Origin of the sequence: Georgenia satyanarayanai (genome assembly GCF_009193135.1) — a bacterium.
Lineage (GTDB): Bacteria > Actinomycetota > Actinomycetes > Actinomycetales > Actinomycetaceae > Oceanitalea > Oceanitalea satyanarayanai.
The window spans coordinates 1-107,530 of sequence record NZ_VUKC01000011.1 but is presented as its reverse complement, the minus strand read 5'-3'; the positions used below and the strand labels follow the sequence as shown (position 1 = coordinate 107,530).

Sequence of the window (107,530 nt, the reverse complement as noted above, 5' to 3'; positions counted from 1 at the left end):
CGCGCCCGTCGCCGTCCCAGTCACCGATGAGGACCTCGTCGGTGTGCCGGCCGTACTGGAAGACGTGCTCGGGCGTGCCGTCCCAGCCGTCGTTGAGGAAGAACCCGTACCGCTGCGGCCCGGGCTGGGGCTCGCCCGGCTCCTCCACGGCCGCGGCCTGGACGTTGAGCTCGGCGGCCGAGGCGAAGTGGTTGCTCCAGTCGCTGTAGGACGTGAGGAAGTCCAGCCGCAGGTAGCGACCCACGGTGGGCTCGAGCCCGATGGTCTGCGGTGCGGTCGACTGGGGCAGCATGCCCTCGGCGACCGGCTCGCCCCAGGTCTGACCGTCGGCCGAGACCCGCACGGCGTAGTCGCGCAGCATCCCGTTGGTGCCGCCCGACTGCCGGGGCAGGTAGCGCAGGGTCTGCACCGTGTAGTCGCCGCCGAGGTCGAGGGTGATGTGGTGCGGGCCCATGACGTCGTCCCACTCGGTGTGCCAGATCGTCGCCGGGTCGCCGTCGATCGCGTTGGCGGCGGGTGTCTGCGCCTCCTCGGTCTCCTCGCTCGAGACGTCGGCGACCGAGAGCTGGTCCTGCGGGAGGAGGTTCTCGGGCGCGCGGACCGGGACCTCGGGAGCCGTGCGCTCGATCGTCCCGATCTCCGGGCCGGCGTAGCTGCCGCGGTGCGCCGTCCACGTCGTCTGCGGGGTGAAGGAGCCGGCGTCCAGGTCCTCCGGGGTGAGGACGCGGTAGGCGGTCGTGCACGTGTAGCTCGCGCCCGGCTGGAGGTTCTGGAACCGGCAGTTCGGGGCCTCCGGCGGGTTGAAGCCCGCGAGGTTGGAGGACCGGGGGACGACCGAGACGACCTCGTCGGTGATGTTGGTGACCCGGTAGGAGAAGGACAGGCGCTCCCCGGGCAGGTACTCACCGCTCCCGCTCGCGTTCGTCACGCTCGGGACGACGGTGATGACCTCGCCCTCGGCGGCGTCGACCGTGACGGTGAGGGAGCCGGAGGACGTCCCCTGGTCCGTCGTCAGCGTGACCTCGACCGGGTAGCTGCCCGCGAACGCGTCCGCGGGGACGTCGACCGGGACCGTGACGGTCGCGGTGCCGCCGGCGGCCACGTCGGGCACGTCGGCGCCGGCCTCACCCCAGCCGTCGGGCAGGCCGAGGGACAGCGTCCCGCCGGTGAGCGCGTCGGAGGTCTGGTTGGTGACGGTCACGGCGACGTCCGCCGTCGTGCCCGCGCCCGCCGTGACGTCGTCGGCGGCGACGGCGGCGCACACACCACCGAGCCAGGCGAGGTTGAGCTTGGCGTAGCGGATGCCGCCGTTCCCGGCGTCGGGCTCGTAGAGGAGGCCGATGCTGCCGTCGGGCTGGGTGGCGAGCGTCGAGTACGCCATCCCGCCGGGCTGGAAGGTTCGGGCGACGGGCCAGGTCCGGCCGTCGTCGCACGACATCCGGATGGTGCCGTTGCTCCGGGTGCTCGAGCTGGCGGAGTTGGAGAAGAGGAGGACCTTGGCCTCGGCGGAGCCCTGCTCGGCGTTCGGGAACGCCCGCACGATCGAGGCGTTGTTCGCCGGGTCCGGCAGCTGCCGCTCGATGGTGACCTCGCCGTAGGAGTGCCCACCGTCCTGCGAGATCGCGACCTTGCGGTAGCCGGAGCGCTGGGAGTCGCGGGAGTTGAGCATGACCCGGCCGTCGGACAGCTCGACGGTCTTGTTCTCGTCCATCCCGGTGCCCACGGGCTCACCGACCTGCCAGGTCTCGCCGTGGTCGTCGGAGTAGACGCTCACGGCCTGGTAGGTGTCGAGCGCGGTGTTGATGATCGTGTACTGCTGGATGAGGCGGCCGGCGTGCGGGCCGTACCTGAGCTGGATGCCCTGGCCGGACGCGGCGAAGCGGCTGCGCCAGGTCTCCACGTCCGCCGTGATGTCGGCGGTGATCGTCCGGTGCGTCCACGTCTCGCCGTCGTCCTCGGACCGGGCGACGTTGGCGTGGATGACGTTGCGGTCGGCCGGGTCCACGCCGGGCTGGCTGTTGCCGAAGCCGCGGTCCAGCGAGTACACGTGGAAGTTGAAGATCGTGCCGGTCTCCCGGTCCACGATGTAGCTCGGGTCGGAGTAGCCGTGGATCGGCGCCTCCTCCTCGCCCTGGGCGACGACGGTCTGCTCGCCCCACGTCTCCCCGTTGTCGGTGCTGCGCCGCTGGAGGATGGAGTTGGGGCCGGGGGAGTCCGCGGCCGTGGGTCGCCCGTCGTAGGAGGCGAGGACGTCGCCGTTGTTGGCGACGGCGAGCGCGGCGATGCGGTAGTTGGCGAAGCCCTCACCGTTCGTCGCGAGCTGCTGCTCCTCGTAGAAGGGCTCCCCTCCCCAGGCGGCGTCGTAGTCGCGTGCATCCTCGGTCGCAGCGTGGACCGGGGCGGTGCCCAGCAGTCCGGTGGTCAGCGCAGCGGCCAGGCCGGCCGCCACGCGTCGTCTCGTCATCAGTGACATGTGGACCTTTCCGGGCGACATCGCCCGAGAGAGGCGCCCGGTGCGTCGTGCGGGTTGGACTCACCGTTGCGCCGTGACCAGTACGAGGTGTGGGTAGACACCTGACATCAGACGTTATACGACCAACATGTGTTGTCAACCCGTGGGGGCGGTGCCGTCAACCTTGACGGCACAGACGTGTCAACGTAGGTTGACGCCATGGCCGGCACCGAGGAGGTCCCGATGAGCGCACTCGCCCAGTCCGTCGACGACGACGGTGACGTCGTCGCCGCTCTCCACGCCCTCTCCGTGCTGCGCAGGCAGGCCGACCGCCGGGAGGCCCTGCTCGTCAGGCGCGCCCGCGCCCGCGGGCTGACCTGGGCCGAGATCGCCGTCCTGCTCGGCGTGTCCAAGCAGGCGGTGCACAAGAGGTACGGCGGCTCCCGGCGCGAGGCACGCCCGCACTGAGCGTGCTCGCGCCGGTCGCTCAGCCGGCCAGGTGCGGACCCTCGCTGAGCGGCGGTGCCGGCAGGAGGGCGACGACGTCGCCGCTGTTCGCCGAGCGGTAGGCGGCGTCGATGACGGCGATCGAGTCCCGGGCCTCGTGCACCGTGTAGTCCGGCGACGTGCCGGCGAGCAGCGAGTCGACGACGTGACGGAGGTAGCGCTCCAGGGCCACCTGCCCGGCGTCGGCGGCGAGGGCGTCCGCGCCGTCGGGCCCGAACACGCCGATGGCCGGCTTGTCGTCGTCGGCGACCGCGTGGCCGTGCGACCCGAGCAGGCGCAGGGAGCTCGTCGTCGGGGTCGTGCCCGGGGCGAAGGGGACGCGTCCCAACGTCACCGTGGCGGTGACCCCGCGGTCGAGCAGCAGGCTGACGACGGCACTGTCCTCGACGTCGTGGGCGGCGTGCAGCTCGGAGAACAGGCTGCCGGTGAAGGCGTGCACCTCGCGGACCGGCAGGCCCGTGAGGTACCCGATGGCGTCGACGCAGTAGCCGAGGAAGTTGAGCACCTCCCCGCCGCCGGACAGGGCCGGGTCGACGACGAGCTCCGGACGCTCCACAGAGGTCGCGAAGTGGGCACCGGAGGCGAAGAACTCCATGTCGACGTGCCGCGGCAGGCCCACGTGGCCGGCGTCCACCCAGGCGCGCGTGCGGCGCAGGGCGGGGGCGTGGGTGCGGTTGACGACGGCGCACAGCCGTCCGGTCCGCTCGGCCGCGGCGACGAGGGCGTCGGCGTCGTCGAGGGTCGTCGCCACCGGCTTGTCGACGAGGACGTCGACGCCGGCGAGCAGCGCGGCGAGCGCGAGCCGGGCGTGCCGGGTCGGCGCCCCGCACACGACGACGAGGTCGACGCGCGCGGGGTCGAGGATCTCCTCGACGTCCTCGGTGTAGCGCACGCCGGCGCGCTCGGCTGTGGCACGGGAGTCGCCGCGCACCCACTCGGGTGCGGAGGGTTCCTCGGCCACGGCGACGAGCTCGACGCGCTCGTCCTGCTTGAGGATGCGCAGGTAGTCCGCGGCGTGCCGCACCGCGGAGAGGACACCGATCCGCAGCACCATCACAGGACCTCCTCGGCGTTGACGTGCGCCCCGACCTCGGGGTCGCCCTCGATCTCGGTGACGTGGACCCGCCGCCCGGTGACGAGCGAGCGCTGGGCGGCGAGCGCGCCCGCCAGCGCCGCGCGGACCTCCTCGGGCCGCACGAGGCACTCGGCCTCACCGGTGACGACGTCGGCCCAGTGCTCGAGCTGGTCGCGCAGCGCACCGTCGAGGGACAGCGGCGCCGGGCGGGCGGCGTCGGACGTGAGGCCGGGCTCGTTCTCGGTCGTGTGGCTCAGCGTGCCCCCGGAGCCGACGAGCACGACGCGGCGCAGCATGTCCCCGCGCTGGCGCAGGGCGTAGCACAGCTCGAGGGTGGCGAGCCCGCCGTCGGCCGTCCGGAGCTGCACCTGGAAGGAGTCCGGGGACTCCATGTCGGGGGAGAAGGTCCGCATCCCGCGGGCGAAGACCTCGGTGGGGGCCGACCCCAGCAGCCAGGTGGCGGCGTCGAGGATGTGCGTGCCGTTGTGCACCGGGTGGCCACCGGACAGGGCGGGGTCCAGCTGCCAGCTGCGCCAGCCGCCGGGCCAGGCGTGGCCGGTGTACCAGCTGATGTGGAGGAGCCGGGGGTCCCCGACGCGTCCGTCGCGGACGGCCTGGGCCAGGCGGCGCACGGCGGGCTGGAAGCGCACCGTCTGCCCCACCATGAGGCTCGTGCCCGCGGTCGCGGCGACCATCGCGTCGAGCTGGCCGAGGGACAGGGCGGCCGGCTTGTCGACGTGCACGTGCTTGCCCGCGCGTCCCGCGGTGATCGTCCAGGGTGCGTGGCCGGGCGTCGCGTTGACGACGTCGACGGCGTGGACCGCCGGGTCGGTGACGGCGGCCTCGATGTCCGTCGTGGCGCGTGCCCCCGCCAGGCTGGCGAGCTCCTCGGCGCGGTCGAGGTCGGTGCCGGCGACCCACGCGACGCGCAGCCGTGGCACCTGCCGCAGCGCGAGAAGGTGCTCGCGGGCGAAGGCGCCCGTCCCGACGACGGTGACGAGTGCCGTCATTCCTGGTCCTCCAGTCCGGCGGTGGCGGAGGTGCGCTGGGGGCGCACTCCCTCCAGTGTCCGCACGATCGGCTCGTAGTGCCGCCCGACGGAGGCGATGAAGGCGTCGGCGTCGCCCTCCTCGGCGGCGCGCAGCATGTCCCCGTGGGCCATGGCCGTCTGGACCATGTCGGTGGACGGGGCCACACCGAGGCTCGGCATGACGGCGGTGTGGACGTCCCAGAAGGCACCGACGAGCTGACCGACGAGCTCGTTGTCGATGCGCGCGAGCAGGGAGGTGTGGAACGCGCGGTCCTGGGCGGGGAACACCCCTCCGCGCTCGGCGAGGGCGACCATCTCGTCGACGAGGTCGTGGAGGTCCTTGTTGTAGGTGCCGCGCATGGTGGTCGCGACCTGCTGTGCCATCGCCGTGTCGAGGGCCTGGCGCACCTCGACGATGTCCCGCAGGGCGCGCAGGTCGTCGCCGGGGATGAGCACGCCGCGGAAGACGAGCGACTCGACGAGCGCGTCCAGGCTCATGTCGCCGACGAAGGTCCCGTGGCCGTGCCGCACGGAGACGATGTTGAGCGTCGTCAGGGTGCGGACGGCCTCCCGCACGTTGGAGCGGGAGACGCCGAGGAGGTCGCACAGCTCGGACTCGGTGGGCAGGCTGTCGCCCGGTTTGAGCCCGTTCGCGAGGATGTACTCCTTGATCTGGTCGGCCGTCGTGGGCCGTCGTCCAGCGGATGCGTGGCCGCCGCCGGTCGCCTGTGACCGTGCCGTGATCGCCATGCCTTGACCTTTCGCTGATGGGGAGACTAGGGTCAGCCTACTACGTCAGACATCAGACGTCATCTGTCTCATAGGAGAGCTCATGCGGACATTGTCCTTCACCCGCCCCCGCCGGGCCGCCGGCCTCACGGCCGCCGTCCTCGTCGGAGCGCTCGCGCTCAGCGCCTGCGGTGGCGGTGACGCCGAGGAGCCGGCGGGCGACGCCACCGGCTCGTCCACCCCGGCGGGCGAGATCGACCCCGACGCCGTCATCGAGGCGGGCATCTCGTACCCGCTCAGCGGCGGCTTCGACCCGATGACCACGTCCGGTGCGGTCACCGTGGCGGCCAACTGGCACACCCTCGAGGGACTCACCGAGCTCGACCCGGTAACCCGTGAGGTCTACGCCGCCCTCGGCGCCGAGCTCCCCGAGCAGATCGACGACACGACGTGGCAGGTGACGCTGCGCGAGGGCGCGGTGTTCCACAACGGCGACCCCGTCACCGCCGACGACGTCGTCTACAGCTTCGAGCGCGTGATGGACCCGGCGAACACCTCGCTGTACGTCTCCTTCATCGACTTCGTCGAGTCGGTCGAGGCCGTGGACGAGACCACGGTGCAGATCAACCTCGAGCACCCCTTCAGCCTCACCCCCGAGCGCCTCTCGGTCGTCAAGATCGTCCCGCAGGCCGTCGTCGAGGCCGACTACGAGGCGTTCAACGCCCTGCCCACCGGCACCGGCCCCTACGTCCTCACCTCCGCCACCCCGGACGACTCGATCACCTTCGAGCGCTTCGACGACTACACCGGCCCGCGCCCGGCCCAGGCCGCCGGCATGAACTGGAACCTCCTCGCCGACGCCGCAGCCCGCGTCACCGCGATGAGCTCGGGCACCGTCCACGCCATCGAGGACGTCCCCTACATCGACGTGCCGGCCCTCGAGGGGCAGGTCGACATCGAGTCGGTCCAGTCCTTCGGCCTGCTCTTCATGATGTTCAACACCGACCTCGAGCCCTTCGACGACGTCCGCGTGCGCCAGGCCTTCCACCACGCCCTCGACGTCGAGTCGATCATCGAGACCGGCATGCTCGGCAACGCCACCGCCGCGACGAGCTTCCTGCCCGAGGACCACCCGAACTACACCGAGGCCTCGACCGTCTACTCCTACGACCCGGAGCGCGCCCAGGAGCTGCTCGCCGAGGCGGGCGTCGACTCCCTCGACATCACGCTGCTCACGACCGACACCGGCTGGGTGGCCGACGTCGCCCCGCTCATCAAGGAGGACCTCGACGCCGTCGGGATCAACACCACCCTCGACATCGGCCAGTCCGGTGGTCAGTACACCAAGGTGGACAACGGCGAGCTCGAGGTGATGGTCGCCCCCGGGGACCCCTCGGTCTTCGGCAACGACCCCGACCTCCTCATGCGCTGGTGGTTCGGTGACAACGTGTGGCCCAAGGACCGCTACCGCTGGGACGACACGCCCGAGTACGCCGAGCTCACCTCGATCCTCGACGAGGCCGTGCGCACCGAGGGTGAGGAGCAGCAGGAGCTGTGGAACCAGGCCTTCGACCTCATCGCGGAGCAGGCCGTGCTCTACCCGCTGTTCCACCGCCAACTGCCCACCGCGTGGAGCGGCGACGAGCTCGTCGGCTTCGCCCCCGTGCCGCTGACCGGGCTCTCCTTCCTCGACGTCGGCGTCGTCGCCGAGTGATCAGCCGGTGCGGCGGCCGGCACCCCGGCCGCCGCACCGCCCCACCCCTACCTAAGGAGCCCAGAGCGTGACCGCACTGCTGCGCCTGACGGGTCGGCGCCTCCTCCAGCTGCCCGTCATGATCCTGGGGATCACCCTCCTCGTCTTCGTCGTGATGTCCTTCTCCCCGGTGGACCCCGCCATCAACGCCCTCGGCGAGGGCGCCTCCGTCGAGGCGCGCGAGGCGTACCGGGAGGCGAACGGACTCAACGAGCCGCTCTGGACCCGCTACCTGCTGTTCCTCGGGGGGCTGCTCCAGGGGGACTTCGGCACCTACAGCGCCCGTCAGGTCCCCGTCGTCGACGAGATCGTCCGCGCCTTCCCGATCACCCTCCAGCTGACCTTCCTCGGCCTGTCGATCGGCATCGTCGCCGCCTTCGTCCTCGGTGTCGTCGCCGCGCTCTACCGCGACCGCTGGCCCGACCAGGCGATCCGGCTCATCTCGATCGTCTCGCTGGCCACCCCCTCGTTCTGGCTGGCCGTCCTCCTCATCCAGGGCTTCACCCTCGGCCTCGGGTGGCTGCCCGGCTCCGGGCCGCTGCCCGCCTTCACCGAGGACCCCGGCGGCTACCTCGCCCGGATGGCGCTGCCGGCGTTCGCCGTCGGCCTGCCGCTGTCCGGCTCGCTCACCCGCGTGGTGCGGACCGCGGTCGTCGAGGAGCTCGACAAGGACTACGTGCGCACGGCGATCGGCGGCGGCGTCAGCCGCGTCGAGGTCGTCGGCCGCAACGTCCTGCGCAACGCCCTCATCACGCCCATCACCGTCCTCGGCCTGCGCATCGGCTACGCCATGGGCGGTGCCGTCGTCATCGAGGTCATCTTCGCGCTGCCCGGCATGGGCACGCTCATCCTCTCCGGTGTCACGGCCAACGAGCCCAACATCGTCCAGGGCGTGACCCTGACCGTGGCGCTCGCCTTCGTCATCATCAACATCGTGGTCGACATGCTCTACCTGCTCGTCAACCCGCGGATCAGGACGGTGTGACCGTGCGACGCAAGCTCACCGAACGTCTCTCCACGCCCGGGCTGCGGCTCGGCTCGCTGCCCCTGGGCGCCAAGATCTCCCTCGGCGTCGTCCTCCTCGTCGCGCTCGCGGCCGTGTTCGCGCCGCTCGTGGCCACCCACGGCCCGCTCGCCAGCGGCGCCCCGGTGCAGCCGCCCAGCGGCGAGAACTGGTTCGGCACCGACCGCCAGGGGCGCGACATCTTCTCCCGCGTCGTCTACGGCGCCCGCTACTCCCTCGTCATCGGCCTCGGTGCCACGCTCGTCGCCCTCGCCGCCGCGGCGATCTTCGGCTCGATCGCCGCGACCGCCGGCAAGAGGGTCTCCGAGGTCATCATGCGGGTCATGGACATCGTCATGTCCTTCCCCGGCATCGCCCTCGCCGCCGTCTTCGTCAGCGTCCTCGGCCGCTCGCTGCCGGTGCTCGTCCTGACGATCGCCTTCCTCTACACCCCGCAGCTCACCCGCGTGGTCCGCGCCAACGTGCTGGCCGCCTACGGGGAGGACTACGTCGCCGCGACGAAGGTCATGGGCGCCTCGACGCCGTGGATCGTCGTCAAGCACGTCGCCCGGAACACCATCGCGCCGGTCATGGTCTTCGCGACCGTCCTCGTCGCCGACGCGATCATCTTCGAGGCCTCGCTGTCCTTCATCCAGGCCGGCGTGCCCGACCCGGACCCCTCGTGGGGCAACATCATCGCCGCCGGCCGCGACCTCGTCATGAGCGGCTACTGGTGGGCGACCTTCTTCCCCGGCCTGGCGATCATGATCACCGTCCTGTGCCTCAACATCTTCTCCGAGGGACTCACCGACGCGATGGTCGCGCCCAAGCCGGCCGGCAAGGGCCTCACCGCCCGCGACGAGGTCGCCGCCCCGGCCCGCGCCGCCGCCGCGATCCACGCCCCCGCGCCCGGCACCTCGCTGGAGGAGCAGCTCGCCCAGCTCCGCGACGTCGAGCTCGCCCGCGGTGACCGCCTCGTCTACGACCGCGACGAGCCGCCGCTGCTCGAGGTCCGCAACCTGTGCATCCGCTTCCCCGAGCGCCACGGCGACGTCAACATCGTCGACAACGTCTCCTTCACGGTCCGCCCGGGCGAGACGATGGCCCTGGTCGGGGAGTCCGGCTGCGGGAAGTCGATCACCGGCCTGACGATCATGGGTCTCGTCGACCGCGCCGCCGAGGTGAGCGGCGAGATCCTCTACAAGGGCCGCGACCTGCTCACGATGTCGGCCAAGGAGCGGGGCGCGCTGCGCGGCCACCACGTCGCGATGGTCTACCAGGACGCCCTCAGCTCGCTCAACCCCTCGATGCTCATCCGCACCCAGATGAGGCAGCTGACCAGGCGCGGCGGGACCCGCACGGCGGAGGAGCTCCTCGAGCTCGTCGGCCTGGACCCCGAGCGGACCCTGGGCAGCTACCCGCACGAGCTCTCCGGCGGCCAGCGCCAGCGCGTGCTCATCGCCATGGCGCTGACCCGCGACCCGAGCCTCATCATCGCCGACGAGCCGACCACCGCCCTGGACGTCACCGTCCAGGCCCAGGTCATCGACCTGCTCAACGAGCTGCGCGAGAAGCTCGGTTTCGCGATGGTCTTCATCAGCCACGACCTCGCGCTCGTCGCCGAGCTCGCCCACCGCATCACCGTCATGTACGCCGGCCAGGTCGTCGAGCAGGCCCCCACCCGGGACCTGCTCACCGAGCCCGTCCACGAGTACACCCGCGGTCTGCTCGGGTCGGTGCTGTCCATCGAGTCCGGTGCCGACCGCCTCCACCAGGTGCCCGGCACGGTGCCCTCCCCGCGGGACTTCCCCGCGGGAGACCGGTTCGCACCGCGCTCCTCGCGGCCGGACGTCGGCCTGGAGGAGACGCCCGTGCTCCGCCGCATCGAGGGCACCGAGCACTACTACGCCGCGCACGTCGACGACGCGCCGGTCCTCCCGACAGGAGCCCTGCGATGAGCCAGACCACCGGTGCCACGCCGGTCATCGAGCTGCGCGACGTCCGCGTCGTGTACTCCGCCCGCACCGGCACCCTCTTCACGCCGGTCAAGGTCAACGCCGTCGACGGCGTGAGCCTGAGCGTCATGCCCGGCCGCACCCTCGGCATCGTGGGTGAGTCGGGCAGCGGGAAGACGACGACGGCGCGCATCCTCCTCGGCCTCGAGCAGCCCACCTCCGGGGAGGTGTGGTTCAAGGGCCACCTCACCGGCAGGCGCAAAGCCCGCCAGCGCAAGGAGATCGGCCGGGTCGTGTCCGCGGTCTTCCAGGACCCCGCGACGGCGCTCAACCCCCGGATGGTCATCCGCGACGCGCTGCGCGACCCGCTCGACGTCCACGGCATCGGCAGCGGCACGGAGCGTGTGGCGAAGGTCCGCGAGCTCATCCAGCTCGTCGGGCTGCCGACGTCGGCGCTCGACATGCTGCCCACCCAGCTGTCCGGCGGGCAGCGGCAGCGCGTCGCGATCGCCCGCGCCCTCGTCCTGGACCCGGACGTCATCGTCGCGGACGAACCGACGTCGGCGCTCGACGTCTCCGTCCGCGCCCAGATCCTCAACCTGCTCGCCGACATCAAGTCCGAGCTGGGCCTGGCGATGGTCTTCATCTCCCACGACATCCAGACGGTGCGGTACGTCTCGGACGACATCGCCGTCATGAACCGTGGCGGGCTCGTCGAGCTCGGCCCCGCGGAGGAGGTCTTCACCCACCCGGAGGACGCGTACACGCGGACGCTGCTGGGCGCCGCACCGTCCCTCCTTGCGGGGTGAGCGGCACCTCCCAGCCACACCCGACGACAGCACCGAACCACCCGCGGCCGCGCGCCGCCCCCGAATGGAGCCTCTTCGTGACCACCACCAGCTTCCGCGGCATCATCCCCCCTGTCATCACCCCGCTGACGACCGGCGGTGACGTCGACACCGCGACCCTCACCTCGGTCGTCGAGCACCTCGTCACCGAGGGGGTCGACGGCGTCTTCGCCCTCGGCTCCACCGGTGAGGTGGCCTACCTCGACGACGCCCAGCGCGACGTCGTCGTCCGCACCGTCGTCGCCGCCGTCGCGGGCCGCGTCCCCGTGCTCGTCGGCGCGATCGACACGACGAGCGGGCGCGTCGCCCAGGCCGCCCGCCGGGCCGCCGCGGCCGGCGCCGACGCGATCGTCGCCACCGCGCCGCTCTACGCCATCAACGACATGGCCGAGGTCGAGGGCCACTTCCGCGCCGTCGCCGCGGCCACCGAGCTGCCGCTGTTCGCCTACGACATCCCGGTGCGCGTGCGCACCAAGCTGCCCGCCGCGCTCCTCGTGCGTCTTGGCACCGACGGCGTCCTCGCCGGCGTCAAGGACTCCTCGGGCGACGACGTCGGCTTCCGCCGCCTCGTGGCTGCCAACGCGGCCGCGGGCCGCCCGCTCGCCGTCCTCACCGGCCACGAGGTCGTCGTCGACGGCATGCTCCTGCTCGGCGCCGACGGTGTGGTCCCCGGCCTCGGGAACGTCGACCCGGGCGGCTACGCCCGCCTGTGGCAGGCCGCCCAGGCCGGCGACTGGGCCCGCGCCCGCGAGGAGCAGGACCGCATCGCCGCCCTCTTCGAGATCGTCTTCCAGGCGCAGGGCCGCTCGGGCGACGCCGCAGGCGTCGGCGCCTTCAAGGCGGCCATGCACCACCTCGGTCTCATCCCGAGTGCGCGGATGGCCTTCCCGGTCGAGCCGCTGGACGAGGCGACGGTCGCCCGCATCGCCGCGATCGTCGACGCCACCATGCCGGCCCGCGTCTGATGATCCCGGACCCCCGGGTACCCTGTCCGCCGACAGCCGAGCTGTCCACGCCACGATTGTGAGGAGCGCACGTGAGTGACGTCGTCGTCGGGGTCGACCTCGGGGGGACGAAGACGGCCGCCGCCCTGGTGAGCGCGGGCGGCGCCGTCGGCCCCGTCCGGTCCGTCGCCACCCCCGCCACCGCCGGACCGGGGGCGGTGCTCGACGCCGTCGCGGCCCTCGTCCGGGAGGTCGTCGCCCACGGCGGCACCCTCACGGCACCCGACGGCACGACGACGGAGCTCACCGGGCCCGCCGCGGTGACCGGCCTCGGGGTCGGGACCGCCGGCGTCGTCGACACGACCACCGGCACCATCGTCTCGGCCACCGACGCCATCCGCGGGTGGGCCGGCACCGACGTGCGCGGCGGGCTGCGGGCCCGCCTCGACGACGTCGTGGGCGGCGCACCCGTCACCGTGGAGAACGACGTCGACGCCCACGCGGGCGGGGAGGTCTGGCTCGGCGCGGCGGCCGGGGCGGACAGCGTCCTCATGGTCGCCGTCGGCACCGGGGTGGGGGCGAGCGTGGTCCTCGACGGCCGGCCGCTGCGTGGCGCCCACCACGTGGCGGGGGAGATGGGCCACCAGCCCAGCCCCGACGCCGCCGGGCTGCGCTGCGGCTGCGGGCGTCCCGGCCACCTCGAGGCGCTGGGCTCCGGGCCCGCGCTCCACCGCCACTACCTTCGCCTCGGCGGCGACACGGCCGTCGCGGACACCCGTGAGGTGTGCGCCCGGGCCGCCGCGGGGGACGACGTCGCCGGGCGCGCCGTGCGCGAGTCCGCCCGCGCCGTGGGCCGCTCGATCGCCGGTGTCGTCACGGTGCTCGACCCGGCCGCCGTCGTCGTCGGCGGCGGGATGAGCCAGGCCGGGCCGCTGTGGTGGCAGCCCATGGACGCCGCCCTGCGCGAGGAGCTCATCGAGCCGCTCGCCGACATCCCCGTCCGCCCCTCCGCGCTGGGACCGGTGGCCGCCGTCCTCGGCGCCGCCCGCACCGCCCTCACCGCGCGCCGCTGACCCCAAGGAGTCCCCGTGTCCCCGATCCTCGAGCGCCTCCGCGGGCGGCTCATCGTCTCCTGCCAGGCCTACCCGGGAGAGCCCCTGCGCGTGCCGGAGATCATGGAGCGCATGGCCCAGGCGGTCGTCGCCGGGGGAGCGGCCGGCCTGCGTGCCCAGGGCCTGGAGGACATCCGGCTCATCGCCGCGTCCACCGACGTCCCCCTCACCGGGCTGTGGAAGGACGGGGAGGACGACGTCTTCATCACCCCCACCCTCGAGCACGCCCTCGCGGTGGCCGAGGCCGGCGCGGACATCGTCGCCCTCGACGGAACCCGCCGCGCCCGCCCCGACGGCCGGACCCTCGCCCAGACGGTCGACGGGCTGCGCGAGCGGCACCCCGGCGTCCTCGTCATGGCCGACTGCGGCAGCCTGGACGACGCGCTCGCCGCGGAGGACGCCGGTGCCGACGTCGTCGGCACCACGCTCGCCGGCTACTCCGGCGAGCGGGAGAAGACCGCCGGGCCCGACGTCGAGCTCATCGACCAGATGGTCGCCCGCTGCACCCGGCCGGTCGTCGTCGAGGGCCGGGTCCACACCCCCGCCCAGGCGAGGGACGCGATCGACCGCGGTGCCTTCGCCGTCGTCGTCGGCACGGCGATCACCCACCCGACGACGATCACCAGCTGGTTCCACGAGGCGGTGACGGCGGGGTAGCAGGCGCCCCTGCCCGCCGAGGTCAGACCCGCGCGTAGCGCGCGCGGCCGAAGGAGTACACGCCGTACGCCGCGATGCCCAGACCGACGGCGGTGAGCAGCGCCGTGCCCAGGGGCAGCTCGAGGAGGCTGCGCAGGGCGCCGTCGAGGCCCTTCGCCTCCTCGGGGTCGTTCTGCACGGCCGCGACGACGAAGAGGGCGCCGACGATGCCGAGGGCCACACCCTTGGCGACGTACCCGACCCTCCCCGCGACGGTGACCCCGCGCCCCGGGTTCTCCCGCAGGTCGGCAAGGAACTTCCGCCGCCAGCCCTTGACCACGTGGTAGCCGCCCACGACGACGACGCCCACGCCGACGAGCCCGACGGCCACCTGCCCGAGGGGGTGCTCCATGACCCGCGCGGTGAGACTCGCGGTCTGCTCGTCCCCGCCCCCGCCCCCGCCCGAGCCCTGGCCGGTGGCGGCCTGCGCGGCCAGCCCGGTGAGGACGAGGTACGTCACCGCCTTGCCGACGGACTTGAGCCGGTCCTTCGTCTCGCCCGTGGCCACCGCGGTGGCCACCTGCCACAGCGTGAGGAGCGCGAAACCGACGACGATCACCCACAGGAGGACCGCGCCCACCGGGGTCGAGCCGAGCTGCTCGAGGGCGCCGGACTGGTCGGCGGCCTCGCCCGAGGAGCCGGTTCCCCACGCGAGGCTCACCGCGAGCCAGCCGAGGACCAGGTGGAGGACCCCGCTGGCCGCATAGCCCAGCCGGGCGCCGGTGGTGAGGACGGGGTGGTCGTCGAGGTCTGCCGCGGTGCCGCGCACGGTGTTCATGCGCCACACCCTGCAGGAACCGGCCCCGCGGCGCGACCCCTGGCCAGGGCCGGAGGTCCCGGTCGTGGGCGCCGCCGGCCGGATACCGTGGCCGCTGTCCCAGGTCTAGGAGCACCGATGATCCGCCTCGCCGTCCTCAACGCCGCGACGAGCCCGAACCGGCTCGGCAACCACATCACCGACTGGGTCATCGACCGCCTCGGCACCAACCGCGCCTTCGTCATCGACCGCATCGACCTGCGCGACGTCGGCCTGCCGCTCTTCGACGAGCCGGACCTGCCCCGCTACGGCCGTCACCGCCACGAGCACACCCGTCGGTGGGCACGGCGCATCGACGCGGCCGACGCCTTCGTCGTCGTCAGCCCCGAGTACAACCGTGGCTACTCCGCGCTGCTCAAGAACGCGCTCGACTACCTCGTCCAGGAGTGGGCTTTCAAGCCGGTCGGGATCGTCAGTTACGGCTCGGGGATGTCCGGCGGGCTGCGCGGGGCCGAGGCGCTGCGCCCGGTGCTCGGTGCCCTGCAGATGTACCCGGTGCGCGAGATGGTCGTCGTGCCCTTCGTCACCGAGGCCGCCGTCCGCGAGGGCACCCTCGAAGCCTCCACGGGGATGGTCGAGGGGATGGAGCTCATCATGGACGCCCTCGTGCGGATGGACGCCGCGATGCACCTGCTCCGGGCGCCCGACGAGGAGCTCGGGGAGCAGCAGGGGGAGCAGACGGGCCGGGACGGCGACGAGACCCGCTGGCAGCCGCGTGATTCCGGGACGGACGCCGACTGGACCGCGACGAGCGCGCTGGAGCGCCCTCCGGGCTTCGTCTGAGGCCGCCGCCGCCCGTCACATCCATCCCACGGGCCCCACCGCCGGGCCAGATCCGCGGGGACACGCCGAAATCTCGGCGAGTGAGGGCGACAACGGGCGCTCCGACGCCGTAATGTCTGCCCCGTCGCACCCACAAGGGTGCGCACGCCGACTGAGAGAGGGATTTCATGTCCGTCAACCGCACCGAGCTCGTCGCCGCCGTGGCCGAGCGCTCCTCGCTCACCAAGTCCCAGGCCGACGCCGCTCTGTCGGCGCTGCAGGACGTGCTCGTCGAGTCCGTCAGCAAGGGCGAGGCCGTCAAGATCACCGGCCTCCTCGCCGTCGAGCGTGTCGAGCGCGCCGCGCGCACCGGCCGTAACCCGCAGACCGGCGCCGAGATCCAGATCCCCGCCGGCTACGGCGTCAAGATCTCCGCAGGCAGCGCCCTCAAGAAGGCCGTCTCCAACAAGTGACGTCCTAGCGACATCACCGCAAGGCGGGCGGGACGAGTTATCGTCCCGCCCGCCTTGCTGCGTCCGGCCGGCCACGCCGTGCGTCGACCTCCCCGCGTCCACGGGCCGGGTGTCCCTGCCGCGGGCAGTGGCGTCACCTAGGCTGGAGCGTGGTGCGCCCGCACCACGTCGCACGGAGAGAAAGAGGTGCCCGGTGGAGGTCGTCATCACGTCCGGTGCGGAGGAGAGCGCCCGGCTCGCGGCGGACGCCGTCGAGCAGCTGCTCGGCCGCAAGCCCGACGCCGTCCTCGGCCTCGCCACCGGCTCGACCCCGCTGCCCACGTACGACGAGCTCGTCCGCCGCCAGGAGGCGGGACGGATCAGCTTCGCGCGCGCCCGCGGCTTCACCCTCGACGAGTACATCGGCCTGCCCGCCGACCATCCCCAGCGCTACCGCAACGTCATCGAGCACGAGCTCGTCGGCCGGGTCGACTTCGCTCCCGACGCCGTCTCCGGGCCCGACGGGCTGGCCGAGGACCTGCAGGAGGCCGCCGCGGCCTACGAGCGGGCGATCGTCGAGGCCGGCGGGGTGGACCTCCAGATCCTCGGCATCGGGACGAACGGGCACATCGCCTTCAACGAGCCCGGCTCCTCCCTCGCCTCCCGCACGCGGGTCCAGCCGCTCGCGCCGCAGACCCGCAAGGACAACGCCCGCTTCTTCGACGGCGACGTCGAGGCCGTGCCGCGTCTGTGCTTCACCCAGGGCCTGGGCACCATCATGGAGGCCCGCCACCTCGTGCTCATCGCCACCGGGGAGGGCAAGGCGCCCGCGGTGCGCCAGCTCGTCGAGGGCGCCGTCAGCGCGTCGTGGCCGGCCACGGTCATGCAGCACCACCCGCACGCCACCGTCCTCCTCGACGAGGCCGCCGCCTCCGAGCTCGAGCGGGCCGACTTCTACCGTGAGGCCTACGCCGCCAAGCCGGAGTGGCAGGGCCTCTGAGTCACCGCCGGCCGCGCCGCCACAGCAGCGAGCTCGCGACGACCCCGGCGGCGAGCAGGCCCAGGAGCCAGGCCAGCGCGGGACCGGCGTGCGGGCCGGCCGGGCGCTCGAAGAGGAGCGCCCGGACCGCCTCGATGAGCGGGGTGAACGGCGTGTGCGCGGCGAACCCGCGGAGCCACGTGGGCAGCGTGTCGATCGGGACGAAGGCGCTCGACAGGTAGGGCAGGAAGAGCAGCGCGAAGCTCACGGCGGACGCGCCCTCGACGGTGCGTGCCAGGAGGCCGGCCGCCGCCGAGAGCCATGACACGGCAAGCACGTAGAGGGTGAGGAGCCCGAGCGCCGCCGCCCACCCGGCGAGCCCGGCGGTCGGCCGGAAGCCGACGGCGAACGCCGTGGCCAGCGCCAGCGCGATCGACACGAGGTTGCGCAGCACGCTGCCCACGACGTGCCCGGTGAGGACGGCGGACGGCACCATCGGCATCGTCCGGTAGCGCGCGACGATGCCCAGGCTCATGTCGGAGGTGACGCTCACGGCCGTCTGCGCGGCACCGTACCCGGACACGAGGAGGAGGACGCCCGGGACGACGTAGTCGATGTACGGGCCACCGCCGGTGTCGAGGGCACCGCCGAAGACGACGGTCATGAGGAGCATGATCCCCACGGGCAGCGCGGCTCCGAGCATGATGATCTCGGGCTGGCGGACGGCATGACGCAGGCTGCGCCCGACCATGACGAGGGAGTCGGACACCGCGGTGGCGAGGCGGGTCGGGGGCGGGGTCGTGGCACTCATGGGTGGACCTCGGCAGGGGTGTCGGTGAGGCGGAGGAAGACGTCGTCGAGGCTCGGCTCGCGCATCGCGAGGCGCTCGACGGCGTGCCCCTCGCCCGCGACGCCGTCGAGGATGCGCCGCACGTCGGCCAGGGAGCCGGTGGTCGGGACCGACGCGAGACGGCCGTCGGCGTAGTGGATCTCGACGACGTCCTCGCCGACGAGTCGCTTGAGCTCGGCCGGCGAGCCGGCGCCGACGACGCGCCCGCCGTGCAGGACGGCGACGCGGTCGGCGAGCGCGTCGGCCTCCTCGAGGTACTGGGTGGTGAGGACGACGGTGACGCCCTCGGCGCTGAGCTCGCCGACGAGCCGCCACACCGCCTGCCGGCTGCGCGGGTCCAGACCCGTCGTCGGTTCGTCGAGGACGAGCACGGCCGGACGGGGCAGCAGGCTGATCGCGATGTCCAGCCGCCGGCGCATGCCCCCGGAGTACGTGCTCACGCGGCGGTCCGCGGCGTCGGTGAGCCCGAACCGGGCGAGCAGCCCGTTGACGCGAGGGCTGAGGTCCGCGCGGTCCAGGTGCCCGAGCCGGCCCATCATCCGCAGGTTCTCCCTCCCGGTGAGCAGCTCGTCGACCGCGGCGAACTGACCGGTGAGCGAGATCGTCCGGTGCACCGCCCGCGGATGGCGGACGACGTCATGGCCGCCGACGACGACCCGGCCCGCGTCCGGCCGCACGAGGGTCGAGAGGACGTTGACGGTCGTCGTCTTCCCGGCGCCGTTCGGGCCGAGAAGGGCGAAGACCTCTCCCCGCGCCACGGAGAAGGAGATGCCGTCGAGGACTCGGGTGGGGCCGAAGGACTTGCGCAGGCCGGTCACCTCGATGGCGGGCAGGTCGTCGCTCATCCGGCTCTCCTCTGTGTATGGCGTACACCAGTAGTGTGCAGAGTACACCGCGTGTAGGACGTACACAACGACTATGCTCGGACCGATGAGCGCCAGGGACGAGCGAGCAGCGGCGGGCGGGGATGCCCGTCTCGACCCCGCCGTCCGCGCGGCGCACGGCATGGGTGGGCGGGCGCCGTCGGGCAGGCCAGGGCTCAGCCTCGACCGCATCGTCGCGGCGGCGGTCGCCATCGCGGACGAGGAGGGCCTCGCGGCCGTCTCGATGGCGCGGGTCGCCGCCCGGCTCGAGTTCACGACGATGTCGCTGTACCGCCACGTCGGGAGCAAGGACGAGCTCCTCGCCCACATGCAGGACGCGGCGATCCCCGCTCCCAGCGGCCCGCTCGCGGGCCCCGGGGAGTGGCGTGCCGGGCTCCAGCGCTGGACGGAGGAGCAGATCGACGCGGCGGTCCGCCGGCCGTGGCACCTCGAGATCCCCATCACCGGCCCACCCCTCATGCCGAACTCGCTGGCCTGGATGGAGGCGGCGATGGAGGCGATGGACGGCCTGCCGCTCACCGGGGCGGAGAAGCTCGCGGTCCTCCAGCTCCTCTCCGGGCACGCCCGCAGCGAGGCCACGCTCGCCGTCAACCTCGCCCGCGCGTACGCCGCGCAGGGGATCGGGCCCGCGGACGAGGGGCCGGTGTACGAGGGGGCGATGGTTGCCCTCACCGAGGGGCGGTTCCCGCGCCTGCACGAGATGGCGAGCACCGGAGAGCTCCTCGAGGTGCCCTCGCACGTGCTGCCGGAGGGGACCGACGCCTACCTCCGGACCTTCGCCCTCGACCGCATCCTCGACGGCGTGGCTGCTCTCGTGGAACGTCGCGTGCGTCACCGGGAGACGGTCCGCGGCTCGTCCTAGACTGGGCACCATGAGTTCCACCGAGCCCCCCAGCAGCCCGAGCGAGCCGTCGACGTCGTCGGGAACGAGCGTCCTCGAGCGCGAGGAGCTGCGCGAGCACGAGGCCGGTGACAACGACCGCTACGCCCACTACGTGAAGAAGGACAAGATCATGTCCTCCGCGCTGTCGGGCCAGCCGGTCGTCGCGCTGTGCGGCAAGGTGTGGACCCCGGGTCGCGACCCCAAGAAGTACCCGGTGTGCCCCACCTGCAAGGAGATCTACGAGGGCATCCAGGGCGGCGGCTCGGGCTCGGGCGGCGGCGGACGCTTCGGCGGCTTCGGCCGCGGCGGCCGCGGCGGAAGCGGAGAGTGAGCGCCGCCCCTTCGCGCAGGCCGGTCACGACGACGACGCAGGGTACGCCTGCGGCCGTCTCGACCGCTGCCGCCGAGCACCTGCCCCCCGCCTACCCGGCGCGGGCGGCGTGGGGCACGGCGTCACGCCTGCGCGCCTGGCAGGCCGAGGCGTTGGAGAGGTACCTCGCCGACGACCCGCGTGACTTCCTCGCCGTCGCCACCCCCGGCGCCGGCAAGACGACCTTCGCGCTGCGGGTGGCCACCGAGCTGCTCTCCCGCGGGGAGGTGACGGCGGTGACCGTCGTCGCCCCGACCGAGCACCTCAAGGGACAGTGGGCCGAGGCCGCGGCCCGCGTGGGCATCCAGCTCGACCCGGCGTTCCGCAACGCCCAGGAGCGGCACGGCGCGAGCTTCGACGGCGTCGCGCTCACCTACGCCCAGGTCGCGGCGAACCCCGACCTGCACCGGCGGCGGACGACCACCGAGCGCACCCTCGTCATCCTCGACGAGGTGCACCACGGCGGGGACGCGCTGAGCTGGGGCGACGGCATCCGGCTCGCCTTCGAGCCGGCCCGCCGGCGCCTGGCCCTCACCGGGACGCCGTTCCGCTCGGACACCGCCGCGATCCCCTTCGTCACCTACGAGCGCGACGCCGACGGCGTGCGCCGCTCCCGGGCGGACTACTCCTACGGCTACGCCGACGCGCTGCGCGACGGCGTGGTGCGGCCGGTCATCTTCCTGTCCTACTCCGGGCAGATGCGCTGGCGCACCCGCGCCGGTGACGAGGTGAGCGCCGCCCTGGGGGAGCCGCTGACCAAGGACCTCGTCGCGCAGGCCTGGCGCACCGCGCTGGACCCGACGGGCGACTGGGTCCCGGCTGTCCTCGCCGCCGCCGACCGCCGCCTCACCGAGGTCCGCCGGGGCGTCCCCGACGCCGGTGGCCTCGTCATCGCCACCGACCAGACCAAGGCCCGCGCCTACGCGCGCGTCCTCACCGAGATCACCGGGGAGAAGCCGACGGTCGTCCTGTCCGACGACGACGGCGCCTCCGCCGGCATCGACGAGTTCGCGGCCGGCGAGCAGCGGTGGATGATCGCCGTGCGGATGGTGTCCGAGGGCGTGGACGTGCCGCGCCTCGCCGTCGGCGTCTACGCGACCTCCGCGGCGACCCCGCTCTTCTTCGCCCAGGCGATCGGCCGCTTCGTGCGCGCCCGCCGGCGCGGGGAGACCGCCTCGGTGTTCCTCCCCAGCGTGCCCGTGCTCCTCGAGCTCGCGGCCCAGCTGGAGGTGGAGCGCGACCACGCGCTGGACCGGGTCCTCACCTCCGAGGAGAAGGGGGACTTCTTCACCCCGGAGGACGCCCTCGTCGCGGCGGCCAACCGGGAGGAGAAGGCGAGCGACGAGCTCATGCTCCCGGGCTTCGAGGCCCTGGACGCGCAGGCGTCCTTCGACCGGGTGCTGTTCGACGGCGGTGAGTTCGGCGCCGGCGCGGAGGTCGGGTCGATCGAGGAGGAGGAGTACCTCGGGCTCCCCGGGCTCCTCGAGCCGGAGCAGGTCCACTCGTTGCTGCGCCAGCGGCAGGCCGAGCAGGTCAAGCAGCAGAAGCGGCAGGCGGCCGCCCGTGCGCAGCGGGACGAGAACTCCGGCGTCTCCGACCACAAGCGGCGCGCCGCGCTGCGCAAGGAGCTCTCCAGCCTCGTGTCCGCCTGGTCGCGGCGCAGCACCATGACGCACGCCCTCGTCCACACCGAGCTGCGCAAGTCCTGCGGCGGCCCCGAGGTGCCTCTGGCGAGCATCGAGGAGCTCGAGGCGCGTATCGCCCTCCTGCGCAAGTGGTTCGTCGGCCGCAAGTAACCCGCCCCCACCACCCCCCACAACTTCGCAATTGGTCGAGTGACCGACGGCTCCGGGCGCCAAGGCGTCGCCGGATCGACCAGTTGCGACGTTGGGGCGGCGACGACGGACCCCCCGGGGGCCGGCCGGCCCGGCCTTCGCCGCGGCTCTCGGGCATGCGGGTGCTCCACGGGACGGCACGGCCAGCAGCCCACGGGTGACGTCGCTAGGTTGGACGCCATGCCCCGCGCGACGACCGCCTTCCTCACCGACCGCTACGAGCTGACGATGCTCGAGGCCTCCCTCCAGTCCGGTGCCGCGCACCGGCGCAGCGTGTTCGAGGTCTTCTCCCGGCGCCTGTCCGGCGGACGGCGCTACGGCGTCGTCGCGGGCACCGGCCGCGTCCTGGACGCCATCGCCGACTTCACCTTCTCGGGTGCGGAGGTCGACTGGCTGCGCGAGCAGGGGGTCGTCAGCGGTGAGACGCTCGACTATCTCGCCGGGTACCGCTTCGGTGGGGACGTCCTCGGCTACGGGGAGGGGGAGTGCTTCTTCCCCGGTTCGCCGATCCTTACCATCCGCGGCACCTTCGCCGAGGCGCTGCTCCTGGAGACGGTCGTCCTCTCCGTCCTCAACCACGACTCCGCCGTCGCCGCGGCCGCCTCCCGCATGACGACCGCCGCCCACGGGCGCCCGTGCCTGGAGATGGGGGCCCGGCGCACCCACGAGGAGGCCGCCGTCGCCGCCGCCCGGGCCGCCGTCGTCGGTGGCTTCGCCGCGACGAGCGTGCTCGAGGCCGGGCGCTCCTACGGGATCCCGACGATCGGGACCGCCGCCCACTCCTTCACCCTCGTCCACGACGACGAGGAGGCCGCCTTCGACGCGCAGCTGCGCACGATGGGCCCGGGCACCACGCTCCTCGTCGACACCTACGACGTCGAGCGCGGGGTCGAGCTCGCCGTCGCGGCCGCCCGCCGCCACGGCGGGGAGCTCGGCGCGGTGCGCCTGGACTCCGGCGACCTCGTCGCGCAGGCCTTCACGGTGCGCCGCCAGCTCGACGCGCTCGGCGCGACGACGACGAAGATCACGGTCACCTCCGACCTCGACGAGTACGCCATCGCCGCCCTCGGCGCCGCCCCGGTCGACTCCTACGGGGTGGGCACCAAGCTCGTCACCGGCTCCGGGCTCCCGACGGCGGAGCTCGTCTACAAGCTCGTCGAGCGCGAGGGCCCGGACGGGCGGATGGTCGACGTCGCCAAGGCCTCCGCGGCGAAGGCGACGGTCGGCGGCTTCAAGGTGGCCGGCCGCGTCTTCGAGAACGGGGTGGCCCAGGAGGAACTCGTCGTCGGCTGCGACGACGAGGAGGCCGGCGCGCGGCTGCTGGCCGAGCACGGTGCCCGCCCGCTCCAGGTGCCTCTTGTCACCCAGGGCGTCATCGCCGACGAGCACCGCGGCCCGGATGCCGTGCGGGCGGCGGCCGAGCGGCACGTCGCCTCGCGTGCCGCCCTGCCCTACGAGGGCTGGCGGCTGAGCGAGGGCGAGCCGGCGATCGCCACCCGGCACGTCCTCGGCTGAGCGAACTTTCCGTTTCAAGATGCCGAGGTGAACAGGTTCCGCAACGATTGGGGTCACTGCGGTGCCGGACAGGTACCGGAACGAAGGGAGCTCGGTATGTCCTTGTGGCTGATCCTCATCATTGTCGGCGTGATCATGCTCATCATCGGTGTGGCTGTGGAGGCCGCGCAGATCCTCATCTGGATCGGTGTCGCCATCCTCGTGATCTCGCTCATCCTCTCGCTGGTGGGACGCGGCAAGAACAGGGTGTAGCGCCCGGTCGGCGGTCCTTCGACCGCCGTCACACGTTGTCCGAGGCCCGGCAGGAACGCTCCTGCCGGGCCTCGCCGCGTCCAGGAACCTGGACGCGCACGTCCCCGCTCGTGCCTAGGCTGGGAGCATGACGGTCACGACACCCCGCCCGGTCACCGTGCCGGAGGAGACGCAGCAGGAGGAACGACGTCCTGCGCGTCCGTGGCGCACCATCGTGTGGAACGACCCGGTCAACCTCATGAGCTACGTGACCTACGTGTTCCGCACCTACTTCGGGTACTCGCGGGAGCGGGCCCACGAGCTCATGCTCCAGGTCCACCACGACGGCCACGCCGTCGTCGCCGAGGGGGCCCGCGAGACGATGGAGGTCCACGTGACGGCCATGCACTCCTACGGCCTGTGGGCCACCCTCGCCCCCGAGGGAGAGGGCTGAATGCGCGCCTTCACCGCCGTCCCCGGCGGCTGGGCCTGCGAGCTCGAGCGGGCGGAGCTGCGGATCATCGCGCGGGTGACCGCCGACACCTGCGAGCTCCTCGGCCTGCCCCTCGGCACGGACACGCACGACGACGACGGCGGCTCGCCCGCGTCGTCGACCGACGAGCAGGTCCTCGCCGCCCTCGACTGGGACCCCGCCGCCGGGCAGCCCCCGCGGGACCCGGCGCTGGCCCGGCTGCTGCCCCCCGCGAGCACCGACGACGACGAGCTCGCCGCCGAGATGCGCCGCCTCACCGAGGGCTCGCTGCGCGCGACCAAGGCCGAGCAGCTGCGGGTGGTGCACGACGCCCTCGACGCGAGCTCCGGCATCGTCGTCGTGCGGGCGGGGGAGGAGCGGGCCTGGCTGTCGGCGCTGACCGACCTGCGCCTCGTGCTCGCGGCCCGCCTGGGCATCGAGACCGACGAGGACGCCGAGCGGGTTCACGAGCGTGCCGGCGCGCGGGAGCCGCAGACCGCCGCCGACGAGCTCGACGCCGCGCTCACCAGCCTCTACGCCGCCCTCACGTGGTGGCAGGAGTCACTCCTGGAGGCCATGTCGGGCGGGGCGTCGTGACACTACGCTCGGGCAGCGTGAACGACGCACCGATCGGTGTCTTCGACTCCGGTGTCGGAGGCCTCACGGTCGCGCGCGCCATCCTTGACCAGCTGCCCCACGAGTCGATGCTCTACATCGGGGACACCGCGCACACGCCCTACGGGCCCAAGCCGATCGCCGATGTCCGGGCGCTCGCGCTCGACGTCATGGACCGGCTCGTCGCCTCCGGGGTCAAGGCCCTCGTCATCGCGTGCAACTCCGCCTCCTCCGCCGTCCTGCGCGACGCGCGGGAGCGCTACTCGGTGGGAGGTGGCGTGCCCGTCGTCGAGGTCATCCAGCCCGCGGTGCGCCGCGCCGTCGCCGCGACCCGCAGCGGGAAGGTCGGGGTCATCGGGACCCGCGCGACCATCGAGTCGGGCGCCTACCGCGACGCCTTCGCCGCAGCGCCACACCTGGAGCTGACGATGAACGCCGCCCCGCGCTTCGTCGAGTTCGTCGAGCGGGGCGTCACCTCGGGCCCGGAGGTCCTCCAGGCCGCGCGCGAGTACCTCGAGCCGGTCCGGGCGGCCGGCGTGGACACCCTGGTCCTCGGCTGCACCCACTACCCGCTGCTCACCGGCGTCATCTCCTACGTCATGGGCGAGGAGGTCACGCTCGTCTCGAGCGCCGAGGAGACGGCTAAGGACACCTACCGGATGCTCGTGGCCCACGACCTCGAGCGGGACCCCGCCGCCCCACCACCGGAACACCGCTTCCTCGCGACGGGCGACGGCGCGAGCTTCTCCCGGCTCGCCCGCCGGTTCCTCGGGCCCGAGGTCGACCGCGTCGACAGCGACGCCGAGCTGGAGGTCACCGCATGAGGCTGACGGTCGTGGGCTGCTCCGGGTCGATGTCCGGCCCGGAGTCCGCCGCCTCGTGCTACCTCGTCCAGGCCGACGCGCCCGACGAGGACGGCACCACGCGGACCTGGAGCATCGTCCTCGACCTCGGTTCGGGCGCCTTCGGAGCGCTGCTGCGCCACCTCGACCCGGCTCGCCTCGACGCCGTCGTCCTCAGCCACCTCCACGCCGACCACGTCGTCGACATGACCGGCCTGGAGGTCTACCGGCGTTACCACCCGGCCGGCGCCCTCGGGCCGGTGCGGGTCCTGGGACCGGCCGACACCCCGGAGCGGATCGGCGCGCTGACGATGGAGGAGGACCTCAGCGCGCTGGACACCTCCTTCACGTTCGCCGCGCACACCCCCGGCGACGCGGTGACCGTGGGGCCGCTGCGCCTCGAGTCCGTCGCCGTCGACCACCCCGTGCCGGCCTTCGGGATCCGGGTGACCGGGCCGTCGGAGGACGGCCGCGGCGAGGTGGTGCTCGCCTACTCCGGGGACACCGACACGTGCGACGGGCTGGTCGAGCTCGCCCGGGACGCCGACCTGTTCCTCTGCGAGGCGGCGTTCCAGGAGGGACGGGACTCCGTGCGCGGCATCCACCTCACCGGCCGGCGGGCGGGACAGGCCGCGACGCTCGCCGCCGCCCGGCACCTCGTCCTCACCCACCTGCCGCCGTGGACCGATGCTGAGGTCGTCCGCGCCGAGGCCGCCGAGGTCTACGGCGGCCCTATCGAGCTCGCCGCCCCGGGCGCCACCTGGCACCTGTAGCAGCCCCCCTCCGCCCACAGCCGAGTTCCCGCCGACAGTTGACTTGTCGCCGAGGGCTGACTTGTCGCCGAGGGCTGACTTGTCGCCGAGGGCTGACTTGTCGCCGAGGGCTGACTTGTCGCCGAGAGCTGAATTCCACCGGCCCCCTTCCACGGCGCCGCCTCGCGCGGTTGGCTACAGGGATGCGACGCATCCTCGTCCTCGGCGGCACGGCCTGGCTCGGCCGCGAGGTGGCCAGGGCCGCCGTGGTGGACGGCGCCGAGGTGGTCTGCCTCGCGCGTGGCACGTCGGGCGACGTGCCCGACGGCGCGCGGCTGGTCCGCGCGGACCGCGCCCACCCCGGCGCGTACGACCATCTCGACGGCGAGTGGGACGCCGTCGTCGAGCTCGCCTACCAGCCCGAGCTGGTCGGTCCGGCCCTCGACGCGCTCGCCGACCGGGCCGCCCACTGGACCCTCGTGTCGAGCATCTCGGTGTACGCGGGCCACGACGAGCCGGGCGCGGACGAGTCGGCCGCCGTCGTCGAGCCGACCGACCTCACCGACTACGCCCACGCCAAGGTTGCCGCGGAGCGCGCGACAACTGACCGCCTCGACGGGCGGCTGCACATCGTGCGGCCGGGGCTCATCGCCGGGCCGGGTGACCCGAGCGACCGCTTCGGCTACTGGCCCGCCCGCCTCCGGCGCGGCGGCCGTGTCCTCACTCCGGAGCCCGCGGGCCAGTTCGTCCAGATGATCGACGTCGGTGACCTCGCCGCCTGGATCGTCCGGGCGGCGCGGACGGGACGGGGCGGGACCGTCGACGCCGTCGGGCACAGCCACCCGCTCGGTGACGTGCTCGCCGTGGTCGGTGAGGCGGCCGGTTTCGCCGGTGAGCTCGTGCCGGCCGAGGAGGCCTGGCTGCTCGCGCACGACGTCCACTACTGGGCGGGCCCACGCTCGCTGCCGCTGTGGCTCCCCGCGAGCCACGTCGGCCACTCTCGGCGGAGCAACGCGGCCTACCTCACCGCCGGTGGCGCCGTCCGCCCGCTGGGCGAGACCGTCGAGCGGGTCCTGGGCGACGAAATGGTGCGCGGCGTGGGGCGGGAGCGCCGGTCGGGGCTGACGCCGGCGGAGGAGAGGGAGCTTCTCGAGCTTCTCAGCGGTCGGTAACTCGGCTGTCGGCGGTAACTCGGCTGGCGGTGGTAAGTCGGCTGTCGGCGGGAGGGTGGGGAAGGGGTAGCACGGCGACGGTGACCGCGCACGCCTGCACTGGGTGGACGCGAGGCACGGCCCTCCGCCGGGTGTCGTTAACCTGAGCCCATGATGCAGACCTCCTCACCGGACGAAGCACGGAGCAACGCCCGCCTCGACATGCCCGACGACCTGCGCGCCGACGTCCGCACCCTCGGTGCGCTCCTCGGGCGGGTCCTGCGCGAGGACGGCGGGGAGGAGCTCTTCTCCGACGTCGAGCGCCTCCGCGAGCTGGCGATCGGCGCCGTCGAGGACACCGACGGCGACGGCCGCCTCGCGGAGGCCCAGGCGCTCATCGACTCCTTCAGCGTCGAGCGCGCCGACCAGGTCGCCCGTGCCTTCACCTGCTACTTCCACCTCGTCAACCTCGCCGAGGAGTACCACCGGGTCCGCGCCCTGCGCGCCCGGGAGGACGCCACCCCGCGCCCCGACGCCCTCGCCGGCGCCTACGAGCAGCTGGCCGCCGAGACGTCTGCGGAGGAGGCCGCCCGGCGCCTGCGCGAGATCGAGTTCCACCCCGTCCTCACTGCCCACCCGACCGAGGCCCGTCGGCGCGCCGTCTCCGGCTCGATCCGCCGGATCTCCGAGCTCGTCGCCGAGGCGGACGACCCCCGGCTGGGCGCCAACGGCCGGCTGCGCATCGAGCGCCGCCTGCTCGCGGAGATCGACACGATGTGGCGCACCGCTCACCTGCGTGAGTCGAAGCCCTCGCCGGTCGACGAGGTCTTCACGGCGATGTCCGTCTTCGAGGCGACCCTCTTCGAGGTGCTGCCGCAGGTCTACCGCCAGACCGACGACTGGCTGCTCGGCGAGGAGCGCGGCCTCGCCGCACCCCGCGCGACGCCCTTCGTGCGGCTGGGCAGCTGGATCGGCGCGGACCGTGACGGCAACCCGAACGTCACCGCCAAGGTCACCCGGCAGGCCGCCGCGATCGCCGCCGAGCACATCCTCACCGCCCTCGAGCGGGAGACCGCCCGCGTGGGCCTGGCGATGACCCTCGACGAGAAGACCACCCCGCCGTCCGCCGAGCTCACCGCCCTGTGGGCCACCCAGCGCCAGCTCTCTGAGGACGTCACCGCGCAGGTGGCCGCCCGGTCCCCGCGCGAGCCGCACCGCCGGGTCATGCTCGTGGCCGCGGCCCGCCTCGCCGCCACGCGTGAGCGCGACGCCGACCTCGCCTACTCGGGTGCCGACGAGCTGCTCGAGGACCTGCGGGTGGTCCAGGACTCCCTGCGTCAGGCCGGCGCGCTGCGCAAGGCCCACGGCGACCTGCAGAACCTCATCTGGCAGGTGGAGTCCTTCGGCTTCCACCTCACCGAGCTCGAGGTGCGCCAGCACTCCAAGGTGCACGCCCAGACCTTGGCGTGGATCGCCGACCCCGACTCGATGTCCGAGCCGAGCGTCGACCCGGAGGAGGTCCTCGAGACCTTCCGCTCGATCGCCGCTATCCAGCGCCGTCACGGCGTCGACGCCTGCCGCCGCTACACGGTCTCCTTCACCCGCAGCAGCGAGGACCTCATCGCCGTCTACCGCCTCGCCGAGCACGCGCTCGGCTCGGCGGAGGCCGCGCCGGTGCTCGACGTCGTGCCGCTGTTCGAGACCTTCGACGACCTCCAGAACGCCCCGCGGATCCTCGAGGAGATGCTCGAGGTCCCGCAGGTGCAGGCCCGCCTCGAGCAGACCGGCCGCCGCCTGGAGGTCATGCTCGGCTACTCCGACTCGGCCAAGGACGTCGGGCCGGTCTCCGCGACCCTGGCGATCTACACCGCGCAGGAGGAGATCGCCGCCTGGGCGCAGCGCCGCGACATCCGCCTCACGCTCTTCCACGGCAAGGGCGGGGCCCTGGGCCGCGGTGGCGGCCCGGCGAACCGCGCGATCCTCGCCCAGCCGCCGCACTCGGTGGACGGCCGCTTCAAGCTCACCGAGCAGGGCGAGGTCATCACCGCCCGCTACGGGGACCGCGCGATCGCCGCCCGGCACATCGACCAGGTGGCTGCCGCCACGCTCCTCGCGTCCGCGCCGTCGACCGAGAAGCGCAACGCCGAGGCCGCCGCGCGTTTCGCGGACCTCGCCCGCACGCTGGACGAGCGCTCGCGCGAGCGCTTCTTCGGCCTCATCCACGCCGAGGGTTTCGCGCCGTGGTTCGCGCAGGTCACCCCGCAGGAGGAGGTCGGCCTGCTGCCGCTCGGCTCCCGTCCGGCCCGCCGCGGCCTGTCGGTGGAGTCCCTCGAGGACCTGCGCGCCATCCCGTGGGTGTTCGCCTGGACCCAGGCGCGCATCAACCTCACCGGCTGGTTCGGTCTGGGCACCGCGCTCGCCGCGGTCGGTGATCTCGAGCAGCTGCGCACCGCCTACCGCGAGTGGCCGCTGTTCAACACGCTCATCGACAACGTCGAGATGTCGCTGGCCAAGACGGACCGGCGCATCGCCCGCCAGTACCTCGCCCTCGGGGACCGCGAGGACCTCGCCGGTCTCGTGCTCGAGGAGCTCGACCTCACCACCGAGTGGGTCCTGAAGATCACCGGCCACGAGTACCCGCTCGAGGGACGCCGGGTGCTGGGCCGCGCGGTCCAGCTGCGCAACCCGTACGTCGACGCGCTCTCGCTCATCCAGCTGCGTGCCCTGCGCGCGCTGCGCACGGAGAACGGCGAGGCCCGCACCGAGGAGGAGCTGGCGGAGATCAAGCGTCTCCTCCTGCTGTCGGTCAACGGCATCGCCGCAGGCCTCCAGAACACCGGCTGACCCGACCCCCGGTTATCGGCCAATTGGTGAGTTGACCGACGCCCAGGATCGCCAGGGCGTCGGTCAACTCACCAATTGCGTAGTTGGGGTGGGGCGCGGGGTTAGGGCAGGGGGGTGGCTGCCGACAGGAGGGCGCGCGTCAGGGTGGCCTGGGGATGCTGCCAGACCTGCTCGACCGGGCCTTCCTCCACCACGCGGCCGCCCTGCATGACGACGACGCGTTCGCACACCTGCCGCACGACGGCGAGGTCGTGCGACACCAGCACGAGGGCGGTCCCGGTGCGCTCCTGCAGGTCGACGAGCAGCTCGAGGATCGCCGCCTGGACGGTGACGTCGAGCGCGGAGACGGGCTCGTCGAGGACGAGCACCTCGGGGTCGGCCGCCAGGGCGCGGGCGATGGCGAGCCGCTGCCGCTGGCCGCCGGACAGCGCCCTCGGGCGGCGGCGCAGGGTCGCGGCGGGCAGCCGGACGAGCTCGAGCAGCTCCTCCGGCGTGCGGCTGCTGCCCGACGCCCGGACCGCCGCGCGCAGCACCTGGCCCGCGCTCCAGCGCGGGTCGAAGGAGCCCAGCGGGTCCTGAGGGACCAGCCGTACGAGGTGGCGCCGCGGCCGGCGCCGACGCTCGGGGAGCTCGCTCCACGGCTCTCCGGCCAGCTCCACCCGTCCGGCGTCGGGCTGCTCGGCGGCGACGAGCACCCGCGCGAGCGTCGACTTCCCGCTCCCGGACTCCCCGACCACCCCCACGGCCTCGCCGCGACGCACGACGAGCGAGACGTCGTCGAGCGCGTCGACCGTGCCTCCGCCGGGCAGCCGGTAGCGGCGGTGCAGGCCTGCTGCACGCAGCACCTCCGGCCCCGGCCCGGCGGCCGCGGGCCGCCGCGAGCCGCGGGGGACGGCGCCGAGGAGCGCGCGGGTCACCTCGTGGGACGGGCCGGTGAGGACGACGTCGGCCGGTCCGCACTCGACCACGCGGCCGCCGTCGAGCACGACGACGTCGTCGGCCAGCCGCGCGACGGCACCGAGGTCGTGACTGACGAGGAGGATCGCGGTCCCGGCGTCGCGCAGCCGGCCGAGGAGCTCGAGCACGCCCTGCGCGACGGTCGCGTCGAGGGCGGTGGTCGGCTCGTCGGCCACCAGGAGTGCCGGCTCGGACACGATGGCCGAGGCGATGAGCGCCCGTTGGCGCATCCCGCCGGACAGCTCGCCGGAGCGCTGCGCCGCGCGCACCGCCGGCTCGTCGAGCCCGGCGGCGGCGAGGGCGGCGAGCACCCGCTCGTGCCGCTCGACGCGCCCCACCCCGCGCACCGCGAGGGACTCGCCCACCTCCGCACCGACGGTGCGGAGCGGGTCGAGGGACTGCAGCGCGTCCTGGAGGACGAGCCCGACCCGCTCTCCGCGCAGCTCCCGCCACTGCCGCGCGCTGGCGCCGAGCACGTCCCGCCCCGCCACGGCGAGTCGCTTCGCGCTCACCCGCGCGGGGGCACCGCCCTCCCCGGCCAGCCCGACGAGGCTGCGCGCCAGCACCGACTTCCCGGCGCCGGACTCCCCGACGACGGCGAGGCACCGTCCCGCCTCCAGGCGCAGGTCCACACCGCGCAGCACCTCCCCGACCCCGGGGAAGGTGACGGTGAGGCCGGCGACGTCGAGGACCGGGCTCACGACGGCGCCACCGCGCCCAGCCGCCGCCCGAGCATCGTCAGGGCAGCCGCCGTCACCGTGATCGCCAGCCCGGGCGCCACGGTGAGCCACCACGAGCTCGTGATGTGGAGGCGGCCGGCGTTGAGCATCGCGCCCCACTCGGGGGAGGGCGGCAGGGCGCCGAGGCCGAGGTAGCTCAGCGCGGAGACCCACACGATCGCCTGGCCGATGCCGAGCGTGGCCACCGCCACGAGCGGCCACACCGTGTTGGGCAGGACGTGGCGGACGAACGCGGCAGGCGCCGAGACGCCCTCGAGCCGCGCCGCGCCGACGTAGGCGCTCTGCGCCACCGCCTGGGCCCGCGCCCGCAGGATCCGGGCGTAGCCGGGCGCCGTCGCCAGGCCCACCGAGATGACCGAGGGCCCCACGCCGGCGCCGAGCACCGCGACGAGCAGCAGCGCGAGCACGAGGCTGGGCAGCGAGAAGAGCACCTCGATGACCCGGCCGAGCAGGCCATCGAGCCACCGCGGCCCCAGCGCGGCGCCGAAGCCGAGCACGACCCCGAGGGTGAGCCCGATCGCCGTCGCCAGGGCGCCCACGCCGAGGGACTGCCCGGCGCCGTGGACCACGCGCGTGTAGACGTCCCGCCCCGAGGCGTCCGTCCCGAGCAGCGCCCCGGCCCCCGGCGGCCGGTAGGCCTCCGCCGGGGCGACGGCGGTCGGGTCACCGGGGGCGAGCAGCTGCGGCCACAGCGCGGCCACCAGCACGAGGACGACGACGGCGGCACTCACCACCCCGCCCGGGCCCAGCACCTGCCACGCCCGTGCCCTCCACGCGCGCGACGCGCGCCCCAGGTCGAGGGTCACGAGACCACCTGCCCCTGCGGGGCGCTGCGCACGGCCTCGACCCGCCCCCGCAGCCGCGGGTCGACGACCCGCTCGAGGACGTCGGCCACCGACATGACGACGACGTAGCCGAGCGCGATGACGAGGACGACGCCGATGACGACGGGGACGTCGCGGGAGTGCGTCGCGTCGATGAGGAGCCGGCCCAGCCCCGGCCGCCCGAAGAGCGTCTCGACGACGACGGCTCCGGAGAGCAGCGAGCCGAAGGCCCAGCCGGACAGCGCGATCGCAGGCAGGGCCGCGTGCCGCAGGGAGTGCCGCCACAGCACCCGGCCCTCCGCGGCGCCCCGGGCGCGGGAGGTGGTCGCGAACGGCGCCGCGTGCGCCTCCTCGAGCCCGTCGCGCATCACCTGCCCGAGGAAGCCCGCCACCGGCACCGCGAGGGTGACGGCGGGCAGCAGGAGGGAGCGCAGCGAGCTGTCGCTGCTCGTGGCCGGCAACCAGCCCAGGGCGCCGGCGAAGACGGCGATGAGGACGGCCCCCAGCCAGAAGTGCGGTGTCACCGAGGCGACGACCTCCGCCCCGCGCAGCAGCCCCACCGCCCGGCGCGCGAGCCGGCCGCGGGCGAGGACCGCCGCCGTCGCCACCGCCAGCGCGATGACCCAGGCGAGCAGCAGGCCCAGCGCTGCGAGCACCAGGGTGCCGGTGAGCTGGTCGCCGATGAGCTCGGAGACCGGCCGCCGTCGGGCGTAGGAGTCCCCGAGCTGGAAGGTGACGGTGCGCGCGAGCTGGAGGAGGTACTGGACCAGGAGCGGCTCGTCCAGGGAGTACTCCTCGCGGACCCGGGCCACCGCCTCCGGGCCGGCCTGGGAGCCGGGCCCGCCGAGGATCGCCTCGGAGGGGTCCCCGCCCGCCGAGCGCAGTGCGAAGAAGACGACGGTGGCCACGACCCAGGCCACGAGCGCCGCCGCGGCGAGGCGCCCGAGCAGCCAGCGCAGCACGGTCATCGAGCGGGCCTCAGGAGGTGAGGCGGGCGTTGACGAAGGTCGGGGTGGACACCGTGCCGAGCGTCGTCACGCCCTCCACCCCGCGGGTGAGGAAGTGGTTCTGCTGGTCGTACAGCGGCAGGATGTAGTAGCCCTCGAGCACGCGGCGCTGGGCCCGCTCGTAGAGGTCGGCGCGCTGGTCCGGGTCGGTGATCCGGGCGGCCTCCTCGAGGAGGGCGTCGATCTCCGGGTCGGTCACCTGGGAGAGGTTGGCGAAGTAGCCGCTGGGCGCGGGGACGGTGCCGTCGGAGTGGTAGAGGGTGCGCAGCACGTCCGGCCCGACCTTCGTGTACGGGGCGCTGACCGCCTCGTAGGTGTTCTCCCCGCCGTCCTCCGGGGCGGCGAGCGCGCCGTACCAGGCGGACAGGTCGAGCGGGGTGAGGACGACCGCGAAACCCACCCTCCCGGTGTTGGCCTGGACCTGCTCGAAGAGCGCCTGCTCGGCGGCGACGGACTGGTTCGTGCTCACCGGGAACCGGACGGTGAGCCGCTCGCCGTCCCGGACGCGGTAGCCCTCGTCGTCGACCTCGGTCCAGCCGGCCTCGTCGAGCAGCCGCTCAGCCTCCTCGAGGTCGGTGACGAACAGCGAGGGGTCGCTGTAGCCCATCGGCTCGACGCTGGAGAGTGGGGAGTGGGAGCGGGTGGCCACGCCCCGGTAGAGCGTCTCGATGCCGGGGTCGACGTCGGCGGAGTAGACGAAGGCCTGCCGCACGCGCTCGTCGTCGAAGGGCGGCTGGGAGGAGTTGAGCTCGATGCGGTTGACCGAGCCGGGGCGCGGCGCGTCGATGTGGGTGATGTCCTCACCGGCCTCGGCGGAGACGATGGCCTCCGGCTCGGGGTTGTCGATGACGTGGACCTCCCCGGACTGCAGGGCCGCCCAGCGGGTGGCGGGGTCGGGGAGGAAGCGCCACTCGAGGCGCTCGAGGTGGGCGGGGCCGTCGTGGTCGGCCTCCGGGCCGGGGGTCGCGTAGTCCTCGTTGCGCTCGAGGACGACGTGCTGCTGGGGCACCCACTCGGTGACGACGAAGGGCCCGGTGCCGATCGGGGCGGCGCAGTTCTCGTCCTGGCCGCGGGCGATGCCGGCGGGGGACTGCATGGCCGTCCACTGCATCGACAGCGACTCGAGCAGCGCGGAGTCCGGCTCGGAGAGGTGGAAGCGCACGTGGGTGGCGTCCACGGGCTCGACCTCCTCGATCTTCCGCACCCCGAGGTAGCCGGTGGACGAGGCGGTGTCCGGGTCCTGCAGGTGCTCGATGTTCACCTTGACCGCCTCGGCGTCCAGGGGCGTGCCGTCGGTGAAGGTGATGCCGTCGGCGAGGGTGAGGTCCCAGGTCAGCCCGTCCCCGCTGACCTCCCACCCGGTGGCGAGCCACGGCTGGATCTGCCCCTCGGCGTCGCGGCCGACGAGCGGCTCGAGGTACTGGGTGCTGATGAGCGCCTGGGGGTAGTTGCCGCCCACGTGGGGGTCCAGGCAGGTGGGCTCGGCGTCGCCGGTGGCGTAGACGAGCGTGCCACCCTCGACCGGCTCGCCCGTCGCCGTGCCGCCGTCGTCCCCACCTCCGCACGCGGTGAGGAGCAGGGCCGCCGCGAGGGCCGCGGCGGTGAGGCGGGAGGCCTGAGCCATGGGGGCGCACCGTTTCACTCGACAGGTTCTTGGTCCGCGTCCAACAATATCCCCGCCCGGACGGCCGGGGGCCGTAGGATCGGGGCGTGAACGAAGGGCGCCGGGTGGGCCGGCCACGGTCGGCGAGCCGCGAGATGCTGGAGGAAGCGGCCTGCGAGCTGTTCCTTGAGCAGGGCTACGCCGCCACCTCCGTGGCGGACATCACCCGCCGCGCCGGCGTGAGCCGGGCCACCTTCTTCAACTACATCCCCGCCAAGAGCGACCTGCTGTGGGCATCCGTCGACGACGCCCTCGAGGCGCTCGCCGCGCAGCTGGCGGACGACGACGCCACGGTCGACCCCGTCGCCGAGACCCGCGCCGCGCTGCTCCGGGTGGCGTCCGCCCTCGAGCCGGGGACCGTGGTCCTCGCGTTCGCGAACGCCGAGCCGATGGGTGTGGCCGAGGAGCTCGAGGAGTCGGCGGCCCGGCGCCAGGTCCGCGCGGGACGCGTCCTCGCCGCGCACCTGCGGCGCCGGGGGGTGGAGGAGCTCGCCGCCGAGGTCGTCGGCACGGCGCAGGCGGGAGCGCTCCTCGCGGCGCTGCGGGCGTGGTCCCGGGCACCGGTCCCGCGCGCCTCCCTGGAGGACGTGCTCTCCCGTGCCCTGGACGTGCTGACGGCGCCACCCGCGAGGTGACAGAGTGGGCACCACGACACTGAGGGAGGGGGAGCGCCATCTCCGAGCAGCCTGAGGCGGGCGACGGGCTCGCCGCCGGCGAGCGTGAGCGGCTCGTCGCCGCGCTCGAGGGGCGCTTCGCCCCGCACCGTGAGGCCGCCGCGGCGGCCGTGCGTGACGCCGAGCGGCGCCTGACCCAGGCGCGGGAGCGGCTCGCCCAGGCGGAGGACGCAGCGGCGGCGCAGCCCTACCGCTCCGACCCGCGCGTCTTCATGCGCGAGACGGTGACGGAGGACGTCGAGGCGCTGGAGCGCAAGACGACCGGGAAGAAGGGCCGCGCCGCCTACCGCTTCCTCCTCGACCGGGCCGTCGAGCTGGCCGCCAGCGAGGTCCAGGGCCTCCACGACGACCGCGCGGCCGCTGAGCACGAGCGCGAGCACGGCGTCGAGGCCTGCCGGGCAGCCGTGGACCGCGCCGTCGCCGACCTGGAGGAGGCCCGTGCCACGGAGGAGCGGGTCCGCCTCGCCGAGCAGTCGGCTCGCCAGGGCCTGTCGGTGCTCGTGGACAAGCTGACGGCGCCCGGGGCCTAGGGGCGTTCCGGCCCGAGCCGCCGCGGCGCGGTCAGCGCCCCGACCTCCCGCCGCACCCACCACACCCGCTCGCGGCGCAGCTCCGCCCAGGTGGAGTAGCGGTAGCGGAAGACCCGCGCCCGTACCCAGGTCGGGCGCTCGCCGTCGAACGGGTCGCGGGCGAGGAGCCGCAGCGTGGCGCGGTCCGCCTCGAGCAGCCGGTCGAGGAAGGGGACGAACCAGGCCAGCTGCGCGGAGGAGCCGAGCCCGAGGAACCACATGCCCCAGTCGAGGCGCAGGTGGTAGGGCGCGTACTGGCGCGGCAGCCGCCCCGGCGGTCCCGGCTTCCCGCGGAAGACGTACTCCTCCCAGTCGTCCTCACCCGGGTCTGCGGCCCGCGTGCCCTCGACGACGATCTCGTCGCGGCGCCGCGTGATCGACCCGAACGCCCCGTACGCGCCCATGAGGTGGAAGACGTTGAAGGAGGCGTTCATCCGCTGCCGGCGCGACAGGAGGTTGCGGGCCGGCCACCAGCTGAGGACGAGGAGGACCGCCCCCACCCCGACGACGACGACGGCGAACCACAGCGGCGTCGGACCGTACGCCCGGCCCGGGGCGAGGGCCGGGACCAGACCCGCCACGACGTCGTCGTGCACCGCCGAGAACGCGATGACGATGGTGACCCAGTTGAGCCAGGCGAAGTTCCCCGACGCGACGAGCCACAGCTGGGTGACGACGACGACGGCGGCCGCCCACGTCGCGACCGGCTGCGGCGCGAACAGGAAGAAGGGGACGAGGAGCTGGGTGACGTGGTTCGCGGCCACCTCGACCCTGTGCAGCGGGCCGGGCAGGTGGTGGAAGAACCAGCTGAGCGGGCCGGGCATCGGCTGGGTCTCGTGGTGGTAGTGCAGGGCCGTGAGATCGCGCCAGGCCCGGTCGCCCCGCAGCTTGATGAGGCCGGCGCCGAACTCCACGCGGAAGAGCAGCCAGCGGAAGGCGACGAGCGTGACCCACGGGGTGCCGACCTCGTCCGAGCCGAGGAACGCGGCGAGAAAGCCGGCCTCGAGGAGAAGGGACTCCCAGCCGAAGCCGTAGAAGACCTGCCCGACGTTGACCACCGAGAGGTACAGCCCGTACAGGACGAGGAAGACGAGCATCGGCACCCACGGCGGCCCCTGCTGGGGCAGCCCGACGACGACGGCGAGGGCCAGCAGGATCCCGGTCCACGCGACGACGCGCAGCAGCCGGTCGGAGTACCGCCGGTGGAAGAGGCTCGGCGTCGCGCGCGCCGGGACCCGGGCGGTGAAGCGGGGGACGGGCAGCAGGCCGCGCTCCCCGAGCAGGGCCGGGAACTGCCGCAGCACGGCGACGAAGGCGACGACGTACAGCGCGGCGACACCGCGCTGCAGCACGACCCGTGCGAGCCCGTAGTCCTCCGCGACGAACCAGTCCACCGCTGCCCTCCCGCGCCCCATGGAACACCCCGCTGGGGGACGCTGCACGCCTGGGCGGTGCTCCCGCCCCGTGGAAGCGGTGTGCATACTGTCCACCACGACCACCTGCCGGAGGGAGGACCTCATGGTCACGCCGCTGAGAGACACGGCCCCGACCCTCGACACGGTCGCCCGGCGCGCCGGGGTCTCCCGGGCCACCGCCAGCCGGGTGCTGAGCGGGGACCCCCGGGTCAGCGACCGTGCCCGCGAGGCGGTCCGCACCGCCGCCGCCGAGCTCTCCTACGTCCCGCGCCAGGCCGCCCGGTCCCTGGCCACGAGCCGCAGCGACGCGCTCGCCTTCGTCGTCGCCGAGTCGGGGGAGAAGTTCTTCGCCGACCCGTTCTTCGCCGGTGTGCTGCGCGGGGCGCAGGTCGCGGCGGCCGAGCGTCGGCGCCAGCTCCTCTTCGTCGTCGTGAGCAGCGACGACGACCGTGCCCGGCTCGAGGAGTACGCCGCCGGCGGCCACGTCGACGGCGCGATGTTCCTCTCCGTCCACGGCGACGACCCGCTCCCCGGGCGGGTGCACCGTCTCGGGGTGCCGGTCGTGCTCGCGGGCCGCCCGCCGAGTCGGCGCGCCTCCTTCCCCTTCGTCAGCCCGGACAACTTCTCCGGGGGACGGCTCGCCGGGCAGGCGCTCCTCGCCCGCGGCTGCCGCCGGCTCGCGACGATCACCGGCCCGCGCGACATGACCGCCACGAGCGACCGGCTCGGCGGCTTCCGCGCCGAGCTGGCCGACCAGGGCGTAGACCTGCCGGAGTCGCGCGTCGTCGAGGGGGACTTCACGATCGGCGGCGGCTACCGGGTGATGCGGGACCTGCTCGCCACGGGGGAGGAGGTCGACGGCCTCTTCGCCGCCAACGACCTCACCGCCGTCGGCGCCCTGCGTGCGCTGCGCGAGCGGGGCCTGCGCGTGCCCGACGACGTCGCCGTCGTCGGCTTCGACGACGTCCCGATCGCCGTCGACTCCGACCCGCCGCTCACCACGGTCCGCCAGCCCCTCGAGGCGATGGGGCGCCAGATGGCGCGCATGCTCATCGACCTCGCCGACGGCGGCCAGGCGACCTCGGTGACCCTCGACGTCGCCCTCGTCCCGCGCGACTCCGCCTGACGCACCCCGCGCTCGCGTCGCGCCGCCGGCTGGGTCCCGCCCGGTGGCGGGCCGGCCGCCCGCCCCTCCCGCCGGGGCTGTGTCCCTGAGAGCACCTCGCCCGCTGGGGGCTGTCCCGGGACTGCGCACACGTCCGCGACACGCGCTCGACACGCCGCGCCTGGTGCCGCGGGACCCCGCCTCGCCGGACCTGTGCGCAGGTCAGCGACGGAGGAAGCCACCGGGGAGGCGGTCCCGAGGCCGTGACCGTGCTGTGACATGAGTGGCGCTTGACACGGCAGGCGTCGCCCGGCACAGTACGTGGAACGTCATGGAACCGCTTCCACGGCGCCCATCCGTTCCCGAGTCGCCCAGGAAGAGCTGGGGGCCCGGACGGGGCGATCAGGACGGCCTGATCGCCCGCCGACACCAGCCGGCCGCTTCGGCCGCGAGGAGGAGCAATGCACACCAGGAAGTCTGTGGCCGTGATCGCGGCCATCACGGCGGGCGCACTGACGCTGTCCGCCTGCGGGGACAGCGCCAGCACCGACTCGGCGGCGGCCGACTCGAGCAGCGGCGGCAAGACCACCCTCACCGTCTCCCTCTTCGGCACCTTCGGCTTCGAGGAGTCGGGTCTCTTCGAGCAGTACATGGAGGAGAACCCCGACATCGTCATCGAGTACGACTCCACCCAGGGTGAGGACAAGTACTGGCCCGCACTGCAGACAAAGCTCAACTCCGGCAGCGGCACCGCGGACATCCAGGGCATCGAGGTCGCCCGGATCTCCGAGGTCACCGCCAACCAGGCGGACCTGTGGACCGACCTGAGCGAGACCGTGGCCGGCGACCGCGTCGGGGACTACGTCCAGTGGAAGGCAGACGCCGCCACGACCGCGGACGGCCGCGTCCTGGGGCTGGGCACCGACATCGGGCCGATGGCGCTGTGCTACCGCTCCGACCTCTTCGAGGCGGCCGGCGTGCCGTCGGATCCTGACGAGCTCGCCGCGCAGCTCGGCTCCTGGGAGGACTTCCTCGCCCTCGGGGAGGAGTTCACGGCGGGAGCGCCTGACGGCACGGCCTTCCACGACTCGGCCGGTGGCCTGTACAACGCGATCATCTCGACCGAGTCGGAGATCTACCACGACGAGGCCGGCGAGCTCGTCGTCGACAGCAACCCGGCCGTCCGTGCGGCCTTCGACATGGCGGCGCAGGCCGGCCAGGACGGGCTGACCGCCAAGCTCGAGCAGTTCGTCGACCCGAGCTGGGACGCGGGCTTCGGGAGCGGCACCTTCGCCTCGATCGCGTGCCCCTCGTGGATGATCGGCTACATCAAGGGCAAGGCCGGGGACGCCGGGAGCGGCCAGTGGAACATCACCACGCTCCCCGGCGGGCAGGGCGGCAACTGGGGCGGTGCCTACCTCGGCATCCCGGCCGCCAGCGAGAACAAGGAGGAGGCAGCCGAGCTCCTCGCGTGGCTGACCGACGCCGAGCAGCAGGCCGCCGTCTTCGAGAACGTCGGCAACTTCCCGTCCAACACCGGCGCCATCGCGCTCGTGGGCGACACGACCGACGAGTACTTCAACGGTGCCCCCACCGGTGAGGTGTTCACGACGTCCGCCGAGAACGCGCCGACGCAGATCCTCGGCCCGCACGACGGCGTGGCCAAGAACGCCCTCGTCCAGGCGCTGCTGTCCGTCGAGGTCAACGGCGTCGACCCGGCCGAGGCGTGGGAGAACGGCGTCTCCCAGATCCTCAACCAGGTCGGCTGACGGTCCGCGGTGGGGCGGGCGCGCGCCGCCCGCCCCACCGGTCCGCCGCGATCCCGTCCCGTCCCGCCGAGAGGCCCCCATGACTTCCACCGTCCCCGCGCGGCCGGCAGCGAGCGCGCCGGTCCCCGAGCCCCCGACGCGTCCCGCGCCGAGGCCGCCCCGCCGCACCCTGCGGTCCCGGATCTTCCGGTGGGAGGCCGTGACAGCGCCCTACGTCTACGTGGCGCCGTTCTTCCTGCTCTTCGCCGCCTTCGGGCTGTTCCCCCTCATCTACACGGTGTGGGTCAGCCTCTACGACTTCCGCCTCAACTCCGAGATGACGTGGGTGGGGCTGGACAACTTCGTCTGGCTCTTCGAGAACCCGAAGTTCTACAACGCGCTGCTCAAGACCTTCACCATCGGCGTCCTCTCGACGGTGCCGCAGCTGATCCTCGCCCTGGGCCTGGCGCACCTGCTCAACTACAAGATGCGGGCCCGGAACTTCTTCCGGATCTCGATGATCATGCCGTACGCGACCTCCGTCGCCGCGTCGACACTGGTCTTCGCGCAGATCTTCGGGCGCGACGGCGGCTTCGCGAACTGGATCCTGTCCCTCATCGGCATGGACGCCATCGACTGGCGCAACGGCAACCTCAGCGCGCAGATCGCCATCGCCGTCATCGTGACGTGGCGGTGGACGGGGTACAACGCCCTCATCTACCTCGCCGGCATGCAGTCGATCCCCTTCGACCTGTACGAGGCCGCGTCGCTCGACGGCGCGAGCCGGTGGCAGCAGTTCCGCCACATCACGCTCCCGGGCCTGCGCCCCACGATCGTGTTCACCGTCGTCGTCTCGACGATCGGTGCCACCCAGCTCTTCGGTGAACCGCTGCTCTTCGGCGGCGGCACACCCAACGGAGGCGCCGTCAACCAGTACCAGACGCTGGGTCTGTTCATGTACCAGCAGGGCTGGCAGTTCGGCAGCCTCGGCCGGGCGGCCGCCGTCGCGTGGGTGACCTTCCTGCTCATCATCGTCCTCGTCCTGCTCAACACCGCACTCGTGCGCCTGCGTACCCGCCAGCGCCTCACCGACGGGGGAGACTGATGACGACGATCACCCGCCCGCCCGCCATCCCCGGCACGCCGCTGGCCGCGCCGCGCCGTTCGCGCAAGCGCGACAACCACGGCGCCGGCTGGCTGACCTACGTCGTCCTCGGCGTCACGGCCTTCCTCTTCGTTGCGCCCTTCTACTACATGGTCGTCGCGGCGAGCCGGCCGATGTCGGAGATGGTCCAGTCACCGCCCCCGCTCACCCCCGGCCCGAACCTGTGGGCGAACATCCAGACGGCGCTCGACCAGCAGAACATCGCGCTGGCGATCACCAACTCGGTCATCGTCTCGGGCACGGTCACCGTCGCCACGCTGCTCTTCTGCACCCTCGCCGGCTTCGCCTTCGCCAAGCTGCGCTTCAAGGGCAAGAAGGCGCTGTTCGGCATGACGCTGGGGACGATGATGATCCCGCCGACCCTCGGCGTCGTGCCCCTCTACATGGTCATGTCCGAGCTCGACCTCGCGGGACGCCTGTCCTCGGTCATCCTGCCGACGCTCGTCTCGGCCTTCGGCGTCTTCTTCATGCGCCAGTACCTCATGCAGTCCCTGCCGGACGAGCTCATCGAGGCGGCTCGGGTGGACGGGGCGACCTCGCTGCGCACCTTCTGGAGCATCGTGCTCCCGATCGCCCGCCCGGGCATGGCGGTGCTCGGCATGCTCACGTTCATGACGGCCTGGAACGACTTCTTCTGGCCGGTCATCACGCTCAACTCGTCCAACCCGACCGTCCAGGTCGCTCTCAACAACCTGGGCAGCGGCTACGTGCCGGACACCGCCATCATCATGGCCGGCACGCTCATCGGCACGCTGCCCGTCGTCGTCGTCTTCATCCTGCTCGGCCGCCAGATCGTCAGCGGCATCATGGCCGGCGCCGTCAAGGGCTGACGCCACCTCTCACCCACGAAGAAGGGAGCAGGGCGCCAGCGCCCTGATTCACCACCATGAGCATCCAGACCACCACCGCGCCCGACACGCTCCGCCTCGACCTTCCCAAGAGCTTCGTCTGGGGCGCCGCCACCGCCGCCTACCAGATCGAGGGCGCCGCCGACGCGGGCGGCCGCACGCCGTCCATCTGGGACACCTATAGCCACACCCCCGGCAAGGTGCAGAACGGGGACACCGGCGACGTCGCGGACGACCACTACAACCGCTTCCGCGAGGACGTCGCGACCATGAAGGAGCTCGGTCTGCAGACCTACCGCTTCTCCATCGCCTGGCCCCGGATCACCCCGCAGGTCACCGCCGACAGCCTCGGCCCGGTGAACGAGGCGGGGATCGACTTCTACTCGAGCCTCATCGACGAGCTCCTCGCCGCCGGTATCACCCCGGCCGCGACGCTCTACCACTGGGACCTGCCCCAGGCCCTCGAGGATGCCGGCGGCTGGCCGGCCCGGGCGACGGCGGAGCGCTTCGCCGAGTACGCGGGCGTCGTCGCCGCCCGTCTCGGGGACCGCCTGCGCACCTTCATCACCCTCAACGAGCCGTGGTGCTCGTCCTACCTCGGCTACGGCAGCGGCGTCCACGCCCCGGGCCGCACGAACCACGCCGACGTCCTCGCCGCCGTCCACCACCTCAACCTGGCCCACGGCCTGGCGACAGCGGCGATCCGCGCCGAGCGCCCCGACGCGACGGTCGGGCTCACCCTCAACCTCGCCTGGGTGAACCCCGCCACCGACGCACCGGCCGACGTCGCCGCCGCGCGGCGGATCGACGGCCTGCAGAACCGCGTCTTCCTCGACCCGGTGCTCAGCGGTTCCTACCCGCAGGACATCATCGCGGCGACGGCCTCGGTCACCGACTGGTCCTTCGTCCAGGAGGGCGACCTCGAGCTCATCCACCAGCCCCTCGACGTCCTCGGCGTGAACTACTACAGCCCCACGGTCGTGCGCGCGTACGACGGCGTGGGGGAGCGCGAGGAGGCCGACGGTCACGGTGCGAGCACGGCCAGCCCCTGGCCCGCATGCGACGACATCGAGTTCCCGCAGCAGCCCGGCCCGTACACCGAGATGGGCTGGTCCATCGACGCGCGCGGCCTCACCGAGCTCCTCGTGCGGATGCACCGCGAGCACCCGGGCCTGCAGCTCATGGTGACGGAGAACGGCGCCGCCTTCCCCGACCACGTCCGGTCCGACGGCAGCATCCAGGACCTCGACCGCATCGAGTACCTGCGCGACCACGTCCAGGCCGTCAGCGACGCCGTCGCCGCCGGTGCACCCGTGCGCGGGTACTACGTGTGGTCACTGCTGGACAACTTCGAGTGGGGCTACGGCTACTCCAAGCGCTTCGGCATCGTCCACGTGGACTACGAGACCCAGGAGCGCACGAAGAAGGCCAGCGCCCACTGGTACGCCGACCTCATCGCGGCCCAGGAGGCCTGAGGCAGACGTCCGTCCGCGCCCCCAACGTCGCACGTGGTGCACGCACGCCGGGCAGCCCGCGGCGTCGGGTCGTTCAGCTCACCACGTGCGTCGTCGGGTGGTGGTGGTGGTGCGACTCAGGTGAGGCCCGCCTCGCGGGCCCGGATCGCCGCCTGCACGCGCGAGGTGCAGCCCAGCTTGGCGAGGACGCGGGACACGTGCGTCTTGGCGGTCGCCTCGCTGATGCGGAGCGAGGTGGCGAGCCCCGCGTTGGACAGCCCCTGCCCGAGGCCGGTGAGCACCTCGCGCTCGCGCTCGGTAAGCGAGGAGACGTCGGCGGGCGGGGCCGCCGGCTCCGGTGTCCCGGCGAAGGCGTGGAGCAGCCGGCGGGTCACCTCCGGGGCCACGACGCCCTCCCCGGCCGCGACACGGCGCACGGCGTCCAGGAGGGTGGCGGCGTCGACGGTCTTGAGGAGGAACCCGGCCGCCCCCGCCCGCAACGCCCCGAAGACGTACTCGTCGAGGTCGAAGGTGGTGAGGACAAGGACGTCGGCCAGCCCGTCGGCGACGACGGTTCGGGTGGCGGCGATGCCGTCTGTTCCCGGCATGCGGACGTCCATGAGCACGACGTCCGGTCGCAGCGCCCGAGCGTTGGTGACGGCGCTGGTGCCGTCGGCCGCCTCGGCGACGACCGTGACGTCGTCGGCGGACTCGAGGATGAGCCGCAGGCCCGACCGGATGGCGGCGTGGTCGTCGGCGACGATGACGCGGATGGTCATGGGCCCTCCTCGACGGGGATCGTGGCGTGTACGCGCCAGCTGCCGGTGTCGGCCCCGGCCCGGAAGGTGCCGCCGAGGGCTTCGGCGCGCTCGCGCATCGTGAGGAGCCCGACCCCCGACCCGGGCCGCGCGGCACGTCCGCCGTCGGTCCGGGCGAGCTGGTTCACGACGTCGACGCGGAGGGCACCGTCGGCACGGTCGACGGCGATGTCCACCGGGCCGCCACGGCCGTGGCGCAGCGCGTTGGCGAGGGACTCCTGCACGATGCGGTAGGCGGCCTGGTCGACGGCGGCGGGCAGCTCGGCCGGCACGGCACGGCGCACCGACACGGCCATGCCCTGGCCGCGGAACCCCGCAACGAGGGCGTCGAGCTCGTCGAGTCTGGCCGGGCTGGTCCGGGTCTCCTCCCCGGCGCGCAGGAGGTCGATCATCGCCCGCATCTCACGCAGCGCTGCGACGCTGGATGCCCGGATCGCGGACAGGGCCTCGCGGTCGCGGTGGGCCGCGTGCACGTCGTCCGAGCGGCGCGGTGCCGCGAGGGCGGCCTCGGAGTGGATCGCGACGGCCGAGAGGTGACTGGCGAGCGCGTCGTGCAGGTCCCCGGCCATCCGCGTGCGCTCGGCGTGGACGACCTCCTGCTCGCGCAGCTCCCCGATGCGGGCCAGGTCGCGGGCACGGGCGGAGGCGAGCGCGGCGAGCTCGGCCTGCTGGCGGACCGAGCGTCCCCACCACAGCGGCGTGCCGAGCACCGCGAAGGTGAGCAGCGCGACGTTTGCGGTCTCCCGCAGGTCACCGGTGGCGGCGAACGCCGCCACCGTCGCGCCGATGACGCACGCGGCCACGCCCGTCCCGAGCCGTCTCAGCGCCGGTGCGCCCACCCGCAGCGCGGCGGAGTAGATGAGGTCGAGCAGGCCGATCGCCACGCCCATGCTGCCGCCCAGGGCGAGGTCGACGGCGAAGACGAGCGTGCCGCCCGTGAGCGTCACGAGGGGGCGACGTGCCTTGCCGAGAAGGAGCGCGCACATGGCGGCGAGCGTGAGGACGAACCACCACCGGGTGCCTGCGAGGGACGGGCCGCCGCCCCACGTGCCGACGAGGCCCACGCCGAGCAGCGCGAGTCCGGCGGCGAAGGTCGCGACGGCGTCGCGGACGACGCGGGCACTGTCCGTCCCGCTCGTCCTCTCACGCCACAACCCGACCTGCTCGCGCACGCCCCTATCCCAGCACAGGCACCGTTCCCGGTCGGTCCGTCGAAGGATGTACGCGACGCTCGTCCCGTCGGCCGACGACGGGACGGGCGAGCCGGCGCCACCGTCGTGGCATGACCCTGGCAACGGTGGCGACCCTCGCCGTGCTCGCGCTCGTCGACTCGACGAGCTTCGGCACCCTCCTCATCCCGATCTGGCTCCTCCTCACCCCCGGGCGGGTTCGCGTGGGCCGGATCCTCGTCTTCCTCGGCACGGTGACGGGGTTCTACCTGCTGCTCGGGATCGTGCTCGTGGCCGGTGCCGGGGCGCTCCTGGAGAACATGGGCGGGCTGCTCGACAACCCCGTCGTCGCGCGCCTCCAGCTCGCCCTCGGCGTCGCCCTGGTGGTGGCGAGCTTCGTCGTCGGGCGCAGGCGCGAAGGCGAGCGGTCCGGGCGGCTGCTGCGGTGGCGGACCCGCGCGATGGGCTCGGAGGCGGGGTCGGGTGGACTCATGGCACTGGCGCTGGCCGCCGCCGTCCTCGAGGTCGCGACGATGCTGCCCTACCTCGCGGCGACGGGCATCATCGCGGCGTCCGGGCTCACGCTTCCCCTCCGGGTGGGCGTCCTCGCCGCGTACTGCGTCGTCATGGTGCTGCCCGCGCTCCTCCTGCTCGGTGCCCGACTCGTCTCCGGACGTCTGGTGCAGCCACCCCTCGAGCGCCTCGCGGGGTGGATGGAGCGCACCGGAGCGGAGACGACCTCGTGGATCGTCGGGATCGTCGGCGTCCTCGTCGCCCTCGACGCGCTGGAGCGGGTCCAGGGCCCGGTCGCCTGACCGCTCCTCGCGGTGGAATCCGACGTCGAGCACCGCGGGTCACGAGGGCACGCGTGGGTGGCGGGCCGGCCGGTGAGCGGGCTGGCCGCGCGAGGGTGACGAGAGGGGGCAGGGGCGAGGAAGGTCACCTCGGACGCTCGCGCCTCGCCCCGACGACGGGGTAGTCGCTAGCCTGGCCCGATGACCAACACCTCCGCGAGCACCATCGTTCCGCGCGCCGACGGCCGCGCTCCCGACGAGCTCCGCGAGGTCCGGTTCACCCGAGGCTGGCTCGACAGTGCCGAGGGCAGCGTACTCGTCGAGTTCGGCGCCACCCGGGTGCTCTGCGCCGCGTCCTTCACCCAGGGCGTGCCGCGCTGGCGCAAGGGCTCGGGCCAGGGCTGGGTCACCGCGGAGTACGCGATGCTGCCCCGCTCCACCAACACCCGCAGCGACCGGGAGTCCATCAAGGGCCGTGTCGGGGGCCGCACCCACGAGATCTCCCGCCTCATCGGCCGGTCCCTGCGCGCGATCATCGACGTGAGCGCGCTCGGCGAGAACACCATCGTCCTCGACTGCGACGTCCTGCAGGCCGACGGCGGCACCCGCACGGCCGCCATCACCGGCGCCTACGTGGCCCTCGCCGACGCCGTCGCCTGGGGCGTCGCCCAGGGCGCCATCGCGACGCGCTCGACGCCGGTGCTCACCGACTCCGTCGCCGCCGTCTCCGTGGGGATCGTCGACGGGCAGCCCGTCCTCGACCTGCCCTACGTCGAGGACGTCGCCGCCGAGACGGACATGAACGTCGTGGTCACCGGCTCGGGCGGCTTCGTCGAGGTCCAGGGGACGGCCGAGCGCAAGCCCTTCGAACGCCACGAGCTCGACGAGCTCCTCGACCTGGCCGTCACCGGCACCGCCAAGCTCACCGAGCTCCAGCGCACGGCGCTCGCCGCGCCGCTCGCCGGCCGGTGAGCGCCACCGCGGCGCGGCTCGTCCTCGCCACGCACAACGCCCATAAGATCGGCGAGCTGCGCGCCATCCTCGCCCCGCTCCTGCCTGACCTCGACCCCGCGTCCGTGGTCGGTGCCGCCGACGTCGGTGCGCCCGAGCCCGTCGAGGACGGCGTCACCTTTGCCGAGAACGCGCTCATCAAGGCGCGGGCGCTCGCCGCGGCTACCGGGCTGCCCGCCGTCGCGGACGACTCCGGCCTCGCCGTCGACGTCCTCGGCGGCGCGCCCGGGATCTTCTCCGCCCGCTGGGCCGGCCGGCACGGGGACGACCGTGCCAACCTCGAGCTTCTGCTCGCCCAGCTCTCCGACGTCCCCGCCGAGCACCGCAGAGCGCGGTTCGTCTGCGCCGCGGCGCTCGTCACGCCGGGCGGCGAGGAGGTCGTCGAGACCGGCGAGATGCCCGGGCGGCTGCTCACCGCGCCTCGCGGCAGCGGCGGCTTCGGCTACGACCCCATCCTCCAGCCCGACGGCGAGGACCGGTCCGCCGCTGAGCTCAGCGCCGAGGAGAAGAACGCCGTGTCCCACCGGGGCAAGGCGTTCCGCGCCCTCGCCCCGCACGTCGTCCGGGTCTTCGCCGGCTGACGCCCCACCCCGCGAGCACGCACAGCCGGTCACCTGGACGCCTCGCCGGGGCCCCCAGGTGACGGTGGGTGCGTGCTCGGCGCGAGGGGGAGAGGGAGGGGTGGTACCGCTAGTTGCGGCCGACGCGGGTTGCCAGGAGCCAGACGGCGCGCCAGCCGAGGAACAGCGCGCCGAGCACCCCGAGCGCCACGAGGACGAAGGGCAGCGCCGTGCCGTCGCCCAGTGCGGCGCGCAGCGCCAGGCCACCGGCCCACGTGGCGAGCCAGGCGACGACGCCGCCGGGCCACAGCCGCAGCGACCCGTGCTGGACGAGCACGGTGACGAGGAGCCGCGCGAGGAGGAAGGGCAGGGCCACCTCGAGGACATCGGTGGCCGACCGGCCGCCCTCGTGCGCGCCGCGCCCGAGGTAGGCGAAGAGCGTGACGGCTGCCATGTCGAGCAGCATCGCCGCCCCGCGCTGCCGCCACGTCCCGGCGGCCCGGGACGCCCGGCCGACGTCCAGCCCCTGCGGGCCGGTCCCGGGCTGGATGCTCACGGGAGGCGGCCGACGTGCGCCAACGCCTGCTGCAGGAGGGTGCTGTGCCCGTCGACGAGCTCGGCCTGCACCTCGGGCAGCAGGGCCTCACGGGGGGTGAACCAGCCGACCTCGAGGGTGTCCTGCTGGGGGTGGCAGTCGCCATCGACGGGGACGACGTAGGCGAGTGACACCGCGTGCTGGCGCGGGTCGTGGAAACCCTGTCCCGGCGTCGGGAAGTACTCACCGACCGTGAAGGGCTGGGGGGAGAGCGGCACGCGCGGCAGGCACAGCGAGCCGAGATCCTTCTCGAGGTGACGGGTCAGCGCCTCACGCAGCGTCTCGTGGAAGAGCACGCGGCCCGAGACCAGCGCGCGCTGGAGGCGGCCACCGGTCGCGCGCAGCAGCAGACCCACCTGCTGGACCTGGCCGGTGGCGTCCACCCGTACGGGCAGGACGTCGACGTAGAGCATCGGGACCTGACGGCGAACCCTGTCGAGGTCCTCCGGCGGCAGCCAGGGGGTGATGTCGTCAGAGGCCAGTCCGCTCATGGTGCTTCTCTTCCGTGTTGCGTGGGTGCCCGCGCGGGCGAGTACATCGTGCGCGAGGCGGGACTCGAACCCGCACGTCCGAGGACACCAGGACCTAAACCTGGCGCGGCTGCCAGTTACGCCACTCGCGCGCGGGACCAGCCTACGGTGTCAGTCGACGCCCAGGTCCTTGCGCAGCCGGGCGACGTGGCCGGTCGCCTTGACGTTGTACTTCGCCAGCGTCACCGTGCCGGCCGGGTCGACGACGACGGTCGAGCGGATGAGGCCGGTGTACGTGCGCCCGTAGTTCTTCTTCTCGCCCCACGCTCCCCAGGCCTCGATGACCTCGTGGTCGGTGTCGGAGGCGAGCGGGAAGGTGAGGGACTCGGCCTCGGCGAAGCGGGCGAGCTTGTCGGTGCCGTCGGGCGAGACGCCGACGACGGCGTAGCCATGGCCCTGGAGGGCGGCGAGGCTGTCGCGGAAGTCGCAGGCCTGGGTGGTGCAACCGGGCGTGGACGCGGCGGGGTAGAAGTAGACGACGACGCCCTTGTCGGCCGTGGCACGCAGCTCCGCGAGGCTCACCGTGAAGCCGTCGGCGGTCGGCAGGGTGAAGTCCGGGGCGGTCTCGCCGGGGGAGAGCTGGGGCACGAGGTCCTCCGTCGGTCGTGGGCGGTCGGTCCCAGCATCGCACGGCCCGACCCGCGCGCCACTATGTGAGTACGGAACTTCGTAATAGCGTGGAGGCATGTCAGCAGACCGCCTCACCGCGCTCGAGGAGCGCGTCGCCGTGCTCGAGTCACGGCTCGCCGCCGTGCCCGACGACGTGACCACCGACAACCCGCTGTGGGCGCTCGGGGGCCTTCAGGCGCGGGTGGAGGACCCCGGCGCCGTGCTCCTCGTCGGCCACGTCCGGCTACCGGACGGGCGGCGCGCCCAGTGGCAGCTCGGTGCGGTCACCGACGACCTCCTCGGCGCCGACTGGACGGAGGAGGCGGACGTGCTCGTCGCCCTCGGCCACCCGGTCCGCCTGCGCCTGCTCCAGCGGGTTCTCGGCGGCGCCGCCACCGTCGCGGAGCTCGTCGACACCGACGGCGTCGGCACGAGCGGGCAGGTCTACCACCACCTGCGCCAGCTCACAGCGGCGGGCTGGCTGCGTGCTGTCGGCGGGGGCCGGTACGAGGTGCCCGTCGCGCGGGTCGTGCCCCTGCTCGCCGTCGTCCTGGGAGCGCGGCGATGAGGCGGGCCGTCGCCCGCTGGCAGACGTGGTGGACGCGGCTGTTCGTCCTCGCCGTCCTCGCCGCCGTGCTCCTGCCGGTACCACGACCGTGGGGGCTCGTCGTCGCGGTCGTCGCCTTCCTCCTCTCCCTCGTCCGGCCACCGGCGACGACGCTCGACCCGGTCGAGCTCGACCCTCCGCTGCGGGGGCGGTGGGTCGTCGTCAACGGCCCCGGGACGGCCGTGCCGAGCCACGGTGTCAAGGCCTACGGCCAGGCCTACGCCGTCGACGTCCTCCAGCCCGCACACGACGCCCCGACGTCGGTCGGCTGGGGCCTGCGGGCGCGTCGCCCGCAGACCTACCCGTCCTTCGGGGAGCCGGTGCTCGCGATGGCCGCCGGCGTGGTCGTCCGGGCCCACGACTCCCAGCGCGACCACGGCGCCCGTGACACCTGGCCCCTGCTCGTGTGGATGATGACGGCCGAGGGCTTCCTCCGTGACCTCGCCGGTGTGGGACGCATCCTCGGCAACCACGTCGTCGTCCGCCACGACGACGGCGCCTACGCCACGTACGCGCACCTGCGTCGGGGCTCGGTCACGGTCGCCGAGGGGGAGCGGGTTGCGGCAGGGCAGCGGCTCGCGGAGGTGGGCAACACCGGCAACACCTCCGAGCCGCACCTGCACGTCCAGGTCACGGACCGGGCCCGGCCGACCGCGGCGGCGGGTGTGCCCATGCGCTGGCGGGGGCTCGCTGCCGACGGTGAGTGCGACGCGCGGTGGAGTACCGGTAAGCGCCGCCCGACGGCGCTGCCGGACTTCCCGGAGAACGGTCAGGTGCTCGTACTCGGGTAGTCAGGAACGCGGAGGCGCTCGAATCGCCGGTGGTCAGGGAACCTGTGGCGAGGTCTGTTCCCGTTCCTCGCGGATCGCATCGATGAGCCACGACGCCAGAGAGGCGGTGACGACACCAACCGTTGCGATGCCACCAACCATGAGGGCGACCGCGACGAGACGACCGGTTGCGGTGATCGGGAACATGTCGCCGTAGCCGACCGTGGTGACCGTCGTCGCTGACCACCACAGGGCGTCGCCGAAGGTCTGGATCGGTCCTTCGCCCCCGCGCTCAGCGTCGAGTACCGCCAGTGCCGCGACGAAGCACAGCAGCGAGACGGAGCCGACGAGGTAGACACCGACCTTGCCGCGAAGGGAGGACCCGGCATACCGATTGAGGGCGGTCAGCAGTGTCACCAGACGTAGAAGTCGCAGCGGACGCAGGAGCGGCAGTAGAAGAGTCGCGAGGTCGAGAGGGTTGCGACGCAGAAACTGCCACCGGTCAGTGGCCAGCCACAGTCGAACGACGAAGTCCACGCCGAGCAGCGCCCAGGTGGTCCACACAGTGAGCGAGCACGCTTGTCGCCAGGCGGGCCCTAAGTCGGGCTCGAGAATGGGCCAGGCGTAGGCGACGAGGAACAGCACAGTGCTCACGGTCAGCGGAAGATTGAGCCTGCGCTCCCACGCATCCGTCAGGGTCGACACGAAGGCGAGCCTAGTGGTGGGCCGCGCCCGGGAGTGACAACGACGAAGGCCGCCTCCCGGGGGAGACGGCCTTCGGCTGGTGCGCCATCTAGGACTTGAACCTAGAACCCACTGATTAAGAGTCAGTTGCTCTGCCAATTGAGCTAATGGCGCTTGCTGGTGCCCTTGCGGCAGTCCTAAACGTTACCACCGGCGTCGGGCGCTGCCCAGCCCGGAGAGCCCCTCGTGATGAGGATCACCGGCCCTTCCGAGCAAGCCGCGACATACCGGGGTTTCGGATAGGTTGAGCCCGTGTCGAAGCCTCGTGTCACTCTCGCGACCTGCCTGGACCACCCTGAGCTGGACCCGGGTGAGGAGGGGCTGCCCGACGCCTTGGCCGAACGGGGCATCGACCCGCGCGTCGCCGCGTGGGACGACGAGTCCGTGGACTGGTCCGAGGCGGGCATCGTCGTCCTGCGTTCCGTCCACAACTATGCGACACGTCGGCAGGACTTCCTCGCGTGGACCAAGAGCATCCGCAAGCTCCTCAACAGCGCGGACACCGTCGAGTGGAACACCGACAAGCACTACCTCCAGGAGCTCGGCCGGCGTGGCATGCCCACGATCGACACCGTGTGGCTGGAGCCGGAGAGGAACCTGTCCAAGCACCAGGTGCACACCCGCTTCCCGTCGCTGGGTGACTTCGTCGTCAAGCCGGCGGTGTCCTCCGGGTCCAGGGACACCGGCAGGTACACCGCGCGGGACGCGACGTCGCGCATGCACGCGATCCAGCACGCCTACCGGCTCCTGCAGGACGGCCGCGCCGTCATGGTGCAGCGGTACGTCGAGTCGGTGGACGAGCGCGGCGAGACGGCGCTGATCTACCTCAACGGCGTGCTCTCCCACGTCGTGGAGAAGGAGCCCATGCTCCTCGGCGAGCAGGCCGCCGCCGACGAGACGGGCGACGAGGTTGCCGTCTCCCGGTACGCCACCGAGGCCGAGCTCCGGGTGGGGGAGCGGGCCCGCTCCGCGATCCACGGCTACATCAAGTCCCGGATGGGCCGCGACGCCCAGCTCCTGTTCAGCCGCATCGACATGGTCGAGGGTGACAACGGTGAGCCCTGCGTCATGGAGGTCTCCCTCGTCGACGCCTCCCTCTACCTCGGTGCTGTCGACGGTGCCCTCGACGGCTTCGCCGACGCCATCGCCTCCCGCGCCTTCTGGTGACCGGCGCGCTCCAGCGACGCGGGCTCGGCCGCTGGAGCACAGGCTCACCTCGGCCGACGGGACGCTCGGTCGCTCGCGGACTCCCGGCACGTGGTGGGGAGGATGACCGCGCACCGACGGACGAGAGGGAACGTCGCGCCCGCCGACGACGGGCGCTGACTCACCCGGGTGCCAGTGCTGGCGCATCATGCGTTCTTGATCAGGTGTCGTGTGCGCCGGATGGGGCGGCGTCCCACACGACGACGCCGTCGCGCACCCTCGCGCCGTCGGACGGCTCGTGGACCCGCACCTCGCCGCCGTGCATGAGGTGGTGCACCGGGAGGTCGAGGAGGAGGGTGGCGACGTCGGCGACGAGGCGGCGGTGGCACCGCCACCACACCGCCTCCGAGCACATGACGGCGACGCGGGCGTCCCCACGAGCGTCCTCGGCCACCTCGGCGAGCGCGGCGGTGAACTCCTCGGTGCGGGTGTGGCCGGCGTAGGCACGGAAGGCGTCCACCTGCCACCACGTGTCCGGGGAGGCGGCGTCCTCGGCCTTACGCAGGTGACGGCGTCCGCCCAGGCGCGGCTCCCAGCGGTAGGCGACCCCCGCCAAAGGCAGCCACTCGGCCAACGCGTCCCGTGCGACGTCGGGATTGCGGCGGCTGCCCGGGAACCGGCGGATGTCGACGACGGCGGCGACCCGCCGGCCGGTGAGAAGCGAGGCCAGCCCGGCGCGCTCGAGCGAGCCGTGGCCGACGGTGAGCAGAGGCATCACGCCATTGTTCGACACGGCGGGGGCGGGTGCAGGTCAGTCCCGGTCGAGGTCCTCGAGGAGCTCGACGGCGGCACGGGCGTACTCGCCGATCCAGCGGTCGTGGATGCGCTTGATCGGCACAGGGGCGAGGGAGAGGTGGCGCTCGCGCCCGACCTTGCGCCCGGTGACCAGCTCGGCGCGCTCGAGGACCCGCAGGTGCTGGAGGACGGTCGTGCGATCGAGCTCGGGGACCTGGGCAGCCAGCTCGCCGGTCGTCCGGGGGGCCGACCTCAGGAGGTCGAGGATCCGGCGGCGGACGGGGGAGGCGAGGGCCTTGAACACGAGGTCGTCCTGGTCGGAGCCATTGACCTCGCGAGATGACATGTTGTAAAAATATCACATGAACGCATCTGAGCGGCTGGACGAGCTGAGCTTCACCGTGTCGGGCCGCGTCTCGCGGCCGTGCGCCGAGGTGTACGAGGCGGTCGCGGACCCCGAGCGGCTCTCGAGGTACTTCACGACCGGGGGCGCGCAGGGTCGTCTCGAGTCCGGCGCCGAGGTCATCTGGAACTTCCAAGACTTCCCCGGCGCCTTCCCCGTGCGCGTCCTCGAGGCCGACAGGCCGCGGCGGATCGTCATCGAGTGGGACGGGGAGGCGACGACGAGTACGCGGGGCACGACGACGGTCGTCTTCGAGTTCGAGCCGCTCGACGACGACTCCCGCACCCTCGTCACCATCACGGAGTCCTCGTGGCAGGCGACCCCGGACGGCGCGCGTCGGGCCTTCGACAACTGCGAGGGGTGGACGAGCATGCTCGGCGCGATGAAGGCATGGGTCGAGCACGGCATCACCCTGCGCGAGGGCTTCTACCGCTGACACCCCGGGGTCAGGACGGGCTCCCGGTCACCGGGTGCCGCTCGGCCTCGTGGAGGATGTTGCGCGCCATCGTCGGGAAGATCAGCGCGTGGAAAGGCAGCACCGCGAGCCAGTACAGCCGGCCGGGGATGCCGCGGGGGAAGAAGATCGCGCGCTGGCGGTAGCGGGCACCGCCGCCCGGGAGGGCGTCGACGGACAGCTCGAGCCACGCCCGGCCCGAGGCTCGCATCTCGGCGCGCAGCGTGAGGCGCTGCCCGGGCTCCACCGACTCCACCCGCCAGAAGTCCACGTGGTCCCCGACCTGCAGCCGGTGCGGGTGGCGCCGCCCCCGGGCCATGCCGGGACCGCCGACGAGCTTGTCGAGGAACCCGCGCAGCCGCCACAGGAACGCCGGGGAGTACCAGCCGTTCTCGCCGCCGATGCCCTGGACCACCCGCCACACCGACTCCGGGGCCGCCCTGCCGTCGCGTTCACGGACATCGGTGTACACGGTGTGGCCGGCCCACTGGGGGTCCGAGGGCAGCGGGTCGGCGGGACCGGCGGAGGAGGTGACGTCGTCGTCCCAGCTGGCCGTCACCCGTCCGGAGACCTGCCGCTCGATCGCCAACCGGCAGGCGTCGGGGTACGCGGTGAGCCCGCCGGGAGGGTCGGGGATGACGGTGGCGACGTCGTGGTCCCCGGCGACGGCGTCCTCGGCCATCGACGCGGCCAGCGGCATCGCCAGCCCGCGGGGGATCGGCGTCGTCATCCCGATCCAGAAGCCCGACAGCCTGGGCGCGGGGATCGGCAGGGCCCAGATCCGGCGGGGGCGCAGGCCGGCCACCCGGGCGTAGCCGGAGAGCAGCTCCTTGAACGGCTGGGGACGCCCCGAGCCGATGTCGTAGGTGTGGTTGACGGGCTCGTCCAGCGCGCACGCGTGGGCGAGGTAGTACAGGACGTCGCGGATCGCGATCGGCTCGACGAGGTTGTCCAGCCAGCGCGGCCCGGGCATGACGGGCAACCGCTCGGTGAGGTGACGGATCATCTCGAAGGACGCCGAGCCCGAGCCGATGACGACCCCCGCCCGCAGGACCATCGTCGGGACGGTGGACTGGAGCAGGATGCGGCCCACCTGCTCGCGGGAGCGCATGTGGTCGGACAGCTCGTCGAGCTCCTTGTCGGGGTGCAGGCCACCGAGGTAGACGATCTGCTGCACGCCCTGAGCCGCGGCCGCCTCGGCCACCGTCCGCGCGATCCGTGACTCCCGCTCGACGAAGTCCCCGCCGCCACCCATCGAGTGCACGAGGTAGAGCACCGTGTGGACGTCGGTCATCGCCGCGCGCACCTGCTCGGCGTCCTCGAGGTCCGCGGCGACGAGCTCGACGTCGGCGGCCCAGGGGCGGTCCTCGAGCTTGCGCGGGTCCCGTGCCCCGGCGCGCACGGTGAAGCCGGCAGCGACGAGCTCGGGCACCAGACGCCCGCCCACGTACCCGCTGGCACCGGTGACGAGGACCCGTCGGCCGTGGCCCTCGGGCAGGGACAGGTCGAGCGGCGAGGACGGGCGTGAGCTCATCCGCCCACGCTAGAGGGGACAGCACCTCCCCGCAGCGGCAGCCACCCTCCCGGCGGGAGCGTCGCCGCGCCTACGGAATGACGACGAAACATTGCGCCAGTAGATTCACGGGAATGGACACTCAGCTGCAGTCGGACATCATCGCCGCGCTCGAGGTCATCGACCCCGACACCTTCGACGCCGCCGCCGAGGCGGAACGCCGGATCGAGTTCCTCACCCGCTACCTCCAGGACACCGGGGCGAAGGGCCTCGTCCTGGGTATCAGCGGCGGTGTCGACTCGACGGTCGCCGGGCGCCTGTGCCAGCTCGCCTGCGAGCGGGTGCGCGAGGCCGGCGGGGAGGCCCAGTTCGTCGCCGTGCGCCTGCCCTACCGCGTGCAGAAGGACGAGCACGACGCCGTGGCCGCGATCGAGTTCATCGACGCCGACTTGGTCGAGACCATCGACATCGGGCCGGCCGCCGACGCGCTGTGGGACCAGGTCCTCGCCTCGCGCACGCCGGTCACCGACGCCAAGGACGACTACCACAAGGGCAACGTCAAGGCGCGGATGCGGATGGTCAGCCAGTACGCGATCGCCGGCGCGCGGGGGATGCTCGTCGTCGGGACCGACCAGGCGGCCGAGGCGTGCGTCGGCTTCTTCACCAAGCACGGCGACGGCGCCGCGGACCTCACCCCGCTGTTCGGGCTGCCCAAGCGCCGCGTGCGGGACATCGGGCGCCACCTCGGCACGCCGGACGACCTCGTCAACAAGATCCCCACCGCCGACCTCGAGTCCGACAAGCCGCTGCTGGCCGACGAGGAGGCGCTCGGCGTGCGCTACGACGCCGTCGACGACTACCTCGAGGGCCGCGAGGTCTCTGCCGAGGACGAGGCGACCATCGTCGGCTGGTACCGACGCACCGGTCACAAGCGGGCGCTGCCGGTCACGCCGGACGGCTACCTCGGCCGCCCCTGACACCCGTCCGGCGACAGCCCAGCTCCCGGCGACCGGGCCATGGCGCCGAGAGCTGGGCTGGTCCTGGCCTCAGTGGGCCGCGGCGTCCTTCTTCCTGCGAGGGACGACATGCATGACGGCGACGACGACGGCACCCACGACGAGCCCGACGACCGCCGAGGACAGCGTGTTGATGAGCCAGGTGACGAAGCCGCTCAGCGCACCGAGCCCGCCGGCCACGGCCTCCTCGAGGTGGTGGACGAGGTCGTACGGCGCGTGCCAGCCGAGGTCGTCGACACCGACGAGGAGGATGTGGCCACCGACCCACAGCATCGCGACGACCCCGACGACGGAGAGGACCGCGAGCACCTTGGGCATCGCCTTGACGAGGAGCCGGCCCACCTTCTGCGAGGAGGCGGAGTCCCGCTTCGCCAGGCTCAGCCCGATGTCGTCCATCTTGACGATGAGCGCGACGACCCCGTAGACGAGCGCGGTGATGCCCAGGGCCACGACGACGAGGATGATCGCCCGGTTGAGGAGTGGCTCGTCGGCGACCTCGTTGAGCGCGATGACCATGATCTCGGCGGAGAGGATGAAGTCGGTGCGGATCGCGCCGCTCACCATCGTCTTCTCGTGGTCCGCCCCCTTGGCTGCCGCCGGCGTCGCCGTCTTCTTCTCCTTGTGGTGCCCGGTGACGTACTCGTAGAGCTTCTCCGCGCCCTCGTAGCTGAGGTACAGGCCGCCCACCATGAGGATCGGGGTGAGCAACCAGGGGAGGAACTGGCTGAGGAGCAGGATCGCCGGGAGGATGAAGAGGAGCTTGTTGCGCAGCGAGCCGGTCGCGATCTTCCGGATCATCGGCAGCTCGCGGTTCGCGGTGAAGCCGTGGACGTAGCGCGGGGTCACCGCGGTGTCGTCGATGACGACCCCCGCGGCCTTGGCGCTGGCGCGACCCGCTGCGGCCCCGATGTCGTCGACCGAGGCCGCGGCGATCCTGGCGAGGGCGGCGATGTCGTCGAGGAGGGCTGCAAGGCCACCGGCCATGGGATCTCACTTCCGTTCACGTGGGCACGTGCCTCCCGTGCCGCTGGTCAGCGAGAGCATAGGCGCTGCCGGACCGGTCGGCGCTGCGTGCCGTTTCGCGCGGACCGGCGCCCAGTGGGCAGGATGGGCACGTGATGGCAGAGGCGTACTGGACGGTCGGGCCCGGGCGGGGAGAGATCCGGCTGGCCCCCCTCGACCCGCCCACCCCCGGTGACGTCCTCGTCCGGACCCTGTCCTCGGCGATCAGCCGGGGCACCGAGACGCTCGTCCACCACCACGCCGTGCCCGAGTCCGTCCGCCCGCTCATGCGCGCCCCCTTCCAGGAGGGCGACCTGCCCGGCCCGGTCAAGTACGGCTACCTCTCCGTCGGCGTCGTCGAGGTCGGCCCCGACGAGCTCTTCGGCCGGCGGGTGTTCTGCCTCCACCCCCACCAGACCCGCTACGTCGTGCCCACCACCGCCGTCGTCCCCGTTCCCGACGACGTGCCGACCGAGCGTGCCCTGCTCGCGGGGGCCGTGGAGACGGCCGTCAACGCCCTGTGGGACGCCGCCCCACGCCTGGGGGACAGGGTCGCCGTCGTCGGGCTCGGGATGATCGGCGCGTCCGTCGCCGCCCTCCTCACCGGCTTCCCCCTGGGTCGGCTCCAGGTGGTCGACGTCGACCCGCGCCGGGAGGAGCTCGCCGGGCGCCTCGGCCTGCACCTCGTGGGGCCGGAGGACGCCGCCGGGGACTGCGACATCGTCCTGCACTGCTCGGCGACCGAGGCCGGTCTCGCCACCGCCCTGCGGCTGGCCGGTGAGGAGGCGGAGGTCGTCGAGCTGTCCTGGTACGGCACCGACGCGCCGAAGGCCCCGCTGGGGGAGGCGTTCCACGCGCGGCGGCTGACCCTGCGCGCCAGCCAGGTCGGCGCGGTCAGCGCCGCCCGCCGGGCCCGCCGCACCACCACCGACCGGCTGGGCGTGGCCCTGGACGCGCTGCGCGACCCGCGCTTCGACGCCCTCCTCACCGGTGCCAGCGACTTCGCCGACCTGCCCGAGACGATGGCCGACATCGCCTCCGGCCGCCTTCCTGCCCTGTGCCACGTCATCCACTACCCCGAGGAGAGCTGAGTGTTCAGCGTGACGGTCCGCGACCACATGATGGTCGCCCACAGCCTGCCCGACCCGTTCTTCGGCCCCGCCCAGGGGCTGCACGGCGTCACGTACGTCGTCGAGGCCACGTGGTTCCGCCCCGAGCTCGACGAGCACGGGGTGGTCATCGACATCGGCGCGGCGACCGAGCGGCTCGGCGAGGTGACCGGCGAGCTGCGCTACCGCAACCTCGACGACCTCGAGGTCTTCGCCGGGGTCGTCACGACCACCGAGGTGGTCGCCCGGCACGTCGCCCACCGCCTCGCCGAGGGCCTGGACATGACGCCGTACACCGCCCTCGAGGTCACGCTGCGCGAGCATCCCGACGCGTGGGCGACCTACCGTCTCGAGCTCGCCCGGAGCTAGCCGGTGACGGCGCTGCGGCTCGTCGTCCCGGCCCGCGGGGCCGGACCGAGCGGCGGGGACGTCTACGACGCGCGGCTGGCCCGTGCTTGGCAGGCCGAACACGGGCCGGTGGAGGTGCTCGCCCTGCCGGGACCCTGGCCGCGGCCCGGGCCCGGGGAGCGCGCCGGGCTGCGCCGGGCGCTGGGCACGACCGGAACGGTCGTCGTCGACGGCCTCGTGGGCAGCGCCTGTCCCGAGGAGGTGGCCACCGCCGTCGCCGCCGGTGCGCGGGTGGTCCTGCTCGTCCACCTGCCGCTGCCCGCGGAGACCGGCCTGCCGCCGGAGGAGGCGGACCGGCTCGCCGCCCTCGAGTCCCGTGCCGTCCGCGCCGCCTCGGACGTCGTCACGACGAGCCGCTGGGCGGCCGGTGACCTCACCCGCCGCTACGGGCGCGACCGCGTCCTCGTCGCGGAGCCCGGCGCCGAGCGTGGCCCCGTCGCTGCCGGCAGCAGCCCGCCGCACCTGCTCGTCCTCGGCGCGCTCACCCGCGTGAAGAACCACGCCGTCCTCGTCCCGGCGCTGGACGCTGTGCGCGACCTGCCGTGGCAGGTGACCTTCGCCGGACCGCGCACCGCCCAGCCCGCCGTCGCCGAGGAGCTCATCGGCGCGCTCGCCGCGGCGGGCCTGGGGAGCCGGGTGACGCTGCCCGGCGTCGTCACCGGAGTCGCGCTCGAGGCGCTGTGGGGGCGCACCGACCTGCTGCTCGTGCCCTCGCTCGTGGAGACCTACGGGCTCGTCGTCACCGAGGCACTGGCCCGCGGGGTGCCCGGGGTCGTGGCCACGGGCACCGGTGCCGTCGAGGCGCTCACCGGTCGGCCCGGCCCGCTCCCCGGCGACGCGCCCGGGACCGCGGCACCGCCCACCGACCACCGCGCGTGGGCGCAGGCGCTGCGCCGCTGGCTCACGGACACCGAGCAGCGTGCCGCGTGGCGCGCGGGCGCCCTCGCGCGCCGGGCGCAGCTGCGCACGTGGGCCGACACCGCGGCGGACCTACGGCGCGGGCTGGGGCTCGGCTGAGCGCGGTGCCCGCAGGTCCAGCTCGGTGCACACGTCCTCACCGAGGACGAAGCGGCGCGTGCGGGCGCGCACGGCGTCGGCGAGGAGGTCGGAGCCGGTGAAGCGGACCCCGGGGACGCCGTCGCCGATGAGCACCGGCGCCGTCGTGAGGAACAGGCGGTCGAGCACACCGGCGTCGAGGAAGGCGGAGACCGCGCGGCCGCCGCCCTCGACGAGCACCCGTCCCAGGCCGCGCTCGCGGAGCAGCTGGAGCACGCGGGCCGGGTCGGCCGGGCCGTCGTCGTCCAGGCGCACGACGTGGACGTGGCTGCGAAGGTCCCCGGGCACGACGGCACCGGGCCCGACGAGCCACAGGGTGGGCGCCGCACCGTCGGTGAGCACGTGCGAGCCGAGGGGGGTGCGCCCCCGCGGGTCGAGGACGACGCGCACGGGGTGGTGGCCGGGGACGGCGCGCACCGTGAGGCGGCAGTCGTCCGCGGTGACCGTCCCGACCCCGACGACGACGGCGTCGACGAGGGCCCGCAGCCGGTGCAGGTGCTCGCGGTCCTCCGCGCCGGTGACGAACTCCGCGTCACCGGTCCGCGAGGCGATGAAGCCGTCCAGGCTCTGGCCGAGCTGCGCGACGACGGCGTGGGAGCCCAGCGCGACGAGGGGGCCGTAACGGTCCACCAGCTCGTGGGCCGCGTCCTCCGGCCCGACCACCGGGACCGCCCCGCTCAGCAGCGCGTGCCAGGCGTCCTCCGCACGCGGCCGGTCGTGCCGCATGCGCTCGCGCTTGGTCGCGAGGTAGGCCTCGTTCTCCGGGTGGGCCGGGACGATGAGGCTGACACGCTCGACGACGTCGACGCCCAGCGCGGTGAGGGCCTCCTCCTTCGCCGGGTTGGACGACAGGAGCCGGATCCGGCGCACCCCGAGGTCGTGGAGGATGGCGGCGGACTGGTCGTAGCTGCGGGCGTCGGCGCTGTGCCCGAGGGCGAGGTTCGCGTCCACGGTGTCGGCACCGAGGTCCTGCAGGGCGTAGGCGCGCAGCTTCTCGAGCAGGCCGATGCCGCGGCCCTCGTGCCCGCGGACGTAGACGACGGCGCCCTCGCCCTCGGCGGCCACCGCGGCCAGGGCGGCGTCCAGCTGCTCCCCGCAGTCGCAGCGCCAGGAGCCGAAGGCGTCACCGGTGAGGCACTCGGAGTGGACCCGGACGAGGGGTGCGGCGAGTGGGTCGGGGTCGGTCAGGCCCATGACGAGGGCGACGTGCTCGGTGCCGGTGACGTCGCGGAAGCCCAGCATCCGGAAGGCACCGTGCCGGGTCGGCAGGACGGTCTCGACCTCGCGCCCGACGGCGGCGGGCGGCTGCGCGGCCAGGGGGTCGGCGCGCTCCTCGAGCTGGGACATCAGGCGGGTCCTTCCTTCACCGGTCGGGCGACATCGCCACTCTAGACGGGGCCGGGTCCGAGATCGACGAGACTCGGCGCCGCGGCGGCCGCTCCCGCGGCGAGCAGCTCGGCGCGCCGCTCCGGCTCGGGGGACAGACCGATGCAGGCCATCCCGGCCGCCGTCGCCGCGTGGACGTCGCTGGGCGAGTCGCCGACCATGACGGCGTCCGCGGGCGCCACCACCGCGGCCCCCGCCGCGGCCAGCAGGGCGTGCGGGGAGGGCTTGAGCCGGTCCGGCCGCTCGGGGTCGCGACCGTGCACGGGCAGCTCCGCGAGGGCCGCCCCGCCACGGGAGAGGACGGCGGTTGCCGCGGCCGGGGCGTTGTTCGTGACGACGGCGACCGCGGCGCCCCGGCCGAGGCACGCGGCGACGAAGGCCTCGGCGCCGGGGGCGAGCGGAGCGGTGGCCGCCGCCGCGACCTCACGCTCCGTGCACCACTGCTCGACGGTGCGCCCGGCCTGCGGGTTCAGCTCGGCGACGCGGCGCAGGAGCTGGACGTGGTCGGTCTGGGTGGCGAGCTCGTCGTCGGGCTCGAGCCCCAGCGAGAGGGCGAGCTCGAGGGCGCCGGCCGTGACGCGGACGTACTCCTCGCCGGGCAGGAGCCGGGTGAGAGGTCCGTCGAGGTCGAGCACGACGAGCTGTCGGGTGCTCAGGAGGGCGCGTGCCGCGCGGGGCTCGTTGTCCACCCCGCGATCCTACGGGCGAGGCATCCACGGGGTGGGGCTCGGGCGGGATCGGGGTCCCGTGGACCTCGCTGCTGATACCGGACCGCGCGGCCGACATCTCGACCGCGCGGATCCGCTGCTGCAGCGCGGACCGCGAGAGGCGGGGCGGCTCGGGCGATCGGAGGCGGGGAACGAGCGAGGCCCGGACCAGTCGGTCCGGGCCTCGCTGTCGGGGTGAGTGACGGGACTTGAACCCGCGACATCCGCGACCACAACGCGGCGCTCTACCAGCTGAGCTACACCCACCATGCGCGCCCCAGTGAGGCGCAGCAGTCACCCACTGTAGCCGGTGGACCCCCGCGGTGTGGAATCCGTGCGGCTCAGGAGCCGGTGACGCGTGTCTCACCGCCGGCCCTGGCGGCGGCCCTCGCGGCGAGGCGCTCGATCTCGGCCGCGGTCGGACTGGAGGTGACGGATTCGGCGACGGCCTTGACGGTGGGCGTGTCCGGCCCGTCGTCCCCGGGCCACAGCGCGGCGCGGTAGTACCGCAGCTCGTCGATGCTCTCGAGGATGTCGGCCAGCGCCCGGTGCCCGCCGTGCTTCTGCGGGGAGTGGAAGTAGGCACGCGGGTACCAGCGGCGGGCCAGCTCCTTGACCGAGGACACGTCGATGATCCGGTAGTGGAGGTGCTCGACGAGCGCGGGCATGTCCCGCTCGAGGAAGGTCCGGTCGGTCCCGACCGAGTTGCCCGCCAGCGGGGCCTTGCGCGGCTCGGGCACCCAGCGGCGGACGTAGGCGAGGACCTGCTCCTGCGCGTCGGCCATGGTGAGCCCGGCGTCGAGCTCCTCGAGGAGCCCGGAGGTCGTGTGCATCTCGCGCACGACGTCCCCCATCTGCTCCACGGCCCCGGGGGGCGGCGCGATGACGAGGTCGATCCCCGCGTCCACCGGCCGCAGCTCGGAGTCGGTGACGACGACGGCGACCTCGATGAGCGCGTCACGGCTGAGGTCCAGCCCGGTCATCTCGCAGTCGATCCAGACGATCGGGTCCTTGATGGTTGCAGGCACCGTCCCACTCTAGGTGGAGGGCTCCGGAAGCCAGCCCCTCGACCCGCGTTGAACAAGCGTTTATTATGTTGAACATGAGTTCAGCCACTGGCGACGAGCTCACCGCCCGCGCCCGGATCCTCCTGGCAGCCGTCCGCCGCTTCGCCGCGGACGGCATGGCGGCGCCCTTGCGCGCCGTGGCGGCCGACGCCGGCGTCAGCGCGGGACTGATCATCCACCACTTCGGCTCGCGCGACGGACTGCGGGAGGCCTGCGACGCCCACGTCCTGGCAGTGACCCGCGAGAACAAGGCCCCCGTGCTCGGTGGTGGCGGCGCGGGGGCGATGCTCACGCAGCTGGCGCAGGTCGAGGGGTATGCGCCGGTCGTCGGGTACGTGCTGCGGCGGCTGCAGGCGGGCGGCCCCCTGGCCACCCAGCTCGTCGACGGCTTCGTCCGGGACGCCGTCGAGTACCTCCGGCAGGGGGAGGCGGCCGGCGTCGTGCGGCCCAGCAGGTATCCCGAGGCCCGTGCGCGGGTCCTCACCGAGCAGGCGCTCGGCGCTCTGCTCCTCCAGCTGCCCGCCCAGCAGGAGCACCTCGACCTCGACGAGCTGCCCGGCTGGTTGCGCGCCTACTCCGAGCGCATCGTCGGCCCGCTCCTCGAGGTCTACACCGAGCCCCTGCTCACCGACCGGTCCCTGCTCGACTCGTACGTCGAGAGCCGCACCGGCCACACATCCGAACGCTGACAGGAGACACGATGTCGGACACCGCCATCCTCGCGCGGGACCTCGTCAAGACCTTCGGTCCCACCCGTGCCCTCGACGGCTTCTCACTTCACGTCCCGGCGGGTCAGGTCACCGGCTTCCTCGGGCCCAACGGGTCGGGCAAGTCGACGACCATCCGCGTCCTGCTCGGCATGCTCCGAGCCGACTCGGGCAGCGCGCAGGTCCTCGGCCGGGACCCGTGGAGCGACGCCGTCGCCGTCCACCGGCGCCTCGCCTACGTCCCGGGCGACACGAGCCTCTGGCCGGGCCTCACCGGTGGCGAGGCGATCGACGTCCTCACCCGCCACGAGACGGGTACCGCGCACCGCCGTCGGCGCGCCGAGCTGCTCGAGCGCTTCGAGCTCGACCCCACCAAGCGGACCCGGACCTACTCCAAGGGCAACCGCCAGAAGGTCGCCCTCGTCGCGGCACTGTCCCGCGACGCCGAGCTCTACCTGCTCGACGAGCCGACCTCCGGCCTGGACCCCCTCATGGAGGCCGTCTTCACCGAGGAGGTCCGCCGCCTGCGGGACCGGGGGCGCACCGTGCTGCTCTCCAGCCACATCCTCGCCGAGGTTGAGAAGCTCTGCGACACCGTGACGATCATCCGCGCGGGCCGCGACGTCGAGAGCGGCACCCTGGCCGAGCTCCGCCACCTCACCCGCTCCACCGTCACCGGCACGACGACGGCGGACGTCGCCCGCGTCAGGCAGGCACCGGGGGTCCACGACCTCGCCGTCGAGGACGGCCGTCTCCGCTTCGACGTCGACGACACCGCCGTCCCGCAGCTGCTCCCCGTGCTCGCGGAGCTCGGGGTGCACAACCTCACCATCACCCCGCCGTCGCTCGAGGACCTGTTCCTGCGCCACTACGGCGACGAGCCGGCGCCCGAGAGCGCGGGGCGGAGGGCCGCGCGATGACGACGACGAGCACCGCCCGGTCTGCCGCCGCCCGCACGGTGACCGACGGCGGTGAGCCCCTCACCGGCACGGGCCGGCTGCTGCGCCTCTTCCTGCGGGTCTCCCGCCGGCAGATCCTCGTGTGGACGCTCGCCTTCGCCGCCCTCGTCGCCGCCTCGGTGGCCACCCTCGAGGACACCTACCCCGACGCGCAGGCTCTGCAGGCGCGAGCCGCCCTCATGGACAGCCCGGCCGCCGTCATGATGACCGGGCCCGCCTTCGCGCTGGACAACTACACCTTCGGCGCCATGCTCGCCAACGAGCTCTCCCTGTGGGTGTTCCTCCCCGCCGCGATCATGAGCGTGCTCCTCGTCGTGCGTCACACCCGCGGCGAGGAGGAGTCCGGCCGCCTGGAGATGCTGCGCTCGCTCCCCGTGGGCCGTTTCGCCCCGGCGCTCGCCGCCGTGCTCACCGTCACCGTCGCCAACCTCGCCGTCGGGGCCGCCGTCACGGGCGCGCTCGTGGGGACCGGGATGGCCGCGACGGACTCACTGGCCCTCGGCGTGGCGACCGCCCTGACCGGCCTCGTCTTCGGCGCGGTCGCCGCGGTCGCGGCGCAGCTCACCGAGCACGCCCGCGCGGCCTCGGGCATGGCGCTGGGCGCGGTGGCCGTCGCGTTCCTCGTCCGCGGGCTCGGCGACGTCATCGAGGCCGAGGGCTCCTGGCTGTCATGGCTCTCGCCCTTCGCGTGGGCGCAGCAGACCCGCCTGTACGTCGACCTGCGCTGGTGGCCGCTGGCGGTGTCGGCGCTCGTGACCGTCCTGCTCCTCGGGCTGGCGGTCTCCCTCGCCCGGCAGCGGGACCTCGGTGCCGGGCTGCGGCCCGCCCGCCCCGGTCCGCCGGCGGCGTCCCGGTCGCTGCTCGCGCCCACCGGGCTCGTCCGGCGCCTCGTGTCCGGCACCTTCATCGGCTGGGCCGTCGCCCTGTTCCTCTTCGCCCTCGCGTTCGGGACGCTCGCGAACTCCCTCGAGGGCATGGTCGCCGACATCCCGGCGGTGGGGGAGTGGATCGATCTCGACCTCAGCGACCTCACCCGCTCCTTCGCCGCGGTGATGCTCGGCTTCCTCGCGGTCGGACCCGCCGCCCTCGTCGTCTCCGGCGTGCTGCAGCTGCGGGGGGAGGAGCGGGCGGGCCGGCTCGAGGGACTGCTCGTCTCGGGCAGCTCGCGCACCGCCGTGCTCGTCCGGTGGGTCGCCGTCGTGCTCGTCGCGACCATCCTCGTCCAGGTGCTCGTCGGCCTCGGCGTGGGAGCCGGCGTCGCGATGGTCACCGGCGAGGCCGGCTGGGTCGGTGAGCTCACGCTCGCCGCGCTCGTCCACCTGCCCGCGATCCTGCTCGTCGGGGGCCTCGCCGTGGCGCTGTACGGCGTGCGGCCCCAGCTGGCCTCGCTGGCGTGGGCGGTGGTGGTGTGGGCGGCGATCGTCGCCTTCCTCGGGGGGCTCCTCGGCCTGCCGGACTGGGCCAGCGACCTCTCACCGCTCGCCCACACCCCGGCGGTGCCCGACGCGGACCTCGCGGTCGCCCCGCTGGTCGTCATGGCCGGGCTGGGCGTCTTGCTCCTGCTCGTCGGCATGCTCGGGCTGCGCCGCCGCGACGTCGGGACCGCCTGACCCGGCCGGCGCCCGTTCACCGCCCGGACACCCGGCGGACGTACCGTGTGCCGCCAGGGCCGCACCCCGCGCCCCGGCTGGAGGACGACGGCATGAGCAGCGCCGGTGAGGCACACCTCGCCCGACGGTTGGGCACGGGTGATGCCGTCGTCATCGGGCTCTCCTCGATGGTCGGGGCCGGTGTCTTCGCGGCCTTCGCACCCGCGGCCGCCGCGGCCGGTGCCGGCCTCCTCCTCGGCCTCGCGATCGCCGCGCTCGTCGCGTCCTGCAACGCGACGGCGTCGGCCCAGCTCGCCGCGCAGTACCCCACCTCGGGTGGAACCTACGTCTACGGTCGGGAGCGGCTCGGCCCGTGGGCCGGCTTCCTCGCCGGGTGGTCCTTCGTCATCGGCAAGACCGCGAGCTGCGCGGCCATGGCGCTCACCTTCGCCACCTACGCCGCCCCGCCCGGGTGGGAGAGGCCGCTGGCGGCGTTCGCGGTGCTCGCCCTTGCCGCCGTCAACTACGCCGGCGTCACCCGCACTGCTGCGCTCGCCCGCGCGATCGTGGCCGTCGTCGTCGTGGTGCTGCTGCTCGCCGTGGGGATCGGGACCGCCGCGTCGGACGGCGGGGAGCAGCTCGTGCCGCCCGACCTGTCCTGGACCGGCGTCCTGCAGGCCGCCGGCCTGCTCTTCTTCGCCTTCGCCGGCTACGCGCGTGTCGCGACGCTCGGGGAGGAGGTCCGTGACCCGCAGCGGACGATCCCCCGCGCGGTCCTCACGGCGCTGGGCCTGGCGCTCGTGCTCTACGCGCTCGTCGCCGTCATGCTGCTGCTCGCCCTCGGTCCCGAGCGCCTGGCGGTGTCCACCGCCCCGGTGGCAGAGGCCGTCACCGGGACGTGGCTCGCGCCGCTGGTCCGGGTCGCGGCGGCGCTCGCGGCCCTCGGCGCACTCCTCGCCCTGCTCGCCGGCATCGGCCGCACGAGCCTCGCCATGGCGCGCCACGGCGACCTGCCCCGGTGGCTCGCCGCGGTGCACCCGCGCTTCCGGGTCCCGCACCGCGCGGAGGTGGTGCTCGCGATCGCCGTCGCCGTCCTCGTGCTCCTCGTCGACCTGCGGGAGGCGATCGGCTTCTCGTCCTTCGGGGTGCTGCTCTACTACACCGTGGCGAACGCGGCGGCCTTCACCCAGCCGCGGGAGTGGCGCCGGTTCCCGCGGGCGCTCCAGGTCCTCGGCGTGGTGGGCTGCCTCGCGCTCGTCGTGACCCTGCCGTCGACGGCGGTGGCGGGCGGCGCCGTCGTCCTCGCCGCCGGGGTGGGGTACCGCGCCGTCGCGCAGCGGGCGGGCCGGCTCAGGAGGACGGGCGCGGACGGCGGGTGACCCGCCGGTAGGCGCGGTCCCACCAGTGCTCGGTCTGCGGAACGACGACGTGGTCCCCGCGGGCCATCCGGTCGAGGATGTCGGCGCGCACGCCGAGGAGCGTGAGGACGAGTGAGAACGTGGACACGATGGCGATCACACCGATGGAGGCCACCGCCCAGCGGTAGTCGAGCAGGCTGGGGTCCGCGACGCCCGAGCGCAGGTCGAGCACCCGCCCGACGACGATGGCCGCGAGCATCGCCCCGACGAAGCCGCCCGCGTTGACCAGGCCGGTGGCCGTCGAGATCCGCACCGGGGCGTTGTAGTCGCGGGCGATGTGGAAGCCGATCTGCGAGCCGGGGCCACCGACCGCGAGCATGACGAAGGCAACCGTCACGACGGCGTGGGGCGGCTGGCCACCCGGCCACAGGACGAGCAGGGCGACGGCGGCGATCCCGAGGACCGCGACGGCGATCGCCATGGGAGAGCGCCAGGTCGGCCGCCGTCCGGCGAGGGGCCCGACGACGAAGCTCATCGCGAGCGTGCCGAGGACGAAGATCGACAGCTGGGAGGCGGCGGCGGCGTCGGAGTACCCGAGCCCCGCGGTGAGGTACGGGTAGCCCCACACGAGCGAGATGACGACGCCGGGCGCCATCGTGGCCTGGTGGGTCCAGAAGCCCAGCCGGGTCTCGCGCCGTGACCACGCCTCGCGGACCTCCGCGAGCGCCCGCCGGGGCACGGTCGGGACGTTCGTGGCGGGAACGGCACGGTAGGGCGCCGCCACCGCGGGCCGCAGCAGGAGGAGCGCGTAGACGAGCGAGGCGCCGGCGGTGATGGCGAAGGTGCGCGTCCAGCCCAGCCAGCCGAGTGCGGCGACCAGCGGGACGGTGGCGGCGAGGTTGCCGGCCATGCCGATGAGCCCGGTGAGCATCGTGAGGACGGCGTACCGGTGGTGGGGGAACCACATGGCAGCCAGTCGCAGGACGGCGATGAAGACGGCGGCGTCCCCGATGCCGAGCAGCCCCCGGGCGGCGAGCGCGAGGGGGTAGCTCGTGGCGAACGCGAAGCCCAGCTGCGCCGTCCCGAGCACGAGCGTGGCGACGAACAGCACCCGGCGCGGGCCGAACCGGTCGATCGCGACGCCGGCGGGCACCTGCATGGCGGCGTACAGGCCGAGCTGGACCATGACGAAGGAGCCGAGCTGGGTGGCCGTGATGCCGAGGCGGTCAACCGCGTCCGGGCCGGCGACGCCGAGCGAGGCGCGGTGGAGGAGGGCGAGGAAGTAGACCCCGCCCCCGGTCAGCCACACGGCCCACGCCGACCGTCGTGCGCGGTCACCGAAGCGGGAGAGAGGCGTGGTCACGATGGTCCATGATCCCACTCGACCGTGGCGGTCGTAGCATCGGTGAGCACAAACGAACGAGAGGCGGCCACCCTGAGCCCGGCGGACGACAGCACCACCCCGGACCCGCGGCGCTGGCGCATCCTCTCGGTGCTCCTCGTCGCGATCTTCATGTCCCTCGTGGGCGTGAGCATCATCAACGTCGTCCTGCCCTCGATCCAGCGGGGACTGGGGGCCTCGGACTCCGAGCTCCAGTGGGTGCTCACCGGCTACGCCCTCACCTTCGGCGTCGTCCTCGTCGCCGCCGGCCGGGCGGGGGACATCCTCGGGCGCGGGCCGCTGTTCATCGTGGGCGTCGCCCTCTTCACCCTCTCCTCCATCGCCGGTGGGCTGGCGCCGGACCCGCTCAGCCTCAACATCGCCCGCGTCGTGCAGGGGCTGGGCTCGGGCCTGCTCAACCCGCAGGCGGTCGGGATGATCCAGCAGTACTTCCGCGGGCCCGAGCGGGGCCGGGCCTATGGCGCGCTCGGCAGCGCCATCGGGGTGTCGGTCGCCATCGGCCCGGTCATCGGCGGGCTCATCGTCCAGCTCGCCGGTGAGGCGCAGGGCTGGCGGTGGACCTTTCTCGTCAACGTGCCCGTCGGCGTCGCCGCCATCGTCCTCGCGCTGCGCTGGCTGCCTCGCCCGCTGCGCAACCCGCGCCAGCCGGGCTCCCGCTCGGTCGTGCGCGACCTCGACCCGGTGGGCGCCGTCCTCCTCGGCCTCGCGGTCCTCGCGCTGCTCCTGCCCTTCGTCGAGCGCACCCTCGGACCGGGCGGCTGGCTCGTCCTCCCCCTGGGTCTGGCACTCCTCGCCCTGTGGGGGTGGTGGGAGCGGCGCTACCGGGACCGCGGCCACGCGCCGATGGTCGACCTCGCACTGTTCCGGGTCCGCAGCTTCACCACCGGTACTCTCATCGCCGGCCTGTACTTCATGGGTGTGACGAGCGTGTGGGTGCTCGTCGCGCTGTACGTCCAGGACGGCCTGGGCCGCAGCGCCCTCGAGGCGGGGCTCATCGGCATGCCCGCCGCCGTCCTGTCCGCGTTCACCGCGAACTGGTCCGGCAGGCGGGTGACCCGCCACGGCCGTCGGATCGTCGCCGGCGGGATCGTCAGCGCGATCGTCGGGCTGGGGCTGAGCATCGCCGTCGTCCAGCTCGTCGAGGCCGGCCAGGCGAGCGTGTGGTGGATGCTCCTCACGCTCGCCTTCATCGGCGGCGCCCAGGGTCTGGTCATCACCCCGAACCAGACGATCACGCTGGGGGAGGTGCCCCTCGAGTACGCGGGCAGCGCCGGTGGCGTGCTCCAGACCGGCCAGCGCATCGGGACCGCGATGGGGCTGGGGATCATCACCGCGGTCGCCTTTGCCGTCCTCGACACCGGCGGGTGGCCCCTCGCCGTCACCGCCGGGTTCGCGACGACGGCGGGACTGCTCCTCGTCACGCTCGTCATCGCGGTCGTCGACGTACGGCGGGGGGCGTCGCCGGCGTCCTAGGACTCCCCGGCGAGGTGCCCGGCAAGGCGCGCGTGACGCTCGGCGCTGGCGTTGTTGAGCCCGGTGATGGTGACGTTCTTGCCCTTGGCGGCGTACTTCGTCGTGATCGCGTCGAGCGTCGCGACGGTCGAGGCGTCCCAGATGTGGGAGCGGGAGAGGTCGATGACGACGTTCTTCGGGTCGCCGGTGTAGTCGAACTGGTAGACGAGGTCGTTGGACGAGGCCCACAGCAGCTCACCCACGACGGCGTACACGCGGGTGTCCTCGTCCGGGTGGGCCACCTCGACGACCTCGGTGAAGTGCGCGACGCGGTTGACGAACATGACGGCCGCGACGACGACGCCGGTGAGGACGCCGTAGGCGAGGTTGTGGGTCACGACCGTGACGAGGACGGTCGCGAGCATGACGGTCGTCTCGCTCTTGGGCATGCGGCGCAGCGTGGCGGGCTGCACGGAGTGCCAGTCGAAGGTGGCGACCGAGACCATGACCATGACCGCCACGAGGGCCGCCATGGGGATCTGGGCGATGACGTCCCCGAAGCCGACGACGAGGATGAGCAGGAAGAGGCCGGCGAGGAAGGTCGAGATCCGCGTGCGGGCACGGGAGGCCTTGACGTTGATCATCGTCTGGCCGATCATCGCGCAGCCACCCATGCCGCCGAAGAAGCCGGTGATGACGTTCGCGGCGCCCTGGCCCCAGGCCTCGCGGGTCTTGTCGGAGTGGGTGTCGGTGACGTCGTCGACGAGCTTGGCGGTCATGAGCGACTCCAGCAGGCCGACCAGGGCCATCGCCACGGCGAAGGGCCCGATGATCTGCAGCGTCTCGAGGGTGAGCGGGACGTCCGGGAGGAACAGCGAGGGCAGGGAGTCGGGCAGCTCACCCTGGTCACCGACGTTCGGGACGTTGACGGCGAAGGCCACCGTCACCGCGGTGAGCACGACGATCGCCACGAGCGGGGCGGGGACCACGGTGGTGAGCCGGGGCAGGAGGACCATGACGGCGATGCCCACCGCGACCATGACGTACACCGCCCACGGCACGTCGGTGAGGTAGGGCAGCTGGGCGGTGAAGATGAGGATGGCCAGCGCGTTGACGAAGCCGACCATGACGCTGCGCGGGATGAACCGCATGAGCCGCGCGACGCCGAGCACCCCGAAGAGCACCTGGATGACACCGGCGAGGATGACGGTGGCGATGAGGTAGTCCATCCCGTACTCGCGCATGACGGGTGCGATGACGAGCGCGACCGCGCCGGTCGCCGCCGAGATCATGGCCGGACGGCCACCGAGGAAGGCGATCGAGACGGCCATCGTGAAGGACGCGAAGAGGCCTACGCGGGGATCCACGCCGGCGATGATCGAGAACGAGATGGCCTCCGGGATGAGCGCCAGCGCCACGACCAAGCCGGCGAGGACCTCGGTGCGCAGCCGCCGAGGGTCACGCAGGGCACCGAGCACGGAGGTGACGTCCTGGGTGCGGACCATCCGGCGTGCCATCGGGCTGCGGTCGGCTCGGCGCAGGCCGGCGAAGGGTGAGGTCACGAGGTCTCCCGTGGTCGAAGGCGCGCACGCCCGGTGGTCAGGGTCGGGTGGCGCGCCGTCGGGCCAGGTCGGTGAGCGGCGGGTGCCAGGGCGCTAGTCAGTGCCCCCACATGCGATGCTCCGCGGGCAACCCTAACGTAACGTCAGAGTGTGGCCCACATGATCTCGCTCACCACGCGTCCGCCGGCTCGCGCGGCCTCGATAGGGTCGGGGCTCGAACGCAGGAGAGGACGTCCGCGATGGGTCGCATGCAGATCGGTGAGGTCGCCGAGCGGACCGGGCTGTCCCTGCGGACCATCCGCTACTACGGCGAGGTGGGTCTCGTCGCGCCTTCGGGCCGGACCGAGGGCGGCTTCCGCCTCTACACCGACGGCGACGTCGCCACGCTCGAGCTCATCAAGACGATGAAGCCCCTCGGCTACACCCTCGACGAGATGAGTGAGGTCCTCGAGGTCCTCGGTGAGCTCGACCGCGAGGCCGCGCCGGGCCGGCGGGCCGAGCTCGTCGAGCACCTGGCGACCATCCGTGCCTCGGCCGCGACCCGCCGCGACCGGCTGCGAAAGCAGCTGGCCGCCGCTGAGTCCTTCATCCGGCGGCTCGACGAGCGGGCCGGCGAGGGCCGCTAGCCCGGCCGGCGTGCCGTCGCCGCGCAGCGGCGGGTGCGCGACGACGGCACGGCGGGAGGTCAGCTCGTCGGGGCCTCGCTCGAGCCGTCGTCGTCCGACGTGCGGCGACCCACGCCCACGGGCTCGGGCTGCTGCCCACCGCTCGTGCGGCCGCGGACCAGCTCGAGCAGGTCGATCCCGGTCTGCGCCTTGAGCAGGGTGGCGAGCTCCTGGACACCGACGGACACCTGGTCGGTGAGCCGCGAGGCACCGTCCTTGTCGATGACGGTGATGTCGTCGATGCTGCCGAGAGCGTCGGCGTAGGGCTGGGCCATGCGGGGCAGGGCGTCGAGGACCATCTGGAGGCGGGCCGACTCGGGGAAGGCCTCGTAGGCGTCGGCCTCCGCCTTGATCGCGGCACCGCGGGCCTCACCCTTGGCGCGCTCCGCGGCCGCCTCGGCCTCACCCCGGGCCTGGACGCCGTCGGCCTCGGCGCGGGCGAGGGCGAGGGCACCCTCGGCGCGGCGCTGCTGCTCGACGAGGTCGGCCTCGGCGCGGGCACGGGCCGCGGAGGCCTCGGCGTCGGCCTGGGCCATGGTCCGCTGCGCCTCGGCCTCCGCCTTGCGGATCGCGGCGGTCTTGGAGGCCTCCGCCTCCTGCTCGGCGGCGTACTTGCGGGCGTCGGCCTCCTGCGCGGCCTCGTACTTGCGCGCCTCGGCGGGCTTGCGGACCTCGGTCTGCAGCTCCTGCTCGCGCAGCGCGGCGCGGCGTTGGGCGACCTGCTCCTGCTCGATGAGGACGGCCTGCTGGGCCTCGGCCTCGGCTCGTTCCTGCGCGGCCTCCGCCTCGGCCTGGGCCTGGGCGGTCTGCTGGGCGATCTGCGCGTTGCGCAGCGCCAGGGCCTTGTTCGACTCGGCGATCTGGACGGCGGACTCGTTGGACCGCTCGGTGCTCTCCTGGCGGGCCTGCGCCTCGGCGATCTCGGCGTCACGGGCGACGGCGGCGGCCCGGGGACGCCCGAGGTTGCGGATGTAGTCCCCGGAGTCCTCGACGGTCTGGATCTCGAAGTTCTCCAGGACCAGGCCGCGCTCGGCGAGCATCGGCACGGCGATGTCCTTGACCTCCTTCGAGAACTCCTGGCGCTCGTAGAGGATCGACTCGACGGTGAGCGTGCCGGCGATGGTGCGGAGCACACCGACGAGGACCTCGCTGGTCTGCTGCTCGATGACCTGTTCCTGGCTGCGGCCCGCGAAGCGCTGGGCGGCGGCGCGCACCATGCGCTCGGTGCCGCCGACCTTGACGACGGCGATCGAGCGCAGCGTGACACCGACACCGCTCTTGGTCGTCGCGTCCTCGGCGGCGACGGAGAAGCTCTGGGAGGCGAGCGACAGCCGCACGACCTGCTCGAAGACCGGCTTGACGAACGTGCCGCCCCCGATGACGACGCGCTGGCCGGACAGGTCGGTGGTCTCGTCGCCGGTCTCGGGGTTGATGACGGGCTTGCCGCTCTTGCGGCCGGTGATGATGAGCGCCTCGTCCGGGGTGGCGATCTTGAAGCGCACCTTGGCGTAGATGAAGCCGACGATGACGAGGACGATGAGGGCAACGACCGCCACGACGACGATCAGGGCGGTGCCGGCGAGTTCCATGGGGCTCCTCGGGGGTCAGAGAGCGGTGCGGCCGTGGTCGGCCGCCGCCTGCTGGCGAGGCCGTGGTCGCCCAGGCAGGCGGCTGCGCGCGCCGATCGGTGGCGGGCGACTGTCAGCCTACCCAGGCCGTCGCGACAGCTGTTGCTTTTCGTTGGTCCCATCGGCCGCAAGAACGCCCGGTCAGCCGACATGGACACGGTAGGAACGGGGGTCCCGAAGCCCGAGGGAGGGCGAGCCGTGGCAGACCGTCGGAGGACCAGCACCGTCGCGGCGGCGGTGACATCACTCGCGCTCATGCTCGCCGCCTGCGGCGACGCTCCCATGCCCGACGAGCGAGCGGGGGACGGGGTCGGGGCGGCGCTGGCGGGCACGCTGTCGCCGGCGGATGCCGCTGCGGCGGCCGACGGCGTCAACGCCTTCGGCTTCGACCTGCACACCGCCGTGGCGAAGGACCTCGAGCCCGACTACGTCTCGTTCGTCCAGGACACCTACGGCGCGACGCTCGACGAGGTGGATCTGGGCTCGCCGGACACCGCCGTCGCGATCGACGACTGGGTCGAGCAGCGCACCGAGGGGCTGATCGACGCGATCGCCGCCGACCTCGGGCTGCCGAGCCCCGCGGCCGTGCTGGTACTCCTCAACGCCGTGTACTTCCACGGCACGTGGACGACGACCTTCGAGGAGGGCAGCACCCGGGACTCGCCCTTCACCCTCGCAGACGGGGAGGTGGTGGACGTGACCACGATGCACCGCGGCGCCGCGGACGTGGAGCTCGCCACCGGCGAGGGTTTCCAGGTGCTGCGCCTGCCCTACGGGGAGGAGGAGAGGTTCGGCATGGAGGTGCTGCTGCCGGACGAGGGCGTCCGTCTCGACGAGCTGCTCGACGACCTCGACGCCGAGACCTGGGCGGCCGCCGTGGCCGAGCTGCAGCCGGCGGCGGTGTCGGAGATCGCGCTGCCGCGCTTCGAGCTCGAGTCGGACGCCGAGCTCGACGACGCGCTGCAGTCGCTCGGGATGGTGTCCGCCTTCGGCGGCGAGGACTTCGTCCCGATGTCATCCGGCGACCCCGACCTCGACGTCGTCGTCCAGAAGACCTACATCCGTGTCGACGAGGAGGGCACCGCGGCGGCCGCCGTCACGGGCGGGGTCATGATCGAGTCGGCGGGCCCGCCGGCCTTCCGGGTCGACCGACCGTTCGCCTTCACCGTGAGCGACCGGGAGACCGGCGTCGTGCTGTTCCTGGGCAGCGTCCACGACCCCCGCTCATGAGGGCCCACCTACGCACGGACGTCACCGAACGGCTGGCTGGACCGGGCTCCGGTGGCGATCCGTACGGACACCGGAGAGTGTGGTGAGCATGACGCCACCAGAGATGGTCCGCGCCCTGACACACGCGCCGTCCGAGCGTGACGTCCACGTCACCAACTGGTCGGGCAGCTTGTCCTTCACGGCAGGCTGGCGAGTGTGGCCTCGCACGGAGGAGGAGGTGGTCGGCCTCGTGCGGCGCGCCACCGAGCACGGTCTCGGGGTGCGCCCGGTCGGCTCCTGCCACTCCTCGACCCCCGTGATGGCGACGAGAGACGTGCTGCTCTCGCTCGACAACCTCAGCGGCGTCGTCGACCACGACGCCGAGGCCGGCCTGGCCACCGTGCTGCCCGGGACGGGGATCGAGGACCTCGGCGCCCAGCTCGCCGACGCCGGACTGGCCATGGAGAACCTCGGAGACGTCGACTACCAGGCGATCGCCGGCGCCATCGGCACCGGCACCCACGGGACCGGCGAGAGCCTCGGCAACCTGTCGTCGGCACTTGTCGGCGGGCGTCTGGTCACGGCGGCGGGCGAGGTCGTGCCCTTCGGCCACGACGCCGGCGACCCTCCTGACTCCGACCTCACGCGCGCCGCTCAGGTCTCCCTCGGGGCCCTCGGCGTCCTGACCTCCCTGACACTGCGTGTGCGACCCGCTCACCACCTGCACCGGCGCAACGTCATGACCCACATCGACTGGGTCCTGGACCACTTCGACGAGCTGGCCGCGACCTACCGGCACGTGGACTTCTACTGGTACCCGCGCAGCGACCTCGCCCAGGTCCGCGTCCTCGACGAGCCCGGTCGGCTCGACGGGCTGCGGGTGCCTGGCCGCCTCAAGCGTGAGTCGAGCGGTCCGTCCTACGAGGTGATCCCCAACCACCGGGAGATCGAGTTCGACGAGATGGAGTACATGCTGCCCCGCGAGGCGGGCCTGGCGACGTTCCGCGAGGTGCGCGAGCGGGTCAAGGCTCGCCACCGCGCCCGCGTCGCCTGGCGGGTGCTGGTGAGGACCATCGCCCCGGACCGGGCGATGCTGTCCAACGCCCAGGACCGGCCCACCATGACGATCGCGCTGCTGCAGAACGCCACGCTCGACTACAAGGCGTACTTCGAGGACGTCGAGCCGATCTTCCTCGGCCACGACGGGCGCCCGCACTGGGGGAAGAAGCACACCCGGACGGCCGAGCACCTCAGCCGCATGTACCCGGACTGGGACCGCTTCCGGGACATCCGCCGTCGTCTCGATCCCGGCGGTGTGTTCCTCAACGACTACCTGCGCACGCTCCTGGGCGAGGAGGGCCGCGACCGATGAGCAGTGACCTCACCCCGATCGGGCGCACACGGTGGGCCTTCGCCGCGGGATACATGCCCGACGGCTCCACCGGCCCGGAACCGGACTTCACGAGCCGCGACGAGCTGTGCCTGCTCAACACGTCCGACTCCGAGGCGTGCGTCGAGCTCACCGTCTACCACGACGACCAGGAACCGGTGGGGCCCTACCGGGTGGAGGTGCCCGCCCGGCGGGTCCGTCACGTGAGGGTCAACGACCTCATCGCCCCCGAGGCCGTGCCGCTCGGTGTTCCCTACGGCCTCACGGTGGTCAGCGACGTGCCCGTCGTCGTCCAGCTCCGGCACGTCGACACGCGCCAGGCCGAGCTGGGCGTCACGGTCACCACGGGACTGCCCGGGGACGGGTGATGGTCCGGTCCGCCGCCGGCCCGGCGCCGCGTCGCGGAGCCGCACGGCTCCGTCAGGCGGTGGCGGCGGCAGGCCGCCGGGTCCACGCCAACGCCCAGTCCCTGGTCCTGGCTGCCACGGCAGCGGGCACCGCCTACCTCGCCGCGAGCCTGCTCGTGGGCCCGCAGAACGCGGTGTTCGCGCCGATCGCCGCCGTCGTCGCGACAGGACTGTCCGCGGGGCAGCGCGTGCGTCGCGCAGCGGAGATCTCGGCCGGTGTCGTCCTCGGTATCGTGGCGGCCGACCTGCTGTCACGGGCGCTCGGCGTCGGGCCCCTGCAGCTGGCCGTCGCCGTGCTGCTCGCGATGACCGCGGCGGTCGCGATCCGGCCGAGCGGCCTCATGGCGAACCAGGCGGCCGTCGCGGCCGTCGTCGTCGTCGCGCTCGTTCCCTACCTGGACGCCGGGCCGTGGGTGCGGCTGGCCGACGCTCTCGTCGGCGGGACGGTCGCCGTCGTCCTCAACGCCGTCGTCGCGCCCGACCCGTACCGGGCCGCCCGGGCCGCGGCGTCCGAGACGCTGTCGGGGTACGCGGCGGTCGTCCGTCGTCTGCGCGGCGCCGTGGGGACCGGATCCCTCGCGGAGGCCGAGGAGGCCCTCGTGGGCATGGACGCGCTCGACGGCGCGCGGGGCGAGATCGACGAGGCGATGGCGGCGACACGGGAGGTCCTCGCGCGGCGTGGCCGGGCCGAGCGGCGCCGCTCCCTGGAGGTGGTCGAGGCGGTGGCGGCCCGGGTCCTCATCCTCGTGTCCACGGGGCGGGGCCTGTGCCGTGCCAGTGCCAACCTCGTCCGGCACGACGACGCGGCCGACTCCGGGACGCGCGCGGTGCTGGCCGCGGCGCTCGACGACCTCGCCGGGGCGATCGACCAGCTGCGCGAGTGGCTGGACGGCACGAGCGGCACCGAGCCGGTGCGGGAGCTCGCGCTGCGGGCGGCCGCGACGGCGTCCGGCGGCCGGCCCCGGACCCAGGCCTCCGCGGTCCTCGTGGGTCAGATCCGCTCGGCAGCGGTCGACGTCCTGCGCATCACCGGCCTGGACCAGGCGGCTGCCGTCGCCGCGCTCGAGGAGGCCGCTGGCCGCGCCGATCTCAGCGACCCCTGATCCGAGTCGTCGCCCCGAGCCGGCGACGAAGACTCGGCGCGGTGCGCCCGGGTGTCTCGGGGGCTGTACTCCTCGTCCTCGGGGCGATGTCCTCCTTGCCGGCGTTGCGGCCTCATCCCCGGCTCGGTGATGACGGCACGAAGCCCTGAAAGGTCACGCCGCCCGCCGACACAATCGGGACATGGCACCCCACCCTCCTGCAGGCCGACGACGGCCGCTCCGACGGGCCGTCGTCCTCGCCGCCGCCACCGGACTGTGCGCCCTCGCCGCATGCGGGACGCAGTCCGCGCCGGTCGACCCGGGCGCGCCCGCCCCCGGGACGAGCGCCGCCGGCCGGGCGGAGGTGCTCGAGACCGGTCCCGACTGCCTCGCCGACGACGTCGTCGCGGGCATGTCGCTGCTCCCGCACGGCGCCGGCCGCCCCGGCCCCGCGCCGGGCACGGTCCCGCCGGACTTCGTGCCGGCCGCCGTCGTGGAGTGCAGGGTCCCGTTCGCCGAGTTGGTCCAGGAGCCGGCCCCGCCCACGCTCGTCCCGCGGCTCGACGACCTCGATCCGACTGGTCCCGGCGCGGCGGGGGAGCCGGACGTGGTCCAGCGGCTCACCGTCGAGGAGGTCACGCTGACCGGTGACCTGGGCCCGCTCCTCGCCGTGCTGGCCCGCGACTCGGCGCCGCCGAGCACGGGCGCGTGCATGGCGAAGATGGAGATGAAGCCGGTGATCTTCCTCGTCGACGGCGAGGGCCGGGCTGTGTGGCCGCAGTGGCCGGTCGACGGCTGCGGCTTCCTCCTCGACGGAACCGCCGCGGCGTTGGAAGGGCTGACGGAGACCGGCGTCACCGTGCACGAGATCGACCAGTGTGTCGGCCCGTGCACGACGGCGGAGGACGACTGAGCCGCCCGCCCGCCCGCTACGTGACGCGGGGGACGTGTCCGGCGAAAAAGGACATCATCGCACCGGGGTCCTGGTCCATGATGAGCCGTGCAGTGGAGCCCGGAGACGATCGCGGAGGTCGCGCACGCCTACCGCACCAACTACGTGCTGAGCAAGGGCGACAGGCAGGACCGTCTCATCAAGGCGGAGCGGTACTTCTGGGCCGCCGAGGCTGTCATGGACGCCTCGATGGACGGCACCCTGCCGGTCGAGCTCATCGACGCGTTGCTGCACCTGCTGCCGCAGACGAAGGGCTCGAGTCGTACGTCGCTGCCGACGCGATCGAGGACGTCATGAAGGTGCACCCCGACCGGTACGTGGCAGCGATCGCCGACCGCTGCCGGCGGGACCCCGTGTGGGCGCGGGCGGTCGGCGGCGTGTGGCTGGACCGCCCCACCTGGGACCTGCTCCCCGACGAGCTCCGCGCACTCATGCTGGAGCCACCCGTCCCGCAGCAGGCGCTGCGCGTGCGCACCCGCCGCGGGCGGAAGCCGAGCAAGCGGCAGGCACAGCGGGGCCGCCGCCGCTGAGTCGGGTTGTGCTTCACGAAAGCGGCATCCCGGTGGGCGCGCTGTGGCACGGTGTCGAGGTGCGCCGAGCAGTGTCGCGGTCCTGTCCGGCGTCGTCCTGGCCGGCACCGACGTGCCGCCGTGGCCCGAGGGTTACGCGGACTACCTGTCGACCACCGTCCTCGAGCGGCTGCTCGCCACCTGCTAGCTAGCCGGCGGCGCCGCTCACGGGCCCCGCGGCGCGTCCGTGGCCGGGCCGGCGGAGCCGCGCGCCGCGCTCGCCCGGAGGCGGTCGGCGAGGGCGAGGACCTCCTCGCGCAGGGCGTCGGGCGTGAGGACCTCGAAGTCCCAGCCGAGCCCGGCGAGCATGCGGGCCATGCCGTCGAGGTGCTCGGCGCGCGTCTCGAGGAGCACGCCGTCGGTGTGCTCGCTCAGGCGTCCCACGCTCGGGGGCAGCCGCTCGGCCGCCTCCGCGCGGGTCGTCCGCAGGAGGACACGGACCTCGTGCGCCCAACGGACCGCCGCGATGCCCGAGGTGACCTGCGTCCGGGCGTCGAAGTCGGCGGGCACGTCGTAGGAACCCTCGCCCTGTGCGACCGAGGCGATGCGGTCCAGGCGGAAGGTCCGCACGTCATCACGGCCGTGGTCGTGCCCGGTGACGTACCACCGGCCGGAGTGGAAGACGAGGCCGTAGACGTCGAGCTCACGTTGTGACTCCCGCCCGTCCCACGCGGTGTACGCGACCGCCACGGTGCGCCGTGCCTGGGCGGCGGCGGCGAGGGCGAGCAGGGTGTCGGCGCCGGCCGGGGCGACGGCCCGTGACGGGCTGCCGGTGAACTGTGCGCTCGCGAGCAGGCTGTCGAGCCGCTGGCCGAGCGCCTGCGGCAGCACACGTGACACCTTGGCCAGCGCGCTCGCCGTCGCCGCGTGGGCGGTGGTGGCGAGCCCCGTGCGCTCCGCGGCGCTGAGGCCGAGGACGACGGCGACGGCCTCGTCGTCGGTGAGCATGAGCGGCGGCAGCTTGTAGCCCGGCAGCAGCCGGTAGCCGCCGTACCTGCCCCGCTGCGCCCGGACCGGGATGCCGAGGTCGGCGAGGTGCTCCGCGTAGCGCCGCACCGTGCGCTCGTCGACGCCGAGCCGGTCGGCGAGCTCGCCGACGGTGCGCTGCCCACCCGTCTGGAGCAGCTCGAGCATGGCGAGCACACGGGCGGTCGGACGGGTCACGGCCGCCCCTGGTGCGCGCCGAGAAAGTCGCACCGGAATACCGGGCGGATAGTGTCCACAATCCACCCTAACGTCGTCGTCATGAGCACCGACACCACCACCTACGTCCTCGTGCCCGGCTTCTGGCTCGGCGCCTCGGTCTGGCGCCCCGTCGCGGACGCGCTGCGCGAGCGCGGCCACACCGTCCACGCCGTCGACCTCCCGGGCATGGGCGAGCGCGCCCACCTCGCCACCCCGGAGACGGACCTGACGACTCACGTCGAGGACGTCGTCACCCTCCTCGAGGAGCGGGACCTGCACGACGTCGTCCTCGTCGGGCACAGCTACGGCGCCCTCGTGACGACCGGTGCGGCGGACCGCGTGCCCGAGCGTGTGAGCCGCCTCGTCTACGTCGACGCCGGGCCACTGCCGCAGGGCATGGCGCAGGCAGACTTCGAAGGACCCGAGGCGCGCGCGGCCAACACGGAGCTTGTCAGGACGCACGGTGAGGGCTGGAAGCTCGCGCCGCCGCCCTGGACCGTCCTCGCCGACGGCGTGGACGGGGTGGACGAGGCCGCCGTCGCCGCCCTGGTCGCCGACTCACGGCCGCAGCCCTGGCGCACCGCCACCGAGCCGGTCGCGCTCACCGGCGCGTGGGAGCGGCTGCCGCGGACGGGCGTGCTGTGCAGCTTCGGCCTCGAGCAGGTGCGGCAGCTGGCGCCGGTGTTCGCGCTCATGGTCGACGGCGACTGGAGCTACGTCGAGCTCCCCACGTGGCACTGGCCGATGGTCAGCCGACCGGCGGAGCTCGCCGAGGTGCTGGCGTCCGTCGAGCGCTAGTGCACGACGGCATGGCGCACGTGGACGACGCCGTTGCCGAACCGGCGGTGGTCCAGCAGCTCGAGGTCGAGCCGGACACCGCGCGGCAGGGCGGGCTTCCCGCCGCCGACGACCACGGGGTAGAGGAGGAGCACGCACTCGTCGACCAGCCCGCGCCGGAACGCCTCGGCCGCGAGCGCGGCACCGCCGATGCTCAGGTCGGAGGTGGAGGACTCCTTGAGCTCACGCACCGCCTCGGGGTCGAACAGCCGCTCGATCCGCGTGCGCGCCGTCGTCACCTCCTCGAGCGTCGAGGAGTAGACGACCTTGTCGGTGTCACGCCAGATGCCCGCGTACTCCTGGACGACGGCCGGCTCGCCCACGAGCCAGTCGTCGTCCTCCCAGACGCTCATCGTCTCGTACATGCGCCGGCCGTAGAGGGAGGTGCCGATGTGCCGCTCGTGCTCGTTCCAGAACGCGTGCACCTCGTCGTCGGGCTCGGACCAGTCGAGGGCCCCGGCCTCGTCCTCGAGGTAGCCGTCGAGGGAGATGTTGGCGGCGTAGACGAGCCTGCCCATGGGTGCCTCCGGCGGACGGGGCTCCAGGGTCCTGCGTCACACGGGCGCCGTCAAGGGACGGGCACGCGGCGGTCCGCGGCGGCGCCCCCGGCAGGACTCGAACCTGCAACCTACGGATTAGAAGGCCGTTGCTCTATCCATTGAGCTACGGGGGCCTGGCGCACGGGCCACGGACAACGGTAGTGCCTCGCAGCGACACGCACGCCGACACGTGACGTCGAGGCTTGGTCAGCCCGCGCTGACCAGGGAGGATGAGGGAGTGACCGCTGCCCCCGACCCTCGCGCTGCCTCCTCGGCGCGCCACGTGAGGGGCCGGTCCCCGATTCTCGACGTCGTCACCGACCTCCTCGACGACGTGACCACCGCCCGCTTCCCCCTCGACCTGCCCGGCACCGACGCGCTGCGCGAGCTGCGTGACAGGGTCGAGACGCAGATCGGTGCCCACCTGCTGCCGCGCCTCAAGCGCGAGGCGGGACCCGCCGTCGTCGTCCTCGGCGGCTCGACCGGAGCGGGGAAGTCGACGCTCGTCAACTCCGTCGTCGGCCGTGACATCTCGCCTGCCGGCGTCATCCGGCCGACGACCGTCAGCCCCGTCCTCGCCGTCCGTAGCGAGGACACGTGGCTCGTCGCCGAGCACCCGATCACCGGGCTCGCCGAGGTCGTCCCCGACGACGGCGTCCCCGCCGGCCTCGCGCTCCTCGACGCGCCCGACCTCGACTCCGTGCTCGAGGGCAACCGCACCCTGGCCAACCTCCTCCTCGAGACCGCCGACCTGTGGCTCTTCGTCACCACGGCCGCGCGTTACGGCGACGCCGTGCCGTGGCGGGTGCTGCGCCAGGCGCAGGAGCGCGGGATCACGGTGGCCGTCGTCCTCAACCGGGTCCCGCGGCGCGTGCTGCGCGAGGTCCGCGCCGACCTCATGCGCCGGATGACCGAGCTCGGACTGGGTGAGGCGCCGCTGTTCGTCGTCCCGGACGTCGGACCGCACGAGGGCCTACTCCCGGCCGACGTCGTCGAGCCCGTCCGCGCCTGGCTCGCGCTCCTGGGCGGGCGCAACACCGCCCGGGGCGTCGTGCGCCGCACCACCGAGGGCGTGTGGGGGACGTTGCGCGAGGAGCTCCTGCGCCTTGCCGACGGCGTCACCGAGCAGGCCATGGCCGCCGGAACGCTCCGCTCGCGGGCCGAGCAGGCCGTCGAGGCGGCCGCCGACTCGCTCGTCGCCCGGCTGCGCACCGGGGTCGCGACGCAGGGCGCGCCCACCACCCGCTGGCTGTCCGCGGCCAGCACGGGCGGCGTGCTCGCCCCGCTCGCCGGGGACGTCTCCCGCATCCGCAAGGGCTGGCGGGGCAGCGGCGTGCGCGACCGCAGCCGCGCCGCCGTCGCCATCGGCGCCGAGACGCGCCAGGCGCTCGCCCCGCTCCTCGGCGACGCCGCGTCCGACGCCGCCGCGGAGCTGCGCCGCGCGTGGTCCGAGCCCGGCCGCGGCGGCGCCGGCCTGCTCGTGGCCGACGACGGCGCACGCGACGCCCGCGTCGACTCCGCCGTCGCAGCCTGGGCGGCGCGGACCGACGCGCTCGCCGGGCGGGCGCTCGGCGACTCCGACCGCGTGCTCGACGCCGCCGGGCTCAGCGGACTGCTCCAGGCGGCAGCCGTCGGGCTCGAGGGCGCCGCGCGGGCCGTCCGGGCGCTCGTCCCGGGGGAGGACCTCGTCACCGCCGTCGCCGAGGACCTCCACAAGACCGCGGCCGCGGTCGTCCGTGACGAGGCGGGGCCCGCCCTGGACCGTCTCGCCGCGCTCGGGCTGCGCAGCGAGGCCGGTGCCGGTCTGCGGTTGCGGGCCAGCGAGCTGAGAGGACACCGATGAGCCACCACGGCGCCCACGCCGCCCCCACCCACGACGACGAGCGGCTCAGCGCACACGTCGAGCGGATCGCCACGGCGCTGGAACAGGCCGGGGACGAGGTCGCTCCCGAGCTCGTCTCCGCGTCCCTCGCCGACATCGCGCAGGTCGAGAAGCGGCTGGTGCTCGGGGTGGACCGCACGGTCGTCGCGCTCGTCGGTGGCACCGGCTCGGGCAAGTCCTCGCTGTTCAACGCGATCTCCCGGCTGCGTTTTGCCGACGTCGGCGCTATCCGGCCGACGACCGACCGGGCCGCCGCGTGCGTGTGGGGCGGGCCGGCCACCGAGCTCCTCGACTTCCTCGGGGTCTCCGAGCACCGCCGCATCGGCCGCGAGAGCGTCCTGGACGCCGACGAGGAGCAGGCGCTGCACGGCCTCGTGCTCCTCGACATGCCCGACCACGACTCCGTCGCCGAGGCGCACGCCGACCAGGTCGACCGGCTGCTGCCGCTCGTCGACATGCTCGTCTGGGTGGTCGACCCGCAGAAGTACGCCGACCACGCCCTCCACGACCGCTACCTGCGTGCCCTGGCCGACCGCCAGGAGGCGATGCTCGTCCTCGTCAACCAGGTCGACACTATCCCGGGAGCCGCCGTGCCCCGGGTGGTCGAGTCGGTCCGCGAGCTCCTGCGCGCCGACGGTCTGGACGGCGTCGAGGTCATCACCACCTCGGCCGTCACCGGGCAGGGCGTCGCCGACGTGCGCGAGATCCTCGCGCTCGCGGTGGCGCGGTCCTCGACCGCCGCGCGGACCGCCGAGGCGGAGATCGGTGCCGTCGCGCGCCGGCTGCGCACCGCCGTCGGTCCCGACGAACCGGTGCTCGGCACCACCCAGGTCGGTGCGGCCGCCGCCGAGCTGAGCCGCGCCGCGGGCGTCGCCTCCGTCGCCGACTCGGTACGCGCCGCCGGCGTCAGGGTGCGGTCCAGCGCGCTGGCGCGGCCCGAGCCGCCGGCGACGGGCGCCGTCGAGGCCGTGCGGGGCCGTTGGCTCGCCGCCGCGACCGCCGGGCTGCCCGAGCGGTGGGCGCTGGCCGTGACACAGGCCGTGCCCGGCGCGGAGCCGCTGCGCGAGTCCGTCTCCTCCGCCGTCGAGGGCGTACCGCTCCCGCAGGTGCGCCGGCCGGGACTCCTCGCCCTGCACAGCGCCGGTGTCGCGCTGGTCACGCTCGGCCTGATCGCGCTCGTCCTCGGCGTCGTCGGTGCCCTCGACTCCGCCGACCTGCCCGGCGGGGTCCTGCTCGGCGTCGGTACCGGTCTCCTCGTGCTCGGTGCCGCGGGCGTGGTGGGGGCACGGGTGGCCCGCGGCTCTCAGGCGGAGCGGGCAGCGGCGCACTACCGCCAGGAGGTGGAGGAGCGGGTCGGTGAGGTCGTGCGCCGCGAGCTCGCCGCCCCGACGGTCGCCGTCCTCGAGCGGCACCGAACGTTGCGGCATGCGCTCGACGCGGCTGCTGCACAGGACGGCTGACCGGCAGCCCCGTCCACAGCAGACGTCCTCGGCGCGGCCGGATGACGGCGCCGGACGGCATCGTCGTGCCCGGGCGCCGGCACCCGGCCGGCCCGAGCCAGGGAGCACCGCGATGAGCGACACCAACCAGATCACCGTCCGCGGACGTGTCGGCACCGACCCGGAGATCGTCGTCACGACGAACGAGAAGGAGGTGACGAGGTTCCGGCTCGCGTGCACGCGCAGCTACCGGGACCCAGCCAGCGGGGAGTGGCGGGAGACCGGCACCGAGTGGTTCACCGTCAAGACGTGGGGGCCGGGCGGCGCGGTCGTGCAGCGGTCGATCCGCCGCGGCATGCCGGTCCTCGTCCAGGGGACCTTCAGCTCCGAGGAGTGGGCGGGGCCGGAGCGCACGAGCCACACCAACGTCATCACCGCCGGCGTCATCGCCGTCGACATCAAGTACGGCCTCGTCACGTACGCGAAGGTCGTGCGCCAGGCGCCGGTGGAGGACCAGGCCACGGAGGAGCCGGGCACCGTGCCGGACGGGGACCGTGAGCCGGAGGACGACGGCGCGCCGATGGGCGGCCTCGACCCCGACCCGTGGGAGAAGGCGCCCGCCGAGGTGTGACTCGCCTCGGAGGCGACGGCGCACGACTCCGGCTCGACCGTGGCCTACCCTGGAGGACGCAAGTGGCCGGGGGTCCGGCCCGCATCCTCGAGCACTGGGAGAGTTGTGGCCGAGTACATCTACTCGATGGTCAGGGCACGCAAGGCGCACGGCGACAAGGTCATCCTCGACGACGTCTCGATGTCCTTCCTGCCCGGCGCCAAGATCGGCATGGTCGGTCCGAACGGCGCGGGCAAGTCGACGATCCTCAAGATCATGGCGGGGCTCGAGCAGCCCTCGAACGGTGAGGCACGGCTGAGCCCGGGCTACACCGTCGGGATCCTCCTCCAGGAGCCGCCGCTCGACGAGACCAAGAACGTGCTGGAGAACGTCCAGGACGGCGTCTCGGAGATCAAGGCCAAGCTCGACCGGTTCAACGCGATCGGTGAGGAGATGGCCAACCCCGACGCGGACTTCGACGCCCTCATGGCCGAGATGGGCACCCTCCAGGGTGAGATCGACGCGGCCAACGCGTGGGACCTCGACTCCCAGCTCGAGCAGGCGATGGACGCGCTGCGCCTGCCCCCGCCCGACGCCGACGTCTCCGTCCTGTCCGGTGGCGAGCGGCGCCGCGTGGCGCTGTGCAAGCTGCTCCTCGAGGCTCCCGACCTCCTGCTCCTCGACGAGCCCACCAACCACCTCGACGCGGAGTCGGTGCTCTGGCTCGAGCAGCACCTTGCCAAGTACGCCGGCGCGGTCATCGCCGTCACCCACGACCGGTACTTCCTCGACCACGTCGCGGAGTGGATCGCCGAGGTCGACCGCGGGCGCCTCTACCCCTACGAGGGCAACTACTCGACCTACCTCGAGAAGAAGGCCTCCCGCCTGGAGATCCAGGGCAAGAAGGACGCCAAGCTGCAGAAGCGCCTCAAGGACGAGCTCGAGTGGGTCCGCTCCTCGGCCAAGGGTCGCCAGGCCAAGTCCAAGGCGCGCCTGGCCCGCTACGAGGAGATGGCCGCCGAGGCCGACCGGATGCGCAAGCTCGACTTCGAGGAGATCCAGATCCCGCCGGGCCCGCGCCTGGGCTCGGTCGTCATCGACGCCACGAAGCTTGAGAAGGGCTACGACGGCCGCACGCTCATCGACGGGCTGTCCTTCTCCCTGCCGCCGAACGGCATCGTCGGTGTCATCGGCCCCAACGGCGTCGGCAAGACGACCCTCTTCAAGACGATCGTCGGCCTCGAGCCCCTCGACGGTGGTGACCTCAAGGTCGGGGAGACCGTGAAGATCTCCTACGTCGACCAGTCCCGTGAGGGCCTGGACCCCAAGAAGACGCTGTGGGAGGTGGTCTCCGACGGGCTGGACTTCATCCAGGTCGGCAAGGTCGAGATCCCCTCGCGGGCCTACGTCTCCCAGTTCGGCTTCAAGGGCGCGGACCAGCAGAAGCCGGCCGGCGTGCTGTCCGGCGGTGAGCGCAACCGGCTCAACCTCGCGCTCACGCTCAAGCAGGGCGGCAACCTCCTGCTCCTCGACGAGCCGACGAACGACCTCGACGTCGAGACCCTCGGCTCGCTGGAGAACGCCCTGCTCGAGTTCCCGGGCTGCGCCGTCGTCGTCTCCCACGACCGGTGGTTCCTCGACCGCGTGGCCACCCACATCCTCGCCTGGGAGGGCACCGAGGAGAACCCGGCGAGCTGGTACTGGTTCGAGGGCAACTTCGCCGCCTACGAGGAGAACAAGGTCGCTCGGCTGGGCCCCGACGCCGCGCGGCCCAGCCGGATGACCTACCGCAAGCTCACCCGCGACTGATGACCCGACTGACCGTTCCCGTCAAGCTCCGCTGGTCGGACATCGACGGGTACGGGCACGTCAACAACGCGGCGATGCTCACCCTCCTTGAGGAGGCGCGGATCGCCGCATTCTGGGCGAGCCCGGAGGACGTCACCGGCGGCAGGATCCTCGCCGCCGGTGACGGCGCCCAGACAGCCACCTTCATCGCCCACCAGGAGATCGAGTACCTCGCGCCGCTGGAGTACTCGACGGCGCCGCTCCAGGTGGAGATGTGGCTCGCCCGCATGGGTGGGGCGAGCATCGACGTCTGCTACGAGGTGCCCGGCCCCGACGGCGTCGCCGTCCGAGCCATGACGACGCTCGTGCTCGTCGACCGCGCCACCGGCCGGCCGCGACGCATCACCGAGGAGGAGCGGGCGGCGTGGGCCGAGCTCGTCGAGGAGCCGGTCACCTTCCGCCGCAGCCTCACCCGCTGACGGTCAGACCAGGCCGTCGGCGGCTTCCGGCTGAGCGCTGGAGTCCTCGGCGCCGGGGGCCGGGCCGTCGGCGTGCGGGGCCACCGCCGGAGAGGTGGCGCCACGTAGGGTGGACCGGTACGTGGCCGGGGACGACGACGAGCAGGGACGACGATGAGAGGCAGGCTCCTCGCAGCCGTGGCGAGCGCCGCCCTCGCCCTCACGGGGGCCGCCGCGCCCGCCCCCGGCGGCTACACGGCGCAGCTCGACCACTCCTACGCCAACGTCGCGATCCACGGTCCGGTCCACGCGGGTGCCCAGTCCTTCGTCCCGGAGGACGGGGAGCTGCACACCGTGGCCGCGTGGCTCGTCAGCCGCGCCACGAGCGGACAGGTCACCGCCTCGGTGCGCACGGACGCCACCGACGCCGGCACGGAGGTCGCCGCGGCGCAGGTCGAGCTCGCCGGCACCGGTCGCGGCTGGCTCGAGCTCGACCTCGGCGGCGTCCCGGTCACGCCGGGGGAGGAGTACGCGCTCGTCCTCCAGGCCACCGGCACCGACGGCGCCGTGGAGTGGTGGGGCTCGCGGTCCGCCGCGCCGGGGACCCCGCCGAGCTGGAACTACGACCGCGACCACTGGGGCGGGTGGGTACAGCAGGGTGCGGGTGCCGCCGCCCGCTACGCCGGCTGGGACCTCGCCTTCTACGTCGACGACGCCCACGGCGGCTGCGCGGCCGTCAACTCCTGCTGGCGGCACCTGGGCGGTGAGCAGCTCAACGTGCAGCCCGCCGGCATCCTCGGCACGCCGGGCGACCCCTACGCGCTGTCGGCCTTCGAGACGGCGGGCGCGCGCTTCGTCCCCGGCTCCAGCGTCCTCGAGCTGGCCGAGGGGAGCTGGCTCTACCTCCCCGAGGGGGCCGACGCGCCCGTCGTCGTGCCGGCGGGGCACCCCGACGCCCGCGCGCAGGTGGAGGAGAGCCGCGCCTGGCTCGCCTCCGGGGACGTACCCGGGCGTACGGACCGGGAGCGTGAGATGGCCGAGCGGGCGCTCCTCGACATGCGCCTGCTGCTCCAGGACAACGGTGCCGTCGCCGCGGCGTGGCACACGATCTGGCGATACTCCTGGCCGCGGGACTCGGCCTTCACCGCGGTGGCCTTCGCCCGTGCCGGCTTCACCGAGGAGGCGCTGCGGATCCTGCGGTACAACGCGAGCACCCAGCGTCCGGACGGCACGTGGGAGGCCCGCACCCTGCTCGACGGCTCCGGCCCGCCGGACGCCCGTGGCTGGCAGCTCGACGCCAACGGCTGGGTCCCCTGGGCGACCTGGCAGTACCTCCAGACCGCCTCCGCCGCCGACCGGGACGCAGCACTCGCCGAGCTCTACCCGACCGTCCAGGCTGCCGCCGACTACGCGGCCGGCAGCCTCGACGAGAACGGCATCCCGCCGGCCCGGCCGGACTACTGGGAGAGCGACTACCCGGCGCCGAACCTCGGTACGGCCGCGCCGCTGCTGGCGGGCCTGCGCTCCGCCGCCGCCATTGCCGAGCTCGCCGGGCAGGAGGAGGACGCCGCGCGCTGGTTCGTCGCCGCCGACCGTCTCCAGCGGGGGATCGACCTCTCCTTCGGGGCGATCGGGTACCAGCGCACCGTCGTCAGGGGCAGCGGCAAGGACTCCGCCGTCACCTGGCTCGTGCCGCCGTTCAACCCCGCCACCCCGGCCGTCCGCGCCGAGCTCGACACGACGTGGCACGCGCTGGTCCAGGACACCGGCGGGGTGCAGCCCGGCGAGCGCTGGGGCGACGACATGACCTGGACCCCGGAGACGATGTTCTTCGCGCTTGCCTGGGCCGCCGACGGGCAGGACACCAAGGCCGAGCGCGTCGTCGAGTGGATGGACGCCCACCGCACCGAGGTGGGCGCCTACCCGGAGAAGGTCGGCCCGGACGGGAACCCGGCGGCGGTCTCCACCCTCGGCTGGACCGCGTCACTCACCGTGCTCGCCCTCGACGCCCTCGAGGGTGCCGTCGCCACCCCGCCTGCCGGCACGAGCCACGTCGTCACGGACGACGACGGCGCGGGCACCGACCCGCGGTCCGCCGCGCCCGCGGCGTCGGGAGTCCCGGGTGCGGTCGCCGTGCCCTGGCTGCTCGTGCTCGCCCTCGGCACCGGGGCCGTCGTCGTCCTGACCCGCCGCCGCCGGCGAGGCCGGGTCAGGCGCTGACCTCCCGCCGCGGGCCGGCCGCGTACCGGCGCTCCCGCCGCAGGGGGCCGGGCCCGGGGGGCTCAGGAGAGGAGGTCGATGACCGCCTGCTCGGCGGGGGCCAGGCCGGTGCGGACATCGACCTCACCGGGCGCCGCCGCGTCGGGCGGGATCGTGGTGCCGCGCTCGAAGCTGTCGACGACCTGCGGGTCGATGTACGAGGCGCGGCTCACCGCCGGGGTGTTGCCCAGGTCCTCGGCCACCCGCTTGACCGCCTCCCGGACCGCCGCCTGCCGCTTGCGCACGGTCGAGACGTCCTCCGCCCGGGCGAGGTGGACGGCGGCCATCACCGTCCCGCGCCACGTGCGGAAGTCCTTGGCGCTCGCGTCGGGGCCGAGGAGGTCCTTGAGGTAGGCGTTGATGTCCGCCGTCGACAGGTCCACCCAGCGGCTGCCGTTGCGGTAGGCGAGCAGCTCGACGCCGCCGCCGCGCCGGCGTCGCAGGGTGGTGAGCGGGCCGGTCAGCTCGGGGTCGCGCAGCTCCAGGGAGCGGGGCAGCCCGGACTTCGCCGTGTACTGGAAGCTCAGCGTGCCGTCGGCGCGGACCCGCAGGTGGTCCTTGCGCAGCGTGGCCAGCCCGTAGGTCTCGTGGCGCGCGGCGTAGGTCTCCCCGCCGATGCGGAAGGCGCCGCGGTCGAGGAGCCGGAAGGCGATCGCCAGCGACTGCTCGCGGGTGAGGCGGGGCAGGGCCAGGTGCTCGGCCACCTGGGCGCGCGCCTCGGGCAGGTGCGTGGCGACGTCGAGCACGTGCCGGTACTTCGCCCGCTCCCGGCGAGCGCGCCACACGTCGTGGTAGAGGTACTGGCGCCGCCCGGCGTCGTCGATGCCGACGGCCTGGATGTGCCCGGCGGGGTCGGGGCAGATCCACACGTCGCGCCAGGCGGGCGGGATGACGAGGGACCGGCACCGCTCGACGATGTCGGGGTCGGTCACCCGCCGGCCGTCGGCGTCGAGGTACGTGTACCCCTTGCCGGCACGACGGCGGGTCAGACCGGGGGAGTCGACGCGGACCTTGCGCAGCCTCACCTGGTTTCCCTCACGGGCCCAAGTTTGGAAGGTGCGCGCCGAGTTCGCGCGCCGAGAGGCAGCCCGGGCGGGGTGGTCCCGCCCGGGCGCTGCCTCAACCGCGCGAGCGACGGCGCCGCCGGAGACCCGCGCCGGACCCGACGAGCGCGGCGACACCGAGCAGCAGGAGCATGACCGGGGCGCCGGTCGGGGGCAGCTGCCCGCCGCCGGTCCCGGGCGCGGGCGTCGTCGGCGTGGGAGCCGGCGTCGTCGGCGTCGGCGTGGGGGACGGCTCCTCACCCAGCACGGTGACGGTGAGCGGCGCCGTCGCCGTGCCGTTGGGCGCGGTGACGCTGAGGACGGCGCTGTAGGTGCCCGGCTCGGCGAAGGTGTGCTCGAGCTCCACCAGGTACTCCCCGTTGACGGTCAGCTCGTCCCCCTCGCGGGTCGCGACGACCGTCGCCGCCACCGGCCCGTTCCCGTCGCCGAGGTCGACGGTCGCCGAGACGTCCTCCGCGGAGGTCCCCGGCGCCGTCACGACACCGACCGTGAGGTCGGCGACCCCGGGGGCCTCCAGACGCTGGTCGATGCCGGCCGCGTCCACCGTCCACCCGACCTCGGGTGTGGCGTAGAAGTTGTGGTCCTGGAGGGTGAGGCGGCCGCCGAGCGTCGCCAGCCGACCGAGGAAGTCCTCCAGGCCGCGGTCCTCCCGCGGGGTCCACCCGATCTCGAGGACCGCCGCTGCCCGCGGGAGCACGAGCCACTGCGCCTGGGCGATGCCGCGGACGGTCTCCGACCACAGCGGCCCCTCGACGCCGAGGAAGCCCTCGGTGGTGACGTCGGGGAAGAGCTCCTGCGGGTCCCAGTCGTAGTACCGCTCGACGGTGCAGTCGTCCGGGCACGCCCACGACAGCCCGATGGGGGACACGGGGTCGTCCGGGTCCTCGGGGTCGTCGCCGTCGTACCGCTGGTCGAGGTAGGCGTGCGGGGCGTCGGAGACGACCATGCGGGCGCCGTTCTCGTTGACCCGCTCGGGGGCGATGGCCGCCCCGGCGGTGTTCGCGCTCCACATCTGCAGGACGTTGCCCTCGTGGACGTCGGCGAGGGCGAGCTCGTTCCAGCCGAAGGGCTCCTTACCCAGGTTCTCGACGACGTCGATCATCCGGTCCATGAAGTAGATGTAGTCCTCCTCCTCGGTCACGTGCGACTCGTCGCCGCCGATGTGGAGGTAGGGCCCGGGGGTGAGCCCGGCGATCTGCGTCCACACGTGCTCGAGGAACGTGTACGTCACCTCGTTGCGGGTGTCGAGGGTCGAGTGGCCGACCTCGCCGGTGCCGTGCGCGGGCGGGACACCGGTCTCCGGGTCCGGCTCGGGTGCGGCGCCCTCGGTGTTGAGCTGCGGGATCGCGTGGAGGGCCGCCTGCGTGTGACCGGGCGTGTCGATCTCCGGGACGACGACGACGTGCCGCTGGGCCGCGTAGGCGACGATCTCGGCGTAGTCCTCCTGGGTGTAGGAGCCGGTGCGCCCGGGCTCGTCCCGGTACCCCTGCTCGGTCATCGCCGTCTGGCCGGAGACCGAGGTCAGCCGCGTGTAGTCGATGTCGTCGCCCTCGACGCGGCCCTCGTTGGTGATCTCGATGCGCCAGCCCTGGTCGTCCGCCAGGTGCAGGTGCAGGTGGTTCACCTTGAGCTGGACGAGGGAGTCGATGAGCTGCTTGACCTCGTCCACGGTCTGGAAGCTGCGCGCGACGTCGAGCATGATGCCGCGGTACTCGAAGCGCGGGGAGTCCAGGACGCTCACCGCGGGCACCGTCCACGGACCCGCCGTCACCTCGTCGTACTCGACGAACGTCGGGAAGAGCTGGCGCAGCGTCTGGACGCCGTTGAACACGCCCTGGGCGCTCGCCGCCGAGACGACCACGCCGTCGCCACCGGCGACGAGGGTGTACGCCTCGGCGGAGTCCTCGTAGCCCTCGACGGCGTGCTCCGGCCCGACCCGCAGCGTGATGTCGGCGCCGTCGTCGCCCTCCGCGACGACCGGGAGGTCGTAGCCGGTGGACGGGCGCAGGACGCTCGCGAGGAAGTCACCGGCGCCCGCCGCCTCACCGGCCGCGACGATCCGCGCGTCTGGGGTGAGGAGGAACGGCTCGGCGTCGGCGTCGTGCTCGACCGAGACGGGACGGGGCACGAGCGTCGGCGACGAGGCGGGCGGGTCCACGGGAGCCATGGCCCCCAGGGTGCCACCGCCGGGCGCGGTGGCGGGCCCGTTCTGCGCGGCGGCCGGGAGGCCGAGCAGCGTGAGCGGGAGCAGCAGCGCTGCGGCCACGGCGCTGCCGCAGGTCCGGCGCCGTCGGCGGGCGGTGGACGACGGGTCGGGCGCGGCGACGCTCATGGCAGGCTCCCCCAGGCTGGTGACCACGAGGGACGTGCTCAGCCCGCCCCACCGCGAGTGACGCCGTCATGCTACGACCGGCGTCAAGACCCGGCAGGGACCCGGATCATGCCTTCCTGGGCAAGGGTGGCGACGAGCTCACCGGCGCGGTTGTAGACCTTCCCGATGCCCAGCCCGCGCCCGCCCTGCGCGCTCGGGGCGTCCTGGACGTAGAGCAGCCACTCGTCGACCCGCACGTCGCGGTGCCACCACATGGCGTGGTCCAGGCTCGCGACCGACAGGCCGGGGGAGGTCCACACGAGCTCGTGGCGCCGCAGCACCGGCTCGAGCATCACCTGGTCGCAGGCGTAGGCGAGCAGCGCCCGGTGGGTCAGCTGGTCGGCCTCCACCCGGCCACGGGAGCGCATCCACAGCGCCTGCCGGCTCAGCGGGGAACGGCCGCGCGGCACGTAGATCGAGCCCTCGACGTGACGGATGTCGAAGGCCCCGGTGCGGGCGTAGAACTTCGCGGCCGGGTGGTCGTAGCGGGAGAAGAGGTCCGCCGAGCTCTCCAGGCCCTCGGGGCCGGGCACCTCGGGCGGCTCCTCGGCGTGGTCGAGGCCCGGCTGCTTCTCCTGGAAGGAGGTGATCATCGAGAGGATCGGCTCGCCGTCCTGGATCGCGTGGGTGCGGCGGGCGCTGAAGGAGCCGCCGTCGCGCATGCGCTCGACCTCGAAGGTGATCGGCCGGTCGAGCTTGCCCGGGCGCAGGAAGTAGCCGTGCACGGAGTGGGGCAGCCGCTCCGCGGGCAGCCCGGCGTCGGCGACCGTCTCGGCGGCCGCGATGAGGGACTGTGCGAGCACCTGACCGCCGTAGACGCGACCGCTCAGGTGCTCCAGGGAGGTGCCCGTGCAGCTGTCGTGCCCGGTCCGCTCCAGGCGCAGGAGCTCCAGGACCGAGGTCAGCGCCTCGCTCCGCTCATCGGCGTCGGCCACGGTCACGGCTCCTCCATCGTGTTGACGAGCGAGAACGCGGCCCGCTCGAGGTAGGTCCACAGCATCGTCTCGAGGTCCTCGGGCAGGCCGAGCTCGTCGACGCCCGCGCGCATGTGCTGGAGCCAGCGGTCCCGGGCCAGCGGGCCGACGCGGTAGGCGGCGTGCCGCATCCGCAGCCGCGGGTGGCCGCGGGTCTCGGAGTACGTCGTCGGGCCACCCCAGTACTGCTCGAGGAACATCGTCAGGCGCTCGACGGCGCCCTCGACGTCGTCCTCCGGGTACATCGGGGCGAGGACGTCGTCGGTGCGCACGCCCTCGTAGAAGCGGCGGACGAGGCGCTCGAAGGTCGCCCGGCCGCCGAGCGCCTGGTACGCGGTGACCTCGTCGGGGCTCGCCGTCACAGGCCGAGCTCGTCGAGGACGGGCAGCTGGCCGCGCACGAGGGCGCGGGCCTGCTCGGCGGACTCCGCTCCGAGCGCGAGCTGGGCGAGCTCCTGGCAGCGCTGCAGGGACGTGGCCGCGAGCACGGCGGCGACGTCCGGCAGGGAGCGCGGAGACATCGACAGGGAGGACACGCCCAGGCCGACGAGGACGACGGCGGTGGCCGGGTCCGCGGCCGCCTCGCCGCACACACCCACCGGCCGGCTCTGCTGGGCGCCGCCGCGGCACGTCTCCTCGATCATCCGGAGCACGGCCGGGTGGAAGGCGTCGGAGAGGGAGGCGAGCGAGCCGAGGAGGCGGTCGGCGGCCATCGTGTACTGGGTGAGGTCGTTGGTGCCGATCGACGCGAAGGCGGCCCGGGCGAGGATGGGCCCGGACATGAGGGCCGCGCTGGGCACCTCGACCATGACGCCCGCGGTGGTCAGCCCGTGCTTGGCACAGGCGGCGACGAACTCCTCGGTCTCGTCCACGGTGGCGACCATCGGCGCCATCACCCACACGTCGGCGCTCTCGGCGGCCGCCGCCTCGGCGATGGCGGTCAGCTGGTTGTCCAGGATCCGGGGGTTGCGCCAGGAGGTCCGCAGGCCGCGCACGCCGAGGGCCGGGTTCGGCTCGGCGGTGTCGGTGAGGAAGGGCATCGGCTTGTCCGCGCCGGCGTCGAGCGTGCGCACGACGACCTTCTTGCCGGGGAAGGCGGCCAGCACGGTGCGGTAGGCCTTGACCTGCTCGGCGACGGTGGGCTCCTCGGCGCGGTCGAGGAAGCAGAACTCGGTGCGGAACAGGCCCACGCCCTCGGCGCCGGCGGCGGCGGCCTTGGCGGCGCCGGCGGGCTCCCCGACGTTGGCGAGCAGGTTGACCCGGTGGCCGTCGCTGGTACGGCCCTCGCCGTCGAAGGTGCGCACGTGGGAGGCGAGCGCCTCGGCGGCGGCGACGTCCTCCGCGCTGGGGTCCAGGACGGCGGTGCCGGCGGCTCCGTCGACGAGGACGGTGCGGCCCTCCTCGAGGACCTCCAGGGCGTCCGGCGCCCCGACGACGGCAGGGATGCCGAGCGAGCGGGCGAGGATCGCGGTGTGCGAGGTCGGTCCGCCCTCGGCGGTGACGATCGCGCGGACCTTGCTCGGGTCGAGCAGCGCGGTGTCGGCCGGGGCGAGGTCGAGGGCGACGAGGACGAAGGGGTCATCGAGCTGCGGGATGCCCGGCATCGGCACACCGAGGAGGCTCGCCACGACGCGGTCGCGCACGTCACGCACGTCCCGTGCCCGCTCGGCCATGTACCCGCCGAGGGCGCTGAGCTGCTCGGCGACGGCGTCGGCGGCCTCCCACACGGCCAGCGCGGGCGTCTTGCCCTCCTCGCGGACCTTCGCCTGGGCGGACTGGACGAGCGTGGGGTCGGCGGCCATCTGGGCGGTGGTCGCGAGGATCTCCGCGGCCTCGCCCTCGGCGCTCTCCGCTGCGGTGCTCAGCCCCTCGGCGACCGTCGCCGCGTGCTCGGCCACGGAGGCGGCGGACGCCTCGACGTCGTCGCCTGCGGCGAGCCGTTCGTGCGGGGAGGGAGCGGGGACGGCACCGGCGAGCTGGGCTACCGGGCCCGCGGCCCGACCGGGGCTGACGCCGATGCCGCGGACGTTGGTGCGGCGTGCGTGCTCAGTGCTCAAGTGGGTGCTCCCGTCACGTGGTGCCATGCTGTGCCTATTGTGCGCCCTGACCAGCGCTGCTCGTGTCGGTCCGGCGAGTCGGGGGCCCCTCGTGGCGCCGCCCTGCGGTCACCCGCGCCGGGCCGCTGCCCGTCGACCCTATCGTCCGGCGGGCCCGAGCAGGCACCGCCCGCTCGCGCCGGGGCCGGGCAGGTCTGGCAAGATCACGCGGAGACCTGGGTGCTGAGGCAGCCATGACCGCGAGCCGAGGAGCGACAGAGCACGTGAACACCACATCGCCGTCCGAGCAGGACGCCGGGCTCCCGAGCGAGGCCCTCCAGCGACTGGCAGCGGCGTACGGGGTGGCGACGGACTTCTGGGACTACACCGGCAACCACCGGACCGTCCCCGCCAGCACGATCCGGGCGGTCCTGGCGGCGCTGGGCGTCGCCGTCGAGAGCGAGGACGACGTCGAGGAGGCGCTCGTCGCCGTCGAGCTCGCGCCGTGGCGCTCGGTGCTGCCGCCCAGCCTCGTCGTGCGGCAGGGCAGCGCGGAGCAGGTGCCGGTGCACCTGCCCCACGGCAGCACGGTGACGGTCCACGTGGCCCTCGAGGACGGCGGCGAACGGGTGCTCGAGCAGCTGCCCGTGTGGGTGGACCCCCGCGACGTCGACGGCGTGCGCACCGGCCGTGCGACCTTCGGCGTGCCGGCCGACCTGCCGCTGGGCTGGCACGAGCTCGTCGCCGTCGTCGAGGGGCAGGAGCCGGTCCGGTGCACCCTGGCGGTGACCCCGGACGTGCTCGGCGTCCCCACCGACGTCCCCGAGCGCGCCTGGGGCCTCATGGCCCAGCTGTACTCCGTGCGCTCGCGCACGTCCTGGGGCGTCGGTGACCTCGCCGACCTCGCCGAGCTCGGCAGCTTCTTCGGGCAGCAGGGGGCCGACTTCCTCCTCATCAACCCGCTCCACGCCGCCGAGCCGGTCGGCCCGATGACGCCCTCGCCGTACCTGCCGGTCACCCGCCGGTTCCACAACCCGCTCTACATCCGTCCCGAGGACATCCGGGAGTGCGCCTACCTGCCGGGGCCGCAGCGTGCCCTGGTGGAGTGGGCCGCCGAGGAGGTCCGCGCCGCGGCCACCGACCCGAGCCCCATCGACCGCGACGCCGCGTGGGCGGCCAAGCGCCAGGCCCTCGAGGTCATTCACAAGGCGGGTCGCTCCCCGGCGCGCCAGCGTCAGCTCGACGCCTTCCGCGCCGAGGAGGGGCAGGGGCTGGAGGACTTCGCGCTGTGGTGCGCGCTCAGCGAGAAGTACGAGGGGCAGCAGTGGCCCGCCGAGCTCGACGACGTCTCCTCGCCGGCCGTGTACCGCGCCCGCGTGGAGCTCGCGGACCGCGTCGACTACTACGTGTGGCTCCAGTGGGTGGCCGACACCCAGCTCGACACCGCCCAGCGCGCCGCCCGCGAGGCGGGCATGGCGATGGGCATCATGCACGACCTCGCCGTCGGGGTGCACCCGAGCGGCGCGGACGCGTGGAGCATGGGCGACGTCCTGGCCCGCGGTATCGGCGTCGGGGCCCCGCCGGACATGTACAACCAGCAGGGGCAGAACTGGTCCCAGCCGCCCATGCGGCCCGACGCGCTCGCGCGGTCCGGCTACGCGCCCTTCCGCGACATGCTCCGCACCGTGCTCCGGCACGCCGGCGCGCTGCGCATGGACCACATCCTCGGACTGTTCCGCCTGTGGTGGATCCCCGACGGCCACGGCGCCGACGAGGGCTGCTACGTGCGTTACGACCACGAGGCGATGGTCGGCGTGCTGCTTCTCGAGGCGCAGCGCGTGGGCGCCGTCGTCATCGGTGAGGACCTCGGTACCGTCGAGCCGTGGGTGCGCGACTACCTCGCGTCCCGCGGCGTCCTCGGCACCTCCGTGCTGTGGTTCGAGAAGGACGACGACGGCGGACCGCTGCGTCCGGAGGAGTACCGCGAGCTCGTGCTCGCCACCGTCAACACCCACGACCTGCCGCCGACGGCGGGCTACCTCGCCGAGGAGCACGTCGACCTGCGCGAGCGCCTCGGCCTGCTCACCGACCCCGTGCCCGTCGTCCGTGCCGAGGCGCGGCGCGAGCGGGAGAAGATGGTCGCCCGGCTGCGGGAGTACGGGCTGCTGCCCGACAGCCCTACCGAGCGTCAGCTCGTCGAGGCGCTGCACGCCTACGTCGCCCGCACGCCGTCGCGGCTCGTGGGCGTCGCGCTCGTCGACGCCGTGGGGGAGCGGCGCGCCCAGAACCAGCCGGGGACAGACACCCAGTACCCGAACTGGAAGCTGCCGCTGGCGGACGGCTCGGAGAAGGTGGTCCTCGTCGAGGACCTGTCCGACATCGCCCGCCTGCGCTCCCTCGTCGCCGTCGTGGAGGAGTCCCTCCGCGACTGACGCCCCCTGTCCGGAGGGTGGTGCGTGGTCCGCAACGAGCGCGGCGGGTGAGCCGGGCCGCGCCCGTCCGCCGGCGCGACGCGGCACCTCCCCGACCGGGACCGTTGACCAGCGCCGGGGAGCGGCGTACGTTGACGGGCACCGCAGGCCGCGTTGACGCGAGCCCCCTGTCCTCCAGACCCGAACCCGGCCCGCCAGCCCGGGTCGACCGGCGGTAGGAGGTGTCCTGTGCGCAGAACTCGACTCCTGGTCGCCGGCTCGACGGCGGCACTGCTCCTCGTCCCCCTGCTCGGTGTCACCACGAGCACGGCGGACTCCGCCCGCTACGGCGGTGGACACGGCCACGGTCATGGGCACGGCCACGGCTACGAGATCGACGACCTCCGGACCGTCGCGTCCGGTCTCGACAACCCGCGCGGCCTGGTCGCCGGCCGCGACGGCGTCCTCTACGTCGCGCTGTCCGGGCGAGGGCACGACGCCGCGACGGCCGGGATGACGGCCGAGGAGGCCGCCGCCCTCGGCCTGCCCTGCTTCCCGGGCCCGGAGGGCCTGACATGTCTCGGCGACACCGGCGCCATCGGCCGGCTCGACACACACCGCCGGCATCGGCACGGCCACCCGGTCACACGCTTCCGCACGGTGGTCGACGGGCTCCCGTCGCTCGCCTCCCCGGGCGGCGGCAACGCGATCGGGGTCACCGACGTCTCGCTCGACCGCCGCGGTCGGCTGTTCGCGACGGTCGGGCTCGGCGGCGACCCGGCCCTGCGGGAGACCGTCCTGGCGGACGCCGACGGTGCCGAGCAGCTCGCCACGCTCAATCGGGTCGACCTGCGGCGCGGCACGCTCCGCGAGGTCGCCGACCTCGGCGACTTCGAGGCCGAGGAGAACCCCGCGGGCGGGACGGTCGACACGAACCCGTACGCCCTGGTGTCGGGCCGGCGCGGTCACGTGGTCGCCGACGCGGGTGCCAACGCGCTGCTCAAGGTCCGCAGGGACGGCTCGGTCGAGGCCGAGTACGTCTTCCCGGACGAGCTCGTCACCGTGCCGCCACCGGCCGGTGGGGACGGCGCCGCGCAGGCGCCGGCGCAGGCGGTGCCGAACGCCGTCGTGCGCGGGCCGGACGGCGCCTACTACATCGGTCAGCTGACCGGCGCGCCGTTCGGTGAGGGCGCCGCAACGGTCTGGCGCTGGGTGCCCGGCAGGGACCCCGAGGTCTACGCCGATGGCTTCACCCACATCATCGACCTCGCGTTCACCGACGACGGCGACCTGCTCGTCCTGCAGATCACCCGCCGCTCGCTCCTCTACGCGTTCACGGAGGGCGACTGGACCGGCGCCCTCTACCTCGTCCCGGAGGACGACCCGGACGAGAAGCACGAGCTGTTCGTCGACGACGCAGGCGAGCCGCTCACCGACGAGGCCGGCGGCCCGCTGCTCTTCGCACCCGGCGGCCTGGCCGTCGACCGGGACACGGTGTACCTGTCGAACAAGAGCGTCCTGGCCGGGGCCGGTGAGATTCTGCGGTTCGAGATCGACGACTGAGCACAGCCCCGGTCCCACCCGGGCGGTGTGACCCGGAGCGGAACGCGTGAGGGCCCGGCACCTCGCGGTGCCGGGCCCTCACGTCATGCCCGCAGGACTGCTCTGCGGGCGCGGTGGGTGCTAGCGCTTGCGGCCCTCGCCCGCGGCCTCCTCCTCGGCGGCGCGCTTGCCGGTGGAGACGGCGGCGGCCTCCTGCGCCTCGTCGAAGACCGACGGGGTGGGCACGCCGTCCACGGTGTCGTCCTCGCGACCGGGGGTCTTGAGGTTGAACTTCGTGATGGCGAAGCGGAAGAGGAAGTAGTAGATGACCGCGTAGATCAGACCGAAGACGATGATCATCAGCGGCTGCTCGGCGATGCGGAAGTTGAGCAGGAAGTCGATCGCACCCGCCGAGAAGCCGAAGCCGCTGCGGTACTCGAGCAAGTTCATCAGGGCCAGCGAGCTACCGGTGAGCAGCGCGTGCACGACGTACAGCGGGAAGGCGACGTAGGCGAAGGCGAACTCGAGCGGCTCGGTGATGCCGGTGAGGAAGGCCGTGAAGGCGACCGACACCATGATGCCGCCGGTGATCTTGCGGCGGGCCGGCTTGGCGGTGTGCCAGATGGCGAGCGCCGCGGCCGGGAGGGCGAACATCATGATCGGGAAGAAGCCGGTCATGAAGACGCCGGCGGTCGGGTCGCCGTTGAGGAACCGGGCGATGTCGCCGTTGACGACCTCGCCGCTGGCGGTCTCGAACGAGCCGAACTGGAACCACGGCAGGTTGTTGAGCAGGTGGTGCAGCCCGAAGGGGATGAGCAGGCGGTTGACCGTACCGAAGACGAAGCCGCCGAGCACCGAGTTGCCCGGGTCGGTCACCCAGTTGCCGAAACCGGTGATGACGGTGTCGAAGACCGGGTAGATGAAGGCGAGGACCACGCCGAGGACGATGGCCGTGACCGCCGTGATGATCGGGACGAAGCGGCGCCCGCCGAAGAACGCGAGGTACGTGGGCAGCTTGATCCGGTAGTACTTCTGGTAGAGCACCGCGGCGATGATGCCGATGATGATGCCGCCGAGGACCCCGTAGTTGATGGTGTGCGTGAGGATCGGCTCCCCGCTGTCCGCGGCGACCGTCCCGCTGTCCGCCTCCACACCGAAGGTCCCGCCCCAGGGCGCGGTCATCGGGGCGATGGCGCCGAGGACCCGCGTGAGGACGAGGTAGCCGATGACGGCGGCCAGGGCCGTCGAGCCGTCGGACTTGCGGGCGAAGCCGACGGCGACACCGACGGCGAACAGGAGGGGCAGGTTGGCGAACAGCGCGTCACCGGCCGCACCGATGACGGCGGCGACGGGCTCCATCCACCCCATGCCCGACCAACCGGCCACGCCGTCGGCGCCGAGCATGTCAGGCTGGCCGAGGCGCAGCAGGAGCGCGGCGGCCGGCAGGGAGGCGATGGGCAGCATGAGGGAACGGCCCACACGCTGAAGCTGGGCGAAGCCGGGGATCGGCTTCTTTTCCTTCTTGGCCGGGGCCGCGCCGGCGGTGGCTGCTGTCACGTCAGGCTCCTCGTCGAGGGCAACGGTGGAGGACCGTCGCGTGGTGGTCCGGCCCGGAGGTACCGGCCGGGCAGGCTGGTGTGAACGTCCCGTGCAGGATGTCTGGACCAGTTGCGCATACTAGACCGCCATATGATCGTGCGTGTCAAGCATCACCCGGGCGTGGCCGCGGGTGCATCGGTCACGGTTCGGTGACGGGAGGGTGGAGCATTGAAGTACCTCACCGTCCGCGACCATCTGCGGGCCCTCATCGACGACGGGCTGGGTGTCGGTCAGGCGATCCCCTCCGAGCGTGAGCTGTGCGAGCAGTTCGGGGTGTCGCGCATGACGGTGCGCCAGGCGGTCGACGCGCTGGTCGTCGAGGGGCTCCTCGAGCGGGTCCAGGGCCGGGGCACCTTCGTCGCCCAGCCGAAGGTCGACCTCCAGCTGCGGCTCGTGTCCTTCCCGGAGGAGATGCGCCGGCGCGGCATGGAGCCCTCGCTGCGGGTGCTGGCCGCCGAGAGCGTGCCCGCGCCGCCGCACATCGCCGACGCGCTCGACCTCCCTCCCGGCGCGGAGGTCCACTACCTGCGGCGCCTGCGGCTGGCCGACGGGCTGCCGATGGCGGTGGAGGAGAACTGGGTCCCCGCCATGCTCGCCCCCGAGCTGCTCGGGACCGAACCCGCACCCAGCGTCTACGACGCACTGACCGCCCGCGGCCTCGCGCCCACGTGGGGCGAGGACGTCATCGAGGCGGTCCTCCTCGAGGCGGAGGTCGCCGGGCACCTGGGCCTGACCGAGGCGACGGCGGGCCTGCAGATCCGCCGTCGGACCTTCAGCGGCGACCTCGCCGTCGACTACGCCGTCTCGATCTACCGCGCCGACCGCTACACCCTCTGGGTGCCGGTCAGCGCCCCCGGACCGACACTCGTCCCCTCCCGCCGCCCTCTCGAGGCGACGGCGAGCGGGCACTCCCCACGTGAGGAAGGACTGGCGTGAAGGACATCCACGCGATCCTCGCCGGACTCGGCGGCGTCGAGAACATCCGCGAGATCGAGCCCTGCGTCACGCGGCTGCGTGTCGAGGTCGAGGACCCGGGGCAGGTCGACGCCGCCGCGCTGCGCGCCGCGGGGGCCCACGGCTCGGTCCAGCGCGGCAACGTCGTCCAGGTCGTCGTCGGGCCCGAGCTCGACGCGCTGCTCGGTGAGCTGAGCGAGGAGACGTGGAGGCGCGCCGACGACGCGTAGGCCCGTCACGCCGAGCACGTCTGGACCAGTTAAGGTTTCGGTACGAGACGGCGCCGTCCGTCACCGACCAGCGGCCGCGGCCGTGGATGAGGAGCAGAACATGAGCAAGGCAGAGTCCATCCTCGCGGCCCTCGGCGGCGACGGGAACATCGTCGACCTCGAGGCGTGCATCACCCGTATCCGTGTCGAGGTCGAGGACTCGAGCAAGGTCGACGAGGCCGCGCTGCGTGCGGCGGGCGCCTTCGGCGTCGTCCAGCAGGGCACGGCCGTGCAGGTCGTCGTGGGCCCCGAGGCGGACAACATCGTCGAGGACATCGAGGACCTTCGGTGAGCCTGCGGGTCCTCGCGCCCGTCGACGGCACCGTCGTCGCGATGACCGACGTCCCCGACCCCGTCTTCGCGGGGGCGATCGTGGGTCCGGGCATCGCGATCGAGCCCGACGGCGAGGGTGAGGTCCACGTCGTCGCGCCCGTCGACGGCACCGTGGCCAAGCTCCACCCGCACGCCTTCGTCCTCGTGACCGAGCAGGGTCGCGGGGTGCTCGTCCACCTCGGTCTGGACACCGTCCAGCTCGAGGGGGAGGGCTTCACGCTCCACGCCCAGGAGAAGGACACGGTGACCGCGGGCCAGCGGCTGGTCAGCTGGAACCCGGCCGAGGTCAGGGCCGGTGGGCGCTCGCCCGTCAGCCCCGTCGTCGCCCTCGAGGGCAAGCAGGAGTCGCTCACGCTCGCCGTCGAGCCGGGGGCCCAGGTCGCCGCCGGCGACGAGCTCTTCGCGTGGGAGTGACCCCCACCCACGAGCTACGGTTCCGGGCCGGCGCGTTCCTGCGCCGGCCCGGGGCCGCCGTGCTCCTCGACCTCGACGGCACGCTCGTCGACTCCGAGCCCATGCAGCGGGCCGCCTTCGCCGCCTACTTCGCCTCCCGCGGCTGGGAGGTGCCCGACGCCGTCGTGCGGCAGTTCATGGGCCGGCGCGGCCGGGAGTCCTTCGCGGCGATCGAGGGACCGTGGGCCGGGGAGGACCCCGTCGCCCTCACCGACGCGGTCATCGCGATGACCGACCCCCTCACGCACCCGCCCGTCGCCGTCGCGGGCGCGGCCGAGGCCATCCGGGACTGGCGTGAGCAGGGCCTGCCCGTGTCGCTCGTGACGTCCGCGTTCCGCAGCTGGGCCGAAGAGGCGCTCGAGCTGCTCGGCGTCGCCGATCTCGGTGTGCGGCTCGTCACCGCGGAGGACACCCCGGTGGGCAAGCCGGCGCCGGACCCGTTCCTCCTCGGGGCGCAGCGGCTGGGCGTGGACCCGGCCGACTGTCTCGCCGCCGAGGACTCCGTGGCCGGCCTCGCCTCCGTGCGTGCCGCCGGGGTCGGGCTCGCGATCGGCGTGACGACCAGCCTCGACGCCGAGACGCTCACCGAGGCCGGCGCCGACGCCGTCGTCCCCGACCTCACGGTCCTGGCCCCCTGACCGTCCCCTCCGCGCCGACAGTCGACTTCCCGCCGACAGCCGACTTTCCGCCGACAGCCGAGTTCCCGCCGACAGCCGAGTTCCCGCCGACAGCCGACTTCCCGCCGACAGTTGAGTTACCGACCGCTGGGTGCGCGTCGGTAACTCGACTGTCGGCGCGGGG

At 73.5% G+C, this 107,530-nt stretch carries 104 protein-coding genes and 4 tRNA genes; 68 read left to right on the top strand and 40 right to left on the bottom strand.

Features of this window, described 5'->3' with window-relative positions; all coding sequences use genetic code 11:
- Positions 1-2,464, bottom strand: a 2,464-nt coding sequence (locus GD632_RS12420; protein ID WP_226924845.1) for a discoidin domain-containing protein, incomplete at its 3' end; no start/stop codon positions are given.
- Between the two features lie 231 nt (positions 2,465-2,695).
- Here GD632_RS12420 and GD632_RS12415 point away from each other — a divergent pair.
- The gene (locus tag GD632_RS12415) at positions 2,696-2,920 is read left to right on the top strand and encodes a hypothetical protein (RefSeq protein WP_193311469.1); all 225 of its coding nucleotides are present in this window, start codon (positions 2,696-2,698) and stop codon (positions 2,918-2,920) included.
- Between the two features lie 19 nt (positions 2,921-2,939).
- Here the strand turns inward: GD632_RS12415 and GD632_RS12410 are convergent, their stop codons facing one another.
- Genes GD632_RS12410 through GD632_RS12400 form a run of 3 tightly spaced genes read right to left on the bottom strand, consistent with a single transcriptional unit; the run spans position 2,940 to position 5,814 of the window.
- Positions 2,940-4,013, bottom strand: a complete 1,074-nt coding sequence (locus tag GD632_RS12410; protein WP_152192517.1) for a Gfo/Idh/MocA family protein — start codon at positions 4,011-4,013, stop codon at positions 2,940-2,942.
- The gene (locus GD632_RS12405) at positions 4,013-5,044 is read right to left on the bottom strand and encodes a Gfo/Idh/MocA family protein (RefSeq protein WP_152192516.1); all 1,032 of its coding nucleotides are present in this window, start codon (positions 5,042-5,044) and stop codon (positions 4,013-4,015) included. The genes GD632_RS12410 and GD632_RS12405 overlap by 1 nt, the downstream gene beginning before the upstream one ends.
- Entirely contained in the window at positions 5,041-5,814 is a 774-nt protein-coding gene (locus GD632_RS12400) for a FadR/GntR family transcriptional regulator (protein ID WP_152192515.1), read from the bottom strand. Before GD632_RS12400 ends, GD632_RS12405 begins: the two co-directional genes overlap by 4 nt.
- Positions 5,815-5,896: 82 nt before the next feature.
- Between GD632_RS12400 and GD632_RS12395 the strand changes: the two genes are divergently transcribed.
- The 7 genes from GD632_RS12395 to GD632_RS12365 all read left to right on the top strand — a co-directional run bounded on the left by GD632_RS12395 (position 5,897) and on the right by GD632_RS12365 (position 14,065).
- Entirely contained in the window at positions 5,897-7,507 is a 1,611-nt protein-coding gene (locus GD632_RS12395) for an ABC transporter substrate-binding protein (protein ID WP_152192514.1), read from the top strand.
- 67 nt (positions 7,508-7,574) lie between these two features.
- Positions 7,575-8,531: an ABC transporter permease gene (locus GD632_RS12390; protein WP_152192513.1), complete on the top strand. Its 957-nt coding sequence runs from the start codon at positions 7,575-7,577 to the stop codon at positions 8,529-8,531.
- 2 nt (positions 8,532-8,533) lie between these two features.
- A complete protein-coding gene (locus GD632_RS12385; RefSeq protein WP_152192512.1) occupies positions 8,534-10,507 on the top strand; it encodes a dipeptide/oligopeptide/nickel ABC transporter permease/ATP-binding protein in 1,974 nt (657 codons plus the stop codon).
- On the top strand, positions 10,504-11,313 hold the full coding sequence (locus GD632_RS12380) for an ATP-binding cassette domain-containing protein (protein ID WP_152192511.1): 810 nt from the start codon (positions 10,504-10,506) through the stop codon (positions 11,311-11,313). The genes GD632_RS12385 and GD632_RS12380 overlap by 4 nt, the downstream gene beginning before the upstream one ends.
- Positions 11,314-11,390: 77 nt before the next feature.
- On the top strand, positions 11,391-12,317 hold the full coding sequence (locus GD632_RS12375) for a dihydrodipicolinate synthase family protein (protein WP_152192510.1): 927 nt from the start codon (positions 11,391-11,393) through the stop codon (positions 12,315-12,317).
- 71 nt (positions 12,318-12,388) lie between these two features.
- Positions 12,389-13,369 (top strand): ROK family protein, encoded by a 981-nt coding sequence (locus GD632_RS12370; RefSeq protein WP_152192509.1) that lies wholly within the window; start codon positions 12,389-12,391, stop codon positions 13,367-13,369.
- Positions 13,370-13,384: 15 nt separating this feature from the next.
- A complete protein-coding gene (locus GD632_RS12365; protein ID WP_152192508.1) occupies positions 13,385-14,065 on the top strand; it encodes an N-acetylmannosamine-6-phosphate 2-epimerase in 681 nt (226 codons plus the stop codon).
- Between the two features lie 22 nt (positions 14,066-14,087).
- Here GD632_RS12365 and GD632_RS12360 read toward each other — a convergent pair whose 3' ends face one another.
- Positions 14,088-14,882, bottom strand: coding sequence for a DUF1206 domain-containing protein (locus GD632_RS12360; RefSeq protein ID WP_152192507.1), 795 nt, complete (start codon positions 14,880-14,882; stop codon positions 14,088-14,090).
- A gap of 117 nt (positions 14,883-14,999) precedes the next feature.
- Here GD632_RS12360 and GD632_RS12355 point away from each other — a divergent pair, with 117 nt between their 5' ends.
- The 3 genes from GD632_RS12355 (at position 15,000) to nagB (ending at position 17,135) form a co-directional block, all read left to right on the top strand.
- The gene (locus GD632_RS12355) at positions 15,000-15,704 is read left to right on the top strand and encodes an NADPH-dependent FMN reductase (RefSeq protein ID WP_152192506.1); all 705 of its coding nucleotides are present in this window, start codon (positions 15,000-15,002) and stop codon (positions 15,702-15,704) included.
- 167 nt (positions 15,705-15,871) lie between these two features.
- Entirely contained in the window at positions 15,872-16,156 is a 285-nt protein-coding gene (locus GD632_RS12350) for an HU family DNA-binding protein (RefSeq protein WP_110851969.1), read from the top strand.
- Positions 16,157-16,349: 193 nt separating this feature from the next.
- Positions 16,350-17,135, top strand: a complete 786-nt coding sequence (gene nagB, locus GD632_RS12345) for a glucosamine-6-phosphate deaminase (RefSeq protein WP_152192505.1) — start codon at positions 16,350-16,352, stop codon at positions 17,133-17,135.
- A 1-nt stretch (position 17,136) separates the two neighbouring features.
- On the opposite strand, the gene GD632_RS12340 is transcribed toward nagB, so the two are convergent.
- Both GD632_RS12340 and GD632_RS12335 read right to left on the bottom strand, forming a co-directional pair.
- Positions 17,137-17,925, bottom strand: a complete 789-nt coding sequence (locus GD632_RS12340; protein ID WP_193311468.1) for an ABC transporter permease — start codon at positions 17,923-17,925, stop codon at positions 17,137-17,139.
- Positions 17,922-18,809, bottom strand: a complete 888-nt coding sequence (locus GD632_RS12335; protein ID WP_152192504.1) for an ABC transporter ATP-binding protein — start codon at positions 18,807-18,809, stop codon at positions 17,922-17,924. The genes GD632_RS12340 and GD632_RS12335 overlap by 4 nt, the downstream gene beginning before the upstream one ends.
- Positions 18,810-18,894: 85 nt before the next feature.
- Between GD632_RS12335 and GD632_RS12330 the strand changes: the two genes are divergently transcribed.
- The 11 genes from GD632_RS12330 (at position 18,895) to GD632_RS12280 (ending at position 30,358) form a co-directional block, all read left to right on the top strand.
- Positions 18,895-19,710 carry a TetR/AcrR family transcriptional regulator gene (locus GD632_RS12330; RefSeq protein ID WP_193311467.1) on the top strand — a complete coding sequence of 272 codons (816 nt, stop codon included), beginning with the start codon at positions 18,895-18,897 and terminating at the stop codon, positions 19,708-19,710.
- A 10-nt stretch (positions 19,711-19,720) separates the two neighbouring features.
- A complete protein-coding gene (locus tag GD632_RS12325) occupies positions 19,721-20,062 on the top strand; it encodes a DUF3039 domain-containing protein (RefSeq protein WP_152192502.1) in 342 nt (113 codons plus the stop codon).
- Positions 20,059-21,897 (top strand): DEAD/DEAH box helicase, encoded by a 1,839-nt coding sequence (locus GD632_RS12320; protein WP_152192501.1) that lies wholly within the window; start codon positions 20,059-20,061, stop codon positions 21,895-21,897. The genes GD632_RS12325 and GD632_RS12320 overlap by 4 nt, the downstream gene beginning before the upstream one ends.
- A gap of 219 nt (positions 21,898-22,116) precedes the next feature.
- On the top strand, positions 22,117-23,451 hold the full coding sequence (locus tag GD632_RS12315; RefSeq protein ID WP_152192500.1) for a nicotinate phosphoribosyltransferase: 1,335 nt from the start codon (positions 22,117-22,119) through the stop codon (positions 23,449-23,451).
- Positions 23,452-23,580: 129 nt separating this feature from the next.
- Positions 23,581-23,703, top strand: coding sequence for a hypothetical protein (locus GD632_RS16410; RefSeq protein ID WP_264371891.1), 123 nt, complete (start codon positions 23,581-23,583; stop codon positions 23,701-23,703).
- Between the two features lie 127 nt (positions 23,704-23,830).
- A complete protein-coding gene (gene clpS / locus GD632_RS12305; RefSeq protein ID WP_152192498.1) occupies positions 23,831-24,136 on the top strand; it encodes an ATP-dependent Clp protease adapter ClpS in 306 nt (101 codons plus the stop codon).
- Positions 24,137-24,751 carry a DUF2017 family protein gene (locus tag GD632_RS12300; RefSeq protein WP_152192497.1) on the top strand — a complete coding sequence of 205 codons (615 nt, stop codon included), beginning with the start codon at positions 24,137-24,139 and terminating at the stop codon, positions 24,749-24,751.
- Between the two features lie 17 nt (positions 24,752-24,768).
- Positions 24,769-25,593 (top strand): glutamate racemase, encoded by an 825-nt coding sequence (gene murI / locus GD632_RS12295; RefSeq protein ID WP_152192496.1) that lies wholly within the window; start codon positions 24,769-24,771, stop codon positions 25,591-25,593.
- Positions 25,590-26,384 carry an MBL fold metallo-hydrolase gene (locus GD632_RS12290; RefSeq protein ID WP_152192495.1) on the top strand — a complete coding sequence of 265 codons (795 nt, stop codon included), beginning with the start codon at positions 25,590-25,592 and terminating at the stop codon, positions 26,382-26,384. The genes murI and GD632_RS12290 overlap by 4 nt, the downstream gene beginning before the upstream one ends.
- Positions 26,385-26,566: 182 nt before the next feature.
- On the top strand, positions 26,567-27,535 hold the full coding sequence (locus GD632_RS12285; RefSeq protein WP_152192494.1) for an NAD-dependent epimerase/dehydratase family protein: 969 nt from the start codon (positions 26,567-26,569) through the stop codon (positions 27,533-27,535).
- A gap of 153 nt (positions 27,536-27,688) precedes the next feature.
- Positions 27,689-30,358: a phosphoenolpyruvate carboxylase gene (locus GD632_RS12280; RefSeq protein ID WP_405002540.1), complete on the top strand. Its 2,670-nt coding sequence runs from the start codon at positions 27,689-27,691 to the stop codon at positions 30,356-30,358.
- A 101-nt stretch (positions 30,359-30,459) separates the two neighbouring features.
- Here the strand turns inward: GD632_RS12280 and GD632_RS12275 are convergent, their stop codons facing one another.
- Genes GD632_RS12275 through GD632_RS12260 form a run of 4 tightly spaced genes read right to left on the bottom strand, consistent with a single transcriptional unit; the run spans position 30,460 to position 35,510 of the window.
- Positions 30,460-32,016, bottom strand: a complete 1,557-nt coding sequence (locus tag GD632_RS12275) for an ABC transporter ATP-binding protein (protein WP_152192493.1) — start codon at positions 32,014-32,016, stop codon at positions 30,460-30,462.
- Complete coding sequence (locus GD632_RS12270; protein ID WP_152192492.1) at positions 32,013-32,861, bottom strand: ABC transporter permease; 849 nt, start codon at positions 32,859-32,861, stop codon at positions 32,013-32,015. The genes GD632_RS12275 and GD632_RS12270 overlap by 4 nt, the downstream gene beginning before the upstream one ends.
- Positions 32,858-33,847: an ABC transporter permease gene (locus GD632_RS12265; RefSeq protein WP_152192491.1), complete on the bottom strand. Its 990-nt coding sequence runs from the start codon at positions 33,845-33,847 to the stop codon at positions 32,858-32,860. Before GD632_RS12265 ends, GD632_RS12270 begins: the two co-directional genes overlap by 4 nt.
- Before the next feature lie 10 nt (positions 33,848-33,857).
- Positions 33,858-35,510: an ABC transporter substrate-binding protein gene (locus tag GD632_RS12260; protein ID WP_152192490.1), complete on the bottom strand. Its 1,653-nt coding sequence runs from the start codon at positions 35,508-35,510 to the stop codon at positions 33,858-33,860.
- Positions 35,511-35,596: 86 nt separating this feature from the next.
- On the opposite strand from GD632_RS12260, the gene GD632_RS12255 reads away from it, so the two are divergent.
- Together GD632_RS12255 and GD632_RS12250 are read left to right on the top strand one after the other, a co-directional pair.
- Complete coding sequence (locus tag GD632_RS12255; protein ID WP_152192489.1) at positions 35,597-36,184, top strand: TetR/AcrR family transcriptional regulator; 588 nt, start codon at positions 35,597-35,599, stop codon at positions 36,182-36,184.
- Between the two features lie 149 nt (positions 36,185-36,333).
- Positions 36,334-36,753, top strand: a complete 420-nt coding sequence (locus GD632_RS12250; protein WP_152192488.1) for a hypothetical protein — start codon at positions 36,334-36,336, stop codon at positions 36,751-36,753.
- Here GD632_RS12250 and GD632_RS12245 read toward each other — a convergent pair.
- Positions 36,750-38,186 carry a lipase maturation factor family protein gene (locus GD632_RS12245; RefSeq protein WP_152192487.1) on the bottom strand — a complete coding sequence of 479 codons (1,437 nt, stop codon included), beginning with the start codon at positions 38,184-38,186 and terminating at the stop codon, positions 36,750-36,752. The genes GD632_RS12250 and GD632_RS12245 overlap by 4 nt on opposite strands.
- A gap of 124 nt (positions 38,187-38,310) precedes the next feature.
- Here GD632_RS12245 and GD632_RS12240 point away from each other — a divergent pair, with 124 nt between their 5' ends.
- The 5 genes from GD632_RS12240 (at position 38,311) to GD632_RS12220 (ending at position 44,548) form a co-directional block, all read left to right on the top strand.
- Positions 38,311-39,333, top strand: coding sequence for a LacI family DNA-binding transcriptional regulator (locus tag GD632_RS12240; protein ID WP_152192486.1), 1,023 nt, complete (start codon positions 38,311-38,313; stop codon positions 39,331-39,333).
- Positions 39,334-39,797: 464 nt separating this feature from the next.
- Complete coding sequence (locus GD632_RS12235; protein WP_226924843.1) at positions 39,798-41,081, top strand: ABC transporter substrate-binding protein; 1,284 nt, start codon at positions 39,798-39,800, stop codon at positions 41,079-41,081.
- 79 nt (positions 41,082-41,160) lie between these two features.
- Complete coding sequence (locus tag GD632_RS12230; RefSeq protein ID WP_152192484.1) at positions 41,161-42,165, top strand: carbohydrate ABC transporter permease; 1,005 nt, start codon at positions 41,161-41,163, stop codon at positions 42,163-42,165.
- The gene (locus tag GD632_RS12225) at positions 42,165-43,055 is read left to right on the top strand and encodes a carbohydrate ABC transporter permease (protein WP_152192483.1); all 891 of its coding nucleotides are present in this window, start codon (positions 42,165-42,167) and stop codon (positions 43,053-43,055) included. The genes GD632_RS12230 and GD632_RS12225 overlap by 1 nt, the downstream gene beginning before the upstream one ends.
- Positions 43,056-43,111: 56 nt before the next feature.
- Positions 43,112-44,548 (top strand): GH1 family beta-glucosidase, encoded by a 1,437-nt coding sequence (locus tag GD632_RS12220; RefSeq protein ID WP_152192482.1) that lies wholly within the window; start codon positions 43,112-43,114, stop codon positions 44,546-44,548.
- A 116-nt stretch (positions 44,549-44,664) separates the two neighbouring features.
- On the opposite strand, the gene GD632_RS12215 is transcribed toward GD632_RS12220, so the two are convergent.
- Positions 44,665-45,306 (bottom strand): response regulator, encoded by a 642-nt coding sequence (locus tag GD632_RS12215; RefSeq protein WP_152192481.1) that lies wholly within the window; start codon positions 45,304-45,306, stop codon positions 44,665-44,667.
- A complete protein-coding gene (locus GD632_RS12210) occupies positions 45,303-46,517 on the bottom strand; it encodes a sensor histidine kinase (protein WP_152192480.1) in 1,215 nt (404 codons plus the stop codon). Before GD632_RS12210 ends, GD632_RS12215 begins: the two co-directional genes overlap by 4 nt.
- Before the next feature lie 110 nt (positions 46,518-46,627).
- On the opposite strand from GD632_RS12210, the gene GD632_RS12205 reads away from it, so the two are divergent.
- The 3 genes from GD632_RS12205 (at position 46,628) to rdgB (ending at position 48,900) form a co-directional block, all read left to right on the top strand.
- Positions 46,628-47,329, top strand: coding sequence for a GAP family protein (locus GD632_RS12205; RefSeq protein ID WP_152192479.1), 702 nt, complete (start codon positions 46,628-46,630; stop codon positions 47,327-47,329).
- A 180-nt stretch (positions 47,330-47,509) separates the two neighbouring features.
- Positions 47,510-48,280: a ribonuclease PH gene (gene rph, locus GD632_RS12200; protein ID WP_152192478.1), complete on the top strand. Its 771-nt coding sequence runs from the start codon at positions 47,510-47,512 to the stop codon at positions 48,278-48,280.
- A complete protein-coding gene (rdgB, locus tag GD632_RS12195; protein WP_152192477.1) occupies positions 48,277-48,900 on the top strand; it encodes an RdgB/HAM1 family non-canonical purine NTP pyrophosphatase in 624 nt (207 codons plus the stop codon). The genes rph and rdgB overlap by 4 nt, the downstream gene beginning before the upstream one ends.
- 109 nt (positions 48,901-49,009) lie before the next feature.
- Here rdgB and GD632_RS12190 read toward each other — a convergent pair whose 3' ends face one another.
- The 4 genes from GD632_RS12190 to bcp all read right to left on the bottom strand — a co-directional run bounded on the left by GD632_RS12190 (position 49,010) and on the right by bcp (position 50,592).
- Positions 49,010-49,435: a DUF3054 domain-containing protein gene (locus GD632_RS12190; RefSeq protein ID WP_226924841.1), complete on the bottom strand. Its 426-nt coding sequence runs from the start codon at positions 49,433-49,435 to the stop codon at positions 49,010-49,012.
- The gene (locus tag GD632_RS12185; protein ID WP_152192476.1) at positions 49,432-49,965 is read right to left on the bottom strand and encodes a DUF4916 domain-containing protein; all 534 of its coding nucleotides are present in this window, start codon (positions 49,963-49,965) and stop codon (positions 49,432-49,434) included. The genes GD632_RS12190 and GD632_RS12185 overlap by 4 nt, the downstream gene beginning before the upstream one ends.
- A gap of 49 nt (positions 49,966-50,014) precedes the next feature.
- A tRNA-Leu gene (locus tag GD632_RS12180) sits at positions 50,015-50,096 on the bottom strand.
- A gap of 19 nt (positions 50,097-50,115) precedes the next feature.
- Entirely contained in the window at positions 50,116-50,592 is a 477-nt protein-coding gene (gene bcp, locus GD632_RS12175) for a thioredoxin-dependent thiol peroxidase (protein WP_152192475.1), read from the bottom strand.
- A gap of 97 nt (positions 50,593-50,689) precedes the next feature.
- Between bcp and GD632_RS12170 the strand changes: the two genes are divergently transcribed.
- Together GD632_RS12170 and GD632_RS12165 are read left to right on the top strand one after the other, a co-directional pair.
- The gene (locus tag GD632_RS12170; RefSeq protein ID WP_152192474.1) at positions 50,690-51,181 is read left to right on the top strand and encodes an ArsR/SmtB family transcription factor; all 492 of its coding nucleotides are present in this window, start codon (positions 50,690-50,692) and stop codon (positions 51,179-51,181) included.
- Complete coding sequence (locus GD632_RS12165; protein WP_152192473.1) at positions 51,178-52,011, top strand: M23 family metallopeptidase; 834 nt, start codon at positions 51,178-51,180, stop codon at positions 52,009-52,011. Before GD632_RS12170 ends, GD632_RS12165 begins: the two co-directional genes overlap by 4 nt.
- A 33-nt stretch (positions 52,012-52,044) precedes the next feature.
- Here GD632_RS12165 and GD632_RS12160 read toward each other — a convergent pair whose 3' ends face one another.
- Together GD632_RS12160 and GD632_RS12155 are read right to left on the bottom strand one after the other, a co-directional pair.
- Entirely contained in the window at positions 52,045-52,695 is a 651-nt protein-coding gene (locus GD632_RS12160) for a potassium channel family protein (RefSeq protein WP_193311466.1), read from the bottom strand.
- 77 nt (positions 52,696-52,772) lie between these two features.
- A tRNA-Lys gene (locus GD632_RS12155) sits at positions 52,773-52,848 on the bottom strand.
- 138 nt (positions 52,849-52,986) lie between these two features.
- Between GD632_RS12155 and GD632_RS12150 the strand changes: the two genes are divergently transcribed.
- On the top strand, positions 52,987-53,901 hold the full coding sequence (locus GD632_RS12150; RefSeq protein ID WP_152192472.1) for an ATP-grasp domain-containing protein: 915 nt from the start codon (positions 52,987-52,989) through the stop codon (positions 53,899-53,901).
- A 199-nt stretch (positions 53,902-54,100) separates the two neighbouring features.
- Here GD632_RS12150 and GD632_RS12145 read toward each other — a convergent pair whose 3' ends face one another.
- Both GD632_RS12145 and GD632_RS12140 read right to left on the bottom strand, forming a co-directional pair.
- Positions 54,101-54,655, bottom strand: a complete 555-nt coding sequence (locus GD632_RS12145) for a DUF488 domain-containing protein (RefSeq protein ID WP_152192471.1) — start codon at positions 54,653-54,655, stop codon at positions 54,101-54,103.
- A gap of 36 nt (positions 54,656-54,691) precedes the next feature.
- The gene (locus GD632_RS12140; protein WP_152192470.1) at positions 54,692-55,021 is read right to left on the bottom strand and encodes an ArsR/SmtB family transcription factor; all 330 of its coding nucleotides are present in this window, start codon (positions 55,019-55,021) and stop codon (positions 54,692-54,694) included.
- Between the two features lie 16 nt (positions 55,022-55,037).
- Between GD632_RS12140 and GD632_RS12135 the strand changes: the two genes are divergently transcribed.
- On the top strand, positions 55,038-55,514 hold the full coding sequence (locus tag GD632_RS12135; protein ID WP_152192469.1) for an SRPBCC domain-containing protein: 477 nt from the start codon (positions 55,038-55,040) through the stop codon (positions 55,512-55,514).
- A gap of 10 nt (positions 55,515-55,524) precedes the next feature.
- Here GD632_RS12135 and GD632_RS12130 read toward each other — a convergent pair whose 3' ends face one another.
- Complete coding sequence (locus tag GD632_RS12130) at positions 55,525-57,066, bottom strand: SDR family oxidoreductase (protein ID WP_152192468.1); 1,542 nt, start codon at positions 57,064-57,066, stop codon at positions 55,525-55,527.
- 113 nt (positions 57,067-57,179) lie between these two features.
- Here GD632_RS12130 and nadE point away from each other — a divergent pair, with 113 nt between their 5' ends.
- Positions 57,180-58,022, top strand: coding sequence for an ammonia-dependent NAD(+) synthetase (nadE, locus tag GD632_RS12125; RefSeq protein ID WP_152192467.1), 843 nt, complete (start codon positions 57,180-57,182; stop codon positions 58,020-58,022).
- 69 nt (positions 58,023-58,091) lie between these two features.
- Here nadE and GD632_RS12120 read toward each other — a convergent pair whose 3' ends face one another.
- A complete protein-coding gene (locus GD632_RS12120) occupies positions 58,092-59,045 on the bottom strand; it encodes a DUF808 domain-containing protein (RefSeq protein ID WP_152192466.1) in 954 nt (317 codons plus the stop codon).
- Positions 59,046-59,179: 134 nt separating this feature from the next.
- On the opposite strand from GD632_RS12120, the gene GD632_RS12115 reads away from it, so the two are divergent.
- The 3 genes from GD632_RS12115 to GD632_RS12105 are packed head-to-tail and all read left to right on the top strand — an operon-like array spanning position 59,180 to position 61,597.
- Positions 59,180-60,154: a zinc-dependent alcohol dehydrogenase gene (locus GD632_RS12115; RefSeq protein ID WP_152192528.1), complete on the top strand. Its 975-nt coding sequence runs from the start codon at positions 59,180-59,182 to the stop codon at positions 60,152-60,154.
- On the top strand, positions 60,155-60,541 hold the full coding sequence (locus GD632_RS12110; protein WP_152192465.1) for a 6-pyruvoyl trahydropterin synthase family protein: 387 nt from the start codon (positions 60,155-60,157) through the stop codon (positions 60,539-60,541).
- A 3-nt stretch (positions 60,542-60,544) separates the two neighbouring features.
- On the top strand, positions 60,545-61,597 hold the full coding sequence (locus GD632_RS12105; protein ID WP_152192464.1) for a glycosyltransferase family 4 protein: 1,053 nt from the start codon (positions 60,545-60,547) through the stop codon (positions 61,595-61,597).
- On the opposite strand, the gene ribA is transcribed toward GD632_RS12105, so the two are convergent.
- The 4 genes from ribA to orn all read right to left on the bottom strand — a co-directional run bounded on the left by ribA (position 61,571) and on the right by orn (position 64,757).
- Positions 61,571-62,983 (bottom strand): GTP cyclohydrolase II, encoded by a 1,413-nt coding sequence (gene ribA / locus GD632_RS12100; protein ID WP_152192463.1) that lies wholly within the window; start codon positions 62,981-62,983, stop codon positions 61,571-61,573. The two genes, GD632_RS12105 and ribA, sit on opposite strands and share 27 nt — an antisense overlap.
- A gap of 41 nt (positions 62,984-63,024) precedes the next feature.
- A complete protein-coding gene (locus GD632_RS12095) occupies positions 63,025-63,711 on the bottom strand; it encodes an HAD family hydrolase (protein WP_152192462.1) in 687 nt (228 codons plus the stop codon).
- A 212-nt stretch (positions 63,712-63,923) separates the two neighbouring features.
- Positions 63,924-63,996, bottom strand: a tRNA-His gene (locus GD632_RS12090).
- Between the two features lie 74 nt (positions 63,997-64,070).
- Complete coding sequence (gene orn, locus GD632_RS12085) at positions 64,071-64,757, bottom strand: oligoribonuclease (protein WP_226924840.1); 687 nt, start codon at positions 64,755-64,757, stop codon at positions 64,071-64,073.
- 74 nt (positions 64,758-64,831) lie between these two features.
- On the opposite strand from orn, the gene GD632_RS12080 reads away from it, so the two are divergent.
- From GD632_RS12080 to GD632_RS12065, 4 genes are all read left to right on the top strand, one after another.
- On the top strand, positions 64,832-65,485 hold the full coding sequence (locus GD632_RS12080) for a TetR/AcrR family transcriptional regulator (RefSeq protein WP_226924839.1): 654 nt from the start codon (positions 64,832-64,834) through the stop codon (positions 65,483-65,485).
- A gap of 11 nt (positions 65,486-65,496) precedes the next feature.
- Positions 65,497-66,423 carry an ABC transporter ATP-binding protein gene (locus GD632_RS12075; protein ID WP_152192460.1) on the top strand — a complete coding sequence of 309 codons (927 nt, stop codon included), beginning with the start codon at positions 65,497-65,499 and terminating at the stop codon, positions 66,421-66,423.
- Complete coding sequence (locus tag GD632_RS12070; RefSeq protein WP_226924838.1) at positions 66,420-68,072, top strand: ABC transporter permease; 1,653 nt, start codon at positions 66,420-66,422, stop codon at positions 68,070-68,072. Before GD632_RS12075 ends, GD632_RS12070 begins: the two co-directional genes overlap by 4 nt.
- 92 nt (positions 68,073-68,164) lie before the next feature.
- Positions 68,165-69,430, top strand: a complete 1,266-nt coding sequence (locus GD632_RS12065) for an APC family permease (RefSeq protein WP_152192459.1) — start codon at positions 68,165-68,167, stop codon at positions 69,428-69,430.
- Here the strand turns inward: GD632_RS12065 and GD632_RS12060 are convergent.
- Positions 69,402-70,772 (bottom strand): MFS transporter, encoded by a 1,371-nt coding sequence (locus GD632_RS12060; RefSeq protein ID WP_193311465.1) that lies wholly within the window; start codon positions 70,770-70,772, stop codon positions 69,402-69,404. The two genes, GD632_RS12065 and GD632_RS12060, sit on opposite strands and share 29 nt — an antisense overlap.
- 42 nt (positions 70,773-70,814) lie before the next feature.
- Here GD632_RS12060 and GD632_RS12055 point away from each other — a divergent pair, with 42 nt between their 5' ends.
- Positions 70,815-72,284: an MFS transporter gene (locus GD632_RS12055; protein ID WP_226924837.1), complete on the top strand. Its 1,470-nt coding sequence runs from the start codon at positions 70,815-70,817 to the stop codon at positions 72,282-72,284.
- On the opposite strand, the gene GD632_RS12050 is transcribed toward GD632_RS12055, so the two are convergent.
- Positions 72,281-73,780, bottom strand: a complete 1,500-nt coding sequence (locus tag GD632_RS12050; protein WP_152192523.1) for a SulP family inorganic anion transporter — start codon at positions 73,778-73,780, stop codon at positions 72,281-72,283. The two genes, GD632_RS12055 and GD632_RS12050, sit on opposite strands and share 4 nt — an antisense overlap.
- Before the next feature lie 293 nt (positions 73,781-74,073).
- Here GD632_RS12050 and GD632_RS12045 point away from each other — a divergent pair, with 293 nt between their 5' ends.
- Positions 74,074-74,451: a helix-turn-helix domain-containing protein gene (locus GD632_RS12045; protein ID WP_152192522.1), complete on the top strand. Its 378-nt coding sequence runs from the start codon at positions 74,074-74,076 to the stop codon at positions 74,449-74,451.
- A gap of 59 nt (positions 74,452-74,510) precedes the next feature.
- Here GD632_RS12045 and GD632_RS12040 read toward each other — a convergent pair whose 3' ends face one another.
- On the bottom strand, positions 74,511-76,079 hold the full coding sequence (locus GD632_RS12040) for an SPFH domain-containing protein (RefSeq protein WP_152192458.1): 1,569 nt from the start codon (positions 76,077-76,079) through the stop codon (positions 74,511-74,513).
- A gap of 276 nt (positions 76,080-76,355) precedes the next feature.
- On the opposite strand from GD632_RS12040, the gene GD632_RS12035 reads away from it, so the two are divergent.
- The 8 genes from GD632_RS12035 (at position 76,356) to GD632_RS16040 (ending at position 81,875) form a co-directional block, all read left to right on the top strand.
- Positions 76,356-77,348 (top strand): serpin family protein, encoded by a 993-nt coding sequence (locus tag GD632_RS12035; RefSeq protein ID WP_152192457.1) that lies wholly within the window; start codon positions 76,356-76,358, stop codon positions 77,346-77,348.
- Positions 77,349-77,451: 103 nt separating this feature from the next.
- Positions 77,452-78,699, top strand: a complete 1,248-nt coding sequence (locus GD632_RS12030) for a D-arabinono-1,4-lactone oxidase (protein WP_152192521.1) — start codon at positions 77,452-77,454, stop codon at positions 78,697-78,699.
- Positions 78,696-79,085 (top strand): sensory rhodopsin transducer, encoded by a 390-nt coding sequence (locus tag GD632_RS12025; protein ID WP_152192456.1) that lies wholly within the window; start codon positions 78,696-78,698, stop codon positions 79,083-79,085. Before GD632_RS12030 ends, GD632_RS12025 begins: the two co-directional genes overlap by 4 nt.
- Positions 79,086-79,144: 59 nt before the next feature.
- On the top strand, positions 79,145-80,227 hold the full coding sequence (locus tag GD632_RS12020; protein WP_193311464.1) for an FUSC family protein: 1,083 nt from the start codon (positions 79,145-79,147) through the stop codon (positions 80,225-80,227).
- Between the two features lie 181 nt (positions 80,228-80,408).
- Positions 80,409-81,119: a hypothetical protein gene (locus tag GD632_RS12015; RefSeq protein WP_152192454.1), complete on the top strand. Its 711-nt coding sequence runs from the start codon at positions 80,409-80,411 to the stop codon at positions 81,117-81,119.
- A gap of 87 nt (positions 81,120-81,206) precedes the next feature.
- The gene (locus tag GD632_RS12010; protein ID WP_152192453.1) at positions 81,207-81,455 is read left to right on the top strand and encodes a hypothetical protein; all 249 of its coding nucleotides are present in this window, start codon (positions 81,207-81,209) and stop codon (positions 81,453-81,455) included.
- On the top strand, positions 81,452-81,688 hold the full coding sequence (locus tag GD632_RS12005) for a hypothetical protein (protein ID WP_152192452.1): 237 nt from the start codon (positions 81,452-81,454) through the stop codon (positions 81,686-81,688). The genes GD632_RS12010 and GD632_RS12005 overlap by 4 nt, the downstream gene beginning before the upstream one ends.
- Positions 81,689-81,731: 43 nt before the next feature.
- Entirely contained in the window at positions 81,732-81,875 is a 144-nt protein-coding gene (locus GD632_RS16040) for a hypothetical protein (protein ID WP_193311463.1), read from the top strand.
- A 17-nt stretch (positions 81,876-81,892) separates the two neighbouring features.
- Here GD632_RS16040 and GD632_RS12000 read toward each other — a convergent pair whose 3' ends face one another.
- On the bottom strand, positions 81,893-82,891 hold the full coding sequence (locus GD632_RS12000; protein ID WP_152192451.1) for a helix-turn-helix transcriptional regulator: 999 nt from the start codon (positions 82,889-82,891) through the stop codon (positions 81,893-81,895).
- A gap of 81 nt (positions 82,892-82,972) precedes the next feature.
- Between GD632_RS12000 and GD632_RS11995 the strand changes: the two genes are divergently transcribed.
- Positions 82,973-83,710 carry an alpha/beta fold hydrolase gene (locus tag GD632_RS11995; RefSeq protein WP_152192450.1) on the top strand — a complete coding sequence of 246 codons (738 nt, stop codon included), beginning with the start codon at positions 82,973-82,975 and terminating at the stop codon, positions 83,708-83,710.
- Here GD632_RS11995 and GD632_RS11990 read toward each other — a convergent pair.
- On the bottom strand, positions 83,707-84,267 hold the full coding sequence (locus GD632_RS11990) for a dihydrofolate reductase family protein (protein ID WP_152192449.1): 561 nt from the start codon (positions 84,265-84,267) through the stop codon (positions 83,707-83,709). The genes GD632_RS11995 and GD632_RS11990 overlap by 4 nt on opposite strands.
- Positions 84,268-84,349: 82 nt before the next feature.
- Positions 84,350-84,422 (bottom strand) — tRNA-Arg (locus GD632_RS11985).
- A 104-nt stretch (positions 84,423-84,526) separates the two neighbouring features.
- On the opposite strand from GD632_RS11985, the gene GD632_RS11980 reads away from it, so the two are divergent.
- From GD632_RS11980 to GD632_RS11955, 6 genes are all read left to right on the top strand, one after another.
- Complete coding sequence (locus GD632_RS11980; protein ID WP_152192448.1) at positions 84,527-86,131, top strand: ABC transporter; 1,605 nt, start codon at positions 84,527-84,529, stop codon at positions 86,129-86,131.
- Positions 86,128-87,630: a GTPase gene (locus GD632_RS11975; protein ID WP_152192447.1), complete on the top strand. Its 1,503-nt coding sequence runs from the start codon at positions 86,128-86,130 to the stop codon at positions 87,628-87,630. Before GD632_RS11980 ends, GD632_RS11975 begins: the two co-directional genes overlap by 4 nt.
- 112 nt (positions 87,631-87,742) lie before the next feature.
- Positions 87,743-88,240: a single-stranded DNA-binding protein gene (locus tag GD632_RS11970; protein ID WP_193311462.1), complete on the top strand. Its 498-nt coding sequence runs from the start codon at positions 87,743-87,745 to the stop codon at positions 88,238-88,240.
- Between the two features lie 105 nt (positions 88,241-88,345).
- On the top strand, positions 88,346-90,028 hold the full coding sequence (gene ettA, locus GD632_RS11965; RefSeq protein WP_152192445.1) for an energy-dependent translational throttle protein EttA: 1,683 nt from the start codon (positions 88,346-88,348) through the stop codon (positions 90,026-90,028).
- Entirely contained in the window at positions 90,028-90,486 is a 459-nt protein-coding gene (locus tag GD632_RS11960) for an acyl-CoA thioesterase (protein WP_152192444.1), read from the top strand. Before ettA ends, GD632_RS11960 begins: the two co-directional genes overlap by 1 nt.
- Before the next feature lie 153 nt (positions 90,487-90,639).
- Positions 90,640-92,685, top strand: a complete 2,046-nt coding sequence (locus tag GD632_RS11955) for a glycoside hydrolase family 15 protein (RefSeq protein ID WP_152192443.1) — start codon at positions 90,640-90,642, stop codon at positions 92,683-92,685.
- Positions 92,686-92,747: 62 nt separating this feature from the next.
- Here the strand turns inward: GD632_RS11955 and GD632_RS11950 are convergent, their stop codons facing one another.
- The 5 genes from GD632_RS11950 to ptsP all read right to left on the bottom strand — a co-directional run bounded on the left by GD632_RS11950 (position 92,748) and on the right by ptsP (position 99,189).
- Positions 92,748-93,749 carry a DNA topoisomerase IB gene (locus tag GD632_RS11950; protein ID WP_152192442.1) on the bottom strand — a complete coding sequence of 334 codons (1,002 nt, stop codon included), beginning with the start codon at positions 93,747-93,749 and terminating at the stop codon, positions 92,748-92,750.
- Between the two features lie 94 nt (positions 93,750-93,843).
- Positions 93,844-96,120, bottom strand: a complete 2,277-nt coding sequence (locus tag GD632_RS11945) for a family 20 glycosylhydrolase (protein ID WP_152192441.1) — start codon at positions 96,118-96,120, stop codon at positions 93,844-93,846.
- An 83-nt stretch (positions 96,121-96,203) separates the two neighbouring features.
- Positions 96,204-97,094, bottom strand: a complete 891-nt coding sequence (locus GD632_RS11940) for an acyl-CoA thioesterase (protein WP_226924834.1) — start codon at positions 97,092-97,094, stop codon at positions 96,204-96,206.
- Positions 97,095-97,096: 2 nt separating this feature from the next.
- Positions 97,097-97,495, bottom strand: a complete 399-nt coding sequence (locus GD632_RS11935) for a globin (protein WP_152192439.1) — start codon at positions 97,493-97,495, stop codon at positions 97,097-97,099.
- On the bottom strand, positions 97,492-99,189 hold the full coding sequence (ptsP, locus tag GD632_RS11930; RefSeq protein WP_226924833.1) for a phosphoenolpyruvate--protein phosphotransferase: 1,698 nt from the start codon (positions 99,187-99,189) through the stop codon (positions 97,492-97,494). The genes GD632_RS11935 and ptsP overlap by 4 nt, the downstream gene beginning before the upstream one ends.
- A 233-nt stretch (positions 99,190-99,422) precedes the next feature.
- On the opposite strand from ptsP, the gene malQ reads away from it, so the two are divergent.
- Both malQ and GD632_RS11920 read left to right on the top strand, forming a co-directional pair.
- Positions 99,423-101,600, top strand: coding sequence for a 4-alpha-glucanotransferase (gene malQ / locus GD632_RS11925; protein WP_152192437.1), 2,178 nt, complete (start codon positions 99,423-99,425; stop codon positions 101,598-101,600).
- A gap of 228 nt (positions 101,601-101,828) precedes the next feature.
- Positions 101,829-103,142, top strand: coding sequence for a ScyD/ScyE family protein (locus GD632_RS11920; RefSeq protein ID WP_193311461.1), 1,314 nt, complete (start codon positions 101,829-101,831; stop codon positions 103,140-103,142).
- Between the two features lie 120 nt (positions 103,143-103,262).
- Here the strand turns inward: GD632_RS11920 and GD632_RS11915 are convergent, their stop codons facing one another.
- Positions 103,263-104,678 (bottom strand): PTS transporter subunit EIIC, encoded by a 1,416-nt coding sequence (locus GD632_RS11915; protein WP_226924832.1) that lies wholly within the window; start codon positions 104,676-104,678, stop codon positions 103,263-103,265.
- A 210-nt stretch (positions 104,679-104,888) separates the two neighbouring features.
- On the opposite strand from GD632_RS11915, the gene GD632_RS11910 reads away from it, so the two are divergent.
- From GD632_RS11910 to GD632_RS11890, 5 genes are all read left to right on the top strand, one after another.
- The gene (locus tag GD632_RS11910) at positions 104,889-105,656 is read left to right on the top strand and encodes a GntR family transcriptional regulator (protein ID WP_152192435.1); all 768 of its coding nucleotides are present in this window, start codon (positions 104,889-104,891) and stop codon (positions 105,654-105,656) included.
- Complete coding sequence (locus GD632_RS11905; RefSeq protein ID WP_152192434.1) at positions 105,653-105,904, top strand: glucose PTS transporter subunit EIIB; 252 nt, start codon at positions 105,653-105,655, stop codon at positions 105,902-105,904. The genes GD632_RS11910 and GD632_RS11905 overlap by 4 nt, the downstream gene beginning before the upstream one ends.
- Before the next feature lie 100 nt (positions 105,905-106,004).
- A complete protein-coding gene (locus tag GD632_RS11900) occupies positions 106,005-106,235 on the top strand; it encodes a PTS glucose/sucrose transporter subunit IIB (RefSeq protein ID WP_152192433.1) in 231 nt (76 codons plus the stop codon).
- Positions 106,232-106,690 (top strand): PTS sugar transporter subunit IIA, encoded by a 459-nt coding sequence (locus GD632_RS11895; RefSeq protein WP_152192432.1) that lies wholly within the window; start codon positions 106,232-106,234, stop codon positions 106,688-106,690. The genes GD632_RS11900 and GD632_RS11895 overlap by 4 nt, the downstream gene beginning before the upstream one ends.
- The gene (locus GD632_RS11890; protein ID WP_152192431.1) at positions 106,681-107,367 is read left to right on the top strand and encodes an HAD family hydrolase; all 687 of its coding nucleotides are present in this window, start codon (positions 106,681-106,683) and stop codon (positions 107,365-107,367) included. Before GD632_RS11895 ends, GD632_RS11890 begins: the two co-directional genes overlap by 10 nt.
- Positions 107,368-107,530 lie beyond the last annotated feature (163 nt).

Coding starts and splice junctions, on each gene's coding strand:
- GD632_RS12315 (WP_152192500.1), top strand. CDS start 22,117: ATGCCCCGCGCGACGACCGCCTTCCTCACCGACCGCTACGAGCTGACG.
- GD632_RS12355 (WP_152192506.1), top strand. CDS start 15,000: ATGATCCGCCTCGCCGTCCTCAACGCCGCGACGAGCCCGAACCGGCTC.
- GD632_RS12340 (WP_193311468.1), bottom strand. CDS start 17,925: ATGAGTGCCACGACCCCGCCCCCGACCCGCCTCGCCACCGCGGTGTCC.
- GD632_RS12225 (WP_152192483.1), top strand. CDS start 42,165: ATGACGACGATCACCCGCCCGCCCGCCATCCCCGGCACGCCGCTGGCC.
- GD632_RS12290 (WP_152192495.1), top strand. CDS start 25,590: ATGAGGCTGACGGTCGTGGGCTGCTCCGGGTCGATGTCCGGCCCGGAG.
- GD632_RS12280 (WP_405002540.1), top strand. CDS start 27,689: ATGCAGACCTCCTCACCGGACGAAGCACGGAGCAACGCCCGCCTCGAC.
- GD632_RS12325 (WP_152192502.1), top strand. CDS start 19,721: ATGAGTTCCACCGAGCCCCCCAGCAGCCCGAGCGAGCCGTCGACGTCG.
- GD632_RS12120 (WP_152192466.1), bottom strand. CDS start 59,045: ATGGCCGGTGGCCTTGCAGCCCTCCTCGACGACATCGCCGCCCTCGCC.
- GD632_RS12360 (WP_152192507.1), bottom strand. CDS start 14,882: ATGAACACCGTGCGCGGCACCGCGGCAGACCTCGACGACCACCCCGTC.
- GD632_RS12380 (WP_152192511.1), top strand. CDS start 10,504: ATGAGCCAGACCACCGGTGCCACGCCGGTCATCGAGCTGCGCGACGTC.
- GD632_RS12350 (WP_110851969.1), top strand. CDS start 15,872: ATGTCCGTCAACCGCACCGAGCTCGTCGCCGCCGTGGCCGAGCGCTCC.
- GD632_RS12415 (WP_193311469.1), top strand. CDS start 2,696: ATGAGCGCACTCGCCCAGTCCGTCGACGACGACGGTGACGTCGTCGCC.
- GD632_RS12070 (WP_226924838.1), top strand. CDS start 66,420: ATGACGACGACGAGCACCGCCCGGTCTGCCGCCGCCCGCACGGTGACC.
- GD632_RS12220 (WP_152192482.1), top strand. CDS start 43,112: ATGAGCATCCAGACCACCACCGCGCCCGACACGCTCCGCCTCGACCTT.
- GD632_RS12265 (WP_152192491.1), bottom strand. CDS start 33,847: ATGACCGTGCTGCGCTGGCTGCTCGGGCGCCTCGCCGCGGCGGCGCTC.
- GD632_RS12240 (WP_152192486.1), top strand. CDS start 38,311: ATGGTCACGCCGCTGAGAGACACGGCCCCGACCCTCGACACGGTCGCC.
- clpS (WP_152192498.1), top strand. CDS start 23,831: ATGACGGTCACGACACCCCGCCCGGTCACCGTGCCGGAGGAGACGCAG.
- GD632_RS12260 (WP_152192490.1), bottom strand. CDS start 35,510: ATGGCTCAGGCCTCCCGCCTCACCGCCGCGGCCCTCGCGGCGGCCCTG.
- GD632_RS12300 (WP_152192497.1), top strand. CDS start 24,137: ATGCGCGCCTTCACCGCCGTCCCCGGCGGCTGGGCCTGCGAGCTCGAG.
- GD632_RS12065 (WP_152192459.1), top strand. CDS start 68,165: ATGAGCAGCGCCGGTGAGGCACACCTCGCCCGACGGTTGGGCACGGGT.
- rph (WP_152192478.1), top strand. CDS start 47,510: ATGACCAACACCTCCGCGAGCACCATCGTTCCGCGCGCCGACGGCCGC.
- GD632_RS11970 (WP_193311462.1), top strand. CDS start 87,743: ATGAGCGACACCAACCAGATCACCGTCCGCGGACGTGTCGGCACCGAC.
- GD632_RS12330 (WP_193311467.1), top strand. CDS start 18,895: ATGAGCGCCAGGGACGAGCGAGCAGCGGCGGGCGGGGATGCCCGTCTC.
- GD632_RS12205 (WP_152192479.1), top strand. CDS start 46,628: ATGACCCTGGCAACGGTGGCGACCCTCGCCGTGCTCGCGCTCGTCGAC.
- GD632_RS12215 (WP_152192481.1), bottom strand. CDS start 45,306: ATGACCATCCGCGTCATCGTCGCCGACGACCACGCCGCCATCCGGTCG.
- GD632_RS12230 (WP_152192484.1), top strand. CDS start 41,161: ATGACTTCCACCGTCCCCGCGCGGCCGGCAGCGAGCGCGCCGGTCCCC.
- GD632_RS11955 (WP_152192443.1), top strand. CDS start 90,640: ATGAGAGGCAGGCTCCTCGCAGCCGTGGCGAGCGCCGCCCTCGCCCTC.
- GD632_RS12145 (WP_152192471.1), bottom strand. CDS start 54,655: ATGCCTCTGCTCACCGTCGGCCACGGCTCGCTCGAGCGCGCCGGGCTG.
- GD632_RS12045 (WP_152192522.1), top strand. CDS start 74,074: ATGCAGATCGGTGAGGTCGCCGAGCGGACCGGGCTGTCCCTGCGGACC.
- GD632_RS11900 (WP_152192433.1), top strand. CDS start 106,005: ATGAGCAAGGCAGAGTCCATCCTCGCGGCCCTCGGCGGCGACGGGAAC.
- GD632_RS11945 (WP_152192441.1), bottom strand. CDS start 96,120: ATGAGCGTCGCCGCGCCCGACCCGTCGTCCACCGCCCGCCGACGGCGC.
- GD632_RS12165 (WP_152192473.1), top strand. CDS start 51,178: ATGAGGCGGGCCGTCGCCCGCTGGCAGACGTGGTGGACGCGGCTGTTC.
- GD632_RS11960 (WP_152192444.1), top strand. CDS start 90,028: ATGACCCGACTGACCGTTCCCGTCAAGCTCCGCTGGTCGGACATCGAC.
- GD632_RS12050 (WP_152192523.1), bottom strand. CDS start 73,780: ATGGCACGCCGGATGGTCCGCACCCAGGACGTCACCTCCGTGCTCGGT.
- GD632_RS12335 (WP_152192504.1), bottom strand. CDS start 18,809: ATGAGCGACGACCTGCCCGCCATCGAGGTGACCGGCCTGCGCAAGTCC.
- GD632_RS12025 (WP_152192456.1), top strand. CDS start 78,696: ATGAGCAGTGACCTCACCCCGATCGGGCGCACACGGTGGGCCTTCGCC.
- GD632_RS12285 (WP_152192494.1), top strand. CDS start 26,567: ATGCGACGCATCCTCGTCCTCGGCGGCACGGCCTGGCTCGGCCGCGAG.
- GD632_RS12040 (WP_152192458.1), bottom strand. CDS start 76,079: ATGGAACTCGCCGGCACCGCCCTGATCGTCGTCGTGGCGGTCGTTGCC.
- GD632_RS12410 (WP_152192517.1), bottom strand. CDS start 4,013: ATGGTGCTGCGGATCGGTGTCCTCTCCGCGGTGCGGCACGCCGCGGAC.
- GD632_RS11975 (WP_152192447.1), top strand. CDS start 86,128: ATGAGCCACCACGGCGCCCACGCCGCCCCCACCCACGACGACGAGCGG.
- GD632_RS12135 (WP_152192469.1), top strand. CDS start 55,038: ATGAACGCATCTGAGCGGCTGGACGAGCTGAGCTTCACCGTGTCGGGC.
- GD632_RS12005 (WP_152192452.1), top strand. CDS start 81,452: ATGAAGGTGCACCCCGACCGGTACGTGGCAGCGATCGCCGACCGCTGC.
- GD632_RS12030 (WP_152192521.1), top strand. CDS start 77,452: ATGGTCCGCGCCCTGACACACGCGCCGTCCGAGCGTGACGTCCACGTC.
- GD632_RS12115 (WP_152192528.1), top strand. CDS start 59,180: ATGGCAGAGGCGTACTGGACGGTCGGGCCCGGGCGGGGAGAGATCCGG.
- GD632_RS12015 (WP_152192454.1), top strand. CDS start 80,409: ATGGCACCCCACCCTCCTGCAGGCCGACGACGGCCGCTCCGACGGGCC.
- GD632_RS12130 (WP_152192468.1), bottom strand. CDS start 57,066: ATGAGCTCACGCCCGTCCTCGCCGCTCGACCTGTCCCTGCCCGAGGGC.
- GD632_RS12080 (WP_226924839.1), top strand. CDS start 64,832: ATGAGTTCAGCCACTGGCGACGAGCTCACCGCCCGCGCCCGGATCCTC.
- GD632_RS11995 (WP_152192450.1), top strand. CDS start 82,973: ATGAGCACCGACACCACCACCTACGTCCTCGTGCCCGGCTTCTGGCTC.
- GD632_RS12140 (WP_152192470.1), bottom strand. CDS start 55,021: ATGTCATCTCGCGAGGTCAATGGCTCCGACCAGGACGACCTCGTGTTC.
- malQ (WP_152192437.1), top strand. CDS start 99,423: ATGACCGCGAGCCGAGGAGCGACAGAGCACGTGAACACCACATCGCCG.
- ribA (WP_152192463.1), bottom strand. CDS start 62,983: ATGTCCCAGCTCGAGGAGCGCGCCGACCCCCTGGCCGCGCAGCCGCCC.
- GD632_RS12400 (WP_152192515.1), bottom strand. CDS start 5,814: ATGGCGATCACGGCACGGTCACAGGCGACCGGCGGCGGCCACGCATCC.
- GD632_RS12405 (WP_152192516.1), bottom strand. CDS start 5,044: ATGACGGCACTCGTCACCGTCGTCGGGACGGGCGCCTTCGCCCGCGAG.
- GD632_RS12395 (WP_152192514.1), top strand. CDS start 5,897: ATGCGGACATTGTCCTTCACCCGCCCCCGCCGGGCCGCCGGCCTCACG.
- GD632_RS12185 (WP_152192476.1), bottom strand. CDS start 49,965: ATGAGCGGACTGGCCTCTGACGACATCACCCCCTGGCTGCCGCCGGAG.
- GD632_RS12170 (WP_152192474.1), top strand. CDS start 50,690: ATGTCAGCAGACCGCCTCACCGCGCTCGAGGAGCGCGTCGCCGTGCTC.
- GD632_RS11990 (WP_152192449.1), bottom strand. CDS start 84,267: ATGGGCAGGCTCGTCTACGCCGCCAACATCTCCCTCGACGGCTACCTC.
- GD632_RS12075 (WP_152192460.1), top strand. CDS start 65,497: ATGTCGGACACCGCCATCCTCGCGCGGGACCTCGTCAAGACCTTCGGT.
- nadE (WP_152192467.1), top strand. CDS start 57,180: ATGGACACTCAGCTGCAGTCGGACATCATCGCCGCGCTCGAGGTCATC.